At 71.2% G+C, this 112,781-nt stretch carries 99 protein-coding genes and 5 pseudogenes (2 of these 104 only partly in view); 42 read left to right on the top strand and 62 right to left on the bottom strand.

Annotated elements, in window-relative coordinates:
* A protein-coding gene (locus tag OEIGOIKO_RS40955) for a sensor histidine kinase (RefSeq protein ID WP_125058320.1) crosses the window boundary here: on the bottom strand, positions 1-56 show its start. It extends 1,564 nt beyond the left edge of the window; the window shows 56 of its 1,620 coding nt (coding positions 1-56); it begins with the start codon at positions 54-56; its stop codon lies off the left edge, out of view.
* Complete coding sequence (locus OEIGOIKO_RS40950; RefSeq protein WP_125058319.1) at positions 49-741, bottom strand: response regulator transcription factor; 693 nt, start codon at positions 739-741, stop codon at positions 49-51. The genes OEIGOIKO_RS40955 and OEIGOIKO_RS40950 overlap by 8 nt, the downstream gene beginning before the upstream one ends.
* Positions 742-1,143: 402 nt before the next feature.
* Between OEIGOIKO_RS40950 and OEIGOIKO_RS40945 the strand changes: the two genes are divergently transcribed.
* Positions 1,144-2,424: a glycosyltransferase family 4 protein gene (locus OEIGOIKO_RS40945; RefSeq protein WP_125059621.1), complete on the top strand. Its 1,281-nt coding sequence runs from the start codon at positions 1,144-1,146 to the stop codon at positions 2,422-2,424.
* An 88-nt stretch (positions 2,425-2,512) separates the two neighbouring features.
* On the opposite strand, the gene OEIGOIKO_RS40940 is transcribed toward OEIGOIKO_RS40945, so the two are convergent.
* Positions 2,513-3,421, bottom strand: a complete 909-nt coding sequence (locus OEIGOIKO_RS40940) for a LysR family transcriptional regulator (RefSeq protein ID WP_125058318.1) — start codon at positions 3,419-3,421, stop codon at positions 2,513-2,515.
* An 83-nt stretch (positions 3,422-3,504) separates the two neighbouring features.
* Here OEIGOIKO_RS40940 and OEIGOIKO_RS40935 point away from each other — a divergent pair, with 83 nt between their 5' ends.
* The gene (locus tag OEIGOIKO_RS40935; RefSeq protein ID WP_125058317.1) at positions 3,505-4,230 is read left to right on the top strand and encodes an SDR family oxidoreductase; all 726 of its coding nucleotides are present in this window, start codon (positions 3,505-3,507) and stop codon (positions 4,228-4,230) included.
* A gap of 340 nt (positions 4,231-4,570) precedes the next feature.
* Here OEIGOIKO_RS40935 and OEIGOIKO_RS40930 read toward each other — a convergent pair whose 3' ends face one another.
* The 4 genes from OEIGOIKO_RS40930 to OEIGOIKO_RS40915 all read right to left on the bottom strand — a co-directional run bounded on the left by OEIGOIKO_RS40930 (position 4,571) and on the right by OEIGOIKO_RS40915 (position 9,523).
* The gene (locus OEIGOIKO_RS40930; RefSeq protein ID WP_125058316.1) at positions 4,571-5,740 is read right to left on the bottom strand and encodes a 4-hydroxybenzoate 3-monooxygenase; all 1,170 of its coding nucleotides are present in this window, start codon (positions 5,738-5,740) and stop codon (positions 4,571-4,573) included.
* A 220-nt stretch (positions 5,741-5,960) separates the two neighbouring features.
* Complete coding sequence (locus OEIGOIKO_RS40925) at positions 5,961-6,752, bottom strand: AraC family transcriptional regulator (RefSeq protein ID WP_125058315.1); 792 nt, start codon at positions 6,750-6,752, stop codon at positions 5,961-5,963.
* Between the two features lie 166 nt (positions 6,753-6,918).
* Positions 6,919-8,040: an IS630 family transposase gene (locus OEIGOIKO_RS40920; RefSeq protein WP_125058314.1), complete on the bottom strand. Its 1,122-nt coding sequence runs from the start codon at positions 8,038-8,040 to the stop codon at positions 6,919-6,921.
* Positions 8,041-8,347: 307 nt separating this feature from the next.
* Positions 8,348-9,523 (bottom strand): IS4 family transposase, encoded by a 1,176-nt coding sequence (locus OEIGOIKO_RS40915; RefSeq protein ID WP_246177715.1) that lies wholly within the window; start codon positions 9,521-9,523, stop codon positions 8,348-8,350.
* An 89-nt stretch (positions 9,524-9,612) separates the two neighbouring features.
* Here OEIGOIKO_RS40915 and OEIGOIKO_RS40910 point away from each other — a divergent pair.
* A pseudogene (locus OEIGOIKO_RS40910) lies at positions 9,613-10,463 on the top strand (IS5 family transposase).
* Between the two features lie 16 nt (positions 10,464-10,479).
* Here OEIGOIKO_RS40910 and OEIGOIKO_RS40905 read toward each other — a convergent pair.
* Together OEIGOIKO_RS40905 and OEIGOIKO_RS40900 are read right to left on the bottom strand one after the other, a co-directional pair.
* The gene (locus OEIGOIKO_RS40905) at positions 10,480-10,713 is read right to left on the bottom strand and encodes a helix-turn-helix domain-containing protein (protein WP_125058313.1); all 234 of its coding nucleotides are present in this window, start codon (positions 10,711-10,713) and stop codon (positions 10,480-10,482) included.
* The gene (locus tag OEIGOIKO_RS40900; RefSeq protein WP_125058312.1) at positions 10,713-11,297 is read right to left on the bottom strand and encodes a DUF2975 domain-containing protein; all 585 of its coding nucleotides are present in this window, start codon (positions 11,295-11,297) and stop codon (positions 10,713-10,715) included. The genes OEIGOIKO_RS40905 and OEIGOIKO_RS40900 overlap by 1 nt, the downstream gene beginning before the upstream one ends.
* Before the next feature lie 354 nt (positions 11,298-11,651).
* Here OEIGOIKO_RS40900 and OEIGOIKO_RS40895 point away from each other — a divergent pair, with 354 nt between their 5' ends.
* Positions 11,652-12,119, top strand: coding sequence for a hypothetical protein (locus tag OEIGOIKO_RS40895; RefSeq protein ID WP_125058311.1), 468 nt, complete (start codon positions 11,652-11,654; stop codon positions 12,117-12,119).
* Positions 12,120-12,166: 47 nt separating this feature from the next.
* Here the strand turns inward: OEIGOIKO_RS40895 and OEIGOIKO_RS40890 are convergent, their stop codons facing one another.
* Both OEIGOIKO_RS40890 and OEIGOIKO_RS40885 read right to left on the bottom strand, forming a co-directional pair.
* Positions 12,167-12,670, bottom strand: a complete 504-nt coding sequence (locus tag OEIGOIKO_RS40890; protein ID WP_125058310.1) for a hypothetical protein — start codon at positions 12,668-12,670, stop codon at positions 12,167-12,169.
* Positions 12,667-13,410 (bottom strand): alpha/beta fold hydrolase, encoded by a 744-nt coding sequence (locus tag OEIGOIKO_RS40885; RefSeq protein ID WP_125058309.1) that lies wholly within the window; start codon positions 13,408-13,410, stop codon positions 12,667-12,669. The genes OEIGOIKO_RS40890 and OEIGOIKO_RS40885 overlap by 4 nt, the downstream gene beginning before the upstream one ends.
* 184 nt (positions 13,411-13,594) lie before the next feature.
* Here OEIGOIKO_RS40885 and OEIGOIKO_RS40880 point away from each other — a divergent pair, with 184 nt between their 5' ends.
* Together OEIGOIKO_RS40880 and OEIGOIKO_RS44055 are read left to right on the top strand one after the other, a co-directional pair.
* On the top strand, positions 13,595-14,098 hold the full coding sequence (locus OEIGOIKO_RS40880) for a GNAT family N-acetyltransferase (protein ID WP_307721258.1): 504 nt from the start codon (positions 13,595-13,597) through the stop codon (positions 14,096-14,098).
* A gap of 76 nt (positions 14,099-14,174) precedes the next feature.
* Positions 14,175-14,618: an alpha/beta fold hydrolase gene (locus tag OEIGOIKO_RS44055; protein ID WP_174857348.1), complete on the top strand. Its 444-nt coding sequence runs from the start codon at positions 14,175-14,177 to the stop codon at positions 14,616-14,618.
* On the opposite strand, the gene OEIGOIKO_RS40870 is transcribed toward OEIGOIKO_RS44055, so the two are convergent.
* From OEIGOIKO_RS40870 to OEIGOIKO_RS40865, 3 genes are all read right to left on the bottom strand, one after another.
* Positions 14,578-15,486: a methyltransferase domain-containing protein gene (locus tag OEIGOIKO_RS40870; protein ID WP_125058306.1), complete on the bottom strand. Its 909-nt coding sequence runs from the start codon at positions 15,484-15,486 to the stop codon at positions 14,578-14,580. The two genes, OEIGOIKO_RS44055 and OEIGOIKO_RS40870, sit on opposite strands and share 41 nt — an antisense overlap.
* Entirely contained in the window at positions 15,461-15,586 is a 126-nt protein-coding gene (locus OEIGOIKO_RS43710) for a hypothetical protein (protein WP_281288428.1), read from the bottom strand. Before OEIGOIKO_RS43710 ends, OEIGOIKO_RS40870 begins: the two co-directional genes overlap by 26 nt.
* A gap of 172 nt (positions 15,587-15,758) precedes the next feature.
* Positions 15,759-16,319 (bottom strand): TetR/AcrR family transcriptional regulator, encoded by a 561-nt coding sequence (locus OEIGOIKO_RS40865; protein ID WP_125058305.1) that lies wholly within the window; start codon positions 16,317-16,319, stop codon positions 15,759-15,761.
* A 249-nt stretch (positions 16,320-16,568) separates the two neighbouring features.
* Here OEIGOIKO_RS40865 and OEIGOIKO_RS40860 point away from each other — a divergent pair, with 249 nt between their 5' ends.
* Positions 16,569-17,951: an MDR family MFS transporter gene (locus OEIGOIKO_RS40860; protein ID WP_246177925.1), complete on the top strand. Its 1,383-nt coding sequence runs from the start codon at positions 16,569-16,571 to the stop codon at positions 17,949-17,951.
* Positions 17,952-18,015: 64 nt separating this feature from the next.
* On the opposite strand, the gene OEIGOIKO_RS40855 is transcribed toward OEIGOIKO_RS40860, so the two are convergent.
* From OEIGOIKO_RS40855 to OEIGOIKO_RS40840, 4 genes are read right to left on the bottom strand one after another with little or no spacing between them, the layout of a single operon-like run.
* Complete coding sequence (locus OEIGOIKO_RS40855) at positions 18,016-18,735, bottom strand: glycosyltransferase family 2 protein (RefSeq protein WP_246177924.1); 720 nt, start codon at positions 18,733-18,735, stop codon at positions 18,016-18,018.
* Positions 18,732-19,361, bottom strand: coding sequence for a class I SAM-dependent methyltransferase (locus OEIGOIKO_RS40850; RefSeq protein ID WP_125058303.1), 630 nt, complete (start codon positions 19,359-19,361; stop codon positions 18,732-18,734). Before OEIGOIKO_RS40850 ends, OEIGOIKO_RS40855 begins: the two co-directional genes overlap by 4 nt.
* Positions 19,358-20,161, bottom strand: coding sequence for a PIG-L deacetylase family protein (locus tag OEIGOIKO_RS40845; protein ID WP_125058302.1), 804 nt, complete (start codon positions 20,159-20,161; stop codon positions 19,358-19,360). Before OEIGOIKO_RS40845 ends, OEIGOIKO_RS40850 begins: the two co-directional genes overlap by 4 nt.
* The gene (locus tag OEIGOIKO_RS40840; RefSeq protein ID WP_125059619.1) at positions 20,158-21,111 is read right to left on the bottom strand and encodes an acyl-CoA dehydrogenase family protein; all 954 of its coding nucleotides are present in this window, start codon (positions 21,109-21,111) and stop codon (positions 20,158-20,160) included. The genes OEIGOIKO_RS40845 and OEIGOIKO_RS40840 overlap by 4 nt, the downstream gene beginning before the upstream one ends.
* A gap of 424 nt (positions 21,112-21,535) precedes the next feature.
* Between OEIGOIKO_RS40840 and OEIGOIKO_RS40835 the strand changes: the two genes are divergently transcribed.
* The 6 genes from OEIGOIKO_RS40835 to OEIGOIKO_RS40810 all read left to right on the top strand — a co-directional run bounded on the left by OEIGOIKO_RS40835 (position 21,536) and on the right by OEIGOIKO_RS40810 (position 27,855).
* The gene (locus OEIGOIKO_RS40835) at positions 21,536-22,027 is read left to right on the top strand and encodes a hypothetical protein (protein ID WP_125058301.1); all 492 of its coding nucleotides are present in this window, start codon (positions 21,536-21,538) and stop codon (positions 22,025-22,027) included.
* 76 nt (positions 22,028-22,103) lie between these two features.
* Positions 22,104-23,015: a hypothetical protein gene (locus OEIGOIKO_RS40830; RefSeq protein WP_125058300.1), complete on the top strand. Its 912-nt coding sequence runs from the start codon at positions 22,104-22,106 to the stop codon at positions 23,013-23,015.
* A gap of 74 nt (positions 23,016-23,089) precedes the next feature.
* Positions 23,090-24,034: a TIGR03619 family F420-dependent LLM class oxidoreductase gene (locus OEIGOIKO_RS40825; protein WP_246177923.1), complete on the top strand. Its 945-nt coding sequence runs from the start codon at positions 23,090-23,092 to the stop codon at positions 24,032-24,034.
* A gap of 164 nt (positions 24,035-24,198) precedes the next feature.
* Positions 24,199-25,899 carry an amidohydrolase gene (locus tag OEIGOIKO_RS40820; RefSeq protein WP_125058299.1) on the top strand — a complete coding sequence of 567 codons (1,701 nt, stop codon included), beginning with the start codon at positions 24,199-24,201 and terminating at the stop codon, positions 25,897-25,899.
* On the top strand, positions 25,886-26,299 hold the full coding sequence (locus OEIGOIKO_RS40815) for a hypothetical protein (RefSeq protein ID WP_125058298.1): 414 nt from the start codon (positions 25,886-25,888) through the stop codon (positions 26,297-26,299). Before OEIGOIKO_RS40820 ends, OEIGOIKO_RS40815 begins: the two co-directional genes overlap by 14 nt.
* 32 nt (positions 26,300-26,331) lie before the next feature.
* Positions 26,332-27,855 carry a sodium:solute symporter family protein gene (locus OEIGOIKO_RS40810; RefSeq protein ID WP_125058297.1) on the top strand — a complete coding sequence of 508 codons (1,524 nt, stop codon included), beginning with the start codon at positions 26,332-26,334 and terminating at the stop codon, positions 27,853-27,855.
* A 6-nt stretch (positions 27,856-27,861) separates the two neighbouring features.
* Here the strand turns inward: OEIGOIKO_RS40810 and OEIGOIKO_RS40805 are convergent, their stop codons facing one another.
* From OEIGOIKO_RS40805 to OEIGOIKO_RS40790, 4 genes are all read right to left on the bottom strand, one after another.
* Positions 27,862-28,050 (bottom strand): hypothetical protein, encoded by a 189-nt coding sequence (locus OEIGOIKO_RS40805; RefSeq protein WP_125058296.1) that lies wholly within the window; start codon positions 28,048-28,050, stop codon positions 27,862-27,864.
* Positions 28,051-28,225: 175 nt separating this feature from the next.
* The gene (locus tag OEIGOIKO_RS40800) at positions 28,226-29,107 is read right to left on the bottom strand and encodes a fumarylacetoacetate hydrolase family protein (RefSeq protein ID WP_125058295.1); all 882 of its coding nucleotides are present in this window, start codon (positions 29,105-29,107) and stop codon (positions 28,226-28,228) included.
* On the bottom strand, positions 29,104-30,003 hold the full coding sequence (locus OEIGOIKO_RS40795) for a 3,4-dihydroxyphenylacetate 2,3-dioxygenase (RefSeq protein ID WP_125058294.1): 900 nt from the start codon (positions 30,001-30,003) through the stop codon (positions 29,104-29,106). The genes OEIGOIKO_RS40800 and OEIGOIKO_RS40795 overlap by 4 nt, the downstream gene beginning before the upstream one ends.
* Positions 29,996-31,654: an aldehyde dehydrogenase gene (locus tag OEIGOIKO_RS40790; protein WP_125058293.1), complete on the bottom strand. Its 1,659-nt coding sequence runs from the start codon at positions 31,652-31,654 to the stop codon at positions 29,996-29,998. Before OEIGOIKO_RS40790 ends, OEIGOIKO_RS40795 begins: the two co-directional genes overlap by 8 nt.
* Before the next feature lie 359 nt (positions 31,655-32,013).
* Here OEIGOIKO_RS40790 and OEIGOIKO_RS44050 point away from each other — a divergent pair.
* Positions 32,014-32,259, top strand: a pseudogene (locus OEIGOIKO_RS44050) (gamma-glutamyl-gamma-aminobutyrate hydrolase family protein); the annotation flags it as partial.
* 8 nt (positions 32,260-32,267) lie between these two features.
* Here OEIGOIKO_RS44050 and OEIGOIKO_RS40780 read toward each other — a convergent pair.
* Positions 32,268-32,843 (bottom strand): MarR family winged helix-turn-helix transcriptional regulator, encoded by a 576-nt coding sequence (locus OEIGOIKO_RS40780; RefSeq protein ID WP_125058292.1) that lies wholly within the window; start codon positions 32,841-32,843, stop codon positions 32,268-32,270.
* Positions 32,844-33,114: 271 nt separating this feature from the next.
* On the opposite strand from OEIGOIKO_RS40780, the gene OEIGOIKO_RS40775 reads away from it, so the two are divergent.
* Positions 33,115-34,011 (top strand): SDR family NAD(P)-dependent oxidoreductase, encoded by an 897-nt coding sequence (locus tag OEIGOIKO_RS40775; RefSeq protein WP_125058291.1) that lies wholly within the window; start codon positions 33,115-33,117, stop codon positions 34,009-34,011.
* 101 nt (positions 34,012-34,112) lie between these two features.
* Here OEIGOIKO_RS40775 and OEIGOIKO_RS40770 read toward each other — a convergent pair whose 3' ends face one another.
* A complete protein-coding gene (locus OEIGOIKO_RS40770) occupies positions 34,113-34,913 on the bottom strand; it encodes an acetoacetate decarboxylase family protein (RefSeq protein WP_125059613.1) in 801 nt (266 codons plus the stop codon).
* Positions 34,914-35,173: 260 nt separating this feature from the next.
* Here OEIGOIKO_RS40770 and OEIGOIKO_RS40765 point away from each other — a divergent pair, with 260 nt between their 5' ends.
* The 3 genes from OEIGOIKO_RS40765 to OEIGOIKO_RS40755 all read left to right on the top strand — a co-directional run bounded on the left by OEIGOIKO_RS40765 (position 35,174) and on the right by OEIGOIKO_RS40755 (position 39,120).
* Entirely contained in the window at positions 35,174-36,541 is a 1,368-nt protein-coding gene (locus tag OEIGOIKO_RS40765; protein ID WP_174857277.1) for a glutamine synthetase family protein, read from the top strand.
* A 95-nt stretch (positions 36,542-36,636) separates the two neighbouring features.
* Positions 36,637-37,923 carry a cytochrome P450 gene (locus tag OEIGOIKO_RS40760; protein ID WP_125058290.1) on the top strand — a complete coding sequence of 429 codons (1,287 nt, stop codon included), beginning with the start codon at positions 36,637-36,639 and terminating at the stop codon, positions 37,921-37,923.
* Positions 37,924-38,028: 105 nt separating this feature from the next.
* Positions 38,029-39,120: a DUF5954 family protein gene (locus tag OEIGOIKO_RS40755; protein ID WP_246177922.1), complete on the top strand. Its 1,092-nt coding sequence runs from the start codon at positions 38,029-38,031 to the stop codon at positions 39,118-39,120.
* A 66-nt stretch (positions 39,121-39,186) separates the two neighbouring features.
* Here the strand turns inward: OEIGOIKO_RS40755 and OEIGOIKO_RS40750 are convergent, their stop codons facing one another.
* The 7 genes from OEIGOIKO_RS40750 to OEIGOIKO_RS40720 all read right to left on the bottom strand — a co-directional run bounded on the left by OEIGOIKO_RS40750 (position 39,187) and on the right by OEIGOIKO_RS40720 (position 45,629).
* Positions 39,187-40,086 carry a LysR family transcriptional regulator gene (locus OEIGOIKO_RS40750; RefSeq protein WP_170252105.1) on the bottom strand — a complete coding sequence of 300 codons (900 nt, stop codon included), beginning with the start codon at positions 40,084-40,086 and terminating at the stop codon, positions 39,187-39,189.
* Between the two features lie 315 nt (positions 40,087-40,401).
* On the bottom strand, positions 40,402-41,085 hold the full coding sequence (locus tag OEIGOIKO_RS40745; protein ID WP_125058288.1) for a type 1 glutamine amidotransferase domain-containing protein: 684 nt from the start codon (positions 41,083-41,085) through the stop codon (positions 40,402-40,404).
* 211 nt (positions 41,086-41,296) lie between these two features.
* Complete coding sequence (locus OEIGOIKO_RS40740; RefSeq protein ID WP_246177921.1) at positions 41,297-42,013, bottom strand: type 1 glutamine amidotransferase domain-containing protein; 717 nt, start codon at positions 42,011-42,013, stop codon at positions 41,297-41,299.
* Positions 42,004-43,224, bottom strand: a complete 1,221-nt coding sequence (locus tag OEIGOIKO_RS40735) for an MFS transporter (protein WP_170251997.1) — start codon at positions 43,222-43,224, stop codon at positions 42,004-42,006. Before OEIGOIKO_RS40735 ends, OEIGOIKO_RS40740 begins: the two co-directional genes overlap by 10 nt.
* A gap of 155 nt (positions 43,225-43,379) precedes the next feature.
* Complete coding sequence (locus OEIGOIKO_RS40730) at positions 43,380-44,171, bottom strand: HAD family hydrolase (protein WP_125058286.1); 792 nt, start codon at positions 44,169-44,171, stop codon at positions 43,380-43,382.
* Entirely contained in the window at positions 44,171-44,722 is a 552-nt protein-coding gene (locus OEIGOIKO_RS40725) for a DJ-1/PfpI family protein (protein ID WP_125058285.1), read from the bottom strand. Before OEIGOIKO_RS40725 ends, OEIGOIKO_RS40730 begins: the two co-directional genes overlap by 1 nt.
* Before the next feature lie 97 nt (positions 44,723-44,819).
* Positions 44,820-45,629, bottom strand: coding sequence for a cupin domain-containing protein (locus OEIGOIKO_RS40720; RefSeq protein WP_125058284.1), 810 nt, complete (start codon positions 45,627-45,629; stop codon positions 44,820-44,822).
* A 673-nt stretch (positions 45,630-46,302) separates the two neighbouring features.
* Between OEIGOIKO_RS40720 and dnaE the strand changes: the two genes are divergently transcribed.
* Positions 46,303-49,902, top strand: a complete 3,600-nt coding sequence (dnaE, locus tag OEIGOIKO_RS40715; RefSeq protein ID WP_170251996.1) for a DNA polymerase III subunit alpha — start codon at positions 46,303-46,305, stop codon at positions 49,900-49,902.
* Here the strand turns inward: dnaE and OEIGOIKO_RS40710 are convergent.
* Complete coding sequence (locus OEIGOIKO_RS40710; protein ID WP_125058282.1) at positions 49,859-50,539, bottom strand: class I SAM-dependent methyltransferase; 681 nt, start codon at positions 50,537-50,539, stop codon at positions 49,859-49,861. The two genes, dnaE and OEIGOIKO_RS40710, sit on opposite strands and share 44 nt — an antisense overlap.
* Before the next feature lie 342 nt (positions 50,540-50,881).
* Between OEIGOIKO_RS40710 and OEIGOIKO_RS42005 the strand changes: the two genes are divergently transcribed.
* The 7 genes from OEIGOIKO_RS42005 (at position 50,882) to OEIGOIKO_RS40680 (ending at position 57,942) form a co-directional block, all read left to right on the top strand.
* Entirely contained in the window at positions 50,882-51,034 is a 153-nt protein-coding gene (locus tag OEIGOIKO_RS42005; RefSeq protein WP_170251995.1) for a hypothetical protein, read from the top strand.
* 13 nt (positions 51,035-51,047) lie between these two features.
* Positions 51,048-53,111 (top strand): B12-binding domain-containing radical SAM protein, encoded by a 2,064-nt coding sequence (locus tag OEIGOIKO_RS40705; protein WP_125058281.1) that lies wholly within the window; start codon positions 51,048-51,050, stop codon positions 53,109-53,111.
* Positions 53,108-54,148 carry a multinuclear nonheme iron-dependent oxidase gene (locus OEIGOIKO_RS40700; RefSeq protein WP_246177919.1) on the top strand — a complete coding sequence of 347 codons (1,041 nt, stop codon included), beginning with the start codon at positions 53,108-53,110 and terminating at the stop codon, positions 54,146-54,148. The genes OEIGOIKO_RS40705 and OEIGOIKO_RS40700 overlap by 4 nt, the downstream gene beginning before the upstream one ends.
* The gene (locus OEIGOIKO_RS42000; RefSeq protein WP_170251994.1) at positions 54,145-54,942 is read left to right on the top strand and encodes a hypothetical protein; all 798 of its coding nucleotides are present in this window, start codon (positions 54,145-54,147) and stop codon (positions 54,940-54,942) included. The genes OEIGOIKO_RS40700 and OEIGOIKO_RS42000 overlap by 4 nt, the downstream gene beginning before the upstream one ends.
* Before the next feature lie 70 nt (positions 54,943-55,012).
* A complete protein-coding gene (locus OEIGOIKO_RS40690; RefSeq protein ID WP_125058279.1) occupies positions 55,013-56,920 on the top strand; it encodes a RiPP maturation radical SAM C-methyltransferase in 1,908 nt (635 codons plus the stop codon).
* Positions 56,917-57,657, top strand: coding sequence for a DUF5825 family protein (locus OEIGOIKO_RS40685; protein WP_125058278.1), 741 nt, complete (start codon positions 56,917-56,919; stop codon positions 57,655-57,657). The genes OEIGOIKO_RS40690 and OEIGOIKO_RS40685 overlap by 4 nt, the downstream gene beginning before the upstream one ends.
* 105 nt (positions 57,658-57,762) lie before the next feature.
* Positions 57,763-57,942, top strand: a complete 180-nt coding sequence (locus OEIGOIKO_RS40680; RefSeq protein WP_125058277.1) for a hypothetical protein — start codon at positions 57,763-57,765, stop codon at positions 57,940-57,942.
* A 123-nt stretch (positions 57,943-58,065) separates the two neighbouring features.
* On the opposite strand, the gene OEIGOIKO_RS40675 is transcribed toward OEIGOIKO_RS40680, so the two are convergent.
* Positions 58,066-58,716 carry a response regulator gene (locus OEIGOIKO_RS40675; protein ID WP_125058276.1) on the bottom strand — a complete coding sequence of 217 codons (651 nt, stop codon included), beginning with the start codon at positions 58,714-58,716 and terminating at the stop codon, positions 58,066-58,068.
* Positions 58,713-59,876: a sensor histidine kinase gene (locus OEIGOIKO_RS40670; RefSeq protein ID WP_125058275.1), complete on the bottom strand. Its 1,164-nt coding sequence runs from the start codon at positions 59,874-59,876 to the stop codon at positions 58,713-58,715. The genes OEIGOIKO_RS40675 and OEIGOIKO_RS40670 overlap by 4 nt, the downstream gene beginning before the upstream one ends.
* Before the next feature lie 254 nt (positions 59,877-60,130).
* Here OEIGOIKO_RS40670 and OEIGOIKO_RS40665 point away from each other — a divergent pair, with 254 nt between their 5' ends.
* From OEIGOIKO_RS40665 to OEIGOIKO_RS40655, 3 genes and pseudogenes are all read left to right on the top strand, one after another.
* Complete coding sequence (locus tag OEIGOIKO_RS40665; RefSeq protein ID WP_125058274.1) at positions 60,131-60,748, top strand: hypothetical protein; 618 nt, start codon at positions 60,131-60,133, stop codon at positions 60,746-60,748.
* Positions 60,749-61,047: 299 nt separating this feature from the next.
* Complete coding sequence (locus OEIGOIKO_RS40660; RefSeq protein ID WP_125059604.1) at positions 61,048-62,154, top strand: tryptophan dimethylallyltransferase family protein; 1,107 nt, start codon at positions 61,048-61,050, stop codon at positions 62,152-62,154.
* Between the two features lie 5 nt (positions 62,155-62,159).
* Positions 62,160-63,317, top strand: a pseudogene (locus OEIGOIKO_RS40655) (pyridoxal phosphate-dependent aminotransferase); the annotation flags it as partial.
* Between the two features lie 107 nt (positions 63,318-63,424).
* Here the strand turns inward: OEIGOIKO_RS40655 and OEIGOIKO_RS40650 are convergent.
* From OEIGOIKO_RS40650 to OEIGOIKO_RS40630, 5 genes are all read right to left on the bottom strand, one after another.
* Complete coding sequence (locus OEIGOIKO_RS40650) at positions 63,425-64,906, bottom strand: cytochrome P450 (protein ID WP_125058273.1); 1,482 nt, start codon at positions 64,904-64,906, stop codon at positions 63,425-63,427.
* Positions 64,903-65,526 (bottom strand): GTP-binding protein, encoded by a 624-nt coding sequence (locus tag OEIGOIKO_RS40645; RefSeq protein WP_125058272.1) that lies wholly within the window; start codon positions 65,524-65,526, stop codon positions 64,903-64,905. Before OEIGOIKO_RS40645 ends, OEIGOIKO_RS40650 begins: the two co-directional genes overlap by 4 nt.
* Positions 65,507-65,878 carry a DUF742 domain-containing protein gene (locus tag OEIGOIKO_RS40640; protein ID WP_125058271.1) on the bottom strand — a complete coding sequence of 124 codons (372 nt, stop codon included), beginning with the start codon at positions 65,876-65,878 and terminating at the stop codon, positions 65,507-65,509. The genes OEIGOIKO_RS40645 and OEIGOIKO_RS40640 overlap by 20 nt, the downstream gene beginning before the upstream one ends.
* Complete coding sequence (locus tag OEIGOIKO_RS40635; RefSeq protein ID WP_032926094.1) at positions 65,875-66,261, bottom strand: roadblock/LC7 domain-containing protein; 387 nt, start codon at positions 66,259-66,261, stop codon at positions 65,875-65,877. The genes OEIGOIKO_RS40640 and OEIGOIKO_RS40635 overlap by 4 nt, the downstream gene beginning before the upstream one ends.
* Positions 66,262-66,327: 66 nt before the next feature.
* On the bottom strand, positions 66,328-67,845 hold the full coding sequence (locus tag OEIGOIKO_RS40630; RefSeq protein WP_125058270.1) for an ATP-binding protein: 1,518 nt from the start codon (positions 67,843-67,845) through the stop codon (positions 66,328-66,330).
* 637 nt (positions 67,846-68,482) lie between these two features.
* Between OEIGOIKO_RS40630 and bla the strand changes: the two genes are divergently transcribed.
* Entirely contained in the window at positions 68,483-69,436 is a 954-nt protein-coding gene (gene bla / locus OEIGOIKO_RS40625; RefSeq protein ID WP_125059602.1) for a class A beta-lactamase, read from the top strand.
* On the opposite strand, the gene OEIGOIKO_RS40620 is transcribed toward bla, so the two are convergent.
* The 11 genes and pseudogenes from OEIGOIKO_RS40620 to OEIGOIKO_RS40570 all read right to left on the bottom strand — a co-directional run bounded on the left by OEIGOIKO_RS40620 (position 69,437) and on the right by OEIGOIKO_RS40570 (position 80,698).
* Positions 69,437-70,141 (bottom strand): nitroreductase, encoded by a 705-nt coding sequence (locus OEIGOIKO_RS40620; RefSeq protein WP_125058269.1) that lies wholly within the window; start codon positions 70,139-70,141, stop codon positions 69,437-69,439. It abuts the gene before it with no gap.
* Positions 70,142-70,194: 53 nt separating this feature from the next.
* Positions 70,195-70,779 (bottom strand): TetR/AcrR family transcriptional regulator, encoded by a 585-nt coding sequence (locus OEIGOIKO_RS40615; RefSeq protein ID WP_125058268.1) that lies wholly within the window; start codon positions 70,777-70,779, stop codon positions 70,195-70,197.
* Positions 70,780-70,951: 172 nt separating this feature from the next.
* Complete coding sequence (locus OEIGOIKO_RS40610; protein WP_125058267.1) at positions 70,952-72,220, bottom strand: acyltransferase family protein; 1,269 nt, start codon at positions 72,218-72,220, stop codon at positions 70,952-70,954.
* A gap of 152 nt (positions 72,221-72,372) precedes the next feature.
* Positions 72,373-73,290, bottom strand: a complete 918-nt coding sequence (locus OEIGOIKO_RS40605; RefSeq protein ID WP_125058266.1) for an SGNH/GDSL hydrolase family protein — start codon at positions 73,288-73,290, stop codon at positions 72,373-72,375.
* Between the two features lie 85 nt (positions 73,291-73,375).
* Positions 73,376-73,645: a hypothetical protein gene (locus OEIGOIKO_RS43415; protein WP_246177914.1), complete on the bottom strand. Its 270-nt coding sequence runs from the start codon at positions 73,643-73,645 to the stop codon at positions 73,376-73,378.
* 25 nt (positions 73,646-73,670) lie between these two features.
* On the bottom strand, positions 73,671-74,489 hold the full coding sequence (locus OEIGOIKO_RS40595; protein ID WP_218040043.1) for an ABC transporter permease: 819 nt from the start codon (positions 74,487-74,489) through the stop codon (positions 73,671-73,673).
* Positions 74,486-75,562, bottom strand: coding sequence for an ATP-binding cassette domain-containing protein (locus OEIGOIKO_RS40590; RefSeq protein ID WP_125058265.1), 1,077 nt, complete (start codon positions 75,560-75,562; stop codon positions 74,486-74,488). Before OEIGOIKO_RS40590 ends, OEIGOIKO_RS40595 begins: the two co-directional genes overlap by 4 nt.
* A gap of 209 nt (positions 75,563-75,771) precedes the next feature.
* Positions 75,772-76,509: a phosphotransferase gene (locus tag OEIGOIKO_RS40585; protein ID WP_125058264.1), complete on the bottom strand. Its 738-nt coding sequence runs from the start codon at positions 76,507-76,509 to the stop codon at positions 75,772-75,774.
* Positions 76,510-76,615: 106 nt separating this feature from the next.
* Positions 76,616-77,221, bottom strand: a pseudogene (locus OEIGOIKO_RS40580) (nucleotidyltransferase family protein); the annotation flags it as partial.
* Between the two features lie 42 nt (positions 77,222-77,263).
* A complete protein-coding gene (locus OEIGOIKO_RS40575) occupies positions 77,264-78,280 on the bottom strand; it encodes a ParB/RepB/Spo0J family partition protein (protein ID WP_125058262.1) in 1,017 nt (338 codons plus the stop codon).
* Between the two features lie 750 nt (positions 78,281-79,030).
* Positions 79,031-80,698: a sigma-70 family RNA polymerase sigma factor gene (locus OEIGOIKO_RS40570; RefSeq protein WP_125058261.1), complete on the bottom strand. Its 1,668-nt coding sequence runs from the start codon at positions 80,696-80,698 to the stop codon at positions 79,031-79,033.
* A gap of 351 nt (positions 80,699-81,049) precedes the next feature.
* Between OEIGOIKO_RS40570 and OEIGOIKO_RS40565 the strand changes: the two genes are divergently transcribed.
* Positions 81,050-81,985, top strand: a complete 936-nt coding sequence (locus tag OEIGOIKO_RS40565; protein WP_125058260.1) for a D-alanyl-D-alanine carboxypeptidase family protein — start codon at positions 81,050-81,052, stop codon at positions 81,983-81,985.
* Positions 81,986-82,274: 289 nt separating this feature from the next.
* Complete coding sequence (locus OEIGOIKO_RS40560) at positions 82,275-83,177, top strand: CPBP family intramembrane glutamic endopeptidase (RefSeq protein WP_246177913.1); 903 nt, start codon at positions 82,275-82,277, stop codon at positions 83,175-83,177.
* Positions 83,178-83,318: 141 nt separating this feature from the next.
* Here the strand turns inward: OEIGOIKO_RS40560 and OEIGOIKO_RS40555 are convergent, their stop codons facing one another.
* Positions 83,319-83,873 carry a hypothetical protein gene (locus OEIGOIKO_RS40555; RefSeq protein WP_174857276.1) on the bottom strand — a complete coding sequence of 185 codons (555 nt, stop codon included), beginning with the start codon at positions 83,871-83,873 and terminating at the stop codon, positions 83,319-83,321.
* 129 nt (positions 83,874-84,002) lie between these two features.
* Positions 84,003-84,938 (bottom strand): hydroxymethylbilane synthase, encoded by a 936-nt coding sequence (gene hemC, locus OEIGOIKO_RS40550; RefSeq protein WP_125058259.1) that lies wholly within the window; start codon positions 84,936-84,938, stop codon positions 84,003-84,005.
* A gap of 126 nt (positions 84,939-85,064) precedes the next feature.
* Between hemC and OEIGOIKO_RS40545 the strand changes: the two genes are divergently transcribed.
* The 3 genes from OEIGOIKO_RS40545 (at position 85,065) to OEIGOIKO_RS40535 (ending at position 86,371) form a co-directional block, all read left to right on the top strand.
* Positions 85,065-85,280, top strand: coding sequence for an aminotransferase class IV (locus OEIGOIKO_RS40545; RefSeq protein WP_125058258.1), 216 nt, complete (start codon positions 85,065-85,067; stop codon positions 85,278-85,280).
* A 390-nt stretch (positions 85,281-85,670) separates the two neighbouring features.
* Positions 85,671-85,955, top strand: a complete 285-nt coding sequence (locus OEIGOIKO_RS40540) for an aminotransferase class IV (RefSeq protein ID WP_125058257.1) — start codon at positions 85,671-85,673, stop codon at positions 85,953-85,955.
* Between the two features lie 146 nt (positions 85,956-86,101).
* Positions 86,102-86,371, top strand: a complete 270-nt coding sequence (locus tag OEIGOIKO_RS40535; RefSeq protein WP_125058256.1) for a hypothetical protein — start codon at positions 86,102-86,104, stop codon at positions 86,369-86,371.
* 308 nt (positions 86,372-86,679) lie between these two features.
* Here the strand turns inward: OEIGOIKO_RS40535 and OEIGOIKO_RS40530 are convergent, their stop codons facing one another.
* From OEIGOIKO_RS40530 to OEIGOIKO_RS40510, 5 genes are all read right to left on the bottom strand, one after another.
* A complete protein-coding gene (locus OEIGOIKO_RS40530) occupies positions 86,680-87,129 on the bottom strand; it encodes a nitroreductase family deazaflavin-dependent oxidoreductase (RefSeq protein ID WP_125058255.1) in 450 nt (149 codons plus the stop codon).
* 175 nt (positions 87,130-87,304) lie between these two features.
* Complete coding sequence (locus tag OEIGOIKO_RS40525; RefSeq protein ID WP_125058254.1) at positions 87,305-88,180, bottom strand: ABC transporter permease; 876 nt, start codon at positions 88,178-88,180, stop codon at positions 87,305-87,307.
* Positions 88,177-89,034, bottom strand: coding sequence for an ABC transporter ATP-binding protein (locus tag OEIGOIKO_RS40520; RefSeq protein WP_125059596.1), 858 nt, complete (start codon positions 89,032-89,034; stop codon positions 88,177-88,179). Before OEIGOIKO_RS40520 ends, OEIGOIKO_RS40525 begins: the two co-directional genes overlap by 4 nt.
* 38 nt (positions 89,035-89,072) lie before the next feature.
* Complete coding sequence (locus OEIGOIKO_RS40515) at positions 89,073-89,483, bottom strand: transcriptional regulator (protein ID WP_246177912.1); 411 nt, start codon at positions 89,481-89,483, stop codon at positions 89,073-89,075.
* Positions 89,480-89,965, bottom strand: coding sequence for a hypothetical protein (locus OEIGOIKO_RS40510; protein WP_125058253.1), 486 nt, complete (start codon positions 89,963-89,965; stop codon positions 89,480-89,482). Before OEIGOIKO_RS40510 ends, OEIGOIKO_RS40515 begins: the two co-directional genes overlap by 4 nt.
* Before the next feature lie 314 nt (positions 89,966-90,279).
* Here OEIGOIKO_RS40510 and OEIGOIKO_RS40505 point away from each other — a divergent pair, with 314 nt between their 5' ends.
* The gene (locus tag OEIGOIKO_RS40505; RefSeq protein ID WP_246177911.1) at positions 90,280-90,900 is read left to right on the top strand and encodes a class I SAM-dependent methyltransferase; all 621 of its coding nucleotides are present in this window, start codon (positions 90,280-90,282) and stop codon (positions 90,898-90,900) included.
* On the opposite strand, the gene yczR is transcribed toward OEIGOIKO_RS40505, so the two are convergent.
* Positions 90,789-92,276 (bottom strand): MocR-like transcription factor YczR, encoded by a 1,488-nt coding sequence (yczR, locus tag OEIGOIKO_RS40500; protein ID WP_125058252.1) that lies wholly within the window; start codon positions 92,274-92,276, stop codon positions 90,789-90,791. The two genes, OEIGOIKO_RS40505 and yczR, sit on opposite strands and share 112 nt — an antisense overlap.
* A 360-nt stretch (positions 92,277-92,636) precedes the next feature.
* Here yczR and yczE point away from each other — a divergent pair, with 360 nt between their 5' ends.
* Positions 92,637-93,248, top strand: a complete 612-nt coding sequence (gene yczE / locus OEIGOIKO_RS40495; RefSeq protein ID WP_125058251.1) for a membrane protein YczE — start codon at positions 92,637-92,639, stop codon at positions 93,246-93,248.
* A 113-nt stretch (positions 93,249-93,361) separates the two neighbouring features.
* A complete protein-coding gene (locus OEIGOIKO_RS40490; protein ID WP_125058250.1) occupies positions 93,362-94,333 on the top strand; it encodes an NADP-dependent oxidoreductase in 972 nt (323 codons plus the stop codon).
* Positions 94,334-94,788: 455 nt separating this feature from the next.
* Here the strand turns inward: OEIGOIKO_RS40490 and OEIGOIKO_RS40485 are convergent, their stop codons facing one another.
* From OEIGOIKO_RS40485 to OEIGOIKO_RS40470, 4 genes are all read right to left on the bottom strand, one after another.
* Positions 94,789-95,214 carry a cold-shock protein gene (locus tag OEIGOIKO_RS40485; protein ID WP_125058249.1) on the bottom strand — a complete coding sequence of 142 codons (426 nt, stop codon included), beginning with the start codon at positions 95,212-95,214 and terminating at the stop codon, positions 94,789-94,791.
* Positions 95,215-95,523: 309 nt separating this feature from the next.
* The gene (locus OEIGOIKO_RS40480) at positions 95,524-103,644 is read right to left on the bottom strand and encodes a non-ribosomal peptide synthetase (protein ID WP_125058248.1); all 8,121 of its coding nucleotides are present in this window, start codon (positions 103,642-103,644) and stop codon (positions 95,524-95,526) included.
* Positions 103,641-107,045, bottom strand: coding sequence for a type I polyketide synthase (locus OEIGOIKO_RS40475; protein ID WP_125058247.1), 3,405 nt, complete (start codon positions 107,043-107,045; stop codon positions 103,641-103,643). Before OEIGOIKO_RS40475 ends, OEIGOIKO_RS40480 begins: the two co-directional genes overlap by 4 nt.
* Positions 107,042-108,328 (bottom strand): MFS transporter, encoded by a 1,287-nt coding sequence (locus OEIGOIKO_RS40470; RefSeq protein ID WP_125058246.1) that lies wholly within the window; start codon positions 108,326-108,328, stop codon positions 107,042-107,044. Before OEIGOIKO_RS40470 ends, OEIGOIKO_RS40475 begins: the two co-directional genes overlap by 4 nt.
* Before the next feature lie 465 nt (positions 108,329-108,793).
* On the opposite strand from OEIGOIKO_RS40470, the gene OEIGOIKO_RS40465 reads away from it, so the two are divergent.
* From OEIGOIKO_RS40465 to OEIGOIKO_RS40450, 4 genes and pseudogenes are all read left to right on the top strand, one after another.
* Positions 108,794-109,015 carry a response regulator transcription factor gene (locus OEIGOIKO_RS40465; protein WP_125058245.1) on the top strand — a complete coding sequence of 74 codons (222 nt, stop codon included), beginning with the start codon at positions 108,794-108,796 and terminating at the stop codon, positions 109,013-109,015.
* A 363-nt stretch (positions 109,016-109,378) separates the two neighbouring features.
* Positions 109,379-110,644 carry a polyprenyl synthetase family protein gene (locus OEIGOIKO_RS40460; protein WP_125058244.1) on the top strand — a complete coding sequence of 422 codons (1,266 nt, stop codon included), beginning with the start codon at positions 109,379-109,381 and terminating at the stop codon, positions 110,642-110,644.
* Positions 110,641-112,212: a phytoene desaturase family protein gene (gene crtI, locus OEIGOIKO_RS40455; protein WP_125058243.1), complete on the top strand. Its 1,572-nt coding sequence runs from the start codon at positions 110,641-110,643 to the stop codon at positions 112,210-112,212. The genes OEIGOIKO_RS40460 and crtI overlap by 4 nt, the downstream gene beginning before the upstream one ends.
* Positions 112,209-112,781, top strand: a pseudogene (locus OEIGOIKO_RS40450) (phytoene/squalene synthase family protein); its annotated part runs 378 nt beyond the window's last position; the annotation flags it as partial. The gene crtI and the pseudogene OEIGOIKO_RS40450, both read left to right, overlap by 4 nt.

Genomic DNA, 112,781 nt, shown 5'->3' with positions numbered 1-112,781 from the left:
CGCCCCGGCCGGCCACCCCGTTCCGGGCCTCCCGGAGGGACGGTGCGCTCAACCATCGGCGCTCCCGGTGGGGGCGAGGCGGTAGCCGTAGCCGCGGACGGTTTCGATCGAACGCGTTCCGAAAGGGGCGTCGATCTTGCGGCGGAGAGCGGAGACGTACACCTCGACGATCGAGGCGTCACCGCGGAAGGCCGGGTCCCACACCTCGTCGAGGATTTCCCCCTTGGACAGCACCCGCCCCTCGGCTCGCATCAGCGCGACCAGCACGCCGAACTGTTTGCCGGTGAGGTGGACGGCCGTGGTGCCGCGCCCGGCCCGGCGGGTGGCCAGATCGGCCCACAGGTCCCCGTGGGACAGCACGGATGCTGTGCCGGCGCGGCCGCCGCGCCGCAGGAGGGCCCGCAGCCGGGAGAGGAGGACGACGTAGGAGAAGGGCTTGGTGAGGTAGTCGTCGGCGCCGGTGTCCAGTCCCTCGGCTTCGTCGTGCTCGCCGTCCTTCGCAGTCAGCATCAGTACCGGTGTGGTGACTCCGGCGGCCCGCAGGCGGCCGCACACCGCGTATCCATGGAGGCGGGGCAGCATCACGTCCAGGACGATGACGTCGTGATCCCCGGCCAGTGCCAGGGCCAGGCCGGTGACACCGTCGGTGGCGACGTCCACGGCGTACCCCTCGGCGGCCAGCCCCCGTCGGATGGCGGGGCCGACCTGAGGATCGTCCTCCACGAGCAGGATGCGGCGCATGCCTATAAGCCTGGCATACCGTTCGGCCTGGTTTCTTAAGGAAACTTCAGGGTCTCGGTGAACCGGACGCCGATGGACACCGGTGGACGCCCGTATCGGATCTTCAGGTTTTCTTCGGGTCGGTGTGCGCAGAATGCGGCCGTCCAGCCCAGCCTTTCCGGCGCCGCCCGGTCACTTCGCCGTGTCCTCGCGGTCCGGGGCTGATGCTTCCCGGCCGGGCACCGCTGCCTTCGAGAAGGAACATTCCCATGCCCTGCTCCCCCGTTTCCGCCGCTGCCTCGTCTTCCTGTTGTCCACTGCCGGAATGGGGCGCAGCCAGCCGTGGTGTTCGTCTCCGTGACGGCCGGATCGCTCTCCCCGGCCCGCGCTGAGCTCACGACGCTTCCTAAGGTTGAACAGCCCATGCACATTGTTTTTCTCCTTCACAACGCCTACGGCATCGGCGGCACGATCAGAGCCACGTACAACCTCGCTTCGGTTCTGGCCGAGCAGCACGACGTGGAAATCATCTCGGTTTTCCGGCATCGCGATGTTCCGGTCATGGGCGTGCCGGCGAAGGTGGCCCTGACCCCTCTTGTGGACCTGCGGTCCGCGTCTGCTGATTTCGAAGGCGATGATCCCCGGCATGCGGAGCCCGCGAAAATCTTTCCCCGCGCGGACGGACGGCACCGGCAGTACAGCCGTCTTACGGACGCACGGATCGGCCACTGTCTGTCGCGGCTGGAGGCCGACGTGATCGTCGGGACCAGACCTGGCCTCAACGCGCACATCGCCCGCCAGTCGGGTGCGGCCGGCATTCGCGTGGGGCAGGAGCACCTGACCTTCTCGGGGCACGGTTTCCGGCTGCGGCACGAGATACGCCATCGCTATCAGTTGCTGGATGCCGTCACCACCGTGTCCGAGTTCGATGCCCGATCGTACCGGCAGCTCCATTTGCCGGGGGTGCGGGTGGAGGCGATACCGAACAGCGTTCCCCGGCCGTCCGTCGCGCCCGCCGACGGCAGCGGCAAAGTCATCGTGGCAGCGGGGCGGCTGATTCCGCTCAAGCGGTACGACATTCTGGTCAAGGCGTTCGCCGAGGTGGCCGATAAACACCCGGACTGGCATCTTCGTATCTTCGGCGAAGGTGACACCACAGGTAATGAACGGGAGTCTCTGCTCGGGCTCGTCGATGAACTGGGGCTGGGTGAGCGTACGCATCTCATGGGCAAGGCCGATCCGCTCGAACCGGAATGGGTGAAGGGTTCGATCGCCGCCTCGGCTTCTGATCGTGAGTCGTTCGGTATGACCATTGCCGAGGCGATGCGGTGTGGTCTGCCCGTGGTCTCCACGGACTGCCCTGTCGGACCGCGTGAGATCGTCAAGGGCGGTGTCGACGGTTATCTGGTGCCGCCCGGCCGAGTGGACGGCATGGCCCAGGCGCTGCTGAAGCTCGTAGGCGACGACCAGCTGCGTCGAAGCATGGGCGAGGCGGCGCTGAAGAATTCTGCCCGCTTCGATCCCGCGCTGACAGCCGAACGGCACCAGGATCTTTATCAGGACTTGCTGCGGCGTGGCCCCGGGCGCCGTTCGATCGGTTTTCGACGGGATGCCGGCTTCCGGGTACGTACCCACGCCATCGGCACCGCGCTCGCCGTACGGTCCGCGACGCGTGCCGTGGTGAGCAAGTTCGGTGGCCCGTGAGCGCCTGCGCTTCCCTTCCGGGCAAGCAGGGCACGGTACGGCCCGGGAGGCGGTGGCCCTGGTGACGTCACCGGAGTCTCCGAGCGGGTCACCGGGCTTCTGGCGTGCTTCCGGGGCTTTCAGCCTGTGGCGCAGGCGGGGCGGTGTCGCGGAGCTTGGCCGCTGAACGGACGAGTGACGCGATCGCCGGTGAATGGCTGTTCGGCGGCCAGGCGAGCACCGTGGTGACGTTCGGCGCGTCGGTGACGGGCACCGCGACGTGATCGGGCCACTGCCAGGCACGGCTGGAGGCCGGGATGACGAGCAGCGTTCTTCCGAGCGCCACGAGCTGAGCGAGCTGTGACTGGGTGCGTACCTCCGGTCCGGGCCCGTCCGGGTAGGAGCCGTCGAGCCGGGGCCACCGGGCGATGGGCAGGTCCGGCACGTGGTGGACGTCCGCCAGCGTGAGGTGACGGCGTGCCGCGAGCGGATGTCCTGCGGGAAGGAGCGCGACCTGGCCTTCGACGCAGAGGGCTTCGGTGTCGAACCCGGCGAGGTCGTCGAACGGCTGGTGCATGAGTGCCACGTCGGCGCGTCCGTCGCGCAGCAGCCGTGCCTGTTCGCCGACCTCGCACAGGAGGATTTCGACCGGTGCCGTGCCGGGTTCGCTCGCCGGCGTGTGGAGGAGCCGTTGCAGCAGTTCGTGGGACGCCCCGGCTTTCGTCACGAGTACCAGCGGCCGTTTCGGATCTCCGGCGCGCCGCGTGCGGCGCGCGGCGGCCGTAACCGCGTCGAGGGCTCCTCGGGCCTCGCGGAGCAGCACCCGGCCGGCGTCGGTGAGCGTGGCTCCGCGTCGGTCCCGGTCGAGGAGTTGGACGCCGAGCCGCTGCTCCAGCCGGCGGATCGCACGGGAGAGCGGTGGCTGGGCGATCCCGAGGCGGTCGGTGGCGCGTCCGAAGTGCAGCTCCTCGGCGACCGCGACGAAGTAACGGAGCTCGCGGGTTTCGAGATCGTCCATGGGCGGAGCCTAGCGACTGATACCTGGCGGGTATCACGACGTACTGAATCTGTCTTGGACAACACGTGTGCGGTGCGCCGAGCATGGGCCGGGTGAACGACACGAAGACCGCGCTGGTCACCGGCGCGAACAAGGGAATCGGGTTCGCCATCGCGCAGGGCCTGGGGGCGATCGGCTTCACGGTCGCGGTGGGGGCTCGGGACGACGCCAGGCGCGAGGAGGCCGTCGGACGGCTGCGCGCCGGGGGCATGGACGCGTTCGGCGTCGCCCTCGACGTCACCTGTGACGACAGGTTCGCCGCAGCGGCGGCGGCCACCGAGCGGAAGGCGGGACGGCTCGACGTGCTCGTCAACAACGCGGGCATCGCCGGCCGGACCGACGGTGGCGCGCAGGATCCGACGACACTCGATCTGGACGTCGTCCGCACCGTACTGGATACGAACGTGTTCGGCGTCGTCCGGGTGACGAATGCGATGCTGCCGCTGCTCAGCCGCGCAGGCTCGCCGCGTATCGTCAACATGTCGAGCAACATGGGTTCGCTGACGCTGCGGACGGGCCCCGTCATGGCTGCGTACGCGCCGTCGAAGTCGATGCTCAACAGCGTCACGGCCCAGTACGCCCGCCGCCTCGCCGATACGCAGGTCATCGTGAACGCCGCCTGCCCCGGTTACGTCGCGACCGATTTCACCGGCTTCGACGCGCCGCGGACGCCCGAGCAGGGCGCCGCGATCGCCATCCGGCTCGCCACCCTGCCGGACGACGGGCCGCGCGGCGGCTTTTTCGACGATGAGGGCGTCATCCCCTGGTGATTGGGAGGTACGGGAAGGGGGATGGTGCGGGCCCGGGCCCTCCCCGGCGCCGTGCCTCCTGTCTGTGATTGAGGCGTTTCAGTAGGCCGGTCCTTGCGCTGCGCCGGGGCTCGCGCGCCAGACAGCTCGTGGCTCGTGGCGCGCGCCCGTGTGCCTGTATGCCTGGCCGCCTGGCCGCCTGGCCGCCTGGCCGCCTGGCCGCCTGGACCAGCTTCACGCAGGACCAGGCGGCCAGGCAGGCCACAGTCAAGGCTGTCCAGCCCCGTAGCCAGGTCGGCCTGCTGTGACCTGACGGACGCAGGGCCGGCCGCCGGCCTCAGCGAATCAGCCTGCCGCCGGATTACACGGACACACGATCCGTCGCCACTGGCTCCATCAGGGCTTCCAGATTCTTCCGCGCTGTCTGCTTGCGGAACTCCCCTGCATGCGAGGCATCCCCGGCGTCGTGCATCGTCTCGGTCAACCAGACCGCGGACGCCTGCCGCCCCCAAGTGTGGTTCAGACAAGTGTCGGAGTAGCTGTCCAGCAGACGGGAATCGTGCTCCTGGACCTGCTGGATCAGCGCGCGGGCGAGCACCTCGGCGTCGTGGAGGGCGATACTCATCCCTTGGGCGCTCATCGGGCAAATGAGGTGCGCAGCGTCCCCGAGGAGATGGAGCTTGCCGTGACTCATGGGGCTGAACACCACCCCGCGGAGCGGCACTGTCTGCTTGCTCGTGATGGTCCCCTTGGGTGCCACGGGTGCACCGAAACGAGCTTCCAATTCCTTCCAGATCCGCTCGTCGGGCCATTGTTCGACGGTGTCGGTGAGCGGGCACTGCAGGTAGAGACGGCTTGTGTCCGCGCCGCGGGTGAATCGCGCGGCGAAACCACGGGAGTGCACGGCCATCACAGCCGGGGGGTCGGCCGGCATTTCCGCCATGACGGACAGCCATGCGTAACCGAACTCATGGGTGGAGCAGGTGAGGACGTCGGCAGGTACGGCCGTCCTGCTGACGCCGCGGTAGCCGTCGCTGCCGGCGATGAAGTCGCAGTTGACGGCCTGCTTCACGCCGTCGGCGTCCCGGTAGCGGACGAGAGGGTGCTCGGTGTCGATGTCGTGCAGTGAAACGTCTTCGGCCTCGAAGCGCAGGTCGCCGCCGTCGCGGAGGAAAACCTTGATGAGGTTTCGCACGAGGGTCCGCTGGGGGCAGAACACTCCGTGGACACCGTCCACGGCGTCGGCCCTCTTCCACTGCCGCCTTTCTCCGTCGATCAGCAGCGGCATGCCTGCGCCGGAGGCACCGTGGCTCGGGCCTTCCAGGACCTCACCCAGCCCCCATTCGTGCAACCTGCTTACTCCGTAGGCGTCGAGAGAACCGGCCCTGTGCCGCTGCTCCACGTATGCACGGCTGTGCTTTTCCAGGACGACGCAATCGATACCCTTGCGCAGGAGGAAATTGCCGAGTGCCAGTCCGGCGACTCCGCCTCCCACGATGACGACGGCTGTGTCCTTACCCGTTTCGGTCATGTGTTTTTGAACTCCTTGCAGAATGCGGGGCCGAACACGCCAGAGCGTGAACGACCGTGCCGCCCGGACGACGGTGCGGCGCGCCTGCCTCCACACTGGACCCGGCAGGTGATGTCGCCCACCGGCGAATGCGCTCGGGATACCGGAAAGCCGCCAACCTGTGTCATACGCTCCTGCGGGAGCCCGGCTGCTGCCTGTCCGGCGCGCTGGGCGCCGTCACCTACCGCCGGTTACGCAGAAGGTCCGCCTGATAGCTGCCCGGCGTCTGCCCGACGATCTCGGTGAACGCCTCGATGAGGCTGGTGGGGTTCGACCACCCGCACGCCATCGCGGTGTCGGTGACCGACATGCCGTTGGTGAGGTGGGCCAGGGCGTGGTGGATGCGCAGCGTGGTGCGCCACCGGTGGAAGCTCATGCCGAGTTCGGTGTGGAACAGACGGCTCAGCGTGCGTTCGCCGGCACCCGCGACACGCCCCAGCTCCGCCAGGGTCGTGAACTGGGCAGGGTCGGCGTGCAGGAGGTCGGTGACGGCCCGGAGCCGGTCGTCGCTGGACTCGGGGAGGTGCAGTGACTGCTCGGGGGTGTCGGAGAGTTCGTCGATGACCACGGCGAGCAGCCGCTGGTGAGCGCCGGGGCGGGGCTCGGGCCGGTCGCCGGTCAGCACCAGCACGGCCTCACGCAGCAGGGGGCTGACGGCGAACACGCTGGGGTGTTCCACGAGTTGGCCGCACAGGTCGACCGGGATGTTCAACAGGCGCACGTCGGTGCGTCCGTAGAAGCGGTGCGAGTGGGCGAAGCCGGGCGGCGTCCACGTCATACGGTTGGCCGGGGCGACCCAGGTGCCGCGTTCGGTCGTGGTGGCGAGCGTGCCCGCGGCGGCGTACACGAGTTGTCCCTGGACGTGGGAGTGGGAAACCATGTGGGAGCCGTGCGGCAGCCATCCGGCGCCACTGGGACTGGTCTGCGGCTGCGGTTTCGAAGGCTCCGGTAACGGATGGCGGCTCGGTGGCATCAGGCGAAATCCTACCGATGGCCCGCCGGCTGGTTCGCTGGCGGACAGGACGGTGGCGGCCCGTATGGGCGCCGACGGCGTGCAGACGTCCGCGCCGGAGGAGTGCGGTAGCCGCCCGACAGGGGCCGGCTAGTGCTGTGACCGGGAAGGTTTGCCGGGTTGGTGGTCAGGTCGCGGCAGGCGATGGTCTGCCGCCCCAGCGGACGCCTTTTTCGCTGCGGGTGCGGGCGCGTTCGCGTCGTTGGGCGGCGAGGATGTCGGGGTGACGGGTGTGCTGGTTGCGCCAGCGCAGGTAGGCGTGCAGGGCTCTGGTCTGGACGGTGTGGTTTGGATGGTCGGAGTTGGCGAGGGTGAACTGCCGCAGGGGCCCGAAGTGGGCCTCGATGGGGTTGGCCCACGACGCATAGGTCGGGGTGAAGCACAGCTCGACGTTCTTGCGGGCTGCCCACCTGCGGATGCGCCAGTTCAGGTGGGCGGAGAGGTTGTCGAGGATCACGTAGACCGGGGCGCCGTCGGGGCGGGCCGCGCGGATCGACCGCAGGGCGGCCCAGGTGTGGTCGATGCCTTTGCGCTTGCGGTTGACGCCCCACAGTTTGTCGTCGCCGACCGAGTAGCAGCCGTGGAAGTAGGTGATGCCGTGGGTGCGGCGGAACGTGGCCGGCAGCCGCTCGGGCCTGCCGCGTCCGGCCCAGCAGGAGCCGGCAGTGGGGCGGATGCCCAGCGGCCCGAACTCGTCGAACGCGAACGTGCGGTCCGCGCGCTCATTGAGCGCGTACTCGATGTGTTCCAGCTTGGCGTCGAATGTCGGGTCCGGGGACTCCTTCCAGGTCTTGGTGCGCTGGAAGGAGATCCCCCGGCGGGCCAGCAGGCAGCGCAGTGTCTCCCGGCCGATCCGGACGGGCCTGGCGGCGTCGCGGCGCAGGTGATCGGCGAGTTTGCGGACCGACCAGCGGGTGAAGGGCTTGCCCAGCACAGTGGGGCGGGTGGCGGCCGTCCGGACGACGAAGTCCTCGTCGTCACCGCTCAGCAGGCGGGGACGGCCTCCCGTCCACTGAGGGTCCAGGCATGCGAGCCCGATCTCGTTGAAGCGGTGGATCACGTCACGGACGGTGTCCTCGTCCGCCTGGACCAGGTGCGCGATCACTGGGACCGTGCTGCCGCCGGCCGAGGCCAGGAGCATCATCGCCCGCCGAAATCGCACAGAGTTCGTGCTGCCCCGCCGAACGACGTGCTGGAGCTTCTGTCCTTCCTGCTCAGTCAGCCTGCGGACCTTGACCGGTAAAGCCATACCCGCCTCCCATGCCAGTCGGCGTCCTCACACCCGACTAGCACAACCGACAACCCGGCAAACCTTCCCGGTCACAGCACTAGGCGCAATGCCGTTGCGTTATCGGTGCAGGATTCATGGTGCGCGGATGACGATGGCTTCGGCGGGGTTGCTGGCGGGCTGGGGCCAGGTGCGGTGTTCGGCTCGCTTGAGTCGATAGTTGGACATCTTGCGTTTGACGACACGGGGCTGGCTGCGGATTCGTCGGGGTGGCAGCAATCGGGCAAGAAGGTCGTCCCGGAGCCGTGCGAGGGCGGCGACAAGCAGTTCAGGGGGAAAAGACGCCCGGCGTGGTGGTGACGCTGCGCCGGGCGGCCCGCAGGGTGTCGGTGAAGGAGATACGGTCGGGATCGATGCCGCGGGCGGCGGCAGTTCTGGTCATCAGTTCCCGCAGCGCATGGTGGACCAGCAGATGGGCCCAGATCTGCTGGCGTACTCCGTCGGGGGTCCTGCTCGCCAGCACCACCCCGGCACCGCGCTGGTGAGTCTTGATCTCACCGAGGACGGACTCGATCTCCCAGCGTTCCCGGTAGAGTCCCGCCAGCTCGCGAGCCGGATACCGCCCGGCGTCCAGCAGGTCGGTGACCAGCCGGTATCCGTCCGGATCGGCGCCAGGCACCCCCTGGAGCCGGTAGGCGATCACCCGCACTCGCACGGGATGGTTCTTCTTGCCGTCGGTCTGTGCATGGATCGCGGAGAGCCAGGAGCCGTCCGGCAGGTGCTGCTGCACCGGCAGCACCCGGTTGGCCGGCACCCGCCACAGCAGATGGCAGCCGGTGGCGGTGAACGCCTGCCATAAGGGCACACCGAGGAACTCCCGGTCGGCCAGGACCAGCTGGCCCGGCCCGCACGAGCGGACCAGGCGGGCGGCCAAGGTGACCTCGCCGGTGCGGCAGCCGGCCACCTCCGCGTCCAGGACCGCATGGGTGCCGACCTCGACCAGAGCGGCCATCCTCACCTGCGGGAACGCGGCCTTGTTGCCGGGACGGGTGTTGCCCGGACGGCCGAACTCCTGCTCGTTGGCCGGTGTGTCGGCCGCATCCCAGCAGGTCCCGTCCACCGCGAGCAGCCGCAGCCCGCGCCAGAAGGCCCCGGGCACCCCCTGCCCGGCCAGCGGCCGGGCGGTGGCGGCGAACAGCACCCGCAACGGCTCCGGCCCCAACCGGTCCCGCGCCCGAAACAGTGACGACTTCGCCGGCAGACGCCAGTCGCCCCACAGCCCCGCCCCGCGCAGCCCTTCCACCAGATGCCGCAGCACCTCCAGATACGAGGCCGGCGAGAACAACGCCAGACCGAGCATGAAGTACACCGTCAGCCGGGCCGGCAACAACCGCCTGCGCTGTTCGGACCGTCCGCACGCCGCGACCACCCGGTCCACCAGACCCGGCGGATACAACCAGGTCAACACCCCAAGACCCGTCAGCTCGGGCACACTCTCGGCCACCGGCACCACCCCCGACACCGTGCCAGCACAGTACGCCTACCGATAACGCAACGGCATTGGCACTAGGCGGTGTCTTCAAATGATCTTGCGTGGTGGATCATGGTTGGTTGATACGTCGTCATGAGCTGTCGGATGCCGAGTGGGAGTTTGTCCGGCCGCTGCTGCCCGAGTCGGTGTGGGGCAGGAAGCGGCTGGACGACCGCACCGTGCTCAACGGGATCGTGTGGAAGTTCCGTACCGGTACGGCCTGGCGGGACGTGCCCGAACGGTACGGCCCCTGGCACACGTTGCACACCCGGTTTCGCCGGTGGGCCTTGGACGGCACGTTCGAGCGGATGCTCCGAGCCGCCCAGGCCAGGGCGGACGCGGCCGGCGACATCGACTGGCTCGTGTCGGTCGACTCCACCGTGGTCCGTGCCCACCAGCATGCCGCCGGGGCCCGAAAAGGGGGCTCCGCAGCCCCGGACTCGGCCGGTCGCGAGGCGGCCTGACCAGCAAGATCCACCTGGCCTGCGATGCTCTGGGGCGCCCGCTGGCCTTCACCGTCACCGGCGGGAACACCAACGACTGCACCCAGTTCACCGCCGTGATGGACGCGATACGGGTGCCCCGATCCGGCCCGGGACGGCCCCGCGTCCGGCCCGACCGTGTCATCGGCAACAAGGGATACAGCTCCAAAGCGATCCGGACCTGGCTCAGACGGCGCGGAGTCGGCCACACCATCCCGGAAAGATCCGACCAGGTCCGCAACCGGCTCCGGCGGGGCAGTCGCGGCGGGCGCCCGCCGGCCTTCGACCAGCAGCTCTACAAGCGGCGCAACGTGGTCGAACGCTGCTTCAACCGTTTGAAGCAGTGGCGCGGCATCGCCACCCGCTACGAGAAGACCGCCGAGTCCTACCAGGCAGCCGTCACCCTCGCATCGCTCCTGATGTGGACGTGACATTTGAAGACAACTCCTAGGCCGGCTCGGCAGGGTCGTGGGTGATCAGGTCTCCCGGCTGGCACTGGAGGACATCGCAGATCCGCGACAGGGTGGAGAAGCGGATGGCCCTGGCCCGGCCGTTCTTGAGCACGGACAAGTTGACGACGGTGATGCCCACCTGCGCGGACAGCTCCGTGAGCGTCATGCCGCGCTCGACGAGGAGTCGGTCGAGGTGGATCCGGATCCCGTGGAGCTCCTCTTCGGGCATCAGATGGTCCCTTCGAGATCCTTTCGCATGTGCACGCCCTGACGCATGATCTTACCCATGATCACCGCGGCGAGGCCCGCGAGGACGAGCACCGAGGGCCCGGTGACCGTCGGGCCGGAACCCACGGTCGGCGCCATGCTTCCGACGAGCCAGGACTGCGACCAACCGGCGACGAGACCGGCCAGCAACGTACCCCCGGTGACGAACCAGCCGAGGACGGAGAGCTGTCGCGACACCGCGTCGGTGAACGGCCCTTGCCGCAGGACGGCCTTCAGCAGCCGGGAGAAGAGCAGCAGCGCGAGGGACCCGAACAGAAGCCAGGGCAGTTCACCGCCGAGGTCCGCGGCGCGCTGTCCCACCGAGGGACTGCCCTGACAGAGGCGCGTGGCGCTGCCGGACGCTTTCACGCCCTCACTGATCGGCAGGCTGTCCGACAGTGCGGCGTTACGCCAGAAGTCCGTCTGCACGCAGACGTCTCCGTCATCGAGCATGTGCGTGACCCCCGTACCGATGAAGGCGAGCCCGCAGAGCACCGCCAGTGCAAAGGTCACCGAGGCCAGGGCCCTCGTGAGTCGCGTGTCCATCGCAGCCTCCCCTATCGTTTTTCGATACCCCCAGATTAGAGCAGCATATCGATAATCGACAAGTCCGCGGTCTTCGAGGAGGTCACCCCTCGGTGGGCCGAAGGTCGGCCGGGGGGGGTGGCTGGGGAGGATGGGGGACGCCGGGGGCCGGCCGGGGTGACTGGAGGTGACAGCAGGATGGCTGGTGGAGGATGACTGGGGCCGGCTGGAATACGGGACGCTCAGTCAGGCTGTGCTCCGGCGGCGAGCTACCGTGCCTGATCGCCGGCAAGTTCAGGCGGGGGCGAGACCGGAACGCGCCCTCGATACCATCACGTGACGCTGTTGCACTGTGCCTGACCAGGAAAGAGAGTCATGAGCGACGACGTTCTGTCGATCATTCCGGTGGATCCGTGGTGGCAGCCGGAAGGCGATGCGGTTGAGCGCGTCGTCCAGCTCGTGAAGAAGCTGGTCCCCGGGACAGACCACGGTGCGGACATGGAGATCGACGTGTGGTGGCACGACACGATGGCCCTCGTCGACTGCGGAACCAACCTGGAGACGATCAGCTGCCCCTGGTGCCGGGCCGCCATCGATACGGAGTGGTGGAGTGACGCCCTCACGGACCGCTACGACGACGGCTTCACCACGCTCACGGTCGACGTTCCGTGCTGCGAGGAAACAACCAGCCTGAACGCACTGGATTACGACTGGCCCCTCGGATTCGCCCGCTTCCAGATCGCTGTCCGGAACCCCGGACGCGCCTCTTTCAGCGAGGGTGAGCTGACGGAACTGGCGGACGGCCTGGGGCAACCCCTCAAACAGATCTGGGCTCATGTCTGAGCCTGAGCACTGGGCAGTTCGCGGATGCGGTCATATTCCCGCAAGCGTCAGCGCTCGTCCTCCGGATCGTTTCTGGAAGCCCGCCGCCCCCGCGTCATGGCCAGGACGCTGCCGGCAACGGCGATCACGGCAATGGCCAGGGCGATGCTGAATCCGCCCTCCGTGTCCCAGTACACGTCTTCCAGGCTGATCAGCAGTGCCGCCTCGTCGACGACGAGAGCCAGGCCCACCCCGTAGGCCAGGCCCATCCAGGCACGTGCCCGCGCCGTACGATCGGCCAGGCTCGCCGCGCCCACCACCGCGAGCAGCAGGATTCCCCATACGTAGTGATGGATGTGCACCCCGCCCGCCTGCATGTCGCCGACCCCGGCCACATCGATGTGGATGAGCCAGGTGAGCAGACGCATTCCGCCGAAGGTGAGGGCAAATCCCCACCAGGCGAGGACGAAGCCCCGGCGCTTCGGGGAGATGCCGGGCAGCAGACGCAGCCAGGGCGAGGGGCGCTTCGGGTGCCCGGACGGTGCGTGGCCGGACGTCTTCGGGGACTTCATCCGGTCTCTCCCGCCGTGAACTTTTCGATCAGTGTGGCCATGGCGTCCGGCGCGCTGTAGTGGGCCGCGTGGGCCGCGCCCGGGATGTCCTCCGCGCGGCCGTCGGCGACCAGACCTGCCACGCGCCGGGTCCAGGTGCCGGAAGCGATGGTGTCACCCGCTCCTCGTACGACGAGCGTGGGCGCGCGGACCTGGGACAGGTTCACCTCGAATGACTCGCCCGCGTCCCGCAGCGAGCGGTGGAAGGAGGCGGCGCAGCGCAGGGGCCCGGTCACCAGATAGTCGAACGCCGCCAGCCAGAGCAGGCCGAGAGGCTCTTTGGGGGCGTCCGCGACCAGCCGTCCGAACTGGCGCCAGCCGGAGACCCGCGGTTCGAGCGCCGGCCCCACCAGCACCAGGCGGCTCACCAGGTGGGGATGTCGGGCGGCCAGGGCCGCGACCACCTGGCAGCCGACCGAATTCGCCACGATCAGACTCGGGCCCAAGGACAGCCGTCGGTGCAGGCCCGCCAAAGCATCGGCAAGTTGCTCGACATCGGGCGCGCGGCGGGCGGCGGCCCGCGAACGCGCGTTGCCCGGCAGGTCAGGCACCACTACCGTCGCCCCGTTCGCGGCCAGTCGACGCGCGAGCGGCACGAAGTACCGTCCCGAGAGTCCGAGTCCATGCACGAGCACCGTGGCTGGACGGTCCTCGTGAGGCGGCGGGCCGTATCTGCGGGCAAAGAATCCGATGTCGCTCATGTGCTGCACGTGCCCACGATCGCCTCCCGCACAACACCCGGCCAGTTCGGCACGCAGGCTGGGTGACCTGCGGTGCTGCGGCCGGATCCGCGATGAGGTCACTACGGGGCGTACCGGTGTCCGGGCTCCGCCGACCGCCAGACCCGTGAGACCTATGAGACCTATGAGACCCATGCTCAAACGCGTGATCGAGACTGAGCGGCTGCGCCTACGGCCCCTTCATGTGTCCGACGCCGACGCCTTCGTGGCGCTCCACGCCGATCCGCGGGTCAACCGCTTCGTCGGGGCCTACTCGCACCGGCAAGCGGTGGAACGCCTCACCGCGGTCGAGCGGCAGTGGGCCGAGCGAGGCCATGGCCTGTGCGCCGTCGAACTCAGGTCGAGCGGCGACTTCATCGGCCGAAGCGGTCTGCAGTACTGGGAGCAGTTCGACGAAGTGGAGCTGGGGTGGACCCTTCGAGCGGAACACTGGGGGCACGGGTATGCCACCGAGGCCGCTCAGGCATGCCTGGAGTGGGGGTTCGCCACGCTGGACGACGCCTACTTCACGGCTCTCCTGCGTCCGGGCGACGAGGCGTCGGTGAGAGTGGCCGAGCGCCTGGGATTCTCGCCGCGCCGAGAGGACTTGCTGCACGGCGCCGCGGTCACGGTGTACGCCGTGGACCGCCCAGCCGCCTTTCGAAGGTGACGAAGAAAGCCACCATGCCCACCCCCGGACCACCCCATGATCCTCATCCCCGGCGCGCGGCACGGCGCGAGCGCATCTGCTGACCCCGGACGTCGACCTGAACACGCACATCACCGACGTTCTGCGGATGATCGAGGCGGCGGAGCTGACCGGTGTGACGCTGGTCGGGCACAGTTACGGTGGCATGGTCGCGGCCGGTGTCACCGCCCGGCTGCGGCACCCTGCCGTGCGTCGACTGATCTATCTGGACAGCCCGGTACCGGTCCGCAGCGAGGACGTGGCCTGGGTGCCGCGTCGGTCGAGCCCGCACCCGTACGCCACGGTCACTACGCCACTGCACCTGCCGGGCGGCTGGAACGATCGCGTCGAACGCTGGACGAGGTGTGCACCACCGAGGAAGTCATCGCGTGACGAGGTGACAGCGGCGGCCGGCCGGCACCGTATGCGGACGAGCACATCGATGCTGCCGCGCGCCGCGGTCAGGGCGTGCGGATGCGCTGTCCGCCGGGCCCGGCGGTGACGTGATAGTCGCTCCACAAGGGCCAGCCCAGTTCGCTGTACGGCCGGCGCTCGCGCTGGCCGCGCACCTTCATGAAGTCCAGGCCCCCCACCATCCGGCCGGTGGCGTTGCCCTGTCCGTCGCACACCAGGCGGCACAGACCGTCGCAGTTGAACGGGGTGTCCACCGGCGTGACGATCACACCTCCCGGCCGGACCTGGCGCAGCCATGCCTGGGGGATTTCGCGGACGGCGGCGGTGGACAGGATGCCGTCGAAGGGCGCTGCTTGTCCGTAGCCCAGTTCCCCGTCGCCGGTGACGACCGTCGGTGTCAAGCCGAGCTGGGCCAGCTTGCTCTCGGCCCGGTCGGCGAGGGCCGCGTCGATGTCAACGGTGACGAGGGCTGCGGCGCCGACGCGATGGGCGAGCAGGGCGGCGTTGTAGCCGCTGCCCGTCCCGATTTCCAGGATGCGCTCGCCGGGACGGGGGTCGAGGTGGTGCAGCATGCCGACAACGGCGGCGGGACAGGAGATGGAACTGGTGAAATCGCCGCAGTCGGTGGGGCCGTCCTCGGGCCGGATCTCACCCAGGGCGATCTGGGTGATGAGCGGGGCGAGCGGCCGGTAGATCCGCTTGAGCCAGGCGTGGGGCCGCTCGGCGCGGTCCAGCACCGGGAAGCGGCCCTCTCGTCGGGCAGTGGACCAGTAACGGTCCGGAACGAAGTGTTCGCGCGGGGTGTCGAGGAAGGCCTGCCGCAGCCACGGGCGTCCCTCGAAGTAGCCCGGCCCGTAGGTGTCGATCGTCGCTGCGCACCGCCGGCGCAGCTCGGCCGCGTCCAGGTGCCGAGGGGGGCTCCCCGGGCCCTCAGGAGCGGCCTTCGTCGTCGTCATCGGCGTCCTCGTCCTCACCCTGCGGCGCCGGGTTCCCCGGGTCACCCGGGCTTGAGAACGGGCCGCCGACCTGGCCGTCGGCCTCCTGTCGGTGTCCCATGGGCGTTCCTTTCCCGCTGTCGATACGGTCCACGACGAGTGTCCCCACCCCACTTCTTGATCACTAGGTCCCGTTGCATTTGTCCAGGTTCGGCTCACTCCTCAGGGTCAATCTCTTGGCGCCGACCGGAACCGCCGGTGCCGGCCGGAACCGGCGGCGAGAGGTGCCGCGGTCAGCGCACGAGGGGAAGGAAGACCGTGTCGACGATCTCTTCGAGCACGTGGTCGGGCACGGGGGCGAAGGTCGTGAGGATCTCGTGGCGCAGCAGGTCGAAGGGGAGGGACTTGATGCGTCCGGTGAGGCGTTCGGCCCGGATCTCGCCGCGGTCCACAGCCCGGTCGAAGAGCACGTCGGCAGCCTTCTCACGTCCTGTGGTGAAGAGGTCGCCGGGACTGGTGCCGGTCTCCTGGTAGTAGCCGGCCAGGTGCACGCTCATGACGGTGATGTGCTGGACGCGGGTGGCGTTGATGGTGCGCATGAGGGTGAGGACGTCCTCGCGCAGGCTTCCCGTGTCGGGCGTGTCGACCCGCCACTGCTCCAGGACGTGGGTGATGGCAGCCCGGACGAGTTCGTCGCGGTCGGACCAGCGGCGGTAGAGCACGGGCGGGCTGGTTCCGGCGCGCTGGACGACGGCGTCCATGGTGAACCTGGCGTAGCCGTTGGTGGTGAGCTCTTCCCAGGCCGCATCGAGGAGCGCCTTCTCCAGTGCCGCGCCGCGGCGCCTCTCGGGCATCCGAACCTCCGATAGATAGACTTGCCTATCTTAAATCCGCGCCCTACTCTGGCGAGCGCAAGATACGAGTCTATATCTTAAGGCGGCTTTTCCATGAGCGCTTCCCATAGGGCCAGGGCCACAGGCGGGACCCGTTCCGGTGCCGGTACCGGGGCCAGGACCACGACTGAGACTGCGGCCGGGACCGGCACCGCAACGGGGGCCGGAGCCAGACCCGCGCCGCCGGACCCCGACCGCGTCGACCCCGCCGTGTGGCGACTGGCCTTCACCGTCATCGTCGGCGCCCTCGCCGTCGTCTTCGACACCACCATCGTCACCGTCGCCCTCAACGACCTCGCCACGGAACTGGACGCTGCGCTGTCCACGATCCAGTGGGTGAGCACCGGCTTTCTGCTGGCCGTGTTCGTCACCATCCCGCTCGCCGGGTGGGCCCAGTCCCGGCTCGGCGGCAAACGCCTGTGGATCGCGGCACTGGGCACGTTCCTGCTCGGCTCGGTGCTGTGCGCGCTGGCCTGGGACGCGACCAGCCTCATCGCCTTCCGCGTCGTCCAGGGCATCGGCGGCGGCATCATGATGCCGCTCATGGCCACGCTGGTCGTCCAGGCCGCCAAGGGCCGCAACATCGGCAAGGTCATGGCCACCGTCACCCTGCCCACCGCACTCGGCCCCATCCTCGGTCCGGTCCTGGGCGGGGTCATCCTGAGCCTGGCCGACTGGCGCTGGATCTTCTTCGTCAACATCCCCTTCTGTCTCGTCGGCGGCCTGCTCGCCTGGCGCAACCTGCCCGACGACCGCCCCTCCCCCGGCCGTCCCCGCCCCCGCCTGGACATCGTCGGCCTGCTCCTGCTCTCCCCCGGTGTCGCCGCCGTCATCTACGGGCTGTCCCGGGTCGAGGGCAGCGCGGGCTTCGTCAGCGCCGAGGTGCTCGTGCCGTTGACCGGCGGGCTCGCCCTGGTCGGCGGCTTCGCCGCCTGGGCGCTGTCGCGCACCGGCGCGCTGGTCGACCTGCGGCTCTTCCGTCACCGCCCGCTGGCCTCCGCCGCCTCGTTGAGTTTCCTGGGCGGTGTCACGCTGTACGGGGCGATGCTGCTGCTGCCGCTGTACTGGCAGCAGGTCCGCGGCGAGGACGCGCTCGGCGCCGGGCTCCTGCTCATCCCGCAGGGCGTCGGCGCCTTCGTCGCGCGTACGCGGGCCGGCCACTACACCGACCGCATCGGCCCCCGCTGGGTCGCCTTCGCCGGGTTCGCCCTCGCCACCGTGGCCACCGTGCCGTTCGCCTTCGCCGGAGCCGGCACCAGCAAGGTGCTGCTCATGGCCGCGTTGCTCGTACGCGGTATCGGCATGGGCGCCGCCATGGTTCCGCTCAACGGCGCCGCCTACATCGGACTGGGCCACCGGCAGATCCCGGACGCCAGCATCATCGCCCGGGTCGCCCAGCAGCTCGGCGGCTCGGTCGGCACCGCCGTACTCGCCGTCGTCCTCCAGCACACCGTCGGCGACGCCCGTATCCCGGGCACCCTGGCCGACGGCTTCGGCAACGCCTTCTGGTGGGCGGTCGCCTTCAGCGTCGTCGCCGTACCGCTCTGCCTGCTCCTGCCCGGCCGGCCCGAGCCGCAGGCGCCGGCCAGGTGACCGAGCGGCGGTGGAGTCAGGTGGCTGTCGTCAGGTGACTGGGATCAGGTGGCCGGCGTCGGGGTCAGGTTCTGCAGGTAGGTGCCGAAACCGTGGGGGGCTCGGGGGTGGTACGTCCGGAGGTGAGGACCGGGCAGTGGTCGGTCCTGAGGATGCGGGCGCCGGTGCGTTGCAGTGCGGTTGCCAGCGCGTGGTCCTCGCTGTGGGTGAGGGCGGGGAAGCCGTTGGCCCGACGGTAGGCGCGGGCTGCGACGCCCAGGTTGGCGCCGTGTACGTGGGGGTGGTTCCAGGCATGGCTGCGTTCGGGACGCCCGGCGAAGTAGAGAGTGTGGTGATGCTGGGCAGTGGCGGTGTCGAGGGAAGGGTGGGGGGCGACGCGTATGGTGCCCAGTACGCAGTCCCACCCGGCGATGGCCTGCTCGACCTGGTAGGTCAGCCAGGTGGCGGGAACGAGGGTGTCGGCGTCGGTCGTGGCGATCCAGGCCCGGTCCGCGGCGGGCCCCAGCAGATCGAGGCCGTGTGCGACGGCCGCGGCCCGGGCCGCGCCGACGTTGCGCCGGGCGAGCTGAACGACGTGGGCGCCGTGGTGACGGGCGAGAGCGGCGGTGCTGTCGAAACAGGCATCGGCGGCGACGACGGTGACCACTGGCAGGTCGCGGGCGAGCAGCCGGGGGTGGTGACTGGCGGTGTGCAGGGCGCGGAGGGTGGCGGGCAGGGTCGCTGCTTCGTTGTGGGCCGGGACGGCGACCACGAGAGCGGTGGGAGACAGGGGCGGCTGGTTCACACCAGCCCCTCGGCTGCCGCAGGAGTGGGCGTGGCGCTGCCGTCGGGCAGGCGTCGGGTGAAGGTCTGCAGTACGAAGTCGGTGTCGTCCAGCCGGGTGACGGGGGAGAGTTCCGGCACGGCGGTGAGCAGCGGGGCGAGCTGGGCTCCGGTACGCAGGTGGTCCTCGACCGGGTGGTTCCAGTGCACGGTGACGAGGGTGGCGCCGGGCTGAAGGCTGTCGACGGTCCGCTTGAGGACGGTGTGCAGGGTGACGTCGTCGAAGTAGTAGAGCAGTTCCGAGAGGACGATGAGGTCGAAGGTCCCTTCGGGCCACTGGGCCGGGATCGCCAAGGGGCGCACCTGGACGTTCGCCTGGTCACGGTTGCGGGTGGCGGCGGCACGGACGGCAGCCGGTACCCGGTCGGTGGCCAGTACTTCGTCGCACCGTTCGGCCAGGAGCCGGGTCAGGACGCCGACGGAGCAGCCCGGCTCGAAGGCCCGGCGGTAGCGGCGGCGGGGCAGCGCGGCGACGGTCAGGGCGTACTTGCGCTGTTCGTACCACCGGTCCGCCAGGTGCCAGGGGTCGGCGGAGTGGGCGTACATGCCGGTGAAGTAGGCCGGCGGGGTTGCCTGGCTGGTGCTCATATGAAGACCGTCTCGAAGGGGCGGGTGTGGTGGGCGAGTTCGGCGGGAGGGAGGATCACGGTGTCGGGGGCAGGGCCGGGGTCGGCGTTGGTCTCGGTGCCTGTGCCGGCGCCGGTGCCGGCGTCGAGGCTGAACGGGGTGATCTGGCTGGTGAAGTGGTGGATCGCTGCCTGTTTGCGGGCCTGTGCCCAAGAGGGCAGGGGCAGACGGCGGGCGGTGGACCAGGGCACACGCGGGTCGCCGGGTGAGGCCCAGTGCCACATCCATATCGGGTAGTGCCAGCAGGGTGTGCCGGTCTGCCGGGCGGCAGCGGCCGCGGCGCGTCCGGCTGCCTCGTGGTCGGCGTGCAGATCGCCGGTGAACGGTGCGACGCACAGCCCGGCTCCGGTCTGCCGCAGCACGGTGGCGAGCTGTCGTGTCAGCTGTCTCTCATGGGCGCCGACGTCCGTGTCGGGGATGTGCAGCCGGTACGTACGGTAGGCGCGCGGGACGAGGGCGCCGAGGGCGCGTTCGAGTTCGGCGGCGCGCAGTGCGGCGATCCGGCCCGCGGGAAGGTGCGGGTGCGAGCCTTCTCCGTCGGTGACGGTGACGAGGTGGACCGCGCCGGTGAGCTGCGTCATCGTGCCGCCGAAGCCGAGAACCTCGTCGTCGGGGTGGGCTGCCACCACCACGACGGGCCCGGACGGCGGCGGTACGGCGGGCAGCCGCGCCAGGCCGTCCCAGGCGGTCCAGTGCTCCTCGGGGGTGCCGGGGGCCGCGATGGCCGCGGCGGCCGTCTCGCGGTCGAAGGTCTCGGTCATCGCCGCGCCTCGGCTTCCTGCGCCACGAGGGCGCCGAGCTCGGCGAGGTTGCGGTCGGCGTGATGCTGGCGGATGTAGACCGTCAGGTCGGCGACGTTACGGGCGTGGCGCGGGTCGTGGCACAGGGGCCCCGCGCCGGTCGCCCGTCCGACCCGGTCGAGGACGTCGCGGCATGCCTGTTCGGCGACCGCCCTGACACGCAGGCTGCGCAGCCGGGCGGCGCCGGAGGTGTCCGACGGGTCGGCGTCGATGGCCTGCGCCGCCTGCTCCAACACGCTGTGCGCGCCGTGCAGTGCCATGTCCACCGCGCCCAGGTGCGCGGCGGTCAGCGGATCCGGCGTACCGGCGGATGCCTGGAGGGTGTCGGCGACGGCCCGCGCACCGCCGAGCCAGCAGGCGGCGACCCCGATGCCGCCGTGCTGGAAGCCCGGCCGGTCCAGATAGGCCCCCACGGCACCCACGGGCCGGCCCGGCACCGCCGTGAAGCGCACGTCGGGCGTGTCGCTGCCGGCCATACCGATGGCCTGCCAGGTGCCCTCCAGCGGCGCGTAACCGGGGTGGCCGGTGCGTACGGCGAACAGCCGGCGTCCGTGCGGAGTGTCGGCGGTGACCAGGGCGTGGGTGCACGAGTGTGCGCCGGAGCAGTATGCCTTGTGCCCGTCCAGAAGCCACTGGTCGCCCTCCTGACGGGCGAGAAGGCCGGTGTTCGGTGGCTGCGCGGCCCACACGCCCCAGTACTCCCCCGGTCCGGGCGGGGCGGAGCCCAGTTCCCGGAGGATGGCCGTGGCGTCGGCGTGGCCCTCGGCCAGGCGGGCCAGCGACAGGTCGGTGCGGCCGAGCGCGTACAGGGCGGCGAAGCGGTCCGGGGTCCGTCCCGCTCCCGGCAGCGGCAGGTCGTGGGCTTCGGTGTCCACCCAGGTACGGAACCGGGCGGCCACCGACCGCCGCATTTCCTCGGCGTCCGGGACCAGTCCGGTCACCTCTCCCGCAGTTCCCGCACTTTCCACTGTTCCCACAGTCACTTCTTGTCTGACCTTTCGCGCAGCTTCACCGGTTCGGCTGTCGCCTTCCGGGAACGGTCACGGCCTGCAACTTCGTGCCGGGCCGGTGCGATCCCGAATACCCCGTGCGGGGTCTCTTATACGGTGCTGTCGCTCGGGTCACTTCTGTGCCGGTGGAGAGCCGGGGCCGGGCCGGTGAAGGGCTGGGGGTATGACGCCGCGCCGCACTTCACACGTACGGCGCAAGGTGGGGGCGCTCGCACGAGGGCCGGGTGGCCCGAGGGCTTATGATCACGGACGACTGTGACAACCGAAAATCCAGTCGGGCCGTGCTTCGGATGTGACACGGCCCGGCCACAAGGGGGAACTTCACATGCGTATCCGTACAGGGGTGGCGTCCGCCGCCCTGGCCGGTCTGCTCGCCGTCGGCACGGCGGTCCCGGCGCAGGCCGACAGCGCCGGCACCGCGCAGGACCGCAGCACCTACAGCAGCGAGTCCGCCCGCGCCGCCACCGGGATCGGCGCCTTCCAGACCCTGGGCGACCGGGTCCACTACTCGCACACGGTGCGGGGCAACATCAACGCGCACGGCTGGTGGAAGCTGCTGCGCGGGCCGCGGGCGAAGGCCAAGGTCACGGTCTGGCTCCAGGTCAAGAGCGGGTCGGGCTGGAAGACGCTGAAGAAGAACGACAAGACCGTCTGGCCCGGTGGCGGGAGCAACAAGCGCACGGCGGCGGCGTGGAAGTGCACGAACCTGATACAGAAGCACACCTTCCGCAGCATCATCGACGTCGATCTCGTCGGGTATCCGGACGACGCCTACAAGAAGATCACCGACCCGCAGACGCTGTACTGCGGCACGTGATCGCACGCTGATCCGACAGCGGCGCCGGAGGGTACCCTCCGGCGCCGCTTGTTCTTTTTGTTCGTTTGGAGCGCATGTGCTGTCCCCCACCGTGATTGTCGGCCTGCACGGATTCCTCACGCCCTTCCCGTGGTTCGACCGGGTGGTCGAGCGGGATGACGAAGGCGCCGGCGGCGCCGAGGACGCCGAAGGCTCTGTCGAGGAGGACGTGCTCGGCTCTGTGGTCGACCGGGCCGGCGCGTACGGCTGGCAGACCGTGAGCAGCTGGCTGACCGAGGACGGAAGGACCACGGCCGCACACGAGCCCACCGCGTGGGCGCACGAGGAGGTCGGCGGTGACTGGACGCAGGACGGAAGAATCCATCAGCTGGGCTGGTTGCAGGCCGGGGTGCTCACGGACTCGCCGCGTCCCGGGCTCCCCCTCCGGCCGATCGTCCTGGTGCTGACCGAGGCGCTCACTCGCGTGGGCGCGATGACCTTCACCGGTGTGCATGCCGTGCTGCCGCTCGCGGCGGTCGAGCGGAACACGGCTTTCCAGCAGGCCGAGTTGGCGCCGTGGTTCGGCCTGGCGGACCCGGACGCCCGGCACGAGGTGGTGGTCACCGTCTCCTGCCGTACCGGCACGGGCGGGGCGGGCCACGGCGGCTTGGGCATGGGTGATGCCGAGGCCGTGTGTGAGGCGGTACGGGAGATGGCGCAGGAGACCGTGGGCTTTTCCGTGTCCGTGGACTCCCCCGGCTCCGGGGGCCGGAACCGAGGTGCTCTTTTGGAACGGCCGGGGCTGGACCTCGATCTCGACGCCGGGGTGCACACCGTGGGGATGCGTGAGGTGCTGCGCTGGGACTGCCGTACGCGCGAGTGGTCGCCGGACATCGCGGTGTGGCTGGTGGAGATGGTGGTGGAAGGGCTGCGCCGGTCGGGGCGGTCGGTGCCGGTGGCCGTGACGGCTTCGCTGGCGACTCCGGTGTCGCCTGGGTACGGGTCTTGAGGCCGGCGACGGACCGGGCTTAACGTTTGGGGTCAAACAATACTCCGCGCACGTGCACACGGCCGGGAGCCCGGATGACCAAGCCCCACCCCCGTATGACGCTCGTCCTGACCGAGAACTGGGCCATGACCGGCGGCCGGTGCGACCTCGCCGCCCTGGTGCGCTGGGCCCGCGAGGCGGAAGACGCCGGATTCGACTCCGTCATGCTCAGCGAGCACATCGTGCTCGGCCCGGACGCCGGAGCCGACGGCCCGATGCCCAACCCGCGCGAGTACGCCGCACCGGGGAACCAGGCCCCGGACACCCCGTGGCCCAGCTCGATCGTCCTGCTGTCCGCCATGGCAGCCGTCACCGAGCGGATCCGGCTCGCCGCCGCGGCCGTACTGGCGCCGCTGCGTCACCCACTCCTCCTGGCCAAGGAACTGGCCACGCTCGACCTCCTGAGCGAGGGCCGGCTCGTCGTCCTGCCGACGGTGAGCTGGAGCGCGGACGAATACGCCGCGCTCCAGGTCCCGTTCACGCGACGCGGCAGGCTGCTCGACGAGCACCTGGCTGCCTGGCGGCTGCTCTGGCAGCCCGGCCCCGCCACCTTCGAGGGCGAGCACTACCGCTTCCGCGACGCCTGGCTGGAGCCGAAACCGTACCGGGCGGGCGGCCCGGAGCTGTGGTTCGGCGGCTCGACACTGCACAGTGCGGTGCTGCGGCGCCTGGTGACGTACGGCCACGGCTTCAACCCGTTGGGGCGCCCCATGCCTGGCGAGCTGGAGAAGCTGCGCGCGGCGATGGCGGAGGCCGGGCGCGACATGTCCGCGCTGGAGATGGTCGGCGGGACCCGCGCCGTCTTCCCCGACAGGACGTCGGTGGCGGACCTCGGCCGGGCACTGGAGGCCGTACCGGAGCAGATGGAGGAGGGCTTCACGACCTTCTGCATCAAGCCGTCACAGTTCACGGACGATCCGGCGGGGGTCGGGGGCTTCTGCCGCGAGGTGATGCGGCGGGTGGAACGGCTCACCCGGTGAAGCGGTGGGGGTACGGCGAGAACCCCGACCCGTGACGCGGTGACGCCGGGCCGACCGCACCCTCTGCGAGCCGGTCCCGGTAATTGCTGCAGCCCTCTTGCGCCGGGGACAGCTCACGGGCATAAGTTTGGGCCCAAACGACACTGGACGAAAAGGGGTCTCCCATGCCCGGACCCGCAGACCTCGTGCTGGTCAACGGCACCGTGCTGACCGTCGACGCCGCGTTCCGCAACGTGCAGGCCGTCGCCGTGCGCGACGGTCTGATCGCCGCGACCGGAAGTACCGCCGAGATCCGTGCGCTCGTCGGCCCCGGTACCGAGGTCATCGACCTCGAAGGGCGCACCGCGCTCCCCGGGATCAACGACTCCCATCTGCACGCCGCCGCCTTCGGCGCCACCCGGCCGCCGCTCGCGCTCGACGTCGCCCGGCCCGCCGTCTCGTCCATCGCCGGCGTACGCGAGGCCGTGCGCCGTAAGGCCGGTGAACTACCGCCGGGTGACTGGATCTTCGGCAACGGGTGGGACACCGGCTACCTCAAGGAGTGTCTGGCCGAGCCGGGCCGTGCCCCACGGCGTCAGGACCTGGACGAGGTGTCGCCGGAACACCCCGTGCTGCTGTACGAGTTCTCCGGGCACACCTCCTGGCTCAACTCCCGTGCCCTGGAGGCCGCGGGCATCACCGCCACCACACCGGTTCCGCCCGGCGGTGTCATCGAGACCGACGCCGACGGCAACCCGACCGGCATCCTCCGTGAGGGCGCGCAGGACCTGGTGAACGCCGTGGTCCCGCTGATGGACGACGCCGCGCGCGAGGCCGCCGTGCGCTCCGCGATCGCGGTCTGCCACGCCGAGGGCATCACCAGCTTCACCGAGCCGGGGCTCGGCCCGGGCGGCACCTCGCTCTTCCTGGGGGTCGCGGACACCGAGACGCTCAACGTGTACGCGCGTCTGGAGTCGGCCGGTGAGCTGCGGGCGCGGGTCAGTGTGCTGCTGCTCCCCCTGGAGATGGGCGGCGCGGCACGGCACCTGCCCGACCGGCTGGTCCAGCTGGAAGGGGTGTGCGCGGCGGCCGACCCGCGGCGGCTGCGCGTACTCGGCGTGAAGCTGTTCGCGGACGGCATTCCGCCGAGCCGTACGGCCTGGATGCACGAGGAGTACGAGGGCGGCGGGCACGGCAGTCTCTGTCTGCACGGCCACAGCGACGCCCAGCGGGTCGAGGAGCTGAACACGATCGTGCGGTACGCGCACGCCGCGGGCCACCAGCTCGGCGTGCACATCACCGGGGACCACGGCATCGACGCGGTCGTCGAGGCATTCGAGGCGGCGCAGGCCCAGACCCCCCGCCCGGACGCACGCCACTACGTCATCCACGGCGACTTCGCCTCGGCCCGCTCGCTCGCCACGCTCGCGCGGCACGGCTGGGGCATCAACATGAACCCCGGGGTCAAGGACGCCACCGCGGACGCGATGGACGCGATCGTGGGGCCCGAACGGTCCGCCTACCAGTGGCCCGTACGCAGCGCCGTGGCGGCCGGCATCCCGGTCACCGCCAGCTCGGACGCGCCCATCACCTACCCCGACTGGCGCCGGGGCGTGGCCTCGATGATGCTGCGGGAGGCGACGGCGAGCGGGCGGCAGAGCGGCCCCGAGCAGTGCGTCGACCTGGAGACCGCGGTCCGCGCGTACACCTCGAACGCCGCGTGGCAGGACTTCGCGGAGAGCTGGAAGGGGACGCTGGAGCCCGGCAAGGTGGCGGACATCTGCGTCGTGGACGGTGATCTCGCGCACGCGGATCCGCACGACATCGCGGCGATGCCGGTGGCGATGACGGTTTTCGACGGGGAGATCGTCCATGACGTCCGGTGACTCCGTGCGACCGGCCGCCCGGTCGGTCCCCCGGTCGGTCCCCCGGTCGGCCCCTGAGCCGGCCGCCCGGTCGACATCCCAGCCAGCCGCCCAGGCGACCGCCCCGCCACCCACCCGGCGGTGCGCCCAGCGGTTCACCGGGGCACTCTCCCGGCGCTTCGCCCGCTGGGCCGTCGCCCTCTCGCCGCGGCGGAAGTGGACGCTGTTCGGCTGCTGGTTCGCGCTCGACGCCGTACTGGCGCTGGCACCGCCGGTGTACTGGGCCGCGGGCGATCCGCGGTTCCAGAGCAGCACCGCAATCCCGCTGTCCGTCTGCTACTTCCTCGCCCTCGGCGCGCACATCTCGGCAGGCGTCGTCACCCTGTACGGCGTCGAGTCGGCCCGCGGCGAGATCGACTGACACCTCCTCGGCACGGAGAGGGGCTCGCCCCAGTGAATGTGTTCCTCGGCTACGGCATGGTGGTGCTCTTCTTCTGCGGAGTGCTCTGCACGCTGTACGTCCACCGCAGGCGCGACGCCGACTTCACCGACTACGCCGTCGGCGGCCGCAGCTTCGGCAGCGGCTATCAGACCATGTCGGTCCTCAACACCTGGTTCCCCGGCTCGGTCTTCATCGCCGACGCGGGCATGGCGGCGGGCAGCGGGGTGATCGGCTTCCATCTGCTGGTCTACGGCCTGTTCGCCTACCTGCTGATGTACCTGATGTCCCGGCGGGTGTGGATGTGGGGCGAGCGGCACGGGCTGCGCACCCAGTCCGACCTGTTCGGACTGCGCTACGGCGGAACGGCGTCGCGCACCGTGCCCGCGCTGATCCAGGTCCTGGTCAACTTCCCGATGACCGTGCTCGGGATGCAGGCCATGGGACTGATCTTCTACTACATCTCCTTCGGCCGGCTCAGCTATTCCCAGTCGGTGCTCGCGGGTGTGCTGGTCCTGGTGGCCCGCCAGTTCTGGACAGTGCGCATGGGCATGCGCGGCGTGGTCGTCACGGACTTCTACCAGGGCATGATCGCGTACGTCTTCGGGTCGGCCCTGCTGGTGGGGCTGATCGTCTACCTGGCCGTGAACGGTCACGGGTTCGCACGGCTGCCCCTGGAGCGGCTGACGCTGCCGGCCGACGGCGACAGCGGCGGCCTCTACCTCTTCGCGCTGACCTTCACCGGGTCGGTGGGAGGCTGGTGCCTGTCGGGGATGTTCGTCCGGCTCTTCACCGCGGACGGGGTACGGAGCGTCAAACGCTCCGCCGTGTTCGTCATGCCGGCCTCGCTCGTCTTCGCCGGGCTGCTGCTGACCGCCGCCCTGCTGTCCGGGACGCTGCCCGGTGTCTCCGACAATCCCGACCGCGCCCTGTTCACCCTGGCCCAGCACATCGGCGGCCCGTGGGTCGTCATCGCGATCGCGCTGTGCGTCCTGGCCGCGCAGATCGGCATGGCCGACGGGGTGCTCCAGTCCGTGGGCACGCTCATCTCCAACGACCTGGTGGCCGTGTACCGGCCGATGAACGACAAGGGGCGGCTGCTGGCGGCGAAGATCTCCATCGCCGTCTACACGGTGGCCTCCGCGCTGGTCGCCAACCTCGGGCTCAGCAACCTCATCACGCTGTCGATCATGGCGTACCAGGGCGTGGTGCAGCTCGCCGTCCCGCAGTTCCTCGGCCTCTTCTGGAAGCGCGGCAACCGGACCGGCACGGTCGCCGGTACCGTGGCCGGCTTCGTCACCGCCGCCGGGCTCTCCGCGGTCTACCCCACCTTCATCCCCTGGCTGAACGGCCTGACCTCGGGGATCGTGGGCCTGGCCGTCAACCTCGCGGTGTACGTCGCGTGTGCGTACCTGCTCCCGCAGAGTACGGCGGAGAGGCGGCGGGTCGGCGAGCTGTTCGCCGCCACGGCCGTGTCCGGTGCGCGGGTCACGCCCGGCAGGGCCGCGGCCGCGCCGCCCGGACCGACACGGGCGTGACCGGGGTCAGCCCCGGGGCGGCGGCAGCGGATCAGCGTGCCGGACAGGGTATCCGCCCTTGATGACGGGGGCGTACGGGGCCGGTGCCGTGCAGGTGCCCACCTCGGCCTCCGGCGGAGCGGTGGTGCCGCCCGGCAGCAGGTTCACCGTCTCCCACGAGAATCCCGCCACCTTACGGCGGCCGGCGGAACGCAAGGGGATTCTCCTGGTGTCGAAGGGGGAAGTGCGCCGTGCCGGCGCATCATCGTTGCCGGTCGGCGGCCGTCTCCCCCTCCACCTGGAGTCGCCACTGCTGTGCTCCCGTTTCCCCCGCCGGGCACCACGCCGCCATCCGGAAGTCGCACACCCGTGCCAACGGAGTCACCGAGGCCTAGGACCGGCGCGGCGGACGGATGCCGCGGTGTTCCCAGTCACCGCCGAGGGCCGTGGACAGGACCTCCTCCGAGGCGGTCGGCTGGGCTCCGCAGTCGTTCCGTACGGGTGTCGGGCCCGCCACGATGTGGTTGGTCAGCCGTCCCAGGCCCTCCGCTTCGACGTCCACGACGTCGCCCGGCTGGACGGGGCGCGAGTTCGCGGGCGTGCCGGTGAGGAGGACGTCGCCGGGGACGAGGGTGATGGTGCGGGCGATGTCGGCGACGAGGTAGTGCATGTCCCAGGTCATCTCGTCGGTCGAACCGTCCTGTACCAGTTCCCCGTTGACGTACGTACGCAGGTGTTTGCCGCGGAAGTCCCATCCCGTCACCAGCCCGGGGCCGAGCGGGCAGAGCGTGTCGGAGCCCTTGACGCGGAGCATCGAACCGGCGTCGGTGTCACGGAAGTCGTGCAGGCCGTAGTCGTTCGCGAGGGTGTATCCGGCGATGTAGTGCTCCGCGTCGCGCGGCGCGACGTTGCGGCACACGCGGCCGATGACGAGCGCGATCTCGCCCTCGTAGTTGAGGTACCGGCAGCCCTCGGGGCGCACCACCGCTCCGCCATGGGCGTTGAGGGCGGAAACCGGTTTGTGGAAGTACGTGGGGGCGGGCGGGAGGGTGGCGCGGAATTCCTCGGCCCTGCTGCGGTGGTTGAGGTGTACGGCGATCACCTTGGAGGGCTGCACGGGTGGCAGGTGCGGTGCGGTGGCCGCCCCGGTGCGGCGGCCGTCGTCCGCCACGAGGTCGTCGCCGTCCCGTACGACGTGGACAGCGGTGCCGTCGAGGAGGATACGGCGGTATTCGCGGGTGCCGGCCGCGTCGGTGGAGCCCGTCGTGCTCATGTCGCCTCCGTTTCGGTCCAGCCCCCCGCCGGCCGGTCGAACCACAGGTGGATCTGTCCCGTTCCGATCGAGTTCTCGTAGGCGCTGTAAGGGCGCGCGGGCGCGGTCAGGCGGTCCTCGCCCAGGGCGCCCGCCAGCATCAGGTAGTGCCCGAAGCCCGCTTCGGGCCGGTGGGCGGCGAACTCGGACATGGTGCGCAGCACGCGCGCGTGGTCGCCGCGCAGGAACCAGGCGATCCGCTGCTCGTCGGCGGCCCGCGCCCCGGGGGTACGGAGGTGGGCCGGGTCGCTCGCCTCGTGGTCGCGCAGTTCGCGCAGGGGCCAGAAGGTGTGGGACAGCGCGCCGGAGGCGATCAGCAGCACCTTGCGGTCCGGCAGTGCGGCGATGCCGTCGGCGAGCGCGCGGCCGAGCCGGAGGTGGTCCTCGTCGTCTCCGGTCTGGCACACCCCGACGGAGAGCCACCGCTTGTCGGGCAGCCCCTGGCCCAGGTACGTCCAGAGGTTGACGGTGGCGTAGTGGATGGGCAGGCACGGGTCGTCGACCGGGGTGATCCAGGTGCCGTGCTTGTTGGCGAACGCGGCGATGGAGCCGGCGAGTTCGGGGTCTCCGGGGAAGTCGTAGGGCATCCGGCACATACCGCGCGGCAGTTCGTCGGAGGTGTAGAGCCCGGCCCTGCGGTCCTGCGCGGCGACGACGAATTCGACGGTGGTCGCCCAGTGCGAGTCCAGGACGACGACCGTGTCGTAGTCGAGCGTCTCGAAGACGTCCCGGCGCAGCCTGCGCAGCCCCGGTACGAGGCTGACCTCCCGTCCCCCGTTCAGCTCCCGCCGGCCCGCTTCGGGCAGGACGATGGTGGGGACGTGGGCGAGCAGGCCGGCGCCGACGATCTCACCCATGCCGCTGCCACCCCTTCGGTGCCGTGACGGTGTTCTTGAGGTCGCAGTAGAAGTCGAAGCTCCAGTCGCCGCCCTCACGCCCCGTGCCGGACTCGCGGGAGCCGCCGAAGGGCGCGGCCAGGTCGCGGACGAAGAAGCAGTTGATCCAGACCGTCCCGGCGACGAGCCGCGCGCCGACACGGGCCGCGCGCTCGCGGTCCCCGGTGGCGAGGGTGGCGGCCAGCCCGTAGCGGGTGTCGTTGGCCAGGGTCACGGCCTCGTCCTCGGTGCTGAAGCTTTGGAGGGTGAGCACGGGACCGAAAACCTCCTCCTGCACGATCTCCGAGTCCTGCGCGACATCGGTCAGCAGCGTCGGCCGGTAGTACGTGCCGCCGGTCCGCGCGTTCAGTTCGGTGTGCGGGCCGCCGCCGAGGAGCGCGGTGGCGCCGTCGGCCAGTGCCCGCCGGACGAAGCCGTCGACCCGTTCCAGGTGCCAGGGGTGGATGAGAGGGCCGACACCGGTGGGCTCCTCGCGCGGGTCGCCCTGGACCAGGGCACGGGCCCGGGCGGTGAAGCGCTCCAGGAAGGCCTCCCGTACGGAGTCCTCGACGAGCAGCCGGGTCGCGGCCAGGCATACCTGGCCCGCGTTGTCGTACTGCTCGACGGCCAGGTCGGCGGCCAGGTCGAGGTCGGCGTCAGCGAAGACCAGCAGGGGGGACCTTCCGCCGAGTTCGAAGCTGGTGGGCACCAGGTTCGCGGCGGCGGCACGGGCGATCCGCCGCGCCGTGGGCACGGAGCCCGTGAAGCTGATGCGGCGCACACCCGCGTCGGACACGAGGGGCGCGCCGGCCTCGTCCCCGTACCCCTGAAGGACGTTGAGGACCCCCGGGGGCAGCCCGGCCTCGGCGGCGATGTCCGCGAGGAGCGAGGCGGTGAGCGGGGCCCATTCGGCGGGTTTGAGGACCACCGGGTCGCCGGCGGCCAGCGCGGGGCCGATCTTCCAGGTGGCCAGCATCAGCGGCGCGTTCCACGGTGTGACGAGCGCGGCGGGGCCGGCCGGGTCCCAGGTCACGTGGTTGGTGTGGCCACGGGTGGCGAAGTCCTCGTGGCCGAGGGCGAGCAGGCGGTCGGCGAAGAAGCGGAGGTTGTGCGCCGCACGGGGCACCACGCCGCGCCGGTGGGAGCGCAGCAGCGCGCCGTTGTCCGCCGTCTCGACGGCGGCGAGGTCTTCGAGGCGCGCCTCGATGCCGTCCGCGACGGCGTGCAGCAGCCGGGCGCGCTCCCGGTGCGGCGTCGCGGCCCAGCCGGGGAAGGCGGCGCGGGCGGCGGCGACGGCCGCCCGCGCCTCCTCGGCGCCGCCCCGCGCGATCTCGGCGAGCGGTGTCCCGTCGATGGGTGAGCGGTCGGTGAAGGTCGCGGTGGAGGCGAGGCGTTCGCCGCCGATCCAGTGGCGGGTGTCGACGGGGACTCCGGCGATCGTGGCGGTGAAGCCGGTGGGCTGGGTGGTGAGCGTGGTGGCCGGGGTGGTGGCTCCGGGCGGGGTGCCGGGGGCTCCGGCCGTCGCGGCGGTGGCTCCGGCCGTGGTGGCGGTGGGCGGACGGTCCCGGTGGTCCGACGGTGCCGGGCCTGCCGGGTGCGCCGGGGAGCCCGGTGCGGGCGCGGGGAGAGCCATCACAGCCTCCAATTCGTTTGAGGCCAAACAAAATAGGCGGCCTCGCTCCAGGCGGTCAACCCCTTCCCCGACGGCCCCGCACGACTATCATTTGACCCCAAACGCCATGCCGGAGGCCGGTACCGGAAGAGACGGGAGAGACGCGAGTGACACTCATGCCGGACACGTTGCGCCAGGACACGGGCGGCCAGGGGCACGACCACCGGCACCGGGTCCATCGTGTCGCGCTCGCGGCGGGTTCGACGGTCGCGAGCGCGATGACGAGGGCGGCTCCGGTATCTGTGCCTGTTTCTGTGCCTGTGCCTGTGCCTGTGCTTGTTTCTGCGCCTGTGCCTGTGCCTGTGTCCGGGGCCGGGGAAGCGGCGAGGGAAGCCGACAACGTGGAGGTGTCGTGCTTCCACCACCAGTGCGCGGACCGGCTAGGCGAAGGGCTCGCCGTCACCGGGCGAGCCACGGACGGCACCGTGGAAGCCCTCGAACTGCCGGGCCGTCGTGCGTGGTTCGCGGCAGTGCAGTGGCACCCCGAGGACACGGCGGCCGCCGATCCCGCTCAGCAAGGCCTGTTCGACGCGTTGACCGAGGCGTGCGGGAGGCGGTTCTCCTGAGGGGCGGTTCAGCTCCGGGAGGGGCGGCGTCCGCTGCGTCGCGGGCGGGGGTCGGCCCCGTCGAGGAGGGCGAGCCGCCGCTCCTCCCCGTTCTCCTCCGTCTGCACCACGATCTTCCGCAGCAGGTCGGCCAGTGTCTTGCACTCCTCGTCGGTCAGCCGGTCGGAGACGAAGACCTCCTCCGCGTTGAAGGCGGGAAACACCTCGGCCATCAGGCGCTCACCCTGGTCCGTCAGCCGCAGCAGCACCAGACGCCCGTCGGAGGGATGACTGTTGCGTTCGATGAGGCCCCGGCTCTGGAGGGTGCGGCACACCCCCGTCAGGGTGCCCTTGGAGATGCCGGCCTCCGCCGCCACGTGGCGGGTCTCCGTCTCGCCCCAGATCCACACGACCCACAGCACGACGAACGAGGTCCAGGACAGTTCGGCGCCCCGCAGTACGGAGTTCTCGAAGTGCTGTCGCACGGCCGCGGCGGCACGGTAGATGTTCGCCACTGCGACCATCTGTACGTGCCGGATCGGCGTGTCGCCCAGCTTGGCCTGTACGGCCTTCTCGGTCTCCCGGATGGAACGGTGCTCCGTCACGTCGTGTTCTCCCGCGTCTCTCGCCCTCGCCGGCAATCCCCTGCCGAGTTCCGTGCGCCCCCGTAAGACCGTTGCCGTTCGCGATCCTTACGGACTCAAACGATAACCCGCACCGTACCGGCCCATCCGCCCTCCTCCGGAAGCATTTTTCCGCAAGCACGGTCACGGCAGCCGGAAGCACGGTCACGGCGACCCTCCGGCGCCCCTGGGCCCGTTTTCTCCGTCGTACCCAGCACACCGTCGCACCGCCCTCGGCGAAAGGGAGTTCCGCATGACGCCGTCCGATGAGCCGGCCCAGCACGATGAACCGACCCAGCACGATGAGCCGGCCCAGCACGATCAGCCCGGCCGGACCGATCAGCCCGACCGGGTCGCCCCCGGTGACCGCCCCGTCCTGCTCGTGGCCGGAGCGAGCAGCGGGATCGGTGCCGCCGTCGCCGCGCGCGGTACGGACGCCGGGGCGCGCGTCGCCGTGTGTGCCCGGCGCGCCGGGGCGCTGCGCGAGGTCGCGGAGGCGTGCGGCGCGACACCTTACGTCGCCGACGTGACCGTGCGCGGCGAGGTCGACGAGCTGGTCGCGGCCGTGGTGCGGGACCACGGCCGGCTGGACGGCGTGGTCGCCAACGCCGGAACCGTACGCCCCGGCGGCCTGCTCGAACTCAGCGACGAGGACTGGGACGCCACGCTGCGCACCAACCTCACCTCCGTCTTCCTGCTCGCCCGCGCGGCCCTTCCCCATCTGGCGGCCACCCGGGGCGCGTTCGTCACCGTGGGCTCCGTCGCCGGGCTGCGCGCCGCCGCGGGCGCGAGTGCGTATGCCGCGTCCAAGGCGGGGGCCGGGATGCTGACGAGCGTCATCGCCGCCGAGTTCGGGCCGCACGGAGTACGCGCCAACACGGTCTGCCCCGGCTGGACGCGCACGGAGATGGCCGACGAGGAGATGCGGGAGTTCGGCGGCGGGCTCTCCCTGGACGCCGCGTACGCGCGGGCCACGGCGCTGGTGCCGCAGCGGCGTGCGGCGGCGGCCGCGGAGGTCGCGGATGCCGTGCTGTGGCTCCTGGGGCCGCGGTCGTCGTACGTCAACGGGGCGACGCTGACCGTGGACGGCGGCCTGACCTCGGTCGACGCGGGGCGGGTGCCGTTCGACTTCACCGTGACTCCGCGGTGACCCCGTACCGCTGACCGGCACCACCGGCGGGAACCGCTGACGGGTACGGCCGACCAGTACCGCCGCCCTCCCCGTGACGCCGCGAGGCCGGGCGCGTACCGCTACGCGCCCGCGCTCTGCTCCAGCACCGTCCCCCCGTTCCAGCACACCCCCACCTGACGGTAGTAAGCCCCGATCGGCTCCGCGACGGCGAGGGCCGCCAGTTCCTCCGTGGGCGACTCGAACAGGTCCAGCTCCGCGTCCGCCGCCCACGCCGGGCCCGCCTCGAAGGAAGCGGCTCCGCTCTCGACCAGCTCGTCCAGCGCGAGTCCCGTCCCGTCGACCGAGGGCAGCACGCGGTGGTGGGCCATCGGGTGGCCGTTGACGAAGCCGCCCGTCGCCGACGGCCCGCGCAGCGTGGCGACCACCTGTGCCAGCCGCCGGTCCCCCGCCGCGAGCGTCGCACCGAAGACGGCGCCGGGCTCGATGCGGGGCGCGGGCCCGTACGGGTGGGGCCTGGTCAGGTGGATGGAGCCGAGCTTCTTCGGGTAGCCCTGGTGGATCCCGCGGGCGACGGCGAAGTCCTTGTCGACCCAGATGTAGACGCAGCGCGAGTACGTACGGCCGCGGTAGCCGCAGCGTACGACCGCGAAGCACTCCTTGTACTGGCTGCGCACCGGGTCGAGCAGTTCCTCCCTCCCGGCGCCGCAGGACTGCCAGTCGGCCCAGATCAGCGCGACGGCACCCGGGTCCTCGTCCGCGGGGACGAGCGGTCCGGGGAGGAGTTCGCGTACCCGGGCGGGATCGGTGCGGTACTCGACGGTGAGCAGGTCGCCCGAGTAGTACCAGGGCGGGGACGGGATCAGCGAGGCCCGGCCCGTGGCGGTCCTGGGCGGGAAGAAACCCCGGACGGCCGGCGCGATGGGCTCGGTTGACGCGGTGGGCTCGGTTGACGCGGTGGGCTCGGTGGGCACAGCGGACTCCTCGGGTTTCCCGCCCGGCGTACCGGCTTATCGTTTGGGCCCGTACGATATGCCTTCACCGCCGGATTGTCACGAGCGGGCCGGCCGCGCCGCCGATCCACCGCACCCCCTTGCGCGGCTCCCGCCTCCTCCATAATGTTCGACCCCAAACGACATCCCGAGTGGGCCCGCGCACAGTCCCCGCAGGAAGGCTGGACAGGGTGAGCGAACAGAGCCCGGCACACAGCGACCAGGCCCGGCAGGCCGTCGCGGCACTGCGCGCACAGGACATCGACGTGGTGCGCGTCGTCTACCCCGATCTGCTCGGCGCCGACCGCGCCCGCGACATCCTCGTCGGCCACCTGCCGGCCGCCACGCACCACGGCCTGGCGTTCTGCCGCGCGGTCTACCACACCAGCCCCCAGAGCGACACCGTTCCCATGCCGGGGGGCCTGTCGGCCGGGATGCCGGACATCTCGGTCCGGCCCGACCTGGACACCCTGCACCGGCTCCCCTGGGAGCCCGGCGTCGCCTGGTGCCTGGGTGAGGCCCTGGACCCGGCGACCGGGCGCCCGGCCCCTGAATCCCCGCGTGACCTGCTGCGCCGCGTCCTCGACCGGATCGGCGCGGAACTGCACCCGGTGGTCGGCCCCGAGCTGGAGTACTACCTGTGCGAGCGGGACGAGAGTGCGGTCACCGGCTGGTCGCCGTACGGGCGGGCGCCGGGCAACGTCTACAGCGCGGGGCTGCGCGGCGACCCCGACGGCCATCTCCTGCGCACCCTGCGGCACTTGGGGGAACTGGAGATCGGCGTGACGGCCGGGAACCGCGAGTTCGGCAGCGGTCAGTTCGAGATCAACCTCGACCATTCGGCGGCACTCGACGCCGCCGACCGCGCGTTCCGCTTCAAGGCGGCCGTCAAGGAGATCGCCCGCGCCGAAGGACGCCTCGCCACCTTCATGGCCAGGCCTTTCAACGAGGAGGGCGGCTCCGGCTTCCACCTGCATCTGTCGATGGCCGACCCGGACGGGCGCAACGTCTTCGAAGGCCGCGACGAGGGCGACCCGCACGGCCTGTCCGCCGCGGCGCGGCACGCGACCGCCGGTGTCCTCGCCCACGCGCCCGCGCTCACCGCGCTGCTCAACCCGACCGTCAACTCCTACAAGCGGTTCGGCCCGGACAGCCTCGCCCCGTGGCTGATCGACTGGGGGCTGGACAACCGCAGCGCCATGGTGCGCATACCGCCCGAGCGCGGCGGCGGCACCCGTCTGGAACTGCGTCTCGGTGACGCCGCGGCCAACCCCTATCTCGCCGTCGCGGGCGCGATCGCCGCCGTGGGACTCGGCCTGCGGGAAAAACGCGAGCCGCCCGAGCCGCTGGAAGGTTACGGCTACCGGGAGAACACCGCGGCGCGGCTGCCGTGCACACTCTCCGAGGCGCTGGACGCGCTGGAGGGTGACTCGGAACTGACGGACATGCTGGGAGCCGACTTCACCCATTCCTTTCTCACGTACAAGCGCAATGAAATCGAGCGGTTCCAGCAGCACGTCACGGACTGGGAGTTCAAGGAGTACGCCTTTCTCATGTGACGGGCCATGTGACGGATTCCGCCTGCACCGGTTTCGTTTCCTTCCTGTGCCACCCTTCGTGCCACCCTCCTCGCCTTCTTCGCAAGGACGGCCCCATGACCACCGCTTCCGCCGCTTCCCGCGCACCCGAACCCCTGCCCCTCGACGCAGTCGACCTCACCGACCACGACAACTTCACCGACGGCGAGCTGTGCTGGCGGATGTTCGACACATTGCGCCGCGAGGACCCCGTCCACTGGCAGCCGGAGGCCGCGCCCGGCAGCGGCTTCTGGGCCGTCACCCGGCACGCCGACATCGTGCGCGCCGGCCGTGACCCCGACACGTTCACCTCCACCCGGTTCACCAACCTCGAAGAGGTCGACGAGCGGCACCGCGAGACCCGCCGCTCCCTCCTGGAGACCGACGGCCCGCGCCACCGGGCCATGCGCAGACTGTTGCAGCAGCAGTTCACTCCGCGTGCCGTCGCCACGTACGAGGTGTTCCTCCGCGGGCTGACCGCACGCACCCTCGACGCGGCGCTCGCCAAGGGCCGCTTCGACTTCGTCCAGGAGGTCGCGGCCGACTTCCCCGTCAACGTCCTCGCCCGCATGCTCGGCGTCCCCGGGCACGACACCCGGCGGCTGATCGACTGGGGCAACCGCATCATCGGCAACACCGACCCGGACTACGCGGACGTACTGCTCGGCACCGCGGAGAGCGAGCTCTACCGCGACCTGCCCTTCCGCAGCCCGGCGGCGCTGGAGGTCTTCGCGTACGGGCGGGAGCTGGCGGCGCGGCGCCGGGGCGCCGGCGGCGACGACCTGGTGAGCCGGCTCGTCAACCGGATGCCGTCCGACGGGATGCCGCTGTCGGCGCGGGACTTCGACAACTACTTCCTGCTGCTGGTCGTCGCGGGCAACGAGACCACCCGGCACGCCGTCTCCCACACCATGCTCGCCCTGATCGACCACCCGGAACAGCGCGAGAAACTGCGCCGCGACCCGTCCTTGATGCCGGGCGCCGTCGAGGAGTTCCTGCGCTGGTCCTCCCCCGTCCACCACTTCCGGCGCACCGCCACCCGTGACACCGAGCTGGGCGGCCGGCGGGTGGCGGAGGGCGAGAAGGTCGTCCTCTGGTTCGCCTCGGGCAACCGCGACGAGGCGGTCTTCGACGATCCGTACCGCTTCGACGTCACCCGCACCGCCAACGATCACCTCACCTTCGGCAAGGCCGGCCCGCACTTCTGTCTGGGCAGCTCGCTGGCCCGGCTGGAGCTGCGTGTCATGTTCGAGGAGCTGCTCCCCCGCCTGTCCGACGTCCGCCTCACCGCCGCACCCCGGTACGTGCGCTCCAACTTCGTCAACGGCCTCAAGACGCTGCCGGTCGAGATCACCTCGGCGTAGGAGCCGGTGTCGGCGCGGCGTGCGGCCGGAGCACGCGCCGCAGGACGGCGGGCGGGAATAGGGAAAACCGTGCCGCGCTCCCGCCGCGATCGACAGGATGAGGGCATGGGGCATGAGAACGTGGGTCGGGGCCGGATGTGGCCGATCGTGGTGCGGCATCCGGAGGATCCGGTGGAGGCGGTCATGGAGGCCGACGCGCTCGACGCCAAGCTGCAGACCGCGGCGATACTGGTGCGGGGCCCGCTGTTCGGGGTGGCCGCGCAGGACGCCGGGCAGGCACCGCGGTGGCGGGTGGTGGTCGCGGTGGACGCCGGCTGCCCGCAGCAGGCCCGGGACAGCCTCAACTCGTTGCTGTGGTGCCGCGCGAAGGACGAGGCCCAGGACCGGGAGGAGCGGTGCGCCCTGCTGGCGGCGGTCGCCCGGCTGGAGAGCGAACGCGTCGACGAACTCACCGTGCTCACCACCCGCTACCGGATCGTCCGTGCGGAGGAGTACGCGGGGACGGGGCCGGACGGCATCGAGCAGCCCCGCCCGACCGACCCCGAGCCCACCGTGCCGGACTGGAGCCGCAGCGCCAGGGACCCGATCGACGACGGCCTGCTGCTCGACCCCGAGGCGCCGGTCACGCCCACCCAGGCCGCGGAACGCCTGATGCTGCGCGGCCTGGCGTACAGCGGCGTCCGGTTCCCCGAGGACGTGCGCGCCGACTCCCGTAAGGCGCTGGAGACCCATCCCGACGTGATGTTGCTGCCCACGGCCTTCAGGGTCGTGGAGCGCAACGACCCCGGGTGGGAATCGAGCAGCGGCTTGCACGCCAGTGCGCACGCGGCCCGCAGGTCGCTGGACTTCGCCCTGACGTGGTTGCAGCCGCGCCTGAAGGGGCTCATCCCCTGGGAGGCCGACAACATGACCACCGACGCCCGTACGGTGGCTGCCGAGGGCACAGGCCCTGCCGCCGGAGAGCTGGCCGAGTACGTCCGCGCCGCCGACCGGCTCCGGGCCGAACGGGTCAACCAGGTCGAGGCCCGGGGCACCGTCCACCGGATCTGCCGCGCCCGCCGGCTCCTGCGCTGGGGCCCGGACGGGCCGGAGGGGGCGCGCCCGTCCGACGCCGACAGTCATCCTCCGGAGCGGATGCACCCCCGTATCGACGAGGACGGCAACATCCGTCACGAACAGGAGAACGACGTCCCGTGAGGGTCTGCCGTCCGGAACGTGCCGCACCGGCGGTCCCGGACGGCCGGCTTCGAAAGGCTGCGGCGGCTACCCCCACGTCCGGGCCTTCATCAGGAGATGGCCGTGGAGCAGGGACAGGTCGGGGTGGCACAGGCTTCCGTCCCGGGTGGCGAGGTAGAAGGTGTTGATGGGCGGGATCTCGGGCTCCAGCAGTTTGACGACCTCGCCGTGCCGGAGTGCGTCGGCCGCCAGGTAGGTGGGCAGCACGGAGATCCCGGCGGAGGACTTGACCGCGGCCAGCACCCCTCGCAGGTCCGGGATGACGACGGAGGGGGCCGAGGTGGGGCGCACCCCGAAGACGGTGAGCCAGTAACGGCGGATGATCGGCAGCGACTCGGCGTAGGCGATCAGCGGGTACTTGTCGAGGACGGCCGCCGGCCCCTCCTTCATGATCTGCCCGGCCGGGACGCCGTCGGCCAGTTCGGGTGAGGCGAGCATCGCGAACTCCTCGTCGACCAGCGTCGTGGCGCTGATCCCGCGCAGCCGGGGCCGGACGGTCGACAGGACGAGGTCGTAGTCGCCGCTCGTCAGACGGTCCAGGAGGTTGTCGGCGAGACCGAAGCGGAAGTTGATCCGCAGGCCGTCGGCGATCAGGTCGCTGACCGCTGCCACGACCCGGGAGGTGATCAGCTCCGCCGGTCCGCCGACGCACAGCGGACGGCTGTCGGAGCTGCCGCCGAAGTGCCGCTCGACCACGCCCCCGAGGGCGTCGACCGGTCCCTGCACGTCGCGGATGAGCAGATCGGCGGCGCAGGTCGGTACGACACCCTGGGGAACGCGTTCGAAGAGCGCCTTGCCGAACGTACGTTCAAGATTGCGGACCTGGTGCGTGACGGTCGGCTGCGAAAGCTCCAGACTCTGCGCCGCCTTGGTGAAGGAACCCAGACGGTAGACGGTCACGAACGTCCTGAGCCAGCTCAATTGCACGACCATGCTCGGCGCCCCCCGCGCTTGCCCTGCTGATGCCTTCGTCCCCCGGAGCGGACTCGGCGGATGACTGGTACGGCCTTGCTGTGTGGTGATACCTGGTGCGCGAGGACGCCGGGCTGGGCGTTGGGGGGCTGGCCGGGAGCCTCGCAGCCATGGTGCGGCACAAGGGGCGGCCGCGTCGGCGACGGACGGGAAGTCGGTGCACAGGGTGACGAATATACGTCTAGGGGACTACCTCCGCGTGCCCGGAAGCACGAGAAGCCGTCGTCCCCGTACGGGCCCCTGTGACGACGGTGCGGGCGGGCACCGAGGTCAGGCGGAGCCGGCCGCCAACTGCTCCAGCACCAGCTCGGCGACCCGTACGGCCGAGGCCGGGTTCTGGCCGGTGACGAGCCGCTGGTCGGCGACGGCGTGTGCGGCGAAGTTCCCGGCTTTGGTGATCTTCGCGCCGCGCTCGGCGAGCTTGCTCTCCAGCAGGTAGGGCACCACTTCGGTCAGCCCGACGGCGGCCTCCTCCTCGTTGGTGAAGGTCGAGACCTGCTTGCCGTCCACCAGGTACGAACCGTCACCGAGCCGGACATTGACCAGTCCGGCCGGGCCGTGGCAGACCGCGGCGACGACCCCGCCCTGCTCGTAGATCCCCGCGGCCAGTTCGGCCAGCACCTCCGACTCGGCCAGGTCCCACATGGCACCGTGCCCGCCCGCGTAGAAGATGACGTCGTAATCGGCGGCCGTCAGATCACCGGGAGCGGCGGTGGCCGACAGGGCGGTCTCGATGTGCGGGTCGGCGAGGAAGTCGGCCTGCACCTGGTCCCCGGGGTCGAAACCGTCCTGCGGCGGCGCACCGCCCTGTACGGACACGAAGTCGAGGTCGTACCCCGCCTTGCGGAAAACAGCGGCAGGATGGGCCACTTCGGGAAGGTAGAAACCGGTCTTCCGGCCGGTGTCGCCGAGGACGCCATGGCTGGTGAGTGCGAACAGGACCTTCTTGGTCATGACATTTTCTCCGGTTGATCGAGAGGTTACGGATGAGCCGGCGGACGCGTCCGGCTCCCAGCCGTTCGAAGGTAGGCATCGGGGCGAGCCGGTCGCCAATAGCGTGGCTCATGGACCCCATAGAGATGTGTATGAGGTGGCAATTCTCCGGGACATCCGGCCATGGGGGCTCCGGTTGCCGGCGAGAACAGCGGCGGAGACCGGTGGCTGATCACGGTCGCCGCTCCGGGTGTGCCAGGAGCAATTCGGCCATGCGGTCCCCGAGCCCGGCGGACGACTGCGGATTCTGCCCGGTGACCAGTCGCCCGCTGACCACCACGTGCGGCGACCGGTCGCGAGCGGCGGAGAAGCTCGCGCCGGCCTCCTCCAGCGCGGTCTGCAGCGGGAACGGTACGACGTCGGCCAGTCCGCGCATGCTCTCCGACGCGTTCGAGAACGCGGTCAGTTCGCGGCCGTCCACCAGGTGGCTGCCGTCCGAGAGGGTCAGGTCCACGAGCACCGCGGGACCGTGACAGATCGCCGCGAGGACCCCGCCGGACTCGTACACCTGCCGGCCGATGGCGTGCAGGACCGGGTGGCCCCGGAAGTCCCACATCGTGCCGTGCCCGCCGACGAAGAAGACACCCGCGTAAGCGCCCGGTTCCACCTCCTCCGGCCGCAGCGTCCGGGAGAGCCGGCCGCCGCCGTCCGGGTCCGCCATGAAGGCCCGCTGGGCGGGGTCGGCGGGATCGTGGCCGACGACCGGCGGCCGGCCGCCCCGTACGGAGACGAAGTCCACGGTGTGGCCGTCGGCACGCAGCCGGTGCCAGGGCACGGCGGTCTCCCCCAGATGGAAGCCCGTGGGAGCGCCGGTACGGCCGAGGACATCGTGGCTGGTCAGGACGAACAACACGTTCTTCGCGGCATTGACGGCCGGCATTACGGGCATGGCGCACTCCGGGTGAAGACGGCCACGGTGAGGCCGGCGGCGAGTGTGGCGAGGACGAGGACCACCAGCATGGGCCGGTAGCCGAGCTGCGCGGCGGCGAGCTGCCCGGCCGACGCCCCGACGAACAGGACGAAGGTGTTGACCGCGCCCGCCGTCCCGCGCGCGTGCGGCGCGAGTTCGTGCAGCAGCCCGACGAGCCCCGGCACGATCAGACTGGTACCGGCCACGAAGAGCGCACTGACGCCGATCAGTACCCCGGTCATGGCGGCGGCCTGCGCCGGCAAGGCCAGCAGCAGTCCGGCCGCCGCGGTCAGGTATCCGGCGACGGCGAGTGTACGCGGCCCCTTGGCGCCGAACCGCCGGTTCACCAGTGGCCCCGCCAGCAACCCCGCCGCTCCGACCGCCTGCACCAGCAGCAACTGGTCCGCGTCGAACCCGGACGTCTCCCGCAACTCCCGCTCCAGTACCGCGTAGAAGGCGACGAAGCTCCCGAACACGGTCAGCGCGGATCCGAACACCGCCGCCGGCCCTTTGGTACGTATGAGCCCCGACGCCGCCTCCGCGACCTCGCGGACCGAAGCCGCCGAGCCGGTCGAGCCCGGCGGCAGCAGCCGCCACAAGACCGCGGCAGCCATCGCGTACCCGATCGCCGCCGGCCAGAATGCCGCCCGCCAGTCAGCGTGCTCCGCCATCAGCTGGCCGAACACCTGCCCGGCGATGCCCGCCCCCAGCAAGCCGGTCGTGAGCAGAGAGAGCGCGACCGGCCGTCGGGCGGCGGGCGCCCGCTCGGTCACGTGGGCGAGCGCGGCGGGCGCGAAGGCAGCGGCCGCGAAACCCTGCAGGACACGGCCGGTCAGGAACCAGCCGAAGTCCGGCGCGGCGGCAGTCAGCGCGGTGATCACTGCCGTGGCCAGGGCACCGATCGCGAGTACGGGCCGCCGCCCGACCCGGTCGGACAAGGGACCGAAGACCAGGAAGCCGAGGGCGTAGGCGAAGGAGAACGCGGCACCGGTCCAGGCGGCGGACGCGGCGTCGACCCCGTAGGCGGTCTGGATACGGCCGGCGATCGGGATCGCGAGGTAGAGCTGCGCGGGGATGGCGAAGGCCATCGCCACCAGCAACGCGAGCTGAATGGAGAACCCGGGACGTCGGCGACGCCGGGGAGTGGGGCGGGAGGGGCGGGAAGGGTGAGTGGTGGTGGCGGTAGACATGCGGGTCCTCTGGGAAGAGCCGAACGATCGGGTGAGACGGGGCTCGGGCGTGCCGGTGCTCGGGCGTTGGGCGCTCCGGCGTGCGGGTGTGTGCCGGCCCCGTACCGGAGCGCAAGCGCCCCTGGCACCAGTGCCCCGCCGGCGCCAAGGGCTGCTCACGCGCCGGCCGACAGGGCGTCGATCCCGCCCAGTTCCAGCCCCTCGATCCCGTGCCGAGCCGCTTCCGCCCGATGTTCGGGAGTCTGGTACCCCCACTGCGCCCATCGGGCCCGGACCCCCATCGCCGCCACCTTCCGTACGTTGGACAGGTTGTCGTCCACGAACGTCACGGCGTCCAGCGGCAGCCCCCGCCGCGCGCACGCCTCCTGAATGGCTGCTGCCTTGTGGCGGCACTCTCCGAAGACCTCGGCCACGGTCTGTTCCAGTCCGTGCCGCCTGAGGATGGAACGGACCGAGGGCTCGTCCTTCGCCGTCACGATCACCACCGTCCCGGCATGCCGCAGCAGCTCCGGTACGCCCGGATACAGCGTGTGCAGCCCGAGCCAGAAGTCCGGCTCCGCCGCCCGGAACCACTCCCGCGCCGCCGACGCCGCCGTCGTGAACCGTTCGACGCGCTCCCTGGGAAGCGAGCTGAAGAGCTGGTCGAAGTCCGACTGCGAGGTGATGCTGTCCGCCTCGGGCAGATGCGCCACCAGGAAATGGTCCAGCAGTCGCGAGTAGTCCCGCACGGTGCGGAACCGCTCGGTGAACGCCCCGGGCAGCCGCTCCAGCTGCCCGGGGCCGGTCACGGTCCGGTCGTGCGGACGTTCTCCGAGCCAGGTGACCAGGGCGCATTCGTCGAGGGCGTCACAGATGACACCGTCGAAGTCGAGCGCGAGCAGGCCCGTGCGGGTGCCGGGCCGGCCGGGACGGTACGGGTCCGTCCCGACGGCGGCGTGGCGGCCCATCAGGCGCTGTCCTTCTCCGCGATCTTCTGCGCGGTCTCGAACACGGCGCGCATGAACGCCCCCATGTAGCCGTAGTACGAGCACGTGATGATGTTGCCGTCCACGATGACATCGCTCTCGACGACCTCGGCGCCCGCGTTGACCACGTCGTCGCGCAGCCCGATGTACGCGCATGCCTTCCGGTTCCGCAGCACTCCGGCGCTCACCATGATCCAGGGCCCGTGACAGAGCCCGGCGACCACCTTGCCCGCGTCGGCCATGCCCGCCACGAAGTCCAGCACGCCGCGGACCTGGCGCACCCGGTCCGGCGCCTCGTGACCGCCGGTGAGGATCACGGCGTCGTACAGGTCCACCGACAGGTCCTCGTACGCGATGAGCGGCCGCGCCGTCTTGTCCATCGGCAGCGGGACACCGTACTTGCCGGTGGTCGCGTCGCCGTTCTTCGTGGCGATGTCGACGTGCCAGCCCTCTTCGAGAAGGCGGTAGTAGGTGAACACGACGTCGTGGTCCTGGAAACCCTGACCGGTGACGATGACAGCACTTTGCGACATTGCTACTCCCCCGTGACTCTGCTTTTCTCGCTTTTTCTCGCTTTTTCTCGCTGCTTACTGCTTTCCGCCTACTTGGCTACTACGCCACTCGCTCCCGTCAGGCGGTCTTGGCCCGTGCGGTTGCGACGCTGACGCACAGATACTGCATGTCGGTGTGCACCCGCCGGGCGTCCTCCGGGCGGCCGGTCAGGATCTCCAGGTCCGCGTAGACGGCACCGGACACGCAGAGCGGGATGTGGAACAGGTCCTCCGCCCGCCGCCGGTAGAACACGTCCATTCCGGTACGCAGTTCGAACCGGAACCGCCCGTCCGGGGTGTGCGCCCGCATCCGTGTGTGCGGAAAGGACAGCACCTTTCGCATCGGGTACTTCGACGTGTCGAGAGAGTTCGACTCGTACGCCGTACCGGCCCGGTTGTAGTCGTCCTTCAGCCGCATCAGGTCGAACTTGTTCCGCGGCGACTCGACCTCGATCAGTTCCAGCGGTTCGTCGCCCGCGTTCCGTGTTCCGTGGAACGCCCCGGGCGCGACCCGTACGATGCTGCCCTGCCGGAGCGGAACGGAAGTGCCGTCCAGCCCCGTGGTCACGCCCTGGCCGCCCAGGCAGAGCAGGTAGGTGAGCTTGCGCGGGTGCAGATGGACGGACGTACCGTGCGGGGCGTCGATGTGCAGCGCCCAGCAGTCGAAGAGCTCGTCCACGTAGGCCCGGTACTCGTAGCCCCAGGGCTTCGGAATCACCTCGTCGAGGTGCGCGTCCTCGTCGAACTGCTCGTTCCCGAAGCGGGCTCCGCTCCGCAGCAGCCGCTTGAGTTCGGCGATGTCCGCGGGCCCCGCGTCCAGGCGGACGATCCGGTCCTGACCGTCGTCGGACGCGTTCTGAACGATAGTTGTAGCAGGCGTGATCGCCATATCTGTCTTTCCCCCGTTTACCTGTCGCCAATTACCGAAAGCCCCACGTGAGGGCAGCACGGCAATCTCAGCGCCTCAACTGAAGCAGCGACCGCAACGAAGGTCAAATAGGAACTTCTGGCGGGGGCCATGAAGTTTCCTTGTTGACGGGAATCTGATGTTCCAGGAACCCAGAACCGAATGGTTCGAGCCACGCCGGCCACCGAACGGCCAAGTGGCCAGAAAATATTGCACCATCAACGACTACTCACCATGCATCCAGGCCCCGGAAAGCGACAACCACCGGACAACGATCCATCCCGCCACCCGACCGACCCGACAGGACCGCACAGAACCTCCCGCCGACCGGCACCGAAGTCCCGGCGGCGGTCGCCGACCACTCGACCACACGGGCCGAGGCCCGCCGGCACCAGCCGCACCCACTGGTCACGCCCTGCGGTCCCCGCGCGTGCGGGGGTGGTCCCGTCAGCGTCTCGCCGCGATCTTGGCGTGGTCCCCGCGCGTGCGGGGTGATACGGCGCCACGCCGCCCATGAAGATCTTTCTCCCGCGATCTCGCAGGTCACCAATTCACCACGGTAAAGGATCTCCGCCCCGGCGCGCAGGACCGATTTTTCGAACGGCGGGCGCGGCTAGGGTTGGGGCTCTCTTCGTCTCGTGGAGGTGCCCGGACGGTGGCCGACAGCTTTGTTCACCTGCACAATCACACCGAATATTCCATGCTCGACGGCGCGCAGAAGCTTAAACCCATGTTCGCCGAAGTCGCACGCCAGTCGATGCCCGCCGTCGCGATGAGCGATCACGGCAACATGTTCGGTGCCTATGAGTTCCACCAGGTGTCCAAAGACTTCGACGACGTCAAACCGATCATCGGCATCGAGGCTTACGTCGCCCCGTCCTCGCGCCGCCACCGTAAGCAGGAATTCTGGGGGCCGGGCGGGCAGCGCGCCATGTCGGACGACGGTGAGGGCTCGAAAGACGTGTCCGGCGGCGGCCGGTTCACCCATATGACGATGTGGGCCCGGAACGTCCAGGGGTTGCGCAATCTTTTCTATCTGTCCACCGAAGCCAGTTACAGCGGACAGTTCCCGGCCGGCAAGCCCCGCATGGACATGGAGCTGATCGGCGAGCACGCCGAGGGCATCATCGCGACGACCGGCTGCCCCTCCGGCGCGATCCAGACCCGGCTGCGGCTGAACCAGTACGCCGAGGCCCGTGAGGTCGCCGCCGCCTACCAGGACATCTTCGGCCGTGAGCACTACTTCCTGGAGCTGATGGACCACGGCCTGTCCATCGAGCGGGACGTCCGGGACGGGCTGCTGCGCCTGGCCAAGGACCTGGACATCCCCCTGCTGGCCACCAACGACGCGCACTACATCCACGAGGACCAGGCGGACGCGCACGACAACCTGCTGTGCATCGGCGTCGGAAAGAACAAGGCCGACGAGAAACGCTTCAGGTTCCAGGGCGGCGGCTATTACCTCAAGACCGCGCAGGAAATGCGCGCCCTGTTCTCCGAACTCCCCGCGGCGTGCGACAACACCCTGCTCATCGCGGAACGCATCGAGCCGTACAACGAAGTCTTCGACTACGTCGACGAGATGCCGCAGTACCCGGACGTGCCCGAGGGGGAAACCCAGGAGTCGTGGCTGCGCAAGGAAGTCCTCAAGGGCCTCGCCACGCGCTACGGCGACCCTGTCCCCGCCGAGGTCATGGAACGCTTCGAGACCGAGATGACGGTCATCGGGCCCATGGGATTCTCCAGCTACTTCCTCGTGGTCGCCGACATCTGCAAATACGCGCGGGACAACGGCGTGCCGGTCGGCCCGGGCCGTGGTTCGGCGACCGGTTCCCTCGTCGCGTACGCCACCCGTATCACCGAGCTGTGCCCGCTGGAACACGGCCTGCTGTTCGAACGCTTTCTGAACCCCGAGCGCATCAACCCGCCGGATGTCGACCTCGACTTCGACGACCGCCAGCGCGACAAGATGGTGCGCTACGTCACCGAGAAGTACGGCGACGCGTACACCGCCATGGTGAACACGTTCGGCAAGATCAAGGCCAAGAACGCGATCAAGGACTCCTCGCGCATCCTCGGCTATCCGTTCAGCCACGGCGAACGGATCACCAAGGCGCTGCCGCCGGACATCATGGGCAAGTCCATCCCTCTGGACGGCATCTTCGACCCCGGACACCCGCGGTACGGCGAGGCCGGCGAGATCCGGCAGATGTACGAGAACGAGCCGGACGTCAAGAAGGTCATCGACACGGCCAAGGGCGTCGAGGGCCTGACCCGCGGCACCGGCGTGCACGCGGCCGCGGTGATTCTTTCCAAGACCAAGCTGACCGACCGTATCCCGCTGCACATGCGGGCCGCGGACGGCGTGAAGATCACCGGTTTCGACTATCCGTCCTGCGAGGCCATGGGTCTGGTCAAGATGGACTTCCTGGGGCTGCGCAACCTGGGCGTCATCGACCACGCGCTGCAGAACATCCGCGAGAACCGCGGCATCAAGCTGGCCACCGTCGATCCGATGGACGGCGACCCCGGGAAAGTCGTCATCCCCCTCGACGACGAGAAGACCTTCGAACTCCTCGGCCGCGGCGACACCTTCGGCGTCTTCCAGCTCGACGGCGGCGGCATGCGCGCTCTGCTGAAACTGATGGAGCCGTCACGATTCGAGGACATCGCGGCGGCCCTCGCCCTCTACCGGCCCGGCCCGATGGCCGCCAACGCGCACACCAACTACGCGCTGCGGCAGAACGGCAAACAGAATCCTGACCCGATCCACCCCGAACTGAAGGAGATTCTCGACCCGATCCTGGGCTCCACCCACCATCTGCTCATCTTCCAGGAGCAGATCATGGCCATCGCCCGGACCCTCGCCGGCTACACCCTCGGCGGCGCCGACATGCTCCGCCGCGCGATGGGCAAGAAGAAGCCCGAAGTGCTGGCCGCCGAATGGGAGAAGTTCCACGCCGGCATGCGGACGAACGGCTACTCCGAGGAGGCCGTGAAGGCCATCTGGGACGTCATGCTCCCGTTCTCCGGATACGCGTTCAACAAGTCCCACACCGCCGGATACGGCCTGGTCTCCTACTGGACGGCCTATCTCAAGGCGAACTACCCGGCCGAATACATGGCCGCGCTGCTGACGTCCGTCGGAGACGACAAGGACAAGGCGGGCATCTACCTGGCCGACGCGCGCAAGCTGGGCGTCACCGTCATGCCGCCCGACGTCAACGAGTCCGTCGCGGAGTTCGCGGCCATCGGCGACGACGTGCGCTTCGGCCTCCGCTCGGTACGCAATGTCGGCGACAACGTCATCGAAACCATCATCGCGGCCCGTAAGACCAAGGGGAAATTCGCCTCCTTCGCCGACTTCCTCGACAAGGCCGAGCTGCCCGCGCTCAACAAGCGGGCGGTCGAATCCCTCATCAAGGCCGGCGCGTTCGACTCGCTCGGTCACACCCGTAAAGGGCTGACCGCCGCGCACGAACCGGCCATCGACGCGGTCGTGCCGCTGAAGAAGGCCGCCGCGTACGGACAGGACGACCTGTTCGCCGGGCTCGGGGGCGACGAAGGCGGCGCGGAATCCGGATTCGGCCTCGATGTGAAGATCGACGAGAGCGAATGGCCGCGTAAACAGCTGCTCTCCACCGAGCGGGAGATGCTCGGCATGTACGTCTCGGCGCACCCGCTGGACGGCACCGAGCACATCCTCTCCGCCAACCGGGACACCACCATCCCCGAGCTGGTGGCCTCCGGTCGCACCGAAGGCGTGGTCCGCCTGTCCGGGCTGATCACCAGCATCCAGCCGAAGATGACCAAGCAGGGCAACGCCTGGGCGATCGTCAACCTGGCCGACCGGGACGGCACCATCGAGGTGCTGTTCTTCCCCGCCACCTACCAGCTGGTCGTGGGCGCCCTGGTCGAGGACAGCGTGGTGTCGGTCCAGGGCCGCATCAACGACCGGGACGGCACGATCAGCATCTTCGGGCAGGAGCTGAACGTACTCGACATCACCTCGGCGGAGCGCACCGGAGCGGCGCCCGTGCAGCTCAGCCTGCCCTACCACCGCATCAACGAGCCCACTCTCAAGGAACTGAAGCGCATCATGGGTGCGCATCCCGGGGACAACCCCGTCCACCTCGCGGTACGCGGAGTGCAGAAGACGATCGTGTACCAGCTCCACACCATGGTGAATCCGGCCACGCTCGCTTCCGAGATCAAAGGCTCCTTCGGGCCGGACGCGTGGCAAGGCGTGGTGTGAGCGGCCCCGGAGATGTGTGGCGGCGGAGTACGGCGTACCGCGCCTGCCAGGTGGCCGAGCGGCTGCCGAACGGGGCGTAGTCGATCTCCAGGACGGTGAAATGGGGTGTGATCAGAGTGAGAAACGTCGGCTCGGCCATTCTGGAGGGGCCTCGCACCTGAGAGAGTTCCGTCTTGACGGTGGGGGCGCTCGCGCCTACGTGGATCCATAAGCCACCCGGCAGGCAGATCCGCGCCATCGCCGCGACGAAGTGCCGTCTGTCCGTCATCTGCGGCAGGGAGTGCAGCACGCCCCGCTCCAGTGCCACCGGAAACGGGCCGAGCCGCGGTGGTACGTGCGTGACGTCGGCCGTCGTGAACCGGACGGTCAGCGCCTCGGGCGTGCGGGCGCGCGCCAGCGCGATCGCCCGGGACGAGAAATCACAGCCGGTGACCCGGTAGCCGCGCTCGGCGAGCCAGCGTGCGGTGGAGCCCAGCCCGCAGCCCACGTCGATCACGTCCGCGGGTGGCGGCGCGTGCCGGGCGAGCAGGCGGGCCAGGGGCGCGGTGGGCGGCTCGTCCCAGACCGGGTCACCGCGTTGATAGGTCAGGTCCCATTCGTGTGCCGTCATGGGCTTCGGGTCCCGTGGCTTTTCCATTGCGGGATGTTCTTCTTGTTCTTCCTGACGGTCAAGACCGGCGTCGTGGTACTGCACCGCGCGGAAGCGGAATGCATGCTACGGGAATGTGTAACGGGTCGGCCGCTGTCACCGCGCCATGACTGTTCATGGAAGTGACACGGCGAACTCCGGGCGCTGTACGCCGAAGACCATATGCGGCCGTGGCGAAATTACGCGACTCCTTCGGAGTTGTGGACTCCGGCGGCCCGGAACTACCGTGGACGGGAACCGCCCTGGTCGACGCGTCTGCGGTGCAGCGCGAATTCAGCACGGAATCGATCTTCCATTCGACACCTCACCATGTTCCCGCAAGGAGGGACCATGACCGCTCCGCAGCCCGAAGTGACCGTCGAGGACGAATTCCCGGAACTCGACGAACTGGAAGTGATTGACGCCAAGGAGCTGAAGCTCGGCGGCTCCTACCACGCTTACGTCTATATCGCCGCGGAGGACATTTACGGGACCGCTGACTGAGGTCCGGTGAGCCGTGCCGTGCGTACCGGCGGTGGACGCCGGGCCCGTCGACGTACTCCTCCTCTTCCCGCCGCAGACCGAGGCCAGGTTCTTTCCGTATCTGAGCCTGCCCTATCTCACCGGCCATCTGCGGCGCCGGGGCCGGCGCGTCCACCAGGCCGACCTCAACATCGCCCTGCTCCACGAACTGCTGCACAAGCCGTGCCTGTTGGACGCCGCGGCGGGTGCCCGGGGCGGCGACGGTATGCGCGACTGGTACCGCAGGGAGATGGCCATGGCCGTCGACAGACACCTCACCGGAATCCGCGCACATGTCATGCGGAAAGCGTCGCCGGGTGATCTCGGCGCCGCCCGCTCGGTACGGCTCGCCCGGCAGGCACTCGAACTGTTCGTGCGGGACACCTTCCTGACCTCGGTACGGCGTGACCTCGACGCCCTCGACCGTGCGGCACGGCGGGCGGCGGACCGGCCGCCCGCCGCCTCCGGAGCCGCGGTGGAGGTGCTCCACCGGCTGGTGACCGACCTGCTGGCCCGGCATCCGCCGCGGGTGGCCGGACTGTCGGTGGCGTTCTTCAGCCAGCTCGGCCCCGCCCTCCTGATCGCCGCCTGGATCAGGGAACTCGCCCCGCGCGTCAAGATCTGCCTGGGTGGACAGCAGATCATGCTCCGTGACGCGGACCTCGCGGCCCTGCCCGGCCTCCGCCGTACCGTCGACGCCCTGTGCTGGACCGCCGGGGAGGAACCACTGGAACGCTGGCTGGACGCCCTCGACGGAACGATTCCCCCGTCCGCGGTGCCCGGGATGACCTGGCTGCCGCGTTCGGGGGCCGCCGGCCGCTCCGGGCGGCCGCCGAGCCTGCGCTTCCACGACCTCGGGCCGCCCGACCACACCGGCCTGCCGGTCCGCTCGTACCTCAACGAGGGCTTGGAGGTGGCGGTCATCTCGTGCGTCGGCTGCTACTGGGGACGGTGCGTGTTCTGCGCGTACGGCAACCGGTCGCTGCCGCCCGGCCGGTACCAGCAGGCCACCGTGCGGCAGGTCGCCGACGCGGTCGAGACGGTGGTCCGTGACACGGGGACGCGGTTCGTGGCGATCACGGACGAGAACACCAACCTGCGCCTGATCTCGAAGGCGATGCGCGCCGTACGGGAGCGCGGGGTGCGGGTGCGGTTCGGGGTCCGCAGCCGGCTGGAGTCCGGCCTGGCCGACCCGGCGTTCTGCCGGGAGCTGGCCGAAGTGGGCTGCGCGATGATCGCCGTCGGGTACGAGGGGACCTCGCAGCGCCTGCTCGACCTGATGGACCGGGGCGTGTGCGCGGCCGACTACCAGCGGATCGTGGACACCGTCACCGGGGCGGGCATCACCCTGCGGCTCTCGGTGATGGGCCACGTCCTGGACGAGCGGCCGGAGGAATTCGAGGAGTCCCTGCGGTTCCTGGCCGCCAACGAGCGGCGCATCGGCATCGACGCGCTCGAACTCATGGTGCCCGAACCGGGCAGCAGGCTCGCACGGGCCCCGGAGCGTTTCGGGATCTCGCTGGACACCTCGGGCCCGCTGGCGGGGAACCCCGAACTGAGCTATCTCGCCGGCCGGGTCGGTTACCCTCTGACGGTCGACGGCGGCCCGACGCGCGCCGAGGCCCTCGCCCGGCTGGAGCGGATCTTCCAGGTGGTGCGGCCCGGCCGGGTCAGCGCCGTCCGCCCGCCGTCGCGCCGCGCGGCGGCCCGAGGCAGCTCCCGTCCAGCCGGTCCGGCCGACGCCGCGCGGCCGTATCCGTGGGTACGTACCGTGCCCGCCCGACTCGACACCGTGCCCGACCGCACCGTCGTCGCCGATCTGGTGTGGGAGCAGTTCTACGCGCTGCCGCACCGTGACGTCGAACAGCACCCCGACGGCCTGCTCACGGCCCGCACCGCCCGGGGACAGCGGCTGCTGGCGCGCCTGGTGGACGTATCGGCCGCCGAGCCGTGTCCGGCAGCGCCACCGAGCACGGCAGTGCCCTCAGGCCCGGCAGCGCCCCCGTACCCGGCAGTGCCCGCAGCCGCGGCCGCCCGGCTCACCAGGAGGCCGACGTGACCGCCACCTCCCCCGCCACCGCACACCCCGCCAGCAGCGCAGCGACGCACCGGCTGGGTCTCGGCGTCCTCATGGACATGCCCTGGACCGCAAAAGGCATCGGCGGGCGGGGTACCGGTTTCGTGGACACGGACGACGGCGGCGGCGACATCCACCCCCGGCTGAGGGCCTTCTTCCGGCGCCACGGCGGGGACTTCGCCTACGCGGCCCACTCCTTCCAGCCCCGCTCGCGCGCCCTCCCCCGCGCAGTCGACTACGTACGCGCCTACGACCGCTTCGGCCAGGCACTGCCGGCCGGCCTTCCCCGGGCCTTCCACCACACCGAACTCAACATGGGCACGCCCGAGCGCTACGACCGCGGGCCGGCCGCCGAGTTCGCCAACCAGCTCCACGCCCGGTACGGCTTCGCCTGGGTCGTGGAGGACCTGGGGATCTGGAGCCTGCGCGGCTGTCCGCTGCCGTACCCGCTCCCGCCGCCGCTGACCGGCCCCGGCCTGGAGATCGCCACCCGCAACGCGGCGCAGGCGGCCCGGCTCCTGGTGCCGCCGTTGCATGTCGAGTTCCCCGGATTCACCGAGGGCGGCTCGTTCGCGCTGGGCGGTCTCGACGCGTTCGAGTACTTCGCCGGACTGGCCGACGGCGCCGATGTATGGGTGACGCTCGACGTCGGTCATCTGCTCAGCTACCAGTGGCTGCGCGGACGCACCGGCCCGCACATGTTCGACGGGCTGGAGGCGCTTCCGCTGCACCGCTGCCGCGAACTCCACCTGTCGGGCTGCCAGATCGTCAACGGAAAGTTCCGCGACCTGCACCACGGTGTGCTCCTGGACGAACAGATCGACCTCACCGCCCACCTGCTGCCCCGCTGCCCGCAGCTCCGCGGCGTCACCTATGAGGATCCGGTGTTCCGTGCGGACGGGCGGCTGGTGGAGAAGTCCCGGAGCAACTATGAACGGCTCAGGGCACTGGTCGCCGAGTGGCAGAGGCACGGGCAGGGCCAAGGCCAGGGCCAGGGCCAGGGCCGGAGGCTGTTGTGAAAGCGCCTCCCGGCCGGCAGCTGGACGGTCAGCAGCTCACCGATCTGCTGATGCGGCTGCTGCTGGACGAACGCCTCAGGCAACGCCTGGCAGTCGAGGGTGCCGCAGCGGTCGCCTCGGGGCCCGGTGAGCTGGAGTGCCTGGAAACGATCGATCTGGCCGAACTCGACAGCGCGGCGCGCCAGTTCCGCACCGCCGTCTGGAAGCTGGGCAGGAACGGCGGCCTCGCCTCAGCGTTTCCACGCAGCCTGCGCCTCCTCGCGGCAGCGGGCGTCCGGGACGCGGAACTGCTCACCGGGTTCCTCCGCTCCGAGGAGTTCGGCAGGTTCCGGCTCCTTCCCTACTCAGGGCGCGGGCTGTCCGAGGAGGAGGCGTTCGCCTCGTACCTGATCGGCTTCGTCGCCGCGCACCCGGACCGGCTCACGGGCGCAGGCGTGGACGCGCCCGTCGTACTGCGCGAAACCGTGACACACGAATTGCTGACGGCCCTGTTCACGGCGCTGGTCCGTGAGCAGCCGCTGTCGTTCGACATCGCCGTGGAGGGCATCGCGCGGACCGGGCGGGGCCATGCGGCCCTGCGCCGGTACACGCCCCGGTCCGTCGCCTCCTGGGCGGACCACCCGGCCGCCGCCCGGCAGGAGAGCGGGGAGCCGGTGGCCTACGCCTACTTCGCCACACCCGCCGGGCTCCGGCGCGGAGCCGTGTCCGCGCAGGTCGCCGCGGCGTTCGAGACCACCCCGTCGGCCGAGGGCGACGCCGCCCGCCGCGCGCTGTCCCGGCGCGGGCTGTGGTGAGGCCGCCGCCCACGCCGGCGGGCCCGCCGGACGGCTCGGTCCGGCTCGGCCAGGAAGGGAACGGGCTGTCATGCACATCGTGTTGGTGGACATGCCGTGGTCGGCGATCGACGCTCCGTCGCTGGCCCTGGGCATCCTCAAGCGCCGGGTCCACGACGTCTTCCCGGACGCCCGGGTCGACGTCGTGCACGCCAATCTCGACTACGTGGACTGGCTGACGGCGCGTACCGACTTCACGTTCGAGCAATACGACTTCTGCGCCGGCTCGTACTTCTCCGGACACAGCGAGTGGATCTTCGCGGCCGCCCTCGACGAGCTGCCCCGCCGGCACGTCGCGGCGTTCAGCGAGTCCCTGGGCGAACGGGCTCCCGAGCCGCTGCTCGCCAAGGCACGGGAACTGCACGAACTCGCCCCGATGTTCGTGCGGGAGACCGCCGCCAGGATCGCCGCCGAAGCGCCCGACGTCGTCGGCTTCACCACGACGTTCGCGCAGAACGCCGCCGCCCTCGCCACCGCCCGCGCGGTCAAGGCCGACGCTCCGCACGCGGTGACCGTGTTCGGCGGCGCGAACTGCGACGGGCCACAGGGCGCGGCACTGCACCGGAACTTTCCGTTCGTCGACTTCGTCGTACGGGGTGAGGGCGAGGCGGCGTTCCCCCAGTTGCTGGCCGCGCTCCAAGGCGGCGGCGACCTCCCGGGGATCTCCGGTCTGTGCTGGCGGGACGCGGACGGCCGCCCCGTCACCAACCCCATGGAGGCCAAACCCCTCCCTCCGGCAGCGCTGGTCACTCCCGAGTACGGCGACTACTTCGACCGGCACGCACGGTCCACCGCGGGCGGCTGGGTGGAGCCCCGTATCGTCGTGGAAGGCTCGCGCGGGTGCTGGTGGGGCGCGAAGCACCACTGCACGTTCTGCGGGCTCAACGGATCGTTCATGGAGTTCCGCAGCAAGAACCCGCAGCGGTTCGTCGAGGAGATCCTCGGCCTGGTCGAGCGGTACCGCATCCTCGACGTGTGGGTCACCGACAACATCCTCGACATGGCCTATCTCGGCTCGATGGCGCCCCGGCTCCAGGAGTCCGGCTACGACCTGCGGCTGTGCTACGAGATCAAGTCGAACCTGCGGCGCGAACAGCTGCACGTCCTCAGCGCGGCGGGCATCGGCTACGTCCAGGCCGGTGTGGAAAACCTCAGCAGCCGGGTGCTGAAACTCATGGACAAGGGCGTGACCGGCTGCCAGAACGTCCGGCTGCTGCGCGACGCGGAAACCGTCGGCATGAACCTGAACTGGAACTACCTCTACGGCTTCCCCGGCGAGGCGGAGGAGGACTACGACGCGGTCTGCGACCAGGTACCCGCCCTGCACCACCTCACCCCGCCCTTCAACGCCACCCGTATCAAGGTCGAACGTTTCAGCCCCTACTTCGACCGGCCCGAACTCGGCTTCGACGATCTGCGCCCCGCCGCCCACTACCACCACATCTACGACCTGCCCGACTCCGAACTCGCCGACCTGGTCTACCTCTTCGACTCCCCCAAACGCGGCATCTCCCCGGCCTGCCTGGCCCGTCTGCAGCAGGCCGTGAGCGGCTGGAAGGACGCTTACGTGAAGTGCCGTCTCACCTTCTGCGACCTCGGCGACCGCATCGTCCTCGTCGACACCCGCCCCGGATTCGACTGGCATTTGCTCGACCTGACGGACCCGCTGGAGCTGACCGCCTTCCGCCTGCTCGACATGCCGCACTCCCCCGCGTCCCTGCTGCACAAGGCCGCGGCCCGCCACGAGGACGCGACCGGGGACCGGATCGGTGCGCTCCTCGCCCGCTGGCGCCGCCTCGGCCTGGTCTTCACCGACGGCGGCCAGTACATCCATGTCGTACCGGCGGTCGCCAACCAGAACCTGATGCGCCTGGACGGCAGCCGTCTGCACAGCGCCGAGCCCCTGGCCCCGGCCCTCGCCGCCGGAGGGGTCCGATGAGTCCGCTGGCCGTCCGGCTCGCCGCGCCGGTGACCCTGGCCCTCTGGAGGGAACGCGACGTGGCGGCCAGAAACATCCCGGGGGTGTACGCAGGCACTCTCGACCTGCTCGGCGATCAGGTCGAGGGCGCCGTGGCGGACCTTGCCGCCCACCACGTCCAGTTCGCCCGGCTGCCCCGGACCGTCGATCTGACGGATCGCGACGGCGCCGCCGCGGTGACGGCCCTCGTCGCCGTACGCGAACTCACCGCCTTCGGCATCGCCGTCGAGTGGTCGCTGCGCCTGCCCGGGACCGGAGCCGGTGCCGGTACTGGCGCACCGGCCGACTGGCAGCCACTCAGCCACCTCCACCCGCCCGCCGCCGTGCTCCGTGACGACTCCAGCGAGCCCAGCGGCTCCGGCGACTCCGTCGACTCCAACCGCTCCTTCGGCTCCCGCCACGACATCGCCGTCCCATGGCGCGACTCCTTCCACGCCGCCAAATGCGGCTACCGCCGCGGCCCCGGTTTCATCGAGGTCCGCGACCGCCGCGGCGGCTCGTTCAAGCGCCTCGTCATCCGCACACACCAGCACGACCAGCTCATCCAGGCCCTGCTGCGCGGCGTACCGGAGACCGGCGTGCCCTCTTCGGTGGTCGCGAGGTATCTGCCGCCCGGCCTGATCCACCGGGCGGGACGCTTCCTGTGGTGGACGCCGTACCGGATCCGCCGCTGGCCGTTGAGCACCACGATTCCGTAGGCAGCCGGATGTCCGGCTCACCGGCTTCGGCGGACATCGCGTCACCGGTTCGCAGCGGCACGGTGTCCGCCGTCGCAGCCTGGCGCAGCGGAGAGCCTGTCCTCCTTGTTGCTGCGCTCCGGACTGGTCGCCGCATGGCTGTCGTTGCTGGGGTCGGCGGGCTACGCCGCTCTCCTGATGGGGGTCGTCGCCGACGAGCTGGGAGCGGCCGATCTCGATTCCGGCGGCGGCATCGCGTTCCTCGTTCCCGGTGCCTGTTCGAGATCGTGTTTCCGCTGCTGTTGATCTTCCAGGGGTGGCGTTCCGTCGAACCGGGCGGCCGCGAGCGGGTACGGAGCGCGGGCTGAGCGTCCCGGCGCTGAACCGTACGCGGGCCTGGCTCCCGGCCGGGCATCGCCGGACGTGCGCTCACAGCAGGCCCAGGTCCCGGGCGCGCAGTGCGGCCTGGGTGCGGTCGCGCAGGGCGAGGCGGCCGAGGATGCGGGAGATGTGGTTCTTCACGGTGCCCTCGCTGAGGTACAGCTGCGCGGCGATCTCCCGGTTGGTCCGTCCCTGCGCCACGAGGCGCAGGATGTCGATCTCGCGGGGGCTGAGGGCGACGCCCGGCCCCGCTCCGGGGCCCGGGCAGGGCAGGCAGGCGGCGAGGTGGTGGGTCACGGAGGCGTCGAGCTGGGTGACGCCCGCATGCGCGAGCCGGACCGCGTGGGCCAGTTCGCCGGCCGGCAGGTCCTTCAGCAGATAGCCGCAGGCACCCGCGCGGAGTGCCTGGACGACGTACTCCTTGTCGTCGAACGTCGTCAGCATCACCACTCGGCACGCCGGCACCGAGCCGCGCAGGACGGCGACCGCCTCGACGCCGTCCATCCCCGGCATCCGGACGTCCATCAGCACGACGTCCGGGGACAGTTCGAGCGCCTTGGCGACGGCTTCGCGGCCGTCCACCGCCGTGCCGACGACCGTGATGCCCGGCCGGATGGAGAGCAGTGAGGCGATGCCGTCCCGGATGAGCCGCTGATCGTCCACGACCAGTACGCGTACCGACGCCGCCACCTCGTTCATGTCAGGCCTTCCTCGCGGTGGCCGCGCGGCACCGTCACCGTCAGCCGGGTTCCCTTGCCGGGGCCGCTGTCGATGTGCACGCTCCCGCCCACCAGGTTCACCCGTTCGCGCATCCCGACCAGCCCGAACCCGGTGGCGGCCCCGTTCGGGGTGAAGCCGTGGCCGTCGTCGGTCACCACGAGGCGTGCCGCGTCCGCTGCCAGGACCACCTCCACCGTGACCCGCGATGCCTGCGCGTGGCGGCGCGCGTTGGTCAGACCCTCCTGTGCGGCCCGGTAGAGCGCGGTCAGCTCCGCCGGGCCGTAACCGTCCTCGGTGCCGTCCACCTGCACGGTGACGCGGGGCCGGTCCTCGCCGTCGCGCGCCAGGCCCGCGAGCATCGCCGTCAGCGACCTGTGCGACTCCTCGTCCCGCAGTGCCCGTACGGACTGCCGTACGTCGCCCAGCGCGCGCTTCACCGACAGTCGGGCCTCGTCGACCGCGCGCTGGGCCGAGTCGGGCTGCAGGACCCGGAACTCGGAGGCGATCTGCAACTGTACGGAGACGGCGGTGAGGTGGTGCGCGAGGCTGTCGTGGATGTCCCGCGCGAGGCGGTTGCGCTCGGCCGCGGCGGACAGTTCGGCGACTTGCGCGGCGTACCGCTCCAAGGCGCGCCGTCCGCGCTGTTCACCGATGGCGACGGCCGCCATGGAGAGCGCGAGGACGAGGCCGACGCAGAGCATCAGCAGGTCGGCCACGCGCTCCACCTCGCGGTGCCAGCCGGGCTCGGTCAGCGCGTATCCGGTGAGGAGCCCGGCCACGCACAGCGCCGCCAGCGCGAGTGCGACACCGCGTCCGTAGACGAAGTAGGCGGTGAACGGCAGGAGTACGAAGAGGGCCTGGGCCAGTCCTGACGTGTCGAGGGCGACCACTCCCGTGATCAGTCCGGTCCGCGCGGCCATCGGCAGGCACGCCCGGACGGGAATGCCGCGCCTGATGCCACGCCGCTCCACGGTCTCCAGGGCGACCAGCGCCGCGAGCCCCGCGGCGAACCCCGCAGTGCGCCAGAAGGGTGGGCCGGTGCCGGGGGCGAGGCCGGCCAGGGTGTAGTAGAGGCCGCCGACCAGCACCGCGGCGTACAGCAGGGGCGACACCCACGGCACCGGTACGTACGCTGCCATGCGCCCACCCCTTCCTGCCTGCTGCCCAGGCTAGGCGGGCGGCGGCCGGGGGGCGAGGGCGCGGGGCGGCCGCCGGCGGACGTGGCCGAGCGGCACGTGCCGACCAGCGGTACGGCAGCGGTGCGTCAGTGGCTTCCGGCGGTGGTTCTCGCCGTTCCTCACCTGCCGGAAACGGCCGGCGGCTCTTTAACGTTCTCGGTCCCGGCCCGCGAAGTGCTGGGCCGGGGCGGCCCTTCGACACCTTGGAGTGCACCGTGCCCACACTCTTGTCCGACCGGCTCACCTGCGTCGGTGTGCTGTCCGGCACCCTGTCCGGGCTCTTCGTCGCCCTGCCCGCGCTCGTCGAAGTCTTCACCGGGGAGACCGCGACGACCAGCTTCTTCCTCGCCCTTGCTCCCGCGCTCTCGCTGCCGTTGCTGGCCGCGCTGCACCAGCGTCAGAGCGCCGCCGGCGGTCGCTTCGGGGAGACGGCCTACGTCATCAGCCTCATCGGGCTCGGCCTGTTCGGCGGCGCCGCGTTCGCCTCGAACCTCGTGCTGTTCTACTTCGACGATGCGGTCGTCGAGAAGTCCCTGACGGGCCCGACGGTCCCCGCGTTCCTCGGCTCCGCAGCCGTCTTCGCCGTGAGCTGCGGGCTGTTCGGGACGGCCCTGATCCGGGCCCGGGTGTTCCCGCGGGCCCCGTCCTGGGCGTACGCGACCGTGCTGCCCCTCTTCGCGTTCCTGACCGGTCTGCCCGACTCCGTACTCACCAACGCCCTGCACTTCGCGGTCGGCACCACTTTGATCTGGCTCGCCTCCGCCCTGTGGCAGCCCGCCGGGAAACCGGCCGCGCGGGCGGCTGCCCGCCCGTGGCTCCCCGGTCCCGGCTGAACCCGGCGTCGGCAGCCCCGGTGGCCGGGGCTGCCGCTTCGCATGCGTCCACCCGGTCTTCCGAGCGCCGGAGTGCGCATCCGTCCGTCGGGGGCGTGCGCCATCGCAGGACGGACGCCGCGCACGCCCCTTGTGCGCCGGTGGCGGCCGGCGGAAAGTTGGTTAATGGTGAAAGTACCCCAGGCATAAGGAAAGGCACGGGAAGTCAGGAGCTTCCTTCCCTATTGGTACTGGCCGATCGGCCGGCGGAGCAAGCGTGCGGTACGGCGGGAACCGGCGAGTGCCAGGGAAGGAATCGCATGACGTCTTTGCGGTCGGCGCCACAAGTCTCTGCGAGCACGACGTTCTCGGACTATGCGGTCACCACCGCCACACGTCTTCTCGGCAGCGCGGGCGTGGATGTCGACCAGGGCATCAGGGCGCTGCGGAGGATGCTGTCGCCGTGGGGCGCGAGGCGGATAGGGACGCGTCCCGGCTGGCACTCCGACGTGTGCGCCGACGGCTCACCGATCGAGTTCTCCGCGGCCTTCTCGCGGGAGGGGTTGCAGGTCCGGGCGCTCGTGGAGGCCTTGCCCGACCGGTCGGACCCGTCGTCCGCACAGAAAGCGGCACGCGCTCTCACCCGTGGGCTGACCCGGGATTTCGGCGCCGCCGACGACCGGCTGGCGGAAGTGTCGGACCTGTTCCTGCCGGACGAGGACCCCACCGGCTTCGCCATGATGCACGCCGCCGCTCTCACGCCGACCGGTGGCCCCGAGTTCAAGGTCTACCTCAATCCGAACGCCAATGCCGGCACGAGCGGCATCGAGCGGACGCGCGCGGCACTGGACCGGCTGGGGTTCACCAAGGCCTGGACGGCGGTCAGGGAATACGCGGCCCGGGGATTCGACCTCGACAGAATCGTCTACTTCGGTCTCGATCTGACCGACGGCCCCGAATCCCGCGTAAAGGTGTACTTCCGTCACTACGACGCCTCTCCGGCGGAACTCGACGCCCGTATGGAGATCTCGCTGCAGCACGAGGCCGGTTTCCTGGGGGCCTTCTGCCGTCAGCTGACCGGCAGCGACAGTGAGGTACGGGCCCAGCCGCTCGTCAGCAATCTGACGTTCACGGCCGCCGGCGGAGACCAGCCGGTGTCCGCGACGCTGTACGTCCCGCTGTGGCTGCATTCGGCGAGCGACCGGACCGTTCGGGACCGCGTCAGCTCGGTCATGAGGGAATTGGGCCTTCCCGTCGGCAGCTATCGGACGCTGCTGAATCAGATGGCCCGGCGCCCGCTCTCGTCCGGCCGTGGCATCCACACGTACGCGTCAGCGCGTGTGCAGCACGGCCGGCCCCGGCTGACCACGTACTGGTCGCCGGAACTCTACGACCGGTATCCGCCCGCCCGCTATCAACGGGGGTGAACGCCATGGCGCTGTCCGACGCGCCCCGGCCGATGTTCGACGACGCGCAGGTCCGGCCCGGTCTGCTGCGCCGGCGGTCTCCGCTGCGCTGGGGCGCTCACCCGCCCGATGTCATTCCGCTGACGGCGGCCGAGCCGGACTTTCCCGGCCCCCCGGTGGTCACGGACGCCATCGTCTCGGCGGTCGCCGACGGTTACTTCCCTTACGCGTCGGCCACGGAATGCGGGGAGTTGCAAGAAGCCTTCTCCGACGTGGCCGAGACCCGTTACGGAATCGGCGGCCACCCCGACCGTGTGGTGCCGGCCCCGGGCACCGCGGCCGCGCTCTGGGGCGTGGTGCATCTCTTGTGCGGAAAGGGGGACGAGTGCATCGTGCTGGATCCGGTCGACCTGTTGTTCGGGCAAGCCGTCGATGCCGCGGGGGCCCGGCGGGTCTACTGCCCGATGGACAAGAGCACGGGTTCCCTGGACCCCGACCGGCTCGCCTCGCTCATCACTCCGCGCACCGCATTGATCTGCCTGTGCAATCCGCACAATCCGCTGGGCACGGTCTTCACCGAACCGACCCTCCGGGCGGTGGCGGAGACGGCGGGTGCCCGTCGCATTCCGATTCTCTGCGACGAGGTGTGGAGCGAGATCGTGTATCCGCCCGGAAGACACCTCAGCCTGGCGAGCCTGGACACGGCGGACAGCCGACGCGTCTACACGGTGACCGGCCTGTCCAAGACGTTCGCGCTACCGGGGTTGCGGGCGGGATTCGTGATCGCCCCGACCAGGCGGGCGGCGGACGCGCTGCGCCTCACATTCCAGCGTCTGGGCGCCACGTACAGCATGACCCCCCTCGCCCAGGCCGGCGCCTTGGCCGCGCTGCGTCACGGCTGGCCCTGGAAAGACGCCTTCCTGGAACATCTGCAAGGGATACGGGACTACAGCGTGGACCGGTTGAACGCCGTCCCGGGAATTTCGTGCGGCCGCCCGGAGGGTACGTACGTCCTGTTCCCCGACGTGTCCGCCACCGGAATGACCAGCCGGGCGATGGGCGAATTCCTGCTGTCCCGGGCCCGGGTGGCGGTGGTGCCCGGCACACCGGAATGGTTCGGCCCGGCCGCCGAGGGCAATGTCCGCATCAGCTACGCCACGTCCCGAGCAGTAATGGAAGAGGCATTGCGGCGCATCGCGAGAGCCGTCGAAGAACACGTCACCGGTGGCCCGGTCCCGCTCCAGGCCACCGGGACGCAGCGTAAGAGCGCCCCTGCCCTACCCCGGGGAAGTCAGCCCCGCAACCACGCCTTCAAGGAGTTCCACCACCCCGTACGCCTCCTTCGGGCGGCAACCGGCAAGGGCACCACCGACGACAGCGGCACAGCGGGCTCGGCCGCGGGTGGCACACCACCGTCCGGCCCGCTCCCCTGATCCCGCTCGGTGTCCGCGAGGGCAGGGGCCGGACCGGCGGGCTCGGCCGAACCCGCCGACCGGGGCGCGGTGAAGGCCACCGGAAGGCTCGTCAGGTGCCGTGTCATCCAGCCCGACTTCCAGCGCAGCTGATCCTCGGGGATGCTCAGCCGTACGTCGGGGAGCCTCGCCAGCAGCGTGTCGATGCCGGTGTCGGCGATGGCGCGGCCGATGTTCTGGCCCGGGCACTCCTGAGGGCCGCTGCTGAAGGCGAGGTGCGAGCGGTTTCCGAGCAGCGGGACCGAGGGGTCCGGCCGGACGGCCGGGTCGTGGTTCCCGGCGGCCAGGGCGAGCAGCAGCATGTCCCCCGCCTCGATCTTCTGACCGCCGACCTCCGTGGCCACGGCGGCCCAGCGGCCGGGAATGGTCATCAGCGGCGGTTCGCTCCACAGCACCTGCTCCACCACGTCGGGCAAGGTCATCTGCCCGCCGGCCAGCGACGCGTGGCACCGGGGGTCGGTCAGCACCATCCGCAGGGTGCTCTTGAGGAGGTTGACCGTGGTCTCGTTGGCGGCGATGAGGATGACCCGCAGGTGGTTCCACACCTCCTCGTCGGTCAGCCCCGAGGAGTGTTCGATCAGCCAGGACGTGACGTCGTGGCCATGGCTCCCGCGCTTGCGCCGCACGAGTTCGGTGAGGGTCTCCACGATGAACGCGTTGCTGGCCACCGAGGTCTCGGTGCCCGCCACCATGTCCCTGCTGGCCGCGACCAGCCGGGGCCCGTACTCGTCGGGCATGCCCAGCAGCTGCGTCAGGACGAGCATCGGCAGGTGTTCGCAGAACTCCTCGGCCAGGTCCGCCTCCCCCCGCTCGGCGAAGCCGTCGATCAACTGGTGCGTGAAACGGGTGATGTGCCGCCGGATACCGCGGCGGTTGAAGCGCTCCAGGCTGTCGGTGACCGCCAGGCGCAGCCGGCTGCGCTCCTCGCCGTCCAGGAACAGGCAGACCGGCTGCCAGGCGATCATCGGGAGCAGCGGGGAGTCCGGCGGGACCCGCCCTTCCCTGAACCAGCGCCAGTTGCGGGAGTCCCGGCTGAACCGGGCGGGGGTACCGGCGACCTCCAGGATCTCGCGGTACCCGAGGACGAGCCAGGCCGGGAGGTCGCCGTCGAGCAGGACGGGCGCGACGGATCCGTGCCGCGCGCGCAGCCGCTCGTACAGGCCCATGGGGTCCTCGGCCGCCTCGGGGCCGAAGAGCCGTGCCAGTCCGTCCGTGGCGCCGGGCCGGGCGTGGGCCGGGCACTGCGGCGGCGGGGCGGGGGCCCACGCGGTGCGGGACTGTTCGGGGAAGGAGGAAGTCACCGTCGCTCCGGGTTCGTCGTGGTGAGGGCGTGCAGATAACGCATGAGGGTCAGCAGGCCGTCGCGGCTGGAGAGGCGTTCGCGGGCGTCGCAATCGATCACCGGCACCCCGTCGGGGATGTCCAGGGCCCCCCGGAGCTCGGACGCCGGGTACGAGGGGGCGTCCGGGAAGGCGTTGATGGCGACGATGAAGGGCACCCCGCGTTCCTCCAGGCGGCCCATCACGTCGAAGCTGTCCTCCAGCCGCCGGGTGTCGATGAGGACCACGGCGCCCAGCGCCCCTTCGAAGAGCCCGTTCCACAGGAACCAGAACCGCTGCTGGCCCGGGGTGCCGAAGACGTAGAGCACCAGCTCGTCGCTGAGCGTGATCCGGCCGAAGTCCATCGCCACGGTGGTCTCGTTCTTGCGCTCGACACCGGCGATGTCGTCCACCCCGGCGCCGGCCTGCGTCATGATTTCCTCGGTGGTGAGCGGCCTGATCTCGCTGACCGATCCGACCAGGGTGGTCTTGCCGACCCCGAAGCCGCCGACGATCACCACTTTCACCGCGGTGGTGACCGAGGCCGGCAGGGTGTCCTCGTGCCGGGGGCCGACGACGGGTTCAGAGATTCTGTAGTCCATGCATCACCGCCTCCAAGAGTTCGACGTCGGGCAGCGACTGGGTCAGCGCCGACGCCCGGGCCTCGACGTGCCCGCTCGCCAGGAGGTCCGTGAGCAGTACGGTGATCACTGAGACCGGCAGCCGGAGGTACGCGGAGAGTTCGGCGACGGACAGCGGGTAGTCGCACATGCGAACGATGGCGGCGAGTTCGGGCTGCATGCCCGGACCGGGTTCGTTGCGGCTGACGATCAGCGTGACCATGTCGAGGGAGGAGTTCCGCTCGGGCGCCTGCCGGCCCGACGTGATGACGTAGAGCCGCTCGGGCCCGCCCTCTTCCCAGGCCCGGTGCTGTTCCTGCTCCGGATCGCTCATGGGACCTGCCGGTCCGCCCGCGGCGGGCTGCTGAGGTGCTGCCCGATCCGGGCGACCAGATCACGCATCCGCTGCCCTATGAAGCCGGCGTCCACGTCGTCGTCGGCGAGCACCGCCAGATAGGCTCCCGCGCCGGCCGCCATCAGGTAGAAGAACCCGCCGTCGACCTCGACGACGACGAGTTTCATCCGGCCGTCGCCCCGGGGGAATTCCGAGGCGATCGCCGCCGACAGGCTCTGCAGTCCGGCACAGGCGGCGGCGAGGCGGTCGGCGGTGTCGTTCTCCGTACCGAACTGCGCCATGCACAAGCCGTCCGAGGACAGCACCACGACATTACGGGTCTGCGGGACGCTGGACGCCAACTCCTCCAGCATCCAGTCCATGTTGAGCCGCTGCTTTGTCGCCACTTGCTCACTCATCCTTGTCTGCTGGCTCATCTGCCGGCTCGGTCACTGCTCGGGCTCTTCGTCGCCCGGACTTCGGGGGCGCCGCGCCGGGGTCTCCGCCGGGGACGCGCCGCTGTTGCCGCCGGATTCGCCGTCCGAGGCACCGTCGAGGAACGCGGACATCCACAGCCCGGCCGGCGCGGAGTGACCGTCCGACGGGGGGCGGGGGGCAGCGCCCGAGGGCGTCGCCTGCTGCGGCCGTACGGACGGGATGACGGACCGGGTGCGCCGCCTGCGCTGCGGCAGCCCGTTGGCGGTGCGGGGCCCGTCGGCGGGCACCGGTTCCTCGGCGGCCGCTTCGGCCCGGTGCTTCGGGCCGCCGGGGTGGCGGGGCGGCGGCAGGCTGGGGGCCTTGGCCAAGGCACCGCCGGGCACCGGGGTCACGGTGATCAGTTCCGGCGGTACGACCAGGACCACCCGTACGCCGCCGTACGCGGAGACGCGCAGCGAGACCTTGAAGTGATTCGTGTGGGACAGCCGGCCGACCACGGCCAGGCCGAGTCGCGGGGACTCCCCCAGGTCGTCCAGGTCCAGTCCGCCGCCGGGGTGCTGGGCCAGGGCCCGCTCGGCGCGGATGCGGGCCTCGTCGGTCAGCCCGAGCCCGGCGTCCTCGATCTCGACGGCCACACCGGACTGGACCTCGGTCGCGGTCAGGTGGACACGGGTCTGCGGCGGCGAATAGCGGGTGGCGTTGTCCAGCAGCTCGGCCACAGCGTGGATCAGCGGCTCGGCAGCGCGGCCGAGAACTCCGACGTCGGCCACCGAGTGCAGGTCGACGCGCTGGTAGTCGGTGATCCGGGACATGGCGCCGCGCAACACGTTGAACAGCGGGATGTCCTTCTGCCACTGCCGCCCCGGCCGGGCACCGCCGAGGACGGCGATGCTGTCCGCCAGCCGGCCGATCAGCGCGGTCCGGTGGTCGAGGTGCAGCAGATCGCCGAAGACGTGCGGGTCCTGGCCGTGCCGGTCCTCCATCTCGCGGAGTTCCAGAGCCTGTTGGTGCACGATGGCCTGGACGCGCCGGGCGATGTTGACGAAGGCCCGCTGGGCGGCGTCACGCAGGTTCTCCTCGGCCTCCACGGCCTGGAGGACGTAGCGCAGCACCGCGTGGTGCGCGGCTTCGAACCGGGGGCTCACCCGCGACGCCTGGCCGGTGCTGCGCAGTACGTCCTCGACCGAATTGCCCTGCTGGAGCCGTGCCATGGCCGCCGGCAGGGTCTCCTTGGCCATCCGTACCGTCTCGACCTCCTGCTCGGCCAACTGCCGTTGCAGTGCGGCCTCTCTCTCGGCGTACTGCCTGCGCAGCGCGTCGATCGCGCGGCCCCGGCGCGCGGCCTTGAAGTCCGCGGCGGCCACGGCCGCGGTCGCGAGGACACCGATCCAGACGACGTGGGCACGGGCCTCCGAAGGCAGCAACGGAACAGCCACGGCCACACATATGGCCAGGAGCAGGGGTGGCAGCGGCCACCTTGCGGTGGAGGCCGGCCCCGGCCTCCCGGGTGACGCATCAGCACGAACCATCGGCAGCCTCAGAGCACTAAGGGAAGGGACAGGACGTCGTACACGGAAATTCACGTACGCAGGAAAGGCGGCGAAAATCGCGACGGGCGACCGTTGGTCCGCACATACCGAACCAGCACCGCAGTGCACGCCGAGCCGACCTGCCGCGCGCGGTTTCCGGGTTCCGAAACCCCGGCTGCCGCGCGCGACGGCGACCTCACGACAGCCGCCGGCACGATGCCGCAACTGTCACAACTCGCTGCGCGGCAGTGAGCATAGCGGGGCCCGATTGGCTCCGAGGGGCATGTGCACACAACACATGAATGCACTCATGTACGAACATCAGAAGAATCGTTTGGCGCCGGCCGTTCAAAGGAATCGCGGGGACGCGTGGCGATGGCGAAGCCAATGCCCGAATTCGCTGGTGCGCCCTCACATTTCGATCAGCGGCAGCGCCGCACGGGCAGTGCCGTCAGCAGCGCTGATCCGTCATTGTCCGAGAGGACGGCCGACAGCAAGCGATGGCCCGTCGTCCCTGCTCACGCCTGCCGTTCGCCGGCCACGCCCGACGGCCCGGCCCGTCTTGCGCGTTCCGGAAACGATCGACGTGACCGGACCGCCGGCTCCCTGCGGACGTAGCATCACCGCAAGTCGCCGAATGCATCTGCGGAGGAGAACTGTGACGGAACCGCGATCACCCCTCTCACGTCGTGCTCTTCTGGGAGCGGCGGCGTTCTTACCGCTGGCCGGATGCGCGAGCGGCGGGGCCACCGCCTCCCCGGCCGGTCCCGCATCCCCTTCCGTGCCTCCTTCCGTACCTTCCGAACGTCAACGCCACCGTCGCCTGAGCGAGTTGGAGCGGGAGTACGGCGCGCGTCTGGGGGTGTACGCACTGGCCACCGGGACGGGTGCGACCGTGGTGCACCGGGCGGACGAACGGTTCGCGTTCTGTTCCGCGTTCAAGGGGCTGGCGGCCGCGGCGGTTCTGCACGGCAACCCGCTGTCACACCTGGACACGGTCGTCACGTACACCGAAGACGATCTGATGAAGCACTCCCCCATCACCGGAAAACACGTGTCCACGGGAATGTCGATCCGTCGACTGTGCGATGCGGCGGTCCGCTACAGCGACGGAACGGCCGGGAATCTTCTGCTCCGGGACCTCGGCGGGCCGGGGAAACTGACGGCGTTCGCCCGCGGTCTCGGCGATCCGGTCACCCGGATGGACCGGACCGAACCCGCGATCACGCAAGCCACCCCGGGAGATCCGCGCGACACCACGTCTCCCCGCGCCTTCGGCACCGACTACCGAAAGCTCGTGCTGGGGACCGTACTGCCGGCCGACAAGCGCGAATTCCTCCGCGACCTGCTGGTACGGAACGCCACTGGAGCACAACGCATTCGGGCCGGTGTTCCGAAGGACTGGGTGGTGGCCGACAAGACCGGGACCGGGGACTACGGCACGCTCAACGACATCGCCGTCGCATGGCCGACGGGATCCGTACCGCCGCTCGTCATCTCGATCATGTCCAGCAAGCCCGCCAAGGACGCCGCGTACGACCAGCGGCTCCTGGCCCGGGCCGCGGAATACGTGGTGGCCACGCTCACGTGACTAGATGTGGAAGCGAGTGGTCTCGTGGAGTTCGGCGCGGGGAACGGAAATGTTGTTGATGGGGGCGGAGGTGTCCGCGTATCCGAAGGAGATGCCGAACAGCAGCTTGTTGTGCTGCGTGCCGTTGGCGTCGCCGCTGAGGCCCAGTGATTCGCGGACGGTGTCGGCGTAGAAGCTCAGGAGGCCCTGCGGGCAGCTGGCGATACCGTACGCCGTCATGGCCAGCAGGAGCGTCTGGCCGTACATGCCGAGATCGGCGGCCATGCGTTCTTCGGCATTGGGCGGCAGGAACAGCAGCGCGACATGCGGAGCCCCGTAGAAATTCAGGCTCTCGACGGTGAATGCCGCACGCTCTGCATGGTCGTCGCGGCCGATGCCCAGTGCGCCGTACATCGTCGCGCCCGCCTCGTGGCGACGCTGCGCGTACGCGCCGGTGTACAGGTCGTCCCGGTAAGGAAAGTCCAGTGACATGCGCTGGTCGGCGTGTGCGGCGGTCAGGTCCGCGCTCAGCCGGTCCCTGGCCGCGCCGCTGACCACTTCGACATGCCAGGGCTGTGTGTTGGAATTGGAAGGAGCCGCACCGGCCAGGGTGAAGACGGTGCGCATGGTGTCTTCGGGCACCGCTTCCGGGGCGAAGGCACGGGTCGCGCGCCGGGCGCGTATCAGGTGTTCGGCGTGGGCGGGCGCATAGGTGGCCGTACTCATGGGATTCTCGTTTCGTACGGGTGCGGGTGTTCGGGACCGATGTGGTGGTCACGTCACTGCTCCAGAAAGGAGTCGATGAGGCGGTCGGCCGCTTCTTTCAGCGCGGCGGCGGACTTCTCGGCCGCGTAGATCTGGGTGGTGACGCTGGCGCCTTCCACCAGCATCTGGAGCATGTAGCCCAGGGTGCGGTGATCGCGTACCGGCAACTGCGCGACGAGTTCCGTGAGCAGTTCCAGGTAATCGAGCTTCAGCTCGTCGACGGCGACGCGTACCGGGTGGGTGCGGTCGGGGAATTCGACGGCGGCGTTCACCAATGGGCAGCCCCGGTATCCGGGCTCACTGATCTGGTCGGCGATGGTGGCGATGACGTGACGGAGCTGCGCCGCGGGGTCGTCCGGACAGGCGGCGCGTGCGGTCTCCAGCCAGACGCGGGAGGGCACCGCCTTCGATTTCACATAAGCCAGCGCGAGACCGTCCTTGGACTCGAAATTGCGGTAGATGCTCGGCTTTCCGACGCCTGACCGCTCCGCGATCTCGGCCACGCCCGCGGAACGGATGCCTTCCCGGTAGAAGAGATCGCACGCGGTCTCCCACACGCGCCGGCCCGCCGGCGAGCGCCACTGCTGTTCGTCTGTCATCGGAACTCCGGTTCACGGTTGACAACGCAGGCGTACCGATCGGTACGCGGGAGACAGTACCGATCGGTACGCGGGGCGTCAAACAGTGGCCGGGGAGGCTGAAGGGAGAGCACGGGAGGGACTTGAGCCGCTCACCGGGAAGAGGCGGGTGTGTGTCAGCCGGGTGTGGCAATCAGCCGGAAGCGGCGGTGAGTTGTGTGAGGTCCACCGAGTCGGCGCCCGGGGCCGGAGCCGGGACGAGGAGGCAGACACCGGCTACGGCTGCGAGTGCCGCGGTCAGGCAGGCTGCGCCCGTACGTCCCCTGGCCCAGCGGGCCTTGAACCGTGCGGGGTCCTCCACCAGCACCTTGGACAGCCATCCGGCGGCTAGGGAAACCGCGAGGAGGACCGCCGTCCGGGCCCAGCCGCCGAAGCCGAGGACGTCCTCGGAGAGGAGCAGATAGATCGGCCAGTGCCAGAGGTAGAGGCTGTAGGAGACGGCACCCAGTTCGCGCAAGGGCCTGCTTCCGAGGAGACGGCCGACCGGACCGGCGGGGGTGTGTGCGAGCAGGGCGATCAGCAGGGCCGCGGCCAGAGCGTGGAGGAAGAGGCCGCCGCGGAAGAGGAAGGGGTCGCTCGGACCGCCGGTCAGGCACCAGTGGGCGCCGAGGCCGCACACCAGAGCAGCACAGAGGCAGTTGGCCAGGCGACCGGGCGTCCTCGACAGCAGACGGCGTACCGGACCGGTCGCCATCAGGGCGCCCAGCAGCAGCGAGAAGGCGCGGGTGTCGGTGCCCTCGTACACGCGCGTGGTGTCCGGGCCGTGCGCGAGGGCGATCATGACCACCAGGGAGAGAACGGCACCGGACGCGGCGATCAAGGGCACGAGACGACGCGTGGTGCGCCTCCGGGCGAGGACCGCGACCACCACCGGCCAGACGACGTAGAACTGCCACTCGACCCCGATGCTCCACAGGTGACTGAAGACGCGGGTGTCGCCGTCGTTCCAGTAGCCGACCTGGTCGCTGATGAAGTGCCAGTTCGTCGCTTGGAGCGCGGCCCACGGGCCGTCCTCAAGGGCGAAGCCCAGCAGGTACGGCGGCCCGGCCGCCCGGACGAGGAGCAGCACCGCGACGATCATCACGGTCAGCGCGGGCAGCAGACGGCGTACCCGGCGTTCCCAGAAGGCCGCGAGGCCGACCGTACCGTTCCGGTCCGCGGCCTCCTTGAGCAGCAGGCCGGTGATGAGGAAGCCGGACAGGACGAAGAAGAGGTCCACGCCGAGGAAGCCGCCGTCGAAGTGCCCGGCGTGGAAGAACAGCACCCCGAGGACGGCGAGGCCGCGCAGACCGTCCAGGGGCGTGATGTGCCGTCCGGTCGCGCGCGGCCCGGGGCGGCCGTGGCGGCGGGAGGGCGGTGGGGAGGATGGCGGGGAAGGCGGCGCGGCCGCAGATGTCGGCATGAACGGGTCCTTCTGGGGCGGCGAGAAGGGGGGCGGGTGGGCGTTGCTGTCGTTTGGGGCAGGCGGCAGCGACGGCGTCGGGGACTGCAACGGCAGCCGCAGCGGCAAGGCAAGCGCCACAGCGGCAGCCGCATGCAGGAAGTCTTACGGGCTCACCCGCACTTGAGCTGGCCGTAGACCTTGTCGCCGGTCCACGAGCCCTTCGCCCACCGGTCCACGGCAGCGGGCGTGAAGGAGTACTGCTTGCCCAGCTGCTGCCCGAACCAGTTGGCGAACGCCGCGGAACCCTGCTGGCAGGAGTGGATGCCGTCCTTGCTGCGCTGGGCCTTGCCCGCGGCGCTGTCGGTGCCCCACAGCGCGGAGGCGTCGAGGAAGCGCACCTGGTCCGCATTCTTCTCGGCCGCCTCCTTGGCCGCCTTCGGCGCCGACGCGATGGCGGCCTCGTGCCCCTTGTAGAACTCGTCGACCTTGAACGGCGGGGCGGAGACGATGACGAGTTCGGCACCGGCGTCCTTCGCGGCCTTCGCGAGGCGCTCGTACGAGCTGCTCTGCTGCTCCGGAGTTCCCCAGTCGTAGGTGGTGACCTGGTAGGCGATGACGTCCGGGTGGAAGGAGCCGACCGCCTTGGACAAGTCCTTGAAGGTGCTGTCGGCGAAGTCGGCGGTGGGGCCCTCGCCCTTGACGACCGTGCCGCCGCCCGCGGAGGCGATGGACTTGAAGTCCACGCCACCGGCCTTCATGGCGGCCCCCAGGGCGGGGGCCTCCGCCTCGGCTATCGAGTCGCCCATCCAGAGCAGCTTGGAGAGGCGCTTCCCGCCCTTGTTCTCCGCGGGCGTCGCGGCGGCGGACGCCGAGGCACCGTCGCTCTTGCCGGACGCGGAGTTTCCACAGCCGGTGAGGGCGAGAAGGGAGGCGCCCACGACGAGCAGGGCCCCGGCGGCCATGCCCGGGGTCTTCAGCCCTCCGGAGCGCCGCACCGGGGCGGTGAGCGTGACGGACGGGGCGGCGGGGGCGGAGGTGGCGGACTGCTGCGAGGGGGACGGGGTCTGGTCCATGTGCTTGCTGTGCATGCTTCGAGGCAATCACGGCGCACAGGCGATACCGGCGCTCGTCATCTGCCGCTCACATATCGCGGGACTGCCCGTCATACGGCGCTCACACGGTGACCGCAATCCGGGCCCGGCCGCCCCCTTGATCACCGGCCGGGTGCACTCGTAGTGGGGCCGGAAGGACGTCGGAAGGGTTACGAGTGAACCAGCGCAGCGACGCCTGCGTGAGGAGGAAGCCGTCACTGAACCGGGGCGACGGGTCACCACCGCAGTCGTGCCACGCACGGTACTTCTCGACGAACCAGGCGAGCAGTCCGGCCGGCGAGCCGGGCAACCAGTAGCTCAGCGCGATGACCATATGACGGGCTGGCGCCACCTGCCCCTCCCTCCGGGCGCCCTCCCTACGCCGACCTGCGGTAGGCCCGGAACGCCCGCGTGGCCAGGAAGCCCATCGCGAGAGCCGCAGCGGCGAGCAGAGCCAGGTGCGCCCAGACCGCTCCCCGGTCGGCACGGGCCAGCATCGCTTGCCGGGCGGCGGCGACCGCCCATTCCACGGGGTTGCAGGCGGCGACGTTCCCGACCCAGCTCGGGGCGAGGCGGAGGTCCATCACGGCGGAGCTCAGGAACATCAGCGGCAGGGTGGTGAACTGGGAGATGGCGATCAGCGTGGCCTGCTGACGGGTCAGCAGGGCGACGGCGCTGGACAGTGCCGAGAAGATCAGCGCCAGCAGCACCGCGGCGAGAACGGTGACGCCTGCGCCGGTGACACCTCCGGGGAATCGAGCCCCGGCGGCCAGGGCGACGGCCACGACGCCCAGACTCTGCGCGACGGTCTGGACTGCCTGGTAGGCCAAGCCGGCACCCATCATGGCGCCCCGCCCGACCGGCGAGGTGAGCAGCCGGTCCATCACGCCCCGGTCGATGTCCTGGAGAAAGGTCGTCCCCGCCCACGCGCTCGCGAACAGCGCGGTCATCATGACCACCCCCGGCGTGAGGAACTGGAGGAAGCCACCGCTGCCGGCCGTGAAGCCGGGCAGGCTCACCACGGAGCGGAAGAGCTGTCCGAACAGCAGCAGCCAGATGACCGGCTGCACGAGTCCGATGACGAGGAAGGCGGGCGACCGCCGCAGGGTACGCAGCAGGCGGCCGGTGAGGTGAGCGGAGTGGGCGATCGCGGTCAGCGCGCGCGGGCCGGCGGGGCCCATGTGTGTGCTCGTCACTTCGTCGCCTCCAGACCCTGCGAGGCGCCCAGGCCCTGCGAAGCGTCCAGCCCCTTCGAGCCCTCGGCTCCGGTGGCTCCGGTGGCGCCGGCTGCTCCGGTGGCTCCGATGCTGTGGCCGGTGTGCCGGAGGTAGACGTCGTCGAGGGACGGGCGGGCGAGCGTCGCGGAGGTCACGGCGACGCCCGCTTCTTCCAGTGCGGCCAGCACGGGCGGCAGCGCGCGGGCCCCGTCGTCGGTACGGCCACGGGCCGTGCGCCCGTCCACGGTGATCTCCCGCAGTTCCGGCACCCGTTGCAGCACTGCCTGTGCCCTGCCGTCGGCCTCGGCGAGCTCGATGTGCACCGCGTCGCCGCGCAGTCCGCTCTTCAGCTCCTCCGGGGTACCGGTGGCGACGACCGTACCGTGGTCGACGATCGCGAGCCGGTCGGCCAGGTGGTCGGCCTCGTCCAGGTAGTGCGTGGTGAGCAGCACCGTCATCCGCTCCTCGCCGGCCAGCCTGGTGATCTCGTGCCACAGCTCCGTACGGGCCTGGGGGTCGAGGCCCGTCGTCGGCTCGTCGAGGAACAGCACCTGCGGACGGTGCATCAGCCCGAGCGCGATGTCCAGTTTGCGCGCCATGCCGCCGGAGTACGTGCGCACCAGCCGGTCCGCGGCGTCGGCCAGGCCGAACCGCCGCACGAGTTCACCGGCCCGTGCCCTGGCGTCCCGGCGGGGCATCCCGTGGAGGCGGCCGGCGAGCAGCAGGTTCTCGGTCGCGGTGGCCATCGGGTCGGTGCCGGGTTTCTGGGCCACGAGCCCGATCGCCCGGCGTACCCGCTCCGGGTGGGCCGCCACGTCGAGGCCGGCGACACGGGCCGTTCCCGAGTCGGCGGCCGCCAGTGTGGAAAGGATCTTCACCGTGGTGGACTTGCCCGCCCCGTTCGGACCGAGCAGTCCGAAGACGGTCCCCCGCGCCGCGGCGAAGCTCAGTCCGCGCAATGCGGTGACGGGAGATTTGTTCCGGCCCGTCCGGTAGGTCTTCACGAGTTCAACGGCTTCCAGTGCCGTTGCAGCCTGCTGTACCGCAGCCATCGCCGCACACCTTTGTCAGATTCGGTGTGACTCCCACCTTCCTGGTGTCACTGGACACGAGGAGGCTGAACGGCGAGGGACGGCGAAGGCTGAACCCTACGGTGAGATGTCGCGGCGAGACGGTAACAAGAGGGCGCGTGGGTGGCAAGCCCGGGTGAGTAGCGTGCGGGTGTGAACGGCGAGCGCGCCTCCGCCGCGACGCGGCCCCGTCAGCGGAGCGCGCGGGCCAGTACGTCGCGGTGCGCACCGACCCACGCGAAGGCGTCCCGCACCTCGGTGACCGCACCGGCGTCACGGAGGCGGACCATCGCCGGATCGCCCGCCCGGGCGGCAGCTTCGATGCCCCGCCGGCAACGGTCCTGCCACCACAGGATCGCGGGGATCAGCCCGTCCCGGTCGGCCAGACCGTACGCGTCGGCGACCAGCCGCAACCGCCGCGCGCTGTCGGCGACATCCTCCACGCGTGGCCCGAGGCCGATGTACTGCCAGCACACGTGGGCGACGTCGTGGACACGTGCACCCGGCGCCGCCAGGTCCCAGTCGATGAAGGCCACCGGGCGCAAGGTGCCGCCGACCGGCCTGTAGACGGTGTTCCTGGGCGCGAGGTCGTTGTGGCAGACGACTTCGTGCGCTCCGGCCAGGCCGGTGCCGGCCGTCACGTCGTGGAATGCGCGTACGAGCCGGGCGACCCGCTCCAGGGTCTCCGCCGCGTACACGGCCGGCGGCTGCTCGCGTTCCCAGGCCACGTGCCCGTCCAGGTAGGTGAGCATCTCGCGCCCGTACTCGTCGATGCCCAGGTACCGCGGCGCGCCGGGCCAGCCGCGGGCCTCGAAGAGCTTCAACAGTTCACCGACGAAGGCGGTACCGGCCGAGGCAGGACGGCGCACCGTGGCGCCGACCCGTACGACGTGCTGGACGAAGCCGCCCGGCAGCGGCGCTTCAGACATTCTGCCGCTGTGGAAGGCTGCCGGTCGTGACGTTCGTGGTGCCCGTGATGCCTGTGGTGACCGTGGTAGCTGAGGCGTCTGTGGCCTCCGTCGCGGCCGTGCCGTCCGTGCCGCTCGGCTCGGGCCATGCGAGGACGGTCAGTTCGGGCCACTGCTCCTGCCACCGGGCCGCCTTCGCCTCGTAGACCGACCGTGGCGCGAGGACGGGGTTGGGGCGGACGACGAGGTTGAAGACGTCCGACAGCCCGTGCGGCGCGTACACCCGCCATCGGCCGTCCTGCTCCGTGCGCACGCCCAGGCAGCAGGTCGTCGCGGCGAATCGGTCGATGGCGGCCTCGGTGGAGTCGTACGGCGGGCAGGCCACGCCGAACTTGTCCGCGTACCAGAGATGGACGCGGGCCTCGTTACGGATCTCGACCTCGGCCGGCAGACCGGTGAAGACCTCGCGTCCGGCCTCGATGACGGCGTCCTCCGCCTCCCAGGAGAGGTCCGTGTCGTCAAAGTAGAAGACGTCGTAGTCCTTGATGCCGGCGGTCGGCGGTCTGCCCGTGACCACGTTCCACACGGTCTGGAAGAGACATCCCGCTGTCACGTACCACCCGGGCAGGCCCAGCGTCGCGGTACGCGACAGCACCTCCGTCAACACCTCGTTGCGGGAGAGCGTCGCACGCAGGGAGTCGAGTTGCCGGTCGAGAGGGAGTCTGCTGATCACCGGCCCTTGCCTATCACATCCCGCCCGGCCCTCCGCCTGCTCCTACGTCCCTCGCGCCCCGACCGGCTCGGCGGCATCGCGTTCGGCGGCGCGATGGGCCAGTTCCGACCAGTTGTCGGCGTACGCGCGGGCCAGCTGGGCGACGGTCCGGCGGTGACCCTGCGGAAGACCCTCCGTGATCTTCTCCCACTCCTCCGGGCTGACGGTGTGGATGCCGAGCAGCCGCAGCAGGGTGCGGCCGGTGTCGCTGTAGCGCAGGGCGGGGTCGCCCTTGAGCCGGTTCACGACGCGGCGCCGGTCCGCCACGGGCATCCTGGTGCGAGCCACCGGTCCGCCGGATGCCGGGCGGGGCCTTTGCCCCGGGAGCCTTCCGGGGCCACGTCCCTGTTGCCCGCCGCGCTTGCCACGCGCGGCGAGCAGGGGCTCTTCCCCGCGGCGGATCCGGTTGCGTACGTCCCGCGCCGTCTCCGGGGAGATGCCGGTCCGCTGCGCGATCTGCCGGAGTGACAGGTCCGGGTCCGCAGCGATGAGTTCGGCGGCCTGCCTGCGGCCCTCCGCACCGTCGAGCGGGCGGAAGCGGCCGTCCTGGCCGACGCGGCCGCGCTCGGCCGCGCCGCCCGGCATCCGGCGGCGGACCTTGGCCACCGTCGCCGGTGCCACTCCCGTGATCGAGGCGATCATCCGGTTCGACCAGATCGGGTGCGAGGCGATGATGCGCTCGGCCGCGCGCTTGCGGTCGGTCTTGGTCAGCGGCAGGCCGTGGCCGGTGTTGGACTCGACGGCGAGGACGAAGGCGTCCGCGTCGTCGCCGTCGAAGAACCGTACGGGGATGGTGGACCAGCCGCGTCGCTGGGCCGCCCGCAACCGGTGTGCGCCGTCGATGACGCGCAGCGTGCCGCGGTGGACGATGATGGGTGGCAGCGGTGCGTCGGCGACCGCCAGCAGTTCGATGTGCTCCTGGTTCTCTCCCGAGATCCTCGGCGAATCGCTCACCGACAAGGCACTGATCTCGACGTCGACGACCGTGTGCAGGTCGACCTGCGACTGCCCAGGTTCCACTTGCCCCTCCTCGGTCCGTATGTCCCGTTCGCTCTCCGGTTGCGGAGCGGCGGACGGTTTACGGGTGGGCCGGTCCCGCCCCGCGCTGCCGGGGTGCGACCGGTGGGTGCTGTACCGTTTCTGCCTTTCGGGCTCCCGCATCTTTCGGGCGCTTACGCCATTGGCTTCACAGCCTTTCGCCTTTCGGCTTCCCGTCTTTCGACCTTTCGACCATTCGCCTGGGGGCCGCAAAAAGGCGGGGAGCGAGAACGGTTCCGGAGCGGCGGAGCGCATCCGCTCGTATGCGCTCCCCCGCTCCGGCCCCGCTCGGCGCGGCGGGCCGGAAACCGATGGCCCGTCCCCAAGCCGACGGCCCGCCGCCGCGCCGCCACGGCCGGGTAGTTCCAGGTGGCCGCGGTCTCACGGCATCTTCGGCCGGAACCCGCCCGGCTTTCCGTGCCGGGCGTTCGTGGCTCGAAGACGCCGTTGTGCTGCTGATGCTGAGCTGGTGCGCCGGAGCAGGGAAGGGGGCGCTTGTCCAGGACTTGTCCAGCACTTGTCCGGCCTGCTCAGGGCGGCGGTCGGCCCCGTATCCGGACAATTCCGGGGAGACTTGTCCGATGAGAATTCCCTTGTATTCATCCGGAACGGCACGGGTGCGTACGGGTCCGTGCCGGGTCCGTACGGCGTCCGTACCGAGCGGGGGGGCCGCCGGCCGGCCCCGCGCCCGTACGGATACAGATACGGATACGTCTCCGTCTCGGTCCGCGGCTAGCTCCGCGCGCCGAACACCTGCGTCCACGTCGGCCCGCCGGACGTGTCGTGGGTGCCTATGCCGATTTCCTTGAAGTCGCAGTTGAGGATGTTCGCCCGGTGGCCGGGGCTGTTCATCCAGCTCTTCATCACCTCGTCGGCGGAACGCTGTCCCCTGGCGATGTTCTCGCCGTAAGTGCTCCACCGGTATCCGGCGGCCGTGATGCGGCCACCCGGGTCCGTGCCGTCCGGGCTGGTGTGGTCGAAGTAATTCCTGGCGTCCATGTCCTGGGAATGGCGCCGGGCCGCGGTGGCGAGCTGGTCGTTGGCGCGGACGGGAGAGCAGCCCTGTTTGGCGCGCTCGGAATTGACCAGAGTGGTGACCTGCTGGGCGAAGGCCGACCCGCCGCTTCCGGAACCGGAGGCCGGGACGGGGGCGGGGGCGGCGGAGGACGGGCGCGGTGCCGGGGTCGTCGGTTCGGAGGAAGCCCGCTTCTTCCTCGGGGTGTGCGGCTCCTTGGAGGACGATGCGGACGGCGACGGGGTGGGGCTCGGGCTGAGGCTCGCCTTGGAGGGAGACGGGGTGGGGGTCGTCGCCGAGGGCGTGGCCAGGGGTGCCGACTCGGGTTCCGTCGCGGCCCGTGAGGTGCCGGGCTCGTCGTCCGGACCGCCGGTGATCAGCGGCAGCGCTCCGCCCACCGTGGCGAGGGCGGCCGCCGCCACGGCGGCCGCGGTGACGGCGCGACGGCGGCGGACCCGGCGGCTCTCCCGCAGTGCGTCGCGGAGCTGGGCGCGGCCGCCTCCCGTGGCCGGTCCGGTGGCCGGGGACGGAACCGCTCCGCCTGTCGCCGCGGACATGGCGGAGGCGGACTGCTGGGAAGCGGCGGCCGCGAGGACCGGGGTCTCCATGGTGTCCGGCGCGAGGGCGGCGGCCAGGGGCACCAGGGCCAGGCCGACGAGCAGCCGGTCGGCGGGTACCAGCCCGGACGAGAAGGAGGAACAGACGGTGCATTCGCGGGCGTGCCGCGCGATGCGCTTGCGCCACAGCGCGGAGGGCACCCCGTCCCACTGTTCGGTCACCGTGTCCAGCAGGACGCACCGCGGTGCGGCGGACAGCGCGCGGACGACCACACGGGAGGCTTCGAGCTGGGACTTCATCCGCTGGACCCGTACGGCCGTGTGCTGGGGCGTCAGCTCCATCGCGGCGGCGACCTCCGCGCGGGTCAGTTCGCCGGCCGCTTCCAGCCACCACAGGGACAGCAGCGCGCGGTCGCCTTCGTCGAGCCAGCGGGTGGCTTCGGCGACCTCCCGGCGCTGTCCGGACAGGCCGAGGCGGACGATGGTCAGTCCGACGAAGTCGGCGCGGGGGTCGGGGACGTCGTAGGCGTCGTCCAGGCCACCGGCGACGGGGGCGGCCTGGTCCTGCCGCCAGTGCGCCCGTATCTGGTTCATCGTGATGGCCACCAGCCAGGACCGGAAGCTGCCCGGGTCACGGAGGTCGCCGAGGCTGCCGAGGGCCCGGAGCATCGTCTCCTGCGCCACGTCGTCCACGTCCGCGTGGCCGTGCAACGCGCGTCCCACGATGTTGTACACCAGGGGCATGGACGCGGTGACGAGCTGGTCCCTGGCCTGCCCGTCCCCCGCCTGCGCGGCCGCAATCACCGCAGGATCGAGTTCGCTGCTCACGCTCTGTCCACTCTCTTTCGGCTCGGGCTTGTTCCGTCCCACACACAGGAGATGCTGCGGGGGCGGCGCCGATAACAGAAATCGAGCAATCGTCCGTCAGATGCGTACGGGGTGGCGGAAGGCGGGTGCGGTGCCCTCCGGGAGGGGCGACGGGATGTACCGGGAGTACGGCCCCCGAGAGCGGACTCGCCCCGTCCGCTCCCGAAATGTCAGGGAAAGGCTGGGGGAAAACCTGGGGGAAGAGTCGGGGGAAATGGGCCGCCGGGTGCATCCTTCGGCGTGACTCGTGCGTCTCACGAGGAAGCCACCCTCTCATGTGGCCGTACAGAAGCGGCATTTGGAGAAAACACGTTGAAAACTGGCATCAAGGGCGTACGGCGCCTGTCCGCGACGGCCGTCACCGCCGCGGGAGCCGTTCTGCTGACCGGGACGTTCGCCGCCCCGGCCCAGGCCGCGGCGCCCAAGGCCGCCCCGGCGAAGGCCGCGGTCAAGGCCGCGGCACCCAAGGCCCCCGCGATCACCGCGGCGGGCGGTTTCGTGATGAACAACGGCAACGGCAGGACGGCCTTTGCCAAGGCGGCGGACAGCCGCCGTTCCATGGGGTCCACCACCAAGATCATGACGGCTCAGGTGGTGCTGTCCCAGAAGAAGCTCAACCTGGACACCAAGGTCACGGTCGACAAGGCGTACAGCGACTACATCGTCGCCAAGACCGCCTCGTCGGCCCGGCTCATCGTCGGTGACAAGGTCACCGTCCGCCAGCTCCTGTACGGGCTGATGCTCCCGTCCGGCTGCGACGCGGCGTACGCGCTGGCCGACAAGTTCGGCACCGGGTCCACCCGGGCGGCGCGGGTGAAGTCGTTCATCGGCCAGATGAACACCGCGGCGAAGAACCTCGGCCTGAAGAACACGCACTTCGACTCGTTCGACGGCATCGGCAACGGTGCGAACTACTCGACGCCGCGTGATCTGACGAAGCTGGCCTCCAGCGCGATGAAGAACGCCACGTTCCGCAGTGTCGTGGGCACCAAGTCCACCAAGCAGAAGGTCACGACGAAGAACGGCGGCTACCGCTACATGTCGTGGACCAACACCAACGACCTGCTCGGCGGCTACGCCGGCACCATCGGCGTCAAGACGGGTTCGGGCCCGGAGGCCAAGTACTGCCTGGTCTTCGCCGCCACCCGGAAGGGCAAGACGGTCATCGGTACGGTCCTCGCCTCCTCCTCGGTGGCCAACCGCACCGCCGACGCGAAGAAGCTGCTGGACTACGGCTTCAAGGTGTGACCCACGGAGAGGGCCTGTCCGCGGCATCCGGCCGCGGGCAGGCCCTTTCCCTTGCCGCCTTCCGGGACGGCAGGGCCGGTTGGATGCCCTCCGGTGGTGGGGGTGTCCCCAGGCCGGGGACGGGGGCCGGCCGCATTCTCCGCGCGGGGGCGCGCTTCTAGCGTCCTTGCTCATGACCAACTCCGTACGGACGCTTCCTCCCTCGCCGCCGGACCCGCCTTCGCCCCCGGACCCGCATGCGTCCCAGGCCCGTCCCTCTCCCCCGGCTCCGCGCCGCCGTGGACTCCTGGTGTTCCTCGTCGTGGCCAACCTGGGCATGTGGGCAGCCATGGCGCCCCTCCTGCTCACGGGTTTCCGACGGGAGAGCGCCCGGTCGGTGACCGGCACACTGGAGGAGGTGTGCATCTCGGCCGCGATGTTCGCACCGGCGCTCGCCGCGCTCCTCGTCGTCCGCTACGTGGACCGCACCGGCCGGATACGGGACGTCCTCGCTCTGCGGTGGCCCCGGCCCCACGGCCGCACCGTGCGCTCCTGCCTGCTGGCCCTCGCGGTACCGGCGGCGCTGACCGCCCTCGCGCTCGGCGTCGGAGCCGCGGCCGGGCACTATCCCTTCGGTGTGCGGTGGGAGGCCGTCGCTCCCTGGGCCGCCGCCGTGCTGCTCCAGATGCTGGTCTCGCTGCCGCTGTTCTTCGGCGAGGAACTGGGCTGGCAGGGCTATCTCTTCCCCCGTCTGGCACGGGAGGGCAGGGGCGCGCGCCTGGTACGGGCGTACGTGGGCACCGGCGCCGCCTTCGCACTGTGGCACCTGCCCACCCTGTTGATGGGCGGGCAGTACCCCGGCCGGCCCTGGTACGTGTCCGTACCCGCCATGGTGATCAGCTGCGTACTCATTCTGCCGGTCTTCACCTGGCTGCGGCTGCGCTCCGCGTCGGTGGTGCCCGCGGTCCTCGGCCACACCTTCGTGAGCACTGCGGGCGTGGGCATGGTCAAGGTGTGCGCCGCTCCGGACGCTCCCCTGGACCCCCTGCACATGGGGCTGACCGGCTGGCCCGGCTGGATCGTCACGGCCGTGTTCGTCGTCTTCCTCGCGCTGACCGGGAGGCTTTGCCCGTCCACGTACGCCCCGGGCGGCCGCCGGCACCCGTCAGCGCCCCGCCCGTACCCGGGTGCCGGGGCCGCCGCGGCCCGGTGAGCGGGCTCCGTGCGCAGGAGACTGCCACCTGTGCTTCTCCCGGCCGGGGCGGAGCCCGTCAGTCACGAGTCGGGGCGGCCGTTGTCGATCGGGGACAGTTGCAACCGGTCGGGAGCTGTCGCAACCGGTCGGGAGCTGCTGTCACTGGTCAGGAGTTGCTGTCACGGTTTCGTGGTGGCCGAGGCGGGAGGCGGCGGACCGGCCGGAGGCGACGGAGGCAGCGGATTTCATGCGTTCCTCGTCGTACTGCTTCCAGTCGGCGGGCGGCCAGGTCGCCTCGGGAGCCGCGAGCGACCGGTCGATGTGCTCCCGCAGCCCCTCGCCGAAGAAGTCGGACACCTGCCGTACCAGCTTCAGCGCCTCGATGGTGCCCGAGCTGAGGGGCCTGGCCATCCGGTCGGTGCCGCCCGGCACGCTGCGCGGGGCGACGTGCGCGTGGTGCGCCGCCCGCAGCGCGTGGCTGTGCAGGCCGGCGCACGCGTAACCGACCGCCAGGGCGATCCGCCGCACCGCGTCGTCCACCCCTCGGGCCAGCTCGCCGGCGCCCAGGAGCGTCTGGTGCGGGCTGCCCGGCCCTTCGAGTCCGTCCGCCGTGCGGGGCGGCAGCTTTTTCTCCTCGGCGTCGAGCAGCCGGTGCGCCCGTTCCATGACGGTCGCGACGAAGGCCAGCTCTTCCAGGTCGATGGAGTGGGTCATGGCGGTCCTCCCGTGCCGTGTGCGTACAACGGCACCGTAGGGACGGCCGGTCCCATACATGACCCGATCCGCCAAAAGCAGACCCATTGGAGTTACGGACGGACCTGCCGCCGGTACGCCGGTGGCCCGTCAGTGCGCGATGGAGTCGATGAGGTCGCGCGCTCCCTGGCGCAGCAGCGCGACGGCGACGGATGTGCCCAGAGTGGCCGGGTCGAGCGGTCCGGCCCACTCGTGTGCGTTGAGCACGGTCTTGCCGTCGGGGGTGAACACGCAGGCACGCAAGGACAGTTCACCGCTGCGCTCGGTCTTCGCGTACCCGGCGATCGGCGAGTTGCAGTGGCCCTGCAGAACGTGCAGAAACATCCGTTCGGCGGTGGCTTCCCGGAAGGCGTCGCGGTCGCCGAGCGCGCTGACCGCGTCAATGGTGCCGGTGTCGTCCTCGCGGCACTGGAGGGCCAGGATGCCGGCGCCGATGGGCGGGCACATCGTCTCGGCCGGCAGGATCTCGGTGACGACGTCGCGGCGGCCGATGCGCTCCAGCCCGGAGACGGCCAGCAGAAGGGCGTCGGCGTTCCCCGCGTGCAGCTTCTCCAGGCGGCGGTTGGCGTTGCCGCGCATCGGCACGCACTGCAGGTGCGGGTACGAGGCGGCGAGCTGCGCGATACGGCGTACGGAGGAAGTGCCGACGCGCGTGCCGTCGGGCAGCTGGTCGAGGGTGAGCCCGCCGGGGTGGATGAGGGCGTCGCGGATGTCGTCCCGTTCGAGGAAGGCCGCGAAGGTGGTCCCGGCGGGCAAGGGGCGGTCGGCCGGGATGTCCTTGACGCAGTGCACGGCGAGGTCCGCCTCCCCGGCCAGCAGTGCGGCGTCCACCTCCTTGGTGAAGGCGCCCTTGCCCCCGAGTGCGGACAGGTCGCCCATCCAGCGGTCACCGGACGTCGTGACGGGCACGACCTCCGTACGGATTCCGGGGTGCCGGGCGGCCAGCTCGCCGCGTACGCGCTCCACTTGGGCGAGTGCCATGGGAGAGGAACGCGAGACGATTCGGATCAGTTCAGGGGCGGACATGGCGTACACCCTAGGGCGTCGGGGCCCGGCTCCGGCTCGGCGGACACTTGGACACGGGGCGCAGGGGAACTCTTCCTCGTCCGGCTCCCGCTCTTCGCTGTTCATGCCGCCGCGGCGGTGCCTAGGGTGACGATCACGGACTTCTTCCCCGATCCCTGCACAGACATCGACGGTAACGGGGCCGAGGCCGGGACACCGCTGCTGTTCGCGCTGATGAGCGGGTACGGGCATGCCATCGCCATGCAGGTCAGGGGCGGCCAGGTGCGCGGGCTGGGGTTTCACCTCGCCCGGTTGGACGCGGCCACCCGTGAACTCTTCGGTGAGCGGCTGGACGGTGACTGACCTGGTATGCGAACGGATCCGGCACGCGTTGGGCCGGAAAATCTCGCGCGACGCTTCCGTACGGGTGTACGTCTACCGACCGCAGCCGGGGGACGGCCCGGTCACGCGGGTGACCGTACAGCCACCCGCGCCGGAGCCCGCGGCCGCGCGACGGCTCCGCAGCGTTCCCTACCAGCGGCCCGCGGCCCACATCAAGCACCTGGGCGAGTTCGGGCAGGGCCTCCACCTGCGGCAGGTCATGGCGGCCGGATTCGACGAGGGCCTGCTGGTGGCGCCGGACGGTACGCCTGCTGGTGGCGCCGGGTCGCCGAGGGCACCGTCACCAACGTCGGTTTCGTCGCGGGCGGCCCGGTCGTCTGGCCGGACGCACCCGCCCTGTAAGGCACCACGATGCTGGTGCTCCGTCAGGAGCCGGCACGCGCCGGCGTGCCCTGGCGCGAGCAGGCCGTGCACCGCGACGACCTGGCGTCCTTCGACGGCGCCTTCGTCAGCAACTCGCGTGGTGTCGCCGCTGTCGCGCTCGTCGACGACGTCCCCTTGCCCGCGGACGCCGAGCTGGTCCGTACGGTCACGGACCTGGCTGGTCCGTACGGTCACGGACCTGGCTGGTCCGTGCGGTCACGGGCCTGTACGCGGCCGCGCCCTGGAACGCCATCGGGAACTGACGGGTGGTGAGGCGCTGACGGGTGGTGAGGCGGGGCCGTGGAGAGGGGACCGCGGGGGCACCGTCACCCCGTTCGCCCGTCCCGGCGTGCGGACCGGCGGAGGCTGGGTCAAGGTCATCTCGTCAGGTCCACCCACCTCAGTCTCAGGAGAGTCACATGCTTCGTAACGTCGCGATCACCCTCGCCGGTGTCACGGCGGCCGGTTTCCTGGCCGCCGGGCCCGCCGCCGCCGACCCGGGCGGTGGCGCCGCCGCGGCAGGCGCGTACGGCTCCGGCGGCTACTCGTCGGAGAACACCCTCGGCGGGTACCGCCACTACAACGTCGGCGGCCCCTCGGGTGTCACCGCCACCGGAGCCGCCTACGCCCACAGCAAGGCGAGCGGCGAGTTCGACTACGGCCGCTACTTCAAGGCCGTCTGGCGCTGACCCGGATACGCGTCGGCGCGCCGACGGCCGCGTCCCGCGTCCTTCCATGGTGCGGGGGCGGGCAGGCACCGTCCGGTCGCACGCCGACGGCCCCGTGGCACCGGCTGTCACCTCCCCTTCACGCACGTGTCCGGACGCCCTTCACCGGGCATCCCGACGGCGGCCGCTGCCACGCACCGAGCCTGCCGCACCGCTCCAGCACTCCGTGGCGGATGACGGAACGCAGACAGAGCGGCCCCTGCCGGAAGCTTCCGGCGGGGGCCGCTCCGCTGCCCGGACGCCGGCGCCGGTCAGCCGTTCCGGCGCTGTCAGCTGTGGGCCTGCTCCGGGGGCTCCAGGACCAGGACGGGAATCTCGCGGTCGGTCTTCTGCTGGTAGTCGGCGTAGTCGGGGAACGCCTCGACCGCGCGCCCCCACCACAACGCCTTCTCCTCCCCCGTCACCTCACGGGCCACCAGGTCCGTGCGGACGGGGCCGTCCTGCAACTCCACCCGGGGGTCCGCCACGATGTTGTGGTACCAGACCGGATGCTTGGGAGCACCCCCCAGCGAGGCGACGACGGCGTAGCGGCCCTCGTGCTCCACCCGCATCAGCGGGGACTTGCGGATCTTGCCCGACTTGGCGCCCCGGGTCGTCAGGACGATGACCGGCAAACCCCGCATCGTCGTTCCCTTGGTGCCGCCGCTGCTCTCGTAGAGCTCGACCTGGTCCCGTACCCACTTCTCCGGGCTCGGCTCGTACTCGCCCTCAAGTGGCATGGCATCCGTCCCATCGTCGCATCGTCGTCCGCCCGGGCGGGCGGGGTGTCGTGGTGTCGCAGGGTCCCGTCCGCGGGCGGGATCGACCTGACCTTTCCTCAACACCGGGGGCGTACGCAATCATCCCGCGGGGTGTCGTGGCCGGTGACGGGCCGGAACTACCGCACCGCCGGAACTACCGCGCCGCCGGTGCTCCCGCGCCGCTCATGGCTGCCTTGTGCTGGCGGCCCGCCAGACGGGAACCGGATTCGCGTCGGGTGGTCCTGCGCAGCAGCGGTACGGCGAGGAGGAAGCCGACGACGGCCCACGCGGCGAGGACCAGGGCGACCATGGGCAGCTGCCAGGAGCCGGACACCTCGGCGGCGACGGCGCTGTCCGGCAGCAATGCCGACCGTAGCCCCTGGGCCAGCCACTTGAGCGGGAACACCGAGGCTATCTGCTGCACGATCTGCGGCATCCGGGACAACGGGAACATCGTCCCGGAGATCATGAGCAGCGCCATGGAGGGCAGCACGATCAGGGCCAGCGCCTCACGCGGGTTGGGCAGGACGGCGCCGATGGCGGCGCCGAGCGGCACGACCGCGAGCAGTCCGAGGCCCGTGACCCAGAGCAGGGTGAGCCACTGCGCGGGACTGGCCGGCAGCGGGCCGTCGGCCAGCGCCGCGCCGGCCACGAGCAGCACGACGAGACTGCCGACGGCCGTGCCCAGGATGAGCAGCGCCTTGGCCACCAGGTACGCCGGTATGCCGCCCGGGGTGGCCCGCAGCCGCAGCAGCGCGCCCTCTTCGCGTTCCGTGACGAGCATCTGCGGAACGGTCAGCGTGCCGAGCTGGAAGAGCAGATAGGCGCAGAACCCGACCAACATCAGATGGCCCATCGACAGCTCCGTGCCGGGCACGGTGCCGCTGATGGTCGTGGCGAGCACGAGCGCCACCACGACGTTCGCCAGATGGCCGCTCAGCTCCTTCTTGCTGCGCAGGAGCTGGCGCAGCTCGATGCCTCCGCGCCGGCCCCCCGCCCGCAGGATGCGCTGCGGTCCTGTCCCCCTCATGCGGCACTGTCCTCTCGGTCCCCGGAGTCTTCCGGGTGTCGGTTCTCGGTGTTCACCATGTGCAGGTAGGTGTCCTCCAGCGTCGGGCGGCGCACCTCCAGGTCGGCTATCGGTCCGCCGATGTCGCGGTGCAGTTCCCACACCAGCTGGGAGGGGTCTTCGGTACGTTCCCTGCGCGGGGTGCCGTCCTGGGCCGTCCAGCGGACCTCGGCACGTGCCGCGGCCTGCCGGGCCAGTTCGGCCGGGGTGCCGCAGACGCGGATGCGCCCGTCGACCAGCACCGCGATGCGGTCGGCGAGGCGTTCGGCCTCGATGAGGTCGTGGGTGGTGAGCAGGACCGTGACGCCCTCGTCGGCGGCGAGCTTCTCGACCAGGACGTGGAAGTCGTAGCGCGCCTCCGGGTCGAACCCGGTGGTGGGCTCGTCGAGGAAGAGCAGTTCGGGGCGGCCGACGATGCCGAGGGCGACGTCGAGGCGGCGGCGCTGGCCGCCGGAGAGCCTGCTCACCAGCTGGTCCGTCTGCGCGGTCAGACCGACGACGTCGAGGAGTTCCTTCGGGTCACGCGGGTCGGGGTAGTACTCGGCGAAGTGGCCGACCAGCTCGCCCACCCGCCATCTGCCGTGGTCGCGCCAGGACTGCAGGACGAGGCCGAGCCGTCCGCGCCAGGCGTCGTCCCCGCGCACCGGGTCCGTGCCGAGCACGCGCACGTCACCTGACGAGCGCCGGCGGAAACCTTCGAGTATTTCGACGGTGGTGGTCTTCCCGGCGCCGTTCGGCCCGAGCAGGGCGAAGATCTCGCCGCGGTGGATGTCCAGGTCGACGCCTTGCAGCACTTCCCTGGAGCCGTAGGTCATGCGCAGGTCGCGGGCCCGCACCACGGGCTCGGGCGTGGTCACCGGTGGACCTCCGTTCGCATCGGCTGGTTGCTCGCCGGGCTCGTACCGGCGGAGCGGTCACGCGACGTGGCGTCTTCGGGCGGGGGTGTCGCATCCCTGGGAGGCGGGCCCTTGGCGGCCCCTTCGACGATCGCCCGCAGCGCTGCCACGTGCCCCTCGAAAGCGGTCCGGCCCCGGTCGGTGAGCCGCACCTTCGTCCGGCGCTTGCGCCCACCGCCTTCCTTCTGGATCTCCAGGTACTGGGCCTCCTCCAGCGTGTGGAGCTGTTTGGAGAGCGCCGAGTCGCTGAGCGAGAGGCTGTCCCGGATGAACGGGAAGTCCGCCCATTCGGTGGCGGCGAGCAGCGCGACCACCGACAGCCGGGTGGACGGGTGGATCAGTTCGTCGAATCCGGTGGGGGTGCTCATCGACGGCTCCCGTAGTGGCGCATCGGGGCGAAGGCCCAGCGGTTGGCGGGCGCGGTGAAGAGCAGGAAGAGGCCGGCGCATATCGTGGCCTGCACCAGGCTGCCGTACGGCATCTCCGCCCACTCGACCAGCCAGGAGGTGAGCCCTATGCTCGCCCCGCCCAGGACGCCGGCCACGACGAACACGGCGTACACGCGCCAGGTGTAGCGCGAACGGTGCAGCCGCACCCGCGACTTGCGGCTCGACCGCACCCCCATGGCGGCCAGGACGCCCACATACGCCACCAAGGCCGTCCAGAGCGACCACGGGGGCAGGTCAAGACCGCTGACGGCCAGGTAGACCCACATCACCGCCGCGATCGGCAAGTATCCCCGACGCCCCGTCACGGTGCAGCGTTCCAACTCGTCGTAGACCCGCTCCTGCGGGACACGGATTCTCTGCAGGTCCGCCCATGCCTGCTCGGCGTCCACCGGCGTGCCCATGCACATCGCCCCCCTGAGACCTTGACGTGCCGAATCTCCGGCGGCCGATTCCCGGCCGCCGACTTTCCCACTAGGAAAGTTAGCGCAGACTTTCCCAGCAGGCAAGTCAAAGCGGCGATGTCCGTGGATGGACCGTGCGACGAGGTCGGTCGCGGCAAGGTCCGCCGGTGGCGAGGGAGTTCACGCCGGCTGCTCTTCGTGAGTCCGTCCGCTACTCGCCGGCCGCCGACCGCCCGAGAGTTCGCAACCTCAAGAGCCCGAACGGCCGCCCGCGCCCGACTGGTGCGTATGGGGGCCCCGAACATCACGTATCCGTGCGCCGCAGCTACGACACCGTGGCCGAGGAGTACGCGGCCCGGATGCACGACGAACTCACCGGAAAGCCCCTCGACCGCGCGCTTCTCGCCGCTCTCCTGGAGCAGACCGAACCCGGCGGAACGATTGCCGACCTGGGCTGCGGCGCCGGGCACGTGGCGGCCTGGCTCGCCGGGCACGGTGCACGCGCAGTCGGCATCGACCTGTCCGCGGGCATGGTCGCGGTGGGCCGCCGACGGTTCGCGCAGGTGGAGTTCCGGGAGGGCGATCTGCTGGCTCTCCCCGCGCGGGACGGCGAGTTCAGCTCTGCCGTCGCCTTCTACTCGGTCATCCACCTCGCCCCTGACGACCTGCGCCGCGCTTTCGACGAGGCAAAGCGGGTCCTGGGTCCTTCCGGGCTGCTCCTTCTCTCCTTCCACGTCGGCAAGGAGGCCCGGCACCTGGACGAGGGTGGGGGCACACCGTGGACATCGACCACCTCCCGACCGCCACCTCCGGGCGATACGGCTCAGGCGATCCAGTGCGGCCGGCGGGTGACTGCCGATGACGGGAGGCCGTCCGCGAGCGCTGCGGCCATGCGGTGCACGGCCTCACGGAGGGTGTCGGGCGGGGCGGTGTAAGGGATGCGGAGGCGCTGCGCGAAGACACCCGGATCGGTGGCGAAGTAGGCGCCGCCCTCGATCCGTACGCCGTAGTCCAGTGCTCGTTCGGCCAGCTCCGCGGCTATGGGCTCGCCCAGGTCGGCCCACAGGGACAGGCCGCCGGGCGGCTGTTGCCAGGTCCAGTGCGGAAGGTGCTCGGCCAGAGCGGCGGTGAGGGCGGCGCGCTGGGTGCGCAGCTGTTCCAGACGTGTCGGCAGCAGCTCGGCGGACCGTTCCAGCAGGTCCAGGGCCACGAGTTGGTCCAGGACCGAGCCGCCCATGTCGGTGGCGATCCGCTGGCCGGCGAGTTCGGTGACGAGCTGGGCGGGGGCGCGCAGCCAGCCGATGCGCAGGCCCGCCCAGTGGGTCTTGCTCATCGAGCCGGTGGTGATGACCTGGCCGCTCCCTCCGGGGGCGGCGAAGGAGGCGAAGGGCCGCGGGGCGGGGACGTCGAGGGCGAGGTCGGCCAGGGTCTCGTCGACGACCATCCAGGTCGCGGAGTGCTGCGCGGCGCGCAGGATGCGGGCGCGCTGCTCCGCGGGCATGAGGCAGCCGGTCGGGTTGTGGAAGTCGGGGATCAGGTAGGCCAGCCGGTGCACGGACCGGCGGAGGGACGAGGTGACGGTCCCGGTGTCCCAGCCGACGTCGGTCACGGGGAGCGGCACGGTACGCAGCCGGGCGCGCCGCAGTGCCTCCAGGGCGTTCGGGTAGGACGGGTTCTCGACCAGGACCCGGTCGCCGGGGCGGCACAGCAGACCGAGGACGAGCGAGAGCGCGTGCTGCGCGCCGGAGGTGACCAGGATCTGGTCGGGCACGGTGGCCAGGCCCCGGTGGGTGAAGCGTTCGGCGATGGCGGCGCGCAGTTCCGGCAGGCCGTACGGGTGGTAGCCAGGAGTGCCGACGTGCTCGGCCAGCTGGGGTGACACCCTGGCGAGGGCGTCGGCGAGGGTCCGGTGCGGCAGGGCGGGCGCGGCCCTGGCCAGGTCGATCGCGGTGTCCCGAGGGCCGAGGAGCCGTGTCACGCCGCGCGGCGTACGGCCTGCGGGCAGGGCCGTCCAGGTGCCGGAGCCCTGGCGGCTGTGCGCGAATCCGCTGTCGCGCAGCAGGTCGTAGACGGCCGTGACGGTGGCCCGGCTGACGCCGAGGGCCGGGGCGAGTTCGCGTTCGGCGGGGAGTCTGACGTGCAGCGCGATGCGCCCGTCCAGGATCAGCTCGCTGATCGCCTGCGCCAGGTGGCGGTAGACGGGCCGGGCTCGCGTGGGGTCGGGAAGCAGCGTGGCCAACTGCCCACTGCCCAGAGTGCGGCCCACGTGCCCTGTCCCGTTCAGGGGCTGGGACGGTTGGGAACCCGCCATGCCCCTCCCTCTCGCCTCCCTCGGCACCTCGCGGCCCCGTCCTGCCGATCTGCTCAGCCAGACCACTTCCGCGGCAATGGCCATGTTCTGCCAGCCGATCACTGTACAGAGTCGCGTCGGTGGCCTGGAAAGCACTCGGGTCAGCACACGACGAGAAGGTGGAGGCGGCCGGGCATGCGGCTCGAACGGACGGAATCGGTGGGCTCGGTGGAGTCAGCGGAGCCAGTGGGCTCGGTGAGCTCGGTGGGCTCGGTGGACGAGGAACGGGCCAGGCGCCACCGGCCTGGAAAGGGGTGGCCGAAGCACTTCCCCTCCGGGTCCCGGGCGAGGGCGGGCAGGCCCCCGCACTCCCTCACGTACGTGCCGTTCGGCGAACGTCCACTCAGGCGGCTGCCTCAGCTGTTCACCGGCCTGGCCCTGTACGGGTTCAGCCTGTCGGTGCTGATCAGGGCCGAGCTGGGCGTCAGCCCGTGGAGCGTCCTGTACGAGGGACTGGCGCGCCACACCTCGCTGAGCTTCGGCACGATCAGTGCCGTCGTGGGCCTGCTCGTACTGCTGCTGTGGATCCCGTTGAGGCAGCGGCCGACGTTCGGCACCGGGGCCAACATCGTCGTCCTGGCCTGCGCGTCCGACCTCGGACTGCACGTCCTCCCCCAGCACCTGGGTCTTCCCGCACGCAGCGGACTGCTCGCGGGCGGCATTGCCCTGAACGGTCTCTCCGTCGCTCTCTACGTGGGCGCGCGGTACGGTCCAGGCCCCCGGGACGGCCTGATGACCGGCATGTCGGCCGTAACCGGACACTCCCTCCGCTCCGTCCGGACGCTGATCGAGGTCACCGTACTGGCGGTGGGCCGGCTGCTGGGTGGCGGTGTCGGGGTCGGCACCGTGCTCTACGCCCTCGCGGTCGGCCCGGTCACGCAGTTCTTCGTCGCCCGGTTCGCCTACCGGAGCGCGGCCGAAGACCGGGCATGAGGACCCCAGAGGTGTGCGAGCACCCGTTCGCGGCTACTCCGGTACTTTCCGTACGCGATGATCAACCGATCCAGTCGTGCGGTACGTTCCGCCCCGCCTCCAGGAGACACGCCATGAGCAGCGAACCGACCATGCGCATCATCACTCAGGACACCGTCGGCGGCCCCGAGGTGCTGTACCTGACCCAGGCGCCCCGGCCGGCGCCCCTCCCCACCGAGGTACTCGTCCGGGTGCGCTCCGCCGGAGTGAACCCGGTCGACTGGAAGACCCGCCAGGGCGGCGGTATGGCCGCCGTTCTCGGCGATCCGCCGTTCTCCGTGGGCTGGGACGTCAGCGGGGTCGTCGAGGAGGTCGGCTTCGGCGTGCACACGCTCAAAGCGGGCGACGAGGTGTACGGGATGCCGTGGTTCCCGCGGCAGGCCGGGGCCTACGGCGAGTACGTGACGGCGCCCTCGCGGCACTTCGCGCGCAAGCCGGCCGCGCTCGACCACGACCACGCGGCCGCCGTGCCACTGGCCGCGCTCACCGCCTGGCAGTGCCTGGTGGACGCGGCGCACGTCGAGGCGGGCCGACGGGTGCTGATCCACGCGGCGGCGGGTGGTGTCGGGCACTTCGCGGTGCAGTTCGCCAAGCACCTGGGAGCGCAGGTCATCGGTACGGCCAGGGCGGCCAAACACGACTGGCTGCGCTCGCTCGGGGCGGACGAACTGGTCGACTACACCCAGGAGCGCTTCGAGGAGGCGGTGCGTGACGTGGACGTCGTCATCGACCTCGTGGGGGACGAGCACGACGCGACCAGCACCCGCTCGCTGCGTACGCTGCGGCCCGGCGGCACGCTGATCGCCGTTCCTTCCGGGGCCTCGCCCGAGCTGATGGAGGCCGCCCGAGCCCAGGGGGTGCGGGCGAGCGGCTTCCTGGTGGAGCCGGGCGGGGCGGCGCTCGCCCGTATCGGTGGCCTCGTCGACGAGGGGGCGGTGTCGGTGGAGGTCGAGGACGTCCTGCCGCTGGCCGAGGCCGCGGAGGCGCACCGCCGGGGCGAGGAGGGCCGCACGCGCGGGAAGCTGGTGTTGCGCGTGGCGTCGTGATGCCCACGGCGCCGCGGATTCATGGTCCTCCTGTCACCACTGCCGAAAGGCCGGTCGGCATTCCGGAGCCGCGTTCCGCGAGAACTCCCCGGTTGTCGCAATGCGGGAAATCAGCGGTGGCCGGGGGCCGGAGCGAGCGAACCTGCAACGAGGTGCCGGCAATTCTTCGTGGCGGCGGAGACAGCAGGACGCAGGACGCGATGCGTCATCGGCCGTCCGGCTTGGTGATCACCGGGCCGTCGGCGACCCGGCATACCGGTGCGTATATACCGGCGGCGTTCACCTCACCGGCTCTCCGCCGTCCGCCATCCGCTGTCCGCCATCTGGTGCCGGCAGTGCGGTGTCTGCCGCCCGATATCCGCCGTGGGGACGGAACAGAGCCGACAGCTCGCGGCAAGCGTGGGCCGACGGTCCGGCAGCCCGGTCCGACAGCCCAGCGCTTCGCCGGCAGCGTCCTACGCGTCGACCCATTCGTGGGACTGTGCCTGCTTCAGAAGACGCTGGCGGGCCTGGAGGATCTGCTCGCCGGTCATGCTCGGCACGCCGGTCACCAGCAGTTCGGTCACCTCGTCGAGGAACTCCTGGGCGGAGAGGGTGTCGCACAGGACACCGTCCTCGAAATTCCCGTCCTGCGCGGCGCTCTGCGCGCGGTGCGCGCTGCCGGAGCGGCCGGGGGCGCCTTCCAGGAAACGCACTTCGGACGCCTTGGGGCCCCGGTCGCCCTCGTCCACCAGGAATTCGACCTTGACGCCGGGGCCCATCAGCCCCTTGTCGAATTCCAGGTCGTTCACATGCACGAAGACGTCTTCTCCGCCGTCGTCCGGCACCACGAATCCGTAGCCGCGTACCTCGTCGAAACGAATGACCTTGCCCGAAACCATCACTGTGCCCCAGACCCCAATTCCACAACTGCCCGCAAATTCCGCACCCCGTCGCCGTCGGCCCGGCGGCGCCCCGTTCCCGCCGGCTGGGCCGGCCGAGGTTATCGCCGAAGGCGGAGACGATTCGGTGGATGTCCCGCCCATACTATTGCCGAGCGACGGCGGAACGTCCAGCCCGGTGCCCGCCCCCGCGCGGCCCCGGCGTACGCGCGGGCGGCCACCGGGGGCGGGCACCGGACGGGCCGGTACGGTACCGGCCCGTCGCTACGGCACCGCCCCGACGGAACGGTGCCGTAGCGACGCAACGCGTCAGTCGGCCAGCGCGGCCCGCACCTCCTCGGCGAGCAGGTTCACGTAGGCATCGGCCCAGCCCTCGACCGTGCTGTGCTCCCACAGGTCGGTCGAGTACTCCATGTACCCGGTCAGCGTGTCGCCCGCCGGGATCAGCCCGACGCTGAGGTCCGTACGGGCGGCCGGGACGGCCAGGTCCTCGACCACGGCGGTAACGCCGGGCAGCTCGATGTCCGTCTGCAGCGAGCTCTGGTACGCGAACCCGAACGGCACGTGGTCCGGCACCTCGACCCCCATCTCCTCACGCAGCGGCTCGACGAGCCTGCGCAGCGACATGATGTGATCGATGCCCTCGATCGAGGTGTGCGCGACCTGCCGGACGAGGTCGGTGAAGGTCCCGTCCCCGTCGAGCCGGATACGCAGCGGGAGACCCACGGCCGTGCAGGCCATCAGCGACTCGAAGGCACGGCGCTCACGGTTGGCGTAGGCGACGTTCGCGACGACGTCCGTCCGCCCGGAGAGCTTGCCGATCAGCCGGCCCAGAGCGGCCGTCGTGACCGCGTACGGTGTCGTGCCGCACTTCCTGGCCAGCCGTTCCACGTCGGTCAGCAGGCCGGTGTCCACGGAGAAGAGCACGACACGGCCCTGCCCGCTCAGGGTTTCCGGGCGCGGCCGGTCCAGCGGCAGCGCCAGCTCGAAAGGCGCCCCGTCCAGTTCCCTGGCCCAGTACTTCAGGATGCGCTGGTCGGGCCCGTCCGGTGCGGTCTCCCGCTGCCAGCGCGCGTACTCGGTCGGCTGCGGCACCGTACTGGCCAGCGTGTGCGGTGTCCCGGTCGCCGCGGCGCCGTAGAGGGCGGCGAAGTCGCTCAGCAGGACGCTGACCGCCCAGCCGTCGCAGGTGGAGTGGTGCAGCACGAAGAACAGCACCCAGGTCGACGGGCCGCTGCGCACCAGCCGGAGCTTGGGCGCCACCCCCTCGCCGAGGTCGAACCGGGTGGCGGCGACCTGAGCGCTGATCTGCTCGATCCGGTCGTCCATGGTCCCGGCGGCGCCCGCCGTGCCGGCCCCGGTGGTCAGGTCCTCGACCTGGAGGTCGACCGGCCGCGGCCGCAGGACCTCCTGCCACCACTGTCCGTCCTCCTCCACGAACCGGGTACGCAGCGACTCGTGGCGGGCGATGAGCTGACTGAGCGCGGTACGCAGCGCCGGCAGGTCCAGGCCGCCGGTGAGCGTGATGCGCAGGGCGACGTTGAAGACGTGCGGCGTGGGGTGGTCGTCCTGGGCGATGAACCCCTGCTGCTGGAAGGTGGCCGGCGCACGGTCCACCACGTCCGTGGCGCCGTCGTCCGGCCCCACGTCCGCACCGCCACCCGTATCGGCGGCGACCCCGCCCCGATCCCCGGTACCGGCACCAGCACCAGCACCAGCACCAGCACCAGCACGGGACTCAGCGCCCGCCCGGCTGCCCTCGGAGCGCCCGGCGTCGGCGTGCCCGGAGGGCGCGTCGGTTCCCGTGTCGCCGGCCAGGTATGCCGCCATGGCCCGTACGGTCGGCTCCTGGTAGAAGCGCACCATCGGGTACTCCTGGCCGAAGACCTCCCTGGCCCGGTTCACCAGCCGGATCGCGGCGATCGAGTGACCGCCGAGGTCGAAGAAGGAGGCGTCGGGTCCGATGGCGTCGGCCGTGAGGTCGAAGGCGTCGGCCCAAAGGGCCCGGAGACGGTGCTCGATCCGGTCCCGGAGGCCGGGTTCGGGCCCGTCGGCGGAAGACGCGGAGCCGGGCGCCGCCTGCCGGGCTTCTTGCCCCGGCTTCCCTGAAGCGGAAGCGGGCGTGAACGCGGGCGCGGGCCGCGCGGCCGTGACGATCTCCGGGTCCGGCAGTGCGGCGCGGTCCAGCTTTCCGTTGCCCCCGAGCGGCAGTGCGGTGAGGACCGCCCAGGACCGCGGTACGAGGTACTCCGGGAGCCGGTCAGCGAGTTCGCGGGCCAGCCGGTCGGCGTATGTCCGGCGGCCGGCCGCGGTGGCGGTGCCGTCCGCGTCCTGGTCCGCCGGTACGGCGTAAGCGGCGAGATAGGCCTCGCCCCGGCTGTCGCGGCGGGCCACCACGGCGCCCTCGCGCACGCCGTCCAGACCGTTGAGCGCGCGGGCCGCCTCCTCGGGTTCGACGCGGTAGCCGCGGATCTTCACCTGGTCGTCGGCACGGCCGCGGAACTCCAGCGCCCCGTCCTCGGTCCAGCGCACCAGGTCACCGGTACGGTAGAAGCGCGTTCCGGCCGGCTGCACGCCTTCGCCGGACGCCCCGGACGCCGCAGCGACCGGATCCGGACCGAAGCGGTCGTCGGCCGACACGGGTACGCCCAGGTAGCCCCGGGCGATGCCGGGTCCTCCGACGTACAGCTCGCCCACCGTGCCGACCGGCACCGGCGCGCCGGACGCGTCGAGGACCCGCACGCTGACGTTGTCGGCGGGGCGGCCGATGGGGATCGGCCCCGAACCGGTGTCGGGCGTGCGCGGGCCGACGGTCTGGGTGGTGCACAGCACGGTCGTCTCGGTCGGCCCGTAGACGTTGACCGTCTCGTACGGCACGTCCGCGTGCGGCCGGGTGCGCATCACGTCACCGCCCAGCAGCAGGTGGCGCAGCGGCGGTTGTTCGGCGGTCGGCAGGGTGAGCAGTGCCTCGCCCAGGGCGGTGGGCAGGATCGAGAAGGTCACGTGCTGCTGCGCGTACCAGCGGGCCAGTTCGGCAGTGTCCGCACGGACCGTGTCGTCGGCGATGACGAGTGATGCTCCGGCGGTCAGTGCCGGCCAGATTTCCAGGACGGACGCGTCGAAGCTCTGGCTGCACACCAGCGCGCTGCGGTCGGCCGAGGTGAAGGCGAAGCGCTTGTGGTGCCACTGGCAGAGGTCGACGACCGCACTGTGGGGCACCGCGACGCCCTTGGGCTTGCCCGTGCTGCCGGAGGTGTAGATGACGTAGCACAGGGACTCGGGCCCGGCGGCGTCCGACGGCACCTTCTTCGTACGGTCGGTGGTGCGGTTCTCGGCGGCGGCGACGTCGATGACGGCCAGGCCGTCGGGCAGGTCGAGTTCGTCGGCCCGGGAGCCGGTGCTCAGCAGGAGCCGGGCGCCGCTTTCGGCGATCACCGTGGCGGCGCGGGCCCGCCCCAGCGACGGGTCCAGGGGGACGTACGCCAGACCGGACTTGAGGACCGCGAGCATGGCGACGACGAGGTCGGCGGAGCGGGGCAGCCACAGGGCCACGACATCGTCCGTACCGTCCGCGGTCGCTGCCGCCGCGATGCCGGACCGCTCGCGGACGACGGCGGCCAGCCGTTCGGCCCGGGCATCCAGTTCGCGGTAGCTGAGGCGGTCGTCACCGTGGTGGACGGCGGTCCGGTACGGGGCGTCCGCCGCGCGCCGGGCGACGAGCTCGTGGACGGTGGCGCGCGCCACCGGACGGGCGGGGCCCTGCTGCCATGCGGCAGGCACCGGCCGAGCGGCCGACTCCACCGGCGGAACGGTGACCATGCCCCGCTGCCGTGCCGCGGTCACCTTCGCCGGCCGCTCGGGCGCGGACGTCACGGCCTGCGTGGTCCCCTGGCGCGCCGGCGTGGCGCCGAGGCGGGACAGCGGTGTCGCCGGCTCCCGTACGGCCGCATCGAGCAGGTCACGGAAGGTACGGAAGAAGCCGTCCACGGTGCCCGCGTCGAACAGGTCGGTGTTGTACTCCAGGTGGCAGCGGATGCCTTCGGGCTGGTCGGTGAAGTACACGGCGAGGTCCGTGAGGGCCTTGTCGGGCCCCGCGTCGATCACGGTGGCCCGGACGCCGGGCAGATCGAAGCGGAACGGGTCGCTGCTCTCGAACTCCGCGAGCACCTGGAAGACCGGCGTACGGTCCGTGGTACGCGCCGGAGCCAGCTCCCGCACCACCGCCTCGAAGGGCACGTCCGCGTGGTCGTACGCGTCCAGGGCGACACCCCGTACGCGGTCGAGGAACGTGCCGAACTCCGGGTCGCCGGACAGGTCGAAGCGGAGCGCGAGGGTGTTGACGAAGAAGCCGAGCAGATCCTCGGTGCCCTGGGGGCGGTCCGAGATCGGGGTGCCGACGACGATGTCCCGCTGGCCCGTGACCCGGTGGAGCATCGCGGTGAAGCCGGCGAGCAGCGTCATGAAGAGGGTGCCGCGGCGCTGCCGGCTCAGGTCACGCAGCCGGTCGGACAGTTCCGGGTCGAGCCGGTGGAAGACGGCCCGTCCGTTGGAGGTCATGGCCGCGGGGCGGGGGCGGTCGCAGGGCAGTTCCAGTACGGGCAGTTCGCCGCCGAGCGTGTCGAGCCAGTACGTCAGGTCCGCGGCGCTCGCCGGGTCGTCCAGCGTACGGAGCTGGGCGCGGGCGTGATCGGCGTAGGTGCCGGTCAGCGCCGGGAGCCCCGCGTCCGTGCCGTGGTGCGCGGCCCGGTAGAGGGCGGACAGGTCGCGGGCCAGGACGGTGGCGGAGGCGGCGTCCACGACGATGTGGTGCAGGGAGAAGACCAGGACGTGGCGCTCCTCCCCCAGCTTGACCAGCCGCGTGACGAACAGCGGTCCGTCGACGAGGTCGAAGCGCCGCGCACTCTCGTCCGCCAGGACGGTACGGAGCGCGGCGTCCGCCGCCTCCTCGCCGTCGGCGCCCGCGCCCGTGCGGTCGAGCACCGCGAAGTCCGGAGCGGAGGGCGGCAGGACGAGCTGGCAGGGCTCGTCGTCAATCTCCCGGAAGACGGTCCGCAGGCCCTCGTGCCGCGCCACCAGCTCACGCAGCGCCGTCCGCAGCGCCGGGACGTCGAGCGGACCGTCGAGGCGGATGGCCTTGGTCTCGTTGTAGGCGGTACGGCCCGGCAGCATCCGTTCGAGGAACCAGATGCGCTGCTGTCCGGGCGACAGCGGGGCGGCGCTCTCGTACGACGTGGACGTGCGTGCGCCCGCGCTCGCACCCGCGCTTGCATCCGTACGCACGCCCGCGTCCGCGCCCGCTTGCGCAGCCTTGTGCGCGCCCACCCCCACGCCCACGCCCGCACCCGCACCCGGCGCGTGGTAGCGGCGGCGCAGCGCGTCGATGTGGGTGAGGCCGGTGCGCAGCGCGGACGGCTGAACGCCGAAGTCGACGAGCGAGACGATCTCGTCGGCGCCCGCCGCGCTCACCGCGTCCACCACGGAAGCGACGGTTTCGGGCGTGCCGATGAGCGCCCGCTGGTCGCAGTAGCGGTCGTAGGCACGGCGGAAGAGCACGTCGAGGTCGTCCTCGCTGAGCGCGGACAGGTCGACGTTGTGGCCGAGGCTGTTGGCGACGTTGCCGAACAGGGAGAGCGAGGCGCGCATGTAGCGCGCCAGCGGCTCGTACGCCTCGGTGCGCGCGGCCCGGTGGTCGGCCGCGAGGTAGGTGTGCAGCAGGACGGCCACCCGCCCGGCGTCCGGGTCCAGGCCGTGCTCGGCGCGGGTGCGGCGGTACAGCGCGATGTTCTCGGCGAGCTGTTCGACGCTCTGGGTCATCAGGTTGGTGACCACGCCGACGTCGTTCCGGGCGGCGGCCACGTACGAGGCGGGGTTGCCGACCACCGCCGTGTACATGGGCGGCGCGTCCTGGACGGGGCGCGGGAACAGGCGTACCTCGGTCTCGCCGTCGCCGCCGGCGCGCCGCACGGCTTCGCCGCGCCAGAGCCGGCGGACCTGCTCCACCTGCTCGTACATCATCTCCTTGTGGCGGCCGAAGTGCTCGGGGAAGAAGACGAAGTCGTTGGCGTGCCAGCCGCTGGCGCAGCCGATGCCGACCCGGCCGCCGGAGAGGTTGTCGGCCATCGACCACTCCTCCGCGACCCGGACCGGGTCGTGCAGGGGCAGGACGACCGATCCCGCGTTGAGGCGGACGTGCCGGGTCTCGCGGGCGAGGGCGGCGGCGAGCACGACGGGGTTGGGGAACAGGCCGCCGAAGGAGTGGAAGTGCCGTTCGGGCATCCAGAGCGCGTGGAATCCGTGCTGGTCGGCGAAGCGGGCGGTCTCCAGGATGTGGTCGTACTTGCCCGGAGCGGCCGCCGCGGAACCCGCACCGGTACCGGCTGCGGCACCGTCTTCGGTTCCGGCCTCGGCTTCTTCCTGGGGGTAGTCGCCGAAGAAGTAGATGCTGAAGTCGGGGGCGCGGCGCGCAGCCGCGGCCGTGCGGCTGCCGGGCCCGGTCCTCGGCGCCGAAGCCTGCACGCCGGCCGCAGCCTGCGCGCCCGCCGGAGGCTGCGCGCCCGCCGGAGGCTGTGCCACCTCAGGAAGCCGTACGATGCCCGGCCCCTGTGTGGCTGCCGACCCCTGCGCCGCTACGGAAATCCGCGCCCCCGTCGGAGCCGGAGCCTCCGCCTGTGCTGTCACCGCCGGAGTTTGCGGAGCTGCCGGAGCCTGGGCGGCCGCCGGAGCCTGCGCACCCCCCGTCGGCAGCGTCTTCGGTCCGCCGGGGAAGAAGCCCGCCGCGCGCAGTTCCCGCATCGACCCGCGGACCGCGTCGGTGATGAACTCGATGTCGCCGTCCGAGTGGGCGGTCGACAGGAAGAAGTTGCGCCATTCCCAGACGTGCACCCCGCGCAGCATGAGGTGGTGGTACAGCAGCTCCATGTCGGCTCGGTGCTCGAAGCGGAACTGGGAGCCGAAGTGGCTCACGCTCAGCGGGAATTCCTCGTCCTCGAAGAAACGATTCAGCGAATCCGCGAGGCCGGCGGTACGGGCGTTCAGCCGCTCCTGGAGCCGCGGGCTGTGCTCCTTCAGGTGCGTCAGCACGGCCCGCGCGGCGACCATCGAGACCGGGTGCTGGATGTACGTACCGCCGAAGAAGGTGGTGTCGGCGGGCGGGTAACTGGCGTCCCCGTACTGCCAGAAGCCGCCGTCCACCCCGTCCATGATGTCCGCGCGGCCCGCGATGGCGCCGATCGGGAAGCCGCCGCCGAGCAGCTTGCCGTACGTCGCGAGGTCGGGGGTGACGCCGTAGAGCTCCTGGGCGCCGCGCGGCGCCGGGCGGAAGCCGGTCAGCATCTCGTCGAACATCAGCACGATGCCGTGGCGGCGGGTCAGCTCGCGCAGCTGCCGTACGAACTCGACGGGCCGCAGCGAGGGGTGGCGGCTCTGCACGGGCTCGATGATGACCGCGGCGATGTCGTCCGCGTGCTCGGCGATGACCTCCAGGCTCGCGTCGCTGCCGTAGTCGAGGACCAGCAGGTCGGCGACGCTGGCGGACGGGATGCCGGTGGAGACCGGGACGGTGATCCGGTCGGCGCCGGTGCCGGCGGAGCGGCCCAGGACGTTGTCGGCGTGGCCGTGGTAGGCACCGTGGAAGGTCACGATGCGGCGGCGGCCGGTGGCGGCGCGGGCGAGCCGGATCGCGGCGGAGTTCGCCTCGGTACCGGAGTTGGCGAACGCCACGCGTTCCATACCGGTCAGTTCCGCCAGCAGCTCGGCCGCCTCGCCGGTCTCGACGTTGCGCGGGCCGAGCTGGATGCCCCGGGAGAGGTGTTCGCGGACGGCCTCGCTCACGAAGTCCGGCTCGTGGCCGAAGAGGAGCACGCCGAAGCCCATGGTGATGTCGACATAGCGATTGCCGTCGATGTCTTCCAGGCGGGAGCCGTGGGCCCGGCGTCCGGCGATCGGGTACAGCATCTCCTTCGTCTTGCTGCGGAACCCGACGACGGCCCGGCTGTCGGCCAGCACCCGGCGGTAGCGCTGGGCGATCTCCTTGGACGTGGCGGTCTTGGCCGTGTAACGGCGTACCAGGTCGTCGAGGTGGGCCTGCTGGGCCGCGGAGGCGGAGCCGCCGACCATGCCGGAGGCGCGGGAGACGGTCACCCGGGGGCCGTGCACCCGTTGCCGGCGCTCGGCGGACGGCTCCTGCGCGGTGCCGTTCGCCGGCTGAGCCGCGGCCCCGGTCGGAGCCCCGGCCTCTGTCTCGGCCGTACTCCCGCTCCCGGGCTCACTCCCGGTCCCGGCCGTGCTCCCGCTCCCGGGCTCACTCCCGGTCCCGGCCGTGCTCCCGCTCCCGCCCGCCGCCGCGATCCGCTCCGCGATGCTCCGGGAGAGGTCGGACATCGCGGCCAGGTTCTGGTCCACCGCAGCGGCGGCGGCGCTCAGCCCGGTCATTTGCCGCCCGCCTTCCCGTTGGCCACCACGCCGCCGCCGGTCAGGGCGCTCGTCGCCTGCGCGGTCAGCAGCTGGGACAGCTGGCTTATCTGGGACATCATCTGCAGCTGGATCTGCGACAGCTGCTGCACCTGGCGGACGAGGTCGGTCAGTTCCTCGCGCGTCACGGGCTGCGCGGAGCCGGACGGCCCGGCGGGCGCGGGCGTGGGCTCGGGCGCACGAATCGGCTCGGGCGCGGGCGCACGGACCGGCTCAGGCATGGCGATGGGCTCCGGCGCGCCGAGGGGCTCGGGCAGGCCGATGGGCTCCGCCGCGCGCACCGGCTCGGCGGGCGCCGCGGCAGCCGCCTCGTACCGTACGGGCTCGGCGGCCACCGGCTCGGACCGTACGGGCTCCGCCGCACCGCCCGCCATCCGCCCCACGATCAGCTCGGTGAGCTGCCCCGGGGTGCTCGCCTCCTCGAACAGCTCCCGCATCGCGACCTTGACCTGGTGGTCCTGCTCCAGCTCGCGCAGCACGCTGATCATCTGCAGCGAGTCCGCGCCGAGGTCGAAGAAGGATGTGTCGCCGGTGATCGCGTCGGCGTCGTGCCCGAGGTGCTTGGCGACCAACTCGATGACGTGCCCGAGCACCCTCTCGAACACTGCCTGGTCCTGTGCCACGTCTTCCTCTTCTCTCGCTGGTTCTCTCGCTGGTTCGCCGGTCCGGACGGCCCGGACGGCTGTCGGCGCCGGCCCCGTCCAGAACGTCTTGTGCTGGAAGCGGTAGCCGGGCAGCCAGGTCCTGCGGCCTCCGCTGCCGGCGGTGAGCGCCGGCCAGTCGAGGTCCGCGCCCGCGCAGTGGAGCTGGGCCACCGCGCCCCAGAAGGCGCCGGGTCCGGCGCCGCGGCGCAGCGTCGGCACCGCTCGCGCGCCGGGGAGCGCGGCGCGGGCCAGTCCGCTGAGTGTGGTGTGCGGGCCGATCTCGACCAGCGCGGCCGCGTCGGTTTCGCCGAGCGTGCGCAGTACGGCGTCGTAGCGGACCGGCCGGCGGGTCTGCCGTACGAAGTAGTCGGCGTCCGGCACCCAGCCCGGCTCGTGCAGGCGCCCGTCGAGGCAGCTGACGAAGCCGGTCGTGACCGGGCGGAAGGTGACGCCGCCGAGCAGGTCGCGGAACTTGTCCAGGATCGGGTCGGTGAGCGCGGTGTGGAAGGCACGTGTCACCGGCAGCCGTTCCGCGGGGATGCCGCGCTCCTCCAGCCGGGTCAGCAGCCGGTCGACGGCGGTGACGGGGCCGGCGAGCACGTGCCGCTGCGCCCCGTTGACGACGGCCAGTTCGACGCCGGTGATCTCGTCGGCCAGGCTCTGGACGGTCTCCAGGTCCGCCGAGACGGCGGCCATGGCGCCACGGGCGCAGTGATCCTGCATCAGGCGCCCGCGCTCCGCGGTGATGCGCAGGCCGTCTTCGACGGACAGCGCGCCCGCCGCGCAGAGGGCGGCGTACTCGCCGACGCTGTGCCCGGCAACGATGTCCGGCGTGATGCCGGCGTGCCGCCACAGCCCGGTGAGGGCGTACTGCAGGGCGAAGAGGGCCGGCTGGGCGGTCCGGGTGTTCTCCGTGACGGCACGGTCCGCGCCGGGGTCGAGCAGGGTGTCGAGCAAGGAGCTGCCGTAGAGCTCCTGGTGGTGGCGGTCGCAGGTGTGGAGCAGGTCGCGGACGACCGCGAAGCGCTCGTACAGGGGTCGAGCCATGCCGGGGTACGGGCTGCCCTGTCCCGTGAACTGGAAGGCGACGCCCGGCCGTCCTTCCCGGGGGGCTTCGCCGGTCGTCACGGCGGCGGCCGCGGCGGGGCCACCGGTGCCCGCGAGCCAGCCGTCCAGGGCCGCGACGAGGTCCGCCGGGTTCGTGCCGCGGGCTGCCAGGCGGTGCCGGTGGTGGGCCCGGCCCGCCGCGGTGGTCACCAGGTCGGCGTGGTCCGTCTCCGGATGCCGGCTCAGGTGGTCGCGTACGGCGCGGGCGTTGGCCGTGAGGGCCTCGGCGGACTGGCCGGACAGGACCAGGACGTCCGGTGCGGGGGCGGTGGCGGTGCGGGGCGCGGGTGCGGGGGCCTGCTCCACGATGATGTGGGCGTTGGTGCCGCCGACGCCCAGGGAGGAGACGCCCGCGCGGCGCGGTGTGTCCCCCTGGGGCCACGGGCGCGCCTCTTCGGGGATGTAGAAGGGGCTGTGGTCGAGGTCGAGGGCGGGGTTCGGCTCGCGGAAGTTGGCCATCGGCGGGATGACGCCGTGCTTGAGGACGAGCAGGGCCTTGATGAAGCTGGCGATGCCCGAGCACACGTCGAGGTGGCCGATGTTGGCCTTGGTCGAGCCGAGGGCGCAGTACCCGGTCCGGTCGGTGTCGGTGCGGTACGCGGAGACGGCGCCGTCGAACTCGATCGGGTCGCCCTTCAGTGTGCCCGTACCGTGCGTCTCCAGGTAGCCGATGCTGTCCGCGCCGACGCCGGCGTGGTCCAGCGCGCGGCGGATGGCGCCGCGCTGGCCGGCCGCGCTCGGGGCGGTGTACGTCTGCTTGTCCGCGCCGTCGTTGTTGACTCCCCAGCCACGTATGACGCCGTGGATGGTGTCGCCGTCGGCGAGGGCCCGGTCCAGGCGCTTGAGGACGACGGCGGCGACGCCGGTGCCGCCCACCGTGCCGTCCGCCCGGCCGTCGAAGGCGCGCAGGTAGCCGCTCTTGGAGAGGATGGAGCCCTTGACGTACTGGTAGCCCAGTACCTGCGGCACGTGGACGGCCGTGGCGCCGGCCAGCGCGATGTCGCTGTCGCCGAGCAGCACCGACTGGGCGGCGAGCTGCACGGCGACCAGGGAGCTGGAGCAGGCGGTCTGGACGCTGATGGCCGGGCCGGTCAGGTTGAGGCGGAAGGAGGCGCGGGTGGCGGTGAAGTCGGCGTAGTTGCCGACCAGGACCTGCATCCTGGAGAGCCAGTCGTCACCGACCGGCCCCTTCAGGACGTTGTTCAGCAGGTAGTTCTCCAGGGTGTAGAGGTGGTAGCCGGTGCTGGCGAAGACACCGGTACGCAGACCGCCCCGTTCGCGCGGGTACCCCGAGTCCTCCAGGGCGTGGTAGGCGCATTCGAGGAACATCCGGTGCTGCGGGTCGGTGAGCTGCGCCTCCCGGACGCTCATCCCGAAGAACCCGGCGTCGAACCGGTCGATGCCGGACAGGATGCCGCTGGCGCCGACGAAGTCGTCCGCCCGGTACTTCTCGGCGGGGACGCCGGCCGCGGCCAGTTCCTCGTCGGTGAAGCGCCGTACGCAGTCCAGGCCGTCGCGGATGACGTGCCAGAACTCCTCGGGGGTGTCCGCTCCGGGGAAGCGGAAGGCCATGCCGATGACCGCGACGCGCGAGTCGGCCGGTACGTTCATGAGGTGCCGCCCTCCGCGGCGGAGGAGACCTCCCGGCCGGACGCCGGGCCGCCGCTCCCCCGGGCCGGTGGCTGGTTCGGGAACAGGGAGCGTCCCCTGGCCAGTACGACGAGCAGTGCGACGCACAAGACGATGGCCAAGCCCTGGAACGCGCTGACCACCTGCAGGGGCGAGAAGCGCTCCAGCAGCGCCGCGCTGACGATCATGCCGAGGCCGAAGCCGCTGTTCTCGGCCGACGCGGAGAGGCCGAAGAGGCGCCCGCGCTGCTCGTCGGGGGCGGCCTGCAGCCGGGAGACGTACGCGATCTCCGTGAACCCGTCGGCCATGCCGGCGACGAGCGCGGCGGCCGCGGCCGGCACGGCCGGCAGCCCGCTGAAGACCACGATGAACGCCGCCGACATCACGATGGAGCCGAGCGCGAAGGCACGCTCCCCCGGCGACCAGCCGGTCTTGCTGGTACGCCGTGAACACACCTGCTGCGCCACGATGTTGCCGATCGCCCAGGTCGCCCAGAACTGGCTGATGAACGTTGCCGGGTGCGAAGGGTCCAGGGCGCTGGAGTAGATGGGCAGGGCCACGTTGTGCGACGACGAGCCGAGGCCGTCGGCCGCGCGGACCGCGACCATGACCGCCAGCAGCGGTGCCGCCTTCAGCAGCGCGAAGGAAGCCCAGCGGCCGGTGCCAGCGCCGTCCTCCGCAGCGCCGTCGGCCGTGCTCTCCTCGGCCACGGCCCGGGTGCGGATGGGCAGCAGGAAGAGGACCGTCGCGGAGACCGTGAAGGTGAGGGCGTCCAGCACGAAGGCGGTGGTGTAGCCGAACTCCGCGACGACCACGCCCGCCGAGGCGAATCCGGCGATCATGGCCAGTGAACGGCCGGTGACCAGCAGGCCGTTGGCCCTGGTCCGCAGGCCGGCGCCGACGATCTCCGGGACGCTGCTGCGCAGCGCCACCTGGGAGAGGGTCGAGCAGGCGCCGGTCACCACGGCGAGCGCGAACAGCAGGGTCACCCGCGCCCCGTCGGGCGCCAGGAGCAGCAGCGCCAGGGCCACCGCCTGGGTGAGGTCCGCGCACACCATCAGCCGTTTGCGGTCGTGACGCGAGACCAGTCGGCCGCTGACGAAACCCGACAGTACGCTGGTGATCAGACGTACCGCCATGAACAGGCCTGCGGTCAGCGCGCTGCCCGTGACCTGGTAGACGAAGACGTTCAGCGCCACCATGTTCAGGTAACTGCCGTACGCCGAGACGGCATTGCCGACGACGAGCAGCCGGAAGTGCCCCACTCTCTTGTTCCCCCTCAAACGCCCGGTGCCGGCCTGGTCCACCACACGGACGGCGGAGGACGTAAGTACGCACTTACGGTCACCCGGTTCGCGGTACGCCTGGAGACGCATCATCCGGTGACTTGACCCGCGCTCGGCCGCGCGTGTAGGGGCATGGCGGGGACGGTCGCGGCCTTCTTGCGTTTTGCCGCGTCCGTGGTTAGATCAAGCCGCATGTCACGGGGGATGTGCTGCCCCCGCGGCACCGTCGGCAGTTCCGCTCCGTACCCGCGGGAGGGCGCACCATGTCCGGTCCCGCTCGGGCCGTCTTTCCGGCGTTGAGCCGACGAGCACCGCGCAGCGCGGCGGCCGTACCACGGCCTTGCCCCGCTCCATCCGCTCCGCCCGTGCCGCCGGACCGATCGTCCTGACGCCGCGGGCCGCCGGATCTTCCCTGCTCCACCATCACCCCCCTTGGAGGAAGAGATGTCGGACCACAGCGCGCCCACCATGCCGCCGCTGCTGTCCCCCCGGGAGCGAGAGGTACTGTCGCACATCGCGGAGGGCCTGACGTACGACCAGACGGCCAGGCGTCTGGGCATCAGTGTCCATACGGTCAGCACCTACTTGCGCCGTATACGGGCCAAGCACCCGGCTCCGACCCTCGCTCATCTCGTACGTCTCCAGTTGGCGCAGAGCAGCGGCTGACGGCCCGCGGGCCGGGGCGCGCCGGGGCGGCGCGCCTGCGATGGCTGGATTTCGCCCGTTCAATGGCCGGTATCCGGACAACCTCACGGGAGCATGGCTCCTCCCCGGCCGTCCGCCGAGGTGCGGGCCGGTGGGCGAACGACGGACGCCACCGGGTTTCGCCGGGCGGCACCGGGTACCCGCGTCCCCCGAAGGGAGCAGGCCCGGACGTGGCGTCCCGACGGCGCGCGGGTCCCGTGGTGAACTGCGGGCACGGGCGCCGACGGCACCGGACAGCGCCCGGCCCGTCCGGCGACGCGTCCGAGGGGTGGCCGCGGTCCGTGTGGGGCAGCGTCACCGGCCGGTTCGACGAAAGGACGGGTGATGCGCCGTATCCGGACAGCGGACGACAGGGGCTCGGACCGGACCCGGGCGGTGGACGCGGATGTCGCGGGCGCCGTCGAGCGGACGCTGGACGAGGTGCTCGGCGCCCGGCTCGCCGAAGCCGCGGCGGCCGACGCCCTGTTCGGCCGTGACATCGCCGAACGCGTCGCGCGCTTCACGCTGGGCGGCGGCAAACGGCTGCGCGGCCGGTTCGTGTGGTGGGGCCTGCGGGTCTGCGGTGGCGGCGGTGAGACGGCGGGCGCCGCGCTGCGGCTGGCCGCCGCGCTCGAACTCGTCCAGACCTGCGCGCTGGTGCACGACGACGTGATGGACGGCGCCGAGCTGCGCAGGGGCAGGCCCGCTCTGCACGCGGAGATGCGGGGGCAGTACGCCCACCGGCCCGGCCGGGAGCGGTCCGGCCGGTCGGCGGAAACGTCCGGCCGGTCGGCGGAGACGTGGGGCCGGCCCGCGGAGACGTCCGGCCGGTCCGCGGAATCGTTCGGCCGGTCCGCGGCGATCCTGGCCGGTGACCTCGCGCTGGCCTGGGCCGACGACGTCGTCCTGGACACTTCCTTCCCCGCCTCCGCGCGGTCCGCGGTGCACGCCCTGTGGCGGACCATGCGGACCGAGATGGTCGCCGGCCAGTACCTCGACCTGCACGGCCAGGTCACCGCGTGCCGCTCCCCCGCCCGCGCGGTCCGCACCGCCCGTCTCAAAAGTGCCCGCTACTCGGTCGAACGGCCGCTCCTGATGGGTGCCGCGCTGGCCGGCGCCGACGACCGGGCCGCCGGCGCGCTGCGCTCGGCGGGCCGCTGCGCCGGACTCGCCTTCCAGCTCCACGACGACCTGCTGGGGGTGTTCGGTGACCCGGAGGAGACCGGGAAACCGTCCGGTGACGACATTCGCGAAGGCAAACTGACCTATCTCACCACGGTCGCCCGCGCCCGGGCGGAAGCCGCCGGTGACGACGGGGCCCTCGGCGTTCTCGACGCGGCCCTGGGCGACCCGGACCTCTCCGCCGCCGCCGTGGACCGCGTACGGGACGTGTTCGTCTCGACCGGGGCCCGCGCCGCGCTGGAGGACAAGGTCGAGATCCTCGCCGACCGGAGTGTGACGCACCTGGCCGGCCTGCGGAGCGCCGACCCGGCCGCCCTCCGCCACCTGCACGCGCTGCTCCGCGCCACGGCCGGTGCCCGCCCGCCCGCCCCACCGGGCGGCCCTCCCGTGACGGTGCCCGTCGTGGCGGCCCGCGCAGGTGAGCGATGAAGTCCGTACCCGGCCGCACCGACCACGTCGTCGTGATCGGCGCCGGGCTGTCCGGGCTGTCCGCCGCGCTGCACCTGCTCGGCGCCGGGCGGCGGGTGACCGTGGTCGAGCGCGGGCTCCGGCCCGGCGGCCGGTGCGGCCGCCTCGAACGCGGTGGCTACCTGATCGACACCGGGCCGACCGTGCTGACCATGCCGGACCTGGCCGAGGAGGCGTTCGCCGCGGTCGGCGCCTCGATGGCCGGGCGGCTGGACCTGGTGCCGCTGCACCCCGCCTACCGTGCCCGGTTCGCCGACGGCAGCGCGCTCGACGTGCACACCGGCGCGGAGGCCATGGAGGCCGAGATCGAACGGTTCGCCGGGGCCCGGGAGGCCGCGGGCTACCGGCGGCTGCGCTCCTGGCTGAGCCGCCTGTACACGCTCCAGATGCGGCGCTTCATCGACGCCAACTTCGACTCGCCGCTGTCGCTGCTCCACCCCGACCTCGCCCGCCTCGCGGCGCTCGGCGGCTTCGGCCGGCTCGACGCCCGTATCGGCCGGTTCCTGACCGACGAGCGGGTGCGCCGCGTCTTCTCCTTCCAGTCCCTGTACGCGGGCGTGCCGCCGGCCCGTGCGCTCGCCGCGTACGCCGTCATCGCCTACATGGACACGGTGGCCGGCGTGTACTTCCCGCGCGGCGGGATGCACGCGCTGCCCCGCGCCATGGCGGACGCCGCGGCCGAGGCGGGCGGGGAGTTCCGGTACGGGCACGAGGTGCGTGCGCTGGAACGTTCCGGCGGCCGGGTCACCGCCGTCGTCACCGACGCCGGACGTGTCCCGTGCGACGCGGTGGTGCTCACCGCCGACCTGCCCGAGGCGTACCGGCTGCTCGGCCGCGCCCCGCGCCGCCCGCTGCCGCTGCGCCGCTCCCCCTCGGCCGTCGTCCTGCACGCGGGCACCTCCGCGACCTGGCCGGAACCGGGCCATCACACGATCTCGTTCGGCGCCGCCTGGCACCGTACGTTCCACGAACTGACCCGCACCGGCACGCTGATGAGCGATCCCTCACTGCTGCTGACCCGGCCGACCGCCACCGACCCGTCGCTCGCCCCGCCGGGCCGGCACCTGCACTACGTCCTCGCGCCCTGCCCCAACACCGACATCGGGCCCGGCGTGCACGCCTGGCGCGACCTCGGCCCCCGTTATCGCACCGCGCTCCTCACCGAACTGGACCGGCGCGGCTTCACCGGCCTGGACGCGGCGGCCGAGGAGGAGTGCCTGGTCACCCCGGCGGACTGGAGCCGTCAAGGGCACGGCGCGGGCACCCCGTTCTCCGCCGCCCACACCTTCGCGCAGACCGGGCCGTTCCGCCCCCGCAACCTGGTGCGCGGCACCGAGAACGCCGTACTGGCCGGATGCGGCACCACCCCGGGTGTCGGGGTGCCCACCGTGCTCGTCTCGGGGAAGCTGGCCGCCGCGCGGGTGACCGGCGGGGCGCCCGCGAGGCCCGCCAGGGTGACCGACCTCGGCGCGCGCCGCCGCCCCGCCCGCAGGGCGGAGGGCCCCCGCACCCCGGAGGAGACCCCATGACCGCCCGGGAACTCGATGCCGCGGGCATCACCGAGCCCGCGCTGCGCGCCGCCTACGCCCACTGCCGCCGGCTCAACGCCCGGCACGGCAAGACGTACTTCCTGGCCACCAGGCTGCTGCCGGTCGCCCGCCGGCCCGCCGTGCACGCCCTCTACGGGTTCGCCCGCTGGGCGGACGACATCGTCGACAGCCTGGACGCCGGCGCCACCCCGCAGGAACGCGCCTCGGCCCTGCTCGCCCTGGAGACACAGCTGAACGCGGGCCTTGCCCGGGGCGGCGGCGACGAACCGGTCGTACGGGCGCTGGCGCACACCAGCGCCGTGTACGGCATCGACCCGGCGTACTTCACCGCCTTCATGGCCTCCATGCGCGCCGACCTGGACGTGACCGACTACCCGACCTACGACGACCTGCGCCGTTACATGTACGGCTCGGCCGAGGTCATCGGTCTCCAGATGCTCCCGGTCCTCGGCACGGTCACGCCGCGCGAGGAGGCCGCGCCGCACGCCGCCGCGCTCGGAGCGGCCTTCCAGCTCACCAACTTCCTGCGGGACGTGGGCGAGGACCTG

It is taken from the genome of Streptomyces paromomycinus (genome assembly GCF_003865155.1).
Classification (GTDB): Bacteria; Actinomycetota; Actinomycetes; order Streptomycetales; family Streptomycetaceae; genus Streptomyces; species Streptomyces chrestomyceticus.
Note: the sequence above shows the minus strand (reverse complement) of the source record. Positions and strands in the feature narration are given on the sequence as shown.

Bases quoted from the DNA above. Each gene is read 5' to 3' on its own strand.
- OEIGOIKO_RS40670 (WP_125058275.1), bottom strand. From the start codon at position 59,876: ATGGCAGCGTACGTACCGGTGCCGTGGGTGTCGCCCCTGCTGTACGCC.
- OEIGOIKO_RS40920 (WP_125058314.1), bottom strand. From the start codon at position 8,040: ATGGCTTTACCGGTCAAGGTCCGCAGGCTGACTGAGCAGGAAGGACAG.
- OEIGOIKO_RS40555 (WP_174857276.1), bottom strand. From the start codon at position 83,873: ATGACCCACTCCATCGACCTGGAAGAGCTGGCCTTCGTCGCGACCGTC.
- bla (WP_125059602.1), top strand. From the start codon at position 68,483: ATGCATCTGCGGAGGAGAACTGTGACGGAACCGCGATCACCCCTCTCA.
- OEIGOIKO_RS40730 (WP_125058286.1), bottom strand. From the start codon at position 44,171: ATGGGCCGCCACGCCGCCGTCGGGACGGACCCGTACCGTCCCGGCCGG.
- OEIGOIKO_RS40900 (WP_125058312.1), bottom strand. From the start codon at position 11,297: ATGGACACGCGACTCACGAGGGCCCTGGCCTCGGTGACCTTTGCACTG.
- OEIGOIKO_RS40630 (WP_125058270.1), bottom strand. From the start codon at position 67,845: ATGGTTCGTGCTGATGCGTCACCCGGGAGGCCGGGGCCGGCCTCCACC.
- OEIGOIKO_RS40825 (WP_246177923.1), top strand. From the start codon at position 23,090: ATGACCAAGCCCCACCCCCGTATGACGCTCGTCCTGACCGAGAACTGG.
- OEIGOIKO_RS40815 (WP_125058298.1), top strand. From the start codon at position 25,886: ATGACGTCCGGTGACTCCGTGCGACCGGCCGCCCGGTCGGTCCCCCGG.
- OEIGOIKO_RS40865 (WP_125058305.1), bottom strand. From the start codon at position 16,319: ATGCCCGAGAGGCGCCGCGGCGCGGCACTGGAGAAGGCGCTCCTCGAT.
- OEIGOIKO_RS40905 (WP_125058313.1), bottom strand. From the start codon at position 10,713: ATGCCCGAAGAGGAGCTCCACGGGATCCGGATCCACCTCGACCGACTC.
- OEIGOIKO_RS40720 (WP_125058284.1), bottom strand. From the start codon at position 45,629: ATGGCGATCACGCCTGCTACAACTATCGTTCAGAACGCGTCCGACGAC.
- OEIGOIKO_RS40930 (WP_125058316.1), bottom strand. From the start codon at position 5,740: ATGACCGAAACGGGTAAGGACACAGCCGTCGTCATCGTGGGAGGCGGA.
- OEIGOIKO_RS40460 (WP_125058244.1), top strand. From the start codon at position 109,379: ATGCGCCGTATCCGGACAGCGGACGACAGGGGCTCGGACCGGACCCGG.
- OEIGOIKO_RS40525 (WP_125058254.1), bottom strand. From the start codon at position 88,180: ATGAGGGGGACAGGACCGCAGCGCATCCTGCGGGCGGGGGGCCGGCGC.
- OEIGOIKO_RS40645 (WP_125058272.1), bottom strand. From the start codon at position 65,526: ATGGACTACAGAATCTCTGAACCCGTCGTCGGCCCCCGGCACGAGGAC.
- OEIGOIKO_RS40585 (WP_125058264.1), bottom strand. From the start codon at position 76,509: ATGTCTGAAGCGCCGCTGCCGGGCGGCTTCGTCCAGCACGTCGTACGG.
- OEIGOIKO_RS40635 (WP_032926094.1), bottom strand. From the start codon at position 66,261: ATGGACTGGATGCTGGAGGAGTTGGCGTCCAGCGTCCCGCAGACCCGT.
- OEIGOIKO_RS40895 (WP_125058311.1), top strand. From the start codon at position 11,652: ATGAGCGACGACGTTCTGTCGATCATTCCGGTGGATCCGTGGTGGCAG.
- yczR (WP_125058252.1), bottom strand. From the start codon at position 92,276: ATGGCGGGTTCCCAACCGTCCCAGCCCCTGAACGGGACAGGGCACGTG.
- OEIGOIKO_RS42005 (WP_170251995.1), top strand. From the start codon at position 50,882: ATGACCGCTCCGCAGCCCGAAGTGACCGTCGAGGACGAATTCCCGGAA.
- OEIGOIKO_RS40540 (WP_125058257.1), top strand. From the start codon at position 85,671: ATGCTGGTGCTCCGTCAGGAGCCGGCACGCGCCGGCGTGCCCTGGCGC.
- OEIGOIKO_RS40535 (WP_125058256.1), top strand. From the start codon at position 86,102: ATGCTTCGTAACGTCGCGATCACCCTCGCCGGTGTCACGGCGGCCGGT.
- OEIGOIKO_RS43710 (WP_281288428.1), bottom strand. From the start codon at position 15,586: ATGGGACACCGACAGGAGGCCGACGGCCAGGTCGGCGGCCCGTTCTCA.
- OEIGOIKO_RS40800 (WP_125058295.1), bottom strand. From the start codon at position 29,107: ATGAGCACGACGGGCTCCACCGACGCGGCCGGCACCCGCGAATACCGC.
- OEIGOIKO_RS40870 (WP_125058306.1), bottom strand. From the start codon at position 15,486: ATGACGACGACGAAGGCCGCTCCTGAGGGCCCGGGGAGCCCCCCTCGG.
- OEIGOIKO_RS40775 (WP_125058291.1), top strand. From the start codon at position 33,115: ATGACGCCGTCCGATGAGCCGGCCCAGCACGATGAACCGACCCAGCAC.
- OEIGOIKO_RS40885 (WP_125058309.1), bottom strand. From the start codon at position 13,410: ATGAGCGACATCGGATTCTTTGCCCGCAGATACGGCCCGCCGCCTCAC.
- OEIGOIKO_RS40685 (WP_125058278.1), top strand. From the start codon at position 56,917: ATGAGTCCGCTGGCCGTCCGGCTCGCCGCGCCGGTGACCCTGGCCCTC.
- OEIGOIKO_RS40615 (WP_125058268.1), bottom strand. From the start codon at position 70,779: ATGACAGACGAACAGCAGTGGCGCTCGCCGGCGGGCCGGCGCGTGTGG.
- OEIGOIKO_RS40510 (WP_125058253.1), bottom strand. From the start codon at position 89,965: ATGGGCACGCCGGTGGACGCCGAGCAGGCATGGGCGGACCTGCAGAGA.
- OEIGOIKO_RS40790 (WP_125058293.1), bottom strand. From the start codon at position 31,654: ATGGCTCTCCCCGCGCCCGCACCGGGCTCCCCGGCGCACCCGGCAGGC.
- OEIGOIKO_RS40660 (WP_125059604.1), top strand. From the start codon at position 61,048: ATGACGTCTTTGCGGTCGGCGCCACAAGTCTCTGCGAGCACGACGTTC.
- OEIGOIKO_RS40745 (WP_125058288.1), bottom strand. From the start codon at position 41,085: ATGACCAAGAAGGTCCTGTTCGCACTCACCAGCCATGGCGTCCTCGGC.
- OEIGOIKO_RS40950 (WP_125058319.1), bottom strand. From the start codon at position 741: ATGCGCCGCATCCTGCTCGTGGAGGACGATCCTCAGGTCGGCCCCGCC.
- hemC (WP_125058259.1), bottom strand. From the start codon at position 84,938: ATGTCCGCCCCTGAACTGATCCGAATCGTCTCGCGTTCCTCTCCCATG.
- OEIGOIKO_RS40890 (WP_125058310.1), bottom strand. From the start codon at position 12,670: ATGAAGTCCCCGAAGACGTCCGGCCACGCACCGTCCGGGCACCCGAAG.
- OEIGOIKO_RS40840 (WP_125059619.1), bottom strand. From the start codon at position 21,111: ATGCGGCGGTCGGTGGCCGCCCGGTTCCGTACCTGGGTGGACACCGAA.
- OEIGOIKO_RS40925 (WP_125058315.1), bottom strand. From the start codon at position 6,752: ATGCCACCGAGCCGCCATCCGTTACCGGAGCCTTCGAAACCGCAGCCG.
- OEIGOIKO_RS40710 (WP_125058282.1), bottom strand. From the start codon at position 50,539: ATGGAAAAGCCACGGGACCCGAAGCCCATGACGGCACACGAATGGGAC.
- OEIGOIKO_RS40465 (WP_125058245.1), top strand. From the start codon at position 108,794: ATGTCGGACCACAGCGCGCCCACCATGCCGCCGCTGCTGTCCCCCCGG.
- OEIGOIKO_RS40690 (WP_125058279.1), top strand. From the start codon at position 55,013: ATGCACATCGTGTTGGTGGACATGCCGTGGTCGGCGATCGACGCTCCG.
- crtI (WP_125058243.1), top strand. From the start codon at position 110,641: ATGAAGTCCGTACCCGGCCGCACCGACCACGTCGTCGTGATCGGCGCC.
- OEIGOIKO_RS40850 (WP_125058303.1), bottom strand. From the start codon at position 19,361: ATGAGCACCAGCCAGGCAACCCCGCCGGCCTACTTCACCGGCATGTAC.
- OEIGOIKO_RS40520 (WP_125059596.1), bottom strand. From the start codon at position 89,034: ATGACCTACGGCTCCAGGGAAGTGCTGCAAGGCGTCGACCTGGACATC.
- OEIGOIKO_RS40610 (WP_125058267.1), bottom strand. From the start codon at position 72,220: ATGCCGACATCTGCGGCCGCGCCGCCTTCCCCGCCATCCTCCCCACCG.
- OEIGOIKO_RS40620 (WP_125058269.1), bottom strand. From the start codon at position 70,141: ATGAGTACGGCCACCTATGCGCCCGCCCACGCCGAACACCTGATACGC.
- OEIGOIKO_RS40675 (WP_125058276.1), bottom strand. From the start codon at position 58,716: ATGAACGAGGTGGCGGCGTCGGTACGCGTACTGGTCGTGGACGATCAG.
- OEIGOIKO_RS40835 (WP_125058301.1), top strand. From the start codon at position 21,536: ATGCGTATCCGTACAGGGGTGGCGTCCGCCGCCCTGGCCGGTCTGCTC.
- OEIGOIKO_RS40640 (WP_125058271.1), bottom strand. From the start codon at position 65,878: ATGAGCGATCCGGAGCAGGAACAGCACCGGGCCTGGGAAGAGGGCGGG.
- OEIGOIKO_RS40935 (WP_125058317.1), top strand. From the start codon at position 3,505: ATGGGCCGGGTGAACGACACGAAGACCGCGCTGGTCACCGGCGCGAAC.
- OEIGOIKO_RS40755 (WP_246177922.1), top strand. From the start codon at position 38,029: ATGGGGCATGAGAACGTGGGTCGGGGCCGGATGTGGCCGATCGTGGTG.
- OEIGOIKO_RS40795 (WP_125058294.1), bottom strand. From the start codon at position 30,003: ATGGGTGAGATCGTCGGCGCCGGCCTGCTCGCCCACGTCCCCACCATC.
- OEIGOIKO_RS40530 (WP_125058255.1), bottom strand. From the start codon at position 87,129: ATGCCACTTGAGGGCGAGTACGAGCCGAGCCCGGAGAAGTGGGTACGG.
- OEIGOIKO_RS40740 (WP_246177921.1), bottom strand. From the start codon at position 42,013: ATGCCCGTAATGCCGGCCGTCAATGCCGCGAAGAACGTGTTGTTCGTC.
- OEIGOIKO_RS40760 (WP_125058290.1), top strand. From the start codon at position 36,637: ATGACCACCGCTTCCGCCGCTTCCCGCGCACCCGAACCCCTGCCCCTC.
- OEIGOIKO_RS40475 (WP_125058247.1), bottom strand. From the start codon at position 107,045: ATGAACGTACCGGCCGACTCGCGCGTCGCGGTCATCGGCATGGCCTTC.
- OEIGOIKO_RS40605 (WP_125058266.1), bottom strand. From the start codon at position 73,290: ATGCACAGCAAGCACATGGACCAGACCCCGTCCCCCTCGCAGCAGTCC.
- OEIGOIKO_RS40820 (WP_125058299.1), top strand. From the start codon at position 24,199: ATGCCCGGACCCGCAGACCTCGTGCTGGTCAACGGCACCGTGCTGACC.
- OEIGOIKO_RS40485 (WP_125058249.1), bottom strand. From the start codon at position 95,214: ATGGTTTCGGGCAAGGTCATTCGTTTCGACGAGGTACGCGGCTACGGA.
- OEIGOIKO_RS40845 (WP_125058302.1), bottom strand. From the start codon at position 20,161: ATGACCGAGACCTTCGACCGCGAGACGGCCGCCGCGGCCATCGCGGCC.
- OEIGOIKO_RS40725 (WP_125058285.1), bottom strand. From the start codon at position 44,722: ATGTCGCAAAGTGCTGTCATCGTCACCGGTCAGGGTTTCCAGGACCAC.
- OEIGOIKO_RS40940 (WP_125058318.1), bottom strand. From the start codon at position 3,421: ATGGACGATCTCGAAACCCGCGAGCTCCGTTACTTCGTCGCGGTCGCC.
- OEIGOIKO_RS40490 (WP_125058250.1), top strand. From the start codon at position 93,362: ATGAGCAGCGAACCGACCATGCGCATCATCACTCAGGACACCGTCGGC.
- OEIGOIKO_RS40735 (WP_170251997.1), bottom strand. From the start codon at position 43,224: ATGTCTACCGCCACCACCACTCACCCTTCCCGCCCCTCCCGCCCCACT.
- OEIGOIKO_RS40515 (WP_246177912.1), bottom strand. From the start codon at position 89,483: ATGAGCACCCCCACCGGATTCGACGAACTGATCCACCCGTCCACCCGG.
- OEIGOIKO_RS40590 (WP_125058265.1), bottom strand. From the start codon at position 75,562: ATGGCTGCGGTACAGCAGGCTGCAACGGCACTGGAAGCCGTTGAACTC.
- OEIGOIKO_RS40480 (WP_125058248.1), bottom strand. From the start codon at position 103,644: ATGACCGGGCTGAGCGCCGCCGCCGCTGCGGTGGACCAGAACCTGGCC.
- OEIGOIKO_RS40945 (WP_125059621.1), top strand. From the start codon at position 1,144: ATGCACATTGTTTTTCTCCTTCACAACGCCTACGGCATCGGCGGCACG.